The sequence below is a fragment of the Pedomonas mirosovicensis genome (genome assembly GCF_022569295.1).
Classification (GTDB): Bacteria; Pseudomonadota; Alphaproteobacteria; order Sphingomonadales; family Sphingomonadaceae; genus Pedomonas; species Pedomonas mirosovicensis.
In genome coordinates this window covers 685,344-800,686 of the sequence record NZ_JAKFIA010000002.1, presented here as the reverse complement: position 1 = coordinate 800,686, position 115,343 = coordinate 685,344, and the positions used below count along the sequence as shown (strand labels likewise).

General features: G+C 60.4%; 87 protein-coding genes, 8 pseudogenes and 1 riboswitch (2 of these 96 cut by a window edge). Of the genes and pseudogenes, 56 read left to right on the top strand and 39 right to left on the bottom strand.

Annotated features, from left to right (window positions below; translation table 11 throughout):
• From L0C21_RS16265 to L0C21_RS16230, 8 genes and pseudogenes are all read left to right on the top strand, one after another.
• Positions 1-324, top strand: the 3' portion of a protein-coding gene (locus L0C21_RS16265; RefSeq protein ID WP_259279451.1) for a 2Fe-2S iron-sulfur cluster-binding protein. The gene continues 177 nt to the left of window position 1, outside the view; 324 of the gene's 501 nt are visible here — the last part of the coding sequence; the start codon falls outside the window, past its left edge; the stop codon is at positions 322-324.
• Positions 321-1,310: an FAD binding domain-containing protein gene (locus L0C21_RS16260; protein WP_259279450.1), complete on the top strand. Its 990-nt coding sequence runs from the start codon at positions 321-323 to the stop codon at positions 1,308-1,310. The genes L0C21_RS16265 and L0C21_RS16260 overlap by 4 nt, the downstream gene beginning before the upstream one ends.
• 20 nt (positions 1,311-1,330) lie before the next feature.
• Positions 1,331-3,529 carry a xanthine dehydrogenase family protein molybdopterin-binding subunit gene (locus L0C21_RS16255; RefSeq protein WP_259279546.1) on the top strand — a complete coding sequence of 733 codons (2,199 nt, stop codon included), beginning with the start codon at positions 1,331-1,333 and terminating at the stop codon, positions 3,527-3,529.
• A gap of 320 nt (positions 3,530-3,849) precedes the next feature.
• A complete protein-coding gene (locus L0C21_RS16250) occupies positions 3,850-4,038 on the top strand; it encodes an RcnB family protein (protein ID WP_310593414.1) in 189 nt (62 codons plus the stop codon).
• A gap of 64 nt (positions 4,039-4,102) precedes the next feature.
• Positions 4,103-4,824 (top strand): annotated as a pseudogene (locus L0C21_RS16245) (response regulator).
• A gap of 59 nt (positions 4,825-4,883) precedes the next feature.
• Positions 4,884-6,158 carry a sensor histidine kinase gene (locus L0C21_RS16240; RefSeq protein ID WP_259279544.1) on the top strand — a complete coding sequence of 425 codons (1,275 nt, stop codon included), beginning with the start codon at positions 4,884-4,886 and terminating at the stop codon, positions 6,156-6,158.
• A 139-nt stretch (positions 6,159-6,297) separates the two neighbouring features.
• Positions 6,298-6,849 (top strand): EF-hand domain-containing protein, encoded by a 552-nt coding sequence (locus tag L0C21_RS16235; RefSeq protein WP_259279449.1) that lies wholly within the window; start codon positions 6,298-6,300, stop codon positions 6,847-6,849.
• A 276-nt stretch (positions 6,850-7,125) separates the two neighbouring features.
• Complete coding sequence (locus tag L0C21_RS16230) at positions 7,126-8,838, top strand: MFS transporter (protein ID WP_259279448.1); 1,713 nt, start codon at positions 7,126-7,128, stop codon at positions 8,836-8,838.
• A gap of 67 nt (positions 8,839-8,905) precedes the next feature.
• Here L0C21_RS16230 and L0C21_RS16225 read toward each other — a convergent pair.
• Positions 8,906-9,659 (bottom strand): annotated as a pseudogene (locus tag L0C21_RS16225) (SDR family oxidoreductase).
• Positions 9,660-9,767: 108 nt separating this feature from the next.
• Between L0C21_RS16225 and L0C21_RS16220 the strand changes: the two are divergent.
• From L0C21_RS16220 to L0C21_RS16210, 3 genes are all read left to right on the top strand, one after another.
• A complete protein-coding gene (locus L0C21_RS16220) occupies positions 9,768-10,202 on the top strand; it encodes a winged helix-turn-helix transcriptional regulator (RefSeq protein WP_259279447.1) in 435 nt (144 codons plus the stop codon).
• 49 nt (positions 10,203-10,251) lie between these two features.
• Positions 10,252-11,226 carry a GlxA family transcriptional regulator gene (locus tag L0C21_RS16215; protein ID WP_259279446.1) on the top strand — a complete coding sequence of 325 codons (975 nt, stop codon included), beginning with the start codon at positions 10,252-10,254 and terminating at the stop codon, positions 11,224-11,226.
• A 271-nt stretch (positions 11,227-11,497) separates the two neighbouring features.
• Positions 11,498-12,139: an HD domain-containing protein gene (locus L0C21_RS16210; RefSeq protein ID WP_259279445.1), complete on the top strand. Its 642-nt coding sequence runs from the start codon at positions 11,498-11,500 to the stop codon at positions 12,137-12,139.
• Between the two features lie 69 nt (positions 12,140-12,208).
• Here L0C21_RS16210 and L0C21_RS16205 read toward each other — a convergent pair whose 3' ends face one another.
• The 4 genes from L0C21_RS16205 to L0C21_RS16190 all read right to left on the bottom strand — a co-directional run bounded on the left by L0C21_RS16205 (position 12,209) and on the right by L0C21_RS16190 (position 23,197).
• Positions 12,209-15,610, bottom strand: coding sequence for an EAL domain-containing protein (locus tag L0C21_RS16205; protein ID WP_259279444.1), 3,402 nt, complete (start codon positions 15,608-15,610; stop codon positions 12,209-12,211).
• Between the two features lie 556 nt (positions 15,611-16,166).
• Complete coding sequence (locus tag L0C21_RS16200) at positions 16,167-17,918, bottom strand: M1 family metallopeptidase (protein WP_259279443.1); 1,752 nt, start codon at positions 17,916-17,918, stop codon at positions 16,167-16,169.
• Between the two features lie 60 nt (positions 17,919-17,978).
• A complete protein-coding gene (locus L0C21_RS16195) occupies positions 17,979-20,684 on the bottom strand; it encodes a TonB-dependent receptor plug domain-containing protein (RefSeq protein ID WP_259279442.1) in 2,706 nt (901 codons plus the stop codon).
• Positions 20,685-20,956: 272 nt separating this feature from the next.
• Positions 20,957-23,197 carry a S9 family peptidase gene (locus tag L0C21_RS16190; protein ID WP_259279441.1) on the bottom strand — a complete coding sequence of 747 codons (2,241 nt, stop codon included), beginning with the start codon at positions 23,195-23,197 and terminating at the stop codon, positions 20,957-20,959.
• Positions 23,198-24,241: 1,044 nt separating this feature from the next.
• Between L0C21_RS16190 and L0C21_RS16185 the strand changes: the two genes are divergently transcribed.
• From L0C21_RS16185 to L0C21_RS16150, 8 genes are read left to right on the top strand one after another with little or no spacing between them, the layout of a single operon-like run.
• Entirely contained in the window at positions 24,242-24,880 is a 639-nt protein-coding gene (locus tag L0C21_RS16185) for a response regulator transcription factor (protein WP_259279440.1), read from the top strand.
• 42 nt (positions 24,881-24,922) lie between these two features.
• The gene (locus L0C21_RS16180; RefSeq protein ID WP_259279439.1) at positions 24,923-25,393 is read left to right on the top strand and encodes a chemotaxis protein CheW; all 471 of its coding nucleotides are present in this window, start codon (positions 24,923-24,925) and stop codon (positions 25,391-25,393) included.
• The gene (locus tag L0C21_RS16175; protein WP_259279438.1) at positions 25,390-26,802 is read left to right on the top strand and encodes a CheR family methyltransferase; all 1,413 of its coding nucleotides are present in this window, start codon (positions 25,390-25,392) and stop codon (positions 26,800-26,802) included. Before L0C21_RS16180 ends, L0C21_RS16175 begins: the two co-directional genes overlap by 4 nt.
• Positions 26,799-27,404: a chemotaxis protein CheW gene (locus L0C21_RS16170; protein WP_259279437.1), complete on the top strand. Its 606-nt coding sequence runs from the start codon at positions 26,799-26,801 to the stop codon at positions 27,402-27,404. The genes L0C21_RS16175 and L0C21_RS16170 overlap by 4 nt, the downstream gene beginning before the upstream one ends.
• Positions 27,401-29,065, top strand: coding sequence for a methyl-accepting chemotaxis protein (locus L0C21_RS16165; protein ID WP_259279436.1), 1,665 nt, complete (start codon positions 27,401-27,403; stop codon positions 29,063-29,065). The genes L0C21_RS16170 and L0C21_RS16165 overlap by 4 nt, the downstream gene beginning before the upstream one ends.
• 2 nt (positions 29,066-29,067) lie before the next feature.
• Positions 29,068-31,254, top strand: coding sequence for a hybrid sensor histidine kinase/response regulator (locus L0C21_RS16160; RefSeq protein WP_259279435.1), 2,187 nt, complete (start codon positions 29,068-29,070; stop codon positions 31,252-31,254).
• Between the two features lie 7 nt (positions 31,255-31,261).
• Positions 31,262-32,311: a chemotaxis protein CheB gene (locus tag L0C21_RS16155; RefSeq protein WP_259279434.1), complete on the top strand. Its 1,050-nt coding sequence runs from the start codon at positions 31,262-31,264 to the stop codon at positions 32,309-32,311.
• Positions 32,304-34,805, top strand: coding sequence for a response regulator (locus L0C21_RS16150; protein WP_259279433.1), 2,502 nt, complete (start codon positions 32,304-32,306; stop codon positions 34,803-34,805). Before L0C21_RS16155 ends, L0C21_RS16150 begins: the two co-directional genes overlap by 8 nt.
• A 23-nt stretch (positions 34,806-34,828) precedes the next feature.
• Here L0C21_RS16150 and L0C21_RS16145 read toward each other — a convergent pair whose 3' ends face one another.
• Positions 34,829-35,995 carry an EAL domain-containing response regulator gene (locus L0C21_RS16145; protein WP_259279432.1) on the bottom strand — a complete coding sequence of 389 codons (1,167 nt, stop codon included), beginning with the start codon at positions 35,993-35,995 and terminating at the stop codon, positions 34,829-34,831.
• Between the two features lie 427 nt (positions 35,996-36,422).
• Between L0C21_RS16145 and L0C21_RS16140 the strand changes: the two genes are divergently transcribed.
• Genes L0C21_RS16140 through L0C21_RS16130 form a run of 3 tightly spaced genes read left to right on the top strand, consistent with a single transcriptional unit; the run spans position 36,423 to position 40,541 of the window.
• Entirely contained in the window at positions 36,423-39,197 is a 2,775-nt protein-coding gene (locus tag L0C21_RS16140; protein ID WP_259279431.1) for a glycoside hydrolase family 3 C-terminal domain-containing protein, read from the top strand.
• On the top strand, positions 39,194-39,565 hold the full coding sequence (locus tag L0C21_RS16135) for a sensory rhodopsin transducer (RefSeq protein WP_259279430.1): 372 nt from the start codon (positions 39,194-39,196) through the stop codon (positions 39,563-39,565). The genes L0C21_RS16140 and L0C21_RS16135 overlap by 4 nt, the downstream gene beginning before the upstream one ends.
• Positions 39,558-40,541 (top strand): SDR family oxidoreductase, encoded by a 984-nt coding sequence (locus L0C21_RS16130; RefSeq protein ID WP_259279429.1) that lies wholly within the window; start codon positions 39,558-39,560, stop codon positions 40,539-40,541. Before L0C21_RS16135 ends, L0C21_RS16130 begins: the two co-directional genes overlap by 8 nt.
• On the opposite strand, the gene L0C21_RS16125 is transcribed toward L0C21_RS16130, so the two are convergent.
• Together L0C21_RS16125 and L0C21_RS16120 are read right to left on the bottom strand one after the other, a co-directional pair.
• On the bottom strand, positions 40,538-41,791 hold the full coding sequence (locus tag L0C21_RS16125) for an alpha-hydroxy acid oxidase (protein ID WP_259279427.1): 1,254 nt from the start codon (positions 41,789-41,791) through the stop codon (positions 40,538-40,540). The genes L0C21_RS16130 and L0C21_RS16125 overlap by 4 nt on opposite strands.
• Positions 41,791-43,614: a glycoside hydrolase family 15 protein gene (locus tag L0C21_RS16120; protein WP_259279426.1), complete on the bottom strand. Its 1,824-nt coding sequence runs from the start codon at positions 43,612-43,614 to the stop codon at positions 41,791-41,793. Before L0C21_RS16120 ends, L0C21_RS16125 begins: the two co-directional genes overlap by 1 nt.
• Positions 43,615-43,733: 119 nt before the next feature.
• On the opposite strand from L0C21_RS16120, the pseudogene L0C21_RS16115 reads away from it, so the two are divergent.
• From L0C21_RS16115 to L0C21_RS16035, 16 genes and pseudogenes are all read left to right on the top strand, one after another.
• A pseudogene (locus tag L0C21_RS16115) lies at positions 43,734-45,490 on the top strand (thiamine pyrophosphate-dependent enzyme).
• Positions 45,491-45,492: 2 nt separating this feature from the next.
• Positions 45,493-48,423 carry an FAD-binding and (Fe-S)-binding domain-containing protein gene (locus L0C21_RS16105; protein ID WP_259279423.1) on the top strand — a complete coding sequence of 977 codons (2,931 nt, stop codon included), beginning with the start codon at positions 45,493-45,495 and terminating at the stop codon, positions 48,421-48,423.
• Positions 48,424-48,606: 183 nt separating this feature from the next.
• Positions 48,607-49,167 carry a cytochrome c3 family protein gene (locus tag L0C21_RS16100; protein WP_259279422.1) on the top strand — a complete coding sequence of 187 codons (561 nt, stop codon included), beginning with the start codon at positions 48,607-48,609 and terminating at the stop codon, positions 49,165-49,167.
• Complete coding sequence (locus tag L0C21_RS16095; RefSeq protein ID WP_259279421.1) at positions 49,164-50,336, top strand: TAT-variant-translocated molybdopterin oxidoreductase; 1,173 nt, start codon at positions 49,164-49,166, stop codon at positions 50,334-50,336. Before L0C21_RS16100 ends, L0C21_RS16095 begins: the two co-directional genes overlap by 4 nt.
• A gap of 50 nt (positions 50,337-50,386) precedes the next feature.
• Positions 50,387-52,084 (top strand): 4Fe-4S dicluster domain-containing protein, encoded by a 1,698-nt coding sequence (locus L0C21_RS16090; RefSeq protein ID WP_259279420.1) that lies wholly within the window; start codon positions 50,387-50,389, stop codon positions 52,082-52,084.
• On the top strand, positions 52,081-53,406 hold the full coding sequence (nrfD, locus tag L0C21_RS16085) for an NrfD/PsrC family molybdoenzyme membrane anchor subunit (protein WP_259279419.1): 1,326 nt from the start codon (positions 52,081-52,083) through the stop codon (positions 53,404-53,406). The genes L0C21_RS16090 and nrfD overlap by 4 nt, the downstream gene beginning before the upstream one ends.
• A complete protein-coding gene (locus tag L0C21_RS16080) occupies positions 53,399-53,944 on the top strand; it encodes a DUF3341 domain-containing protein (protein ID WP_259279418.1) in 546 nt (181 codons plus the stop codon). The genes nrfD and L0C21_RS16080 overlap by 8 nt, the downstream gene beginning before the upstream one ends.
• Complete coding sequence (locus L0C21_RS16075; RefSeq protein WP_259279543.1) at positions 53,944-54,441, top strand: c-type cytochrome; 498 nt, start codon at positions 53,944-53,946, stop codon at positions 54,439-54,441. The genes L0C21_RS16080 and L0C21_RS16075 overlap by 1 nt, the downstream gene beginning before the upstream one ends.
• A complete protein-coding gene (locus L0C21_RS16070) occupies positions 54,431-55,438 on the top strand; it encodes a hypothetical protein (RefSeq protein WP_259279417.1) in 1,008 nt (335 codons plus the stop codon). The genes L0C21_RS16075 and L0C21_RS16070 overlap by 11 nt, the downstream gene beginning before the upstream one ends.
• On the top strand, positions 55,435-55,896 hold the full coding sequence (locus L0C21_RS16065) for a hypothetical protein (protein ID WP_259279416.1): 462 nt from the start codon (positions 55,435-55,437) through the stop codon (positions 55,894-55,896). The genes L0C21_RS16070 and L0C21_RS16065 overlap by 4 nt, the downstream gene beginning before the upstream one ends.
• Entirely contained in the window at positions 55,893-56,666 is a 774-nt protein-coding gene (locus L0C21_RS16060; protein ID WP_259279415.1) for an SCO family protein, read from the top strand. The genes L0C21_RS16065 and L0C21_RS16060 overlap by 4 nt, the downstream gene beginning before the upstream one ends.
• The gene (coxB, locus tag L0C21_RS16055; protein WP_259279414.1) at positions 56,663-57,601 is read left to right on the top strand and encodes a cytochrome c oxidase subunit II; all 939 of its coding nucleotides are present in this window, start codon (positions 56,663-56,665) and stop codon (positions 57,599-57,601) included. The genes L0C21_RS16060 and coxB overlap by 4 nt, the downstream gene beginning before the upstream one ends.
• Complete coding sequence (locus L0C21_RS16050; protein WP_259279413.1) at positions 57,598-57,777, top strand: hypothetical protein; 180 nt, start codon at positions 57,598-57,600, stop codon at positions 57,775-57,777. Before coxB ends, L0C21_RS16050 begins: the two co-directional genes overlap by 4 nt.
• The gene (locus L0C21_RS16045; RefSeq protein ID WP_259279412.1) at positions 57,777-59,240 is read left to right on the top strand and encodes a cytochrome c oxidase subunit I; all 1,464 of its coding nucleotides are present in this window, start codon (positions 57,777-57,779) and stop codon (positions 59,238-59,240) included. The genes L0C21_RS16050 and L0C21_RS16045 overlap by 1 nt, the downstream gene beginning before the upstream one ends.
• Positions 59,230-59,880 carry a cytochrome c oxidase subunit 3 gene (locus tag L0C21_RS16040; RefSeq protein WP_259279411.1) on the top strand — a complete coding sequence of 217 codons (651 nt, stop codon included), beginning with the start codon at positions 59,230-59,232 and terminating at the stop codon, positions 59,878-59,880. The genes L0C21_RS16045 and L0C21_RS16040 overlap by 11 nt, the downstream gene beginning before the upstream one ends.
• Positions 59,877-60,161 (top strand): cytochrome C oxidase subunit IV family protein, encoded by a 285-nt coding sequence (locus L0C21_RS16035; RefSeq protein WP_259279410.1) that lies wholly within the window; start codon positions 59,877-59,879, stop codon positions 60,159-60,161. The genes L0C21_RS16040 and L0C21_RS16035 overlap by 4 nt, the downstream gene beginning before the upstream one ends.
• 3 nt (positions 60,162-60,164) lie before the next feature.
• Here L0C21_RS16035 and L0C21_RS16030 read toward each other — a convergent pair whose 3' ends face one another.
• Positions 60,165-63,356, bottom strand: a complete 3,192-nt coding sequence (locus tag L0C21_RS16030) for a bifunctional cytochrome P450/NADPH--P450 reductase (protein ID WP_259279409.1) — start codon at positions 63,354-63,356, stop codon at positions 60,165-60,167.
• 147 nt (positions 63,357-63,503) lie between these two features.
• Here L0C21_RS16030 and L0C21_RS16025 point away from each other — a divergent pair, with 147 nt between their 5' ends.
• A complete protein-coding gene (locus tag L0C21_RS16025; RefSeq protein ID WP_259279408.1) occupies positions 63,504-64,085 on the top strand; it encodes a TetR-like C-terminal domain-containing protein in 582 nt (193 codons plus the stop codon).
• 78 nt (positions 64,086-64,163) lie between these two features.
• Here L0C21_RS16025 and L0C21_RS16020 read toward each other — a convergent pair.
• A pseudogene (locus tag L0C21_RS16020) lies at positions 64,164-64,499 on the bottom strand (transposase domain-containing protein); the annotation flags it as partial.
• Between the two features lie 183 nt (positions 64,500-64,682).
• Positions 64,683-64,838: a hypothetical protein gene (locus tag L0C21_RS16015; RefSeq protein ID WP_259279407.1), complete on the bottom strand. Its 156-nt coding sequence runs from the start codon at positions 64,836-64,838 to the stop codon at positions 64,683-64,685.
• 661 nt (positions 64,839-65,499) lie between these two features.
• Between L0C21_RS16015 and L0C21_RS16010 the strand changes: the two genes are divergently transcribed.
• From L0C21_RS16010 to L0C21_RS15995, 4 genes are all read left to right on the top strand, one after another.
• On the top strand, positions 65,500-66,228 hold the full coding sequence (locus tag L0C21_RS16010; RefSeq protein ID WP_259279406.1) for a lasso peptide biosynthesis B2 protein: 729 nt from the start codon (positions 65,500-65,502) through the stop codon (positions 66,226-66,228).
• A gap of 15 nt (positions 66,229-66,243) precedes the next feature.
• Positions 66,244-67,575 (top strand): asparagine synthase-related protein, encoded by a 1,332-nt coding sequence (locus L0C21_RS16005; RefSeq protein ID WP_259279405.1) that lies wholly within the window; start codon positions 66,244-66,246, stop codon positions 67,573-67,575.
• On the top strand, positions 67,575-68,075 hold the full coding sequence (locus tag L0C21_RS16000; protein ID WP_259279404.1) for an asparagine synthase-related protein: 501 nt from the start codon (positions 67,575-67,577) through the stop codon (positions 68,073-68,075). The genes L0C21_RS16005 and L0C21_RS16000 overlap by 1 nt, the downstream gene beginning before the upstream one ends.
• Positions 68,076-68,554: 479 nt before the next feature.
• Positions 68,555-68,701: a hypothetical protein gene (locus tag L0C21_RS15995; RefSeq protein ID WP_259279403.1), complete on the top strand. Its 147-nt coding sequence runs from the start codon at positions 68,555-68,557 to the stop codon at positions 68,699-68,701.
• A gap of 49 nt (positions 68,702-68,750) precedes the next feature.
• Here the strand turns inward: L0C21_RS15995 and L0C21_RS15990 are convergent.
• The 4 genes and pseudogenes from L0C21_RS15990 to L0C21_RS15975 form a co-directional block, all read right to left on the bottom strand.
• Positions 68,751-69,377: pseudogene (locus L0C21_RS15990) on the bottom strand (IS3 family transposase); the annotation flags it as partial.
• A 287-nt stretch (positions 69,378-69,664) separates the two neighbouring features.
• The gene (locus tag L0C21_RS15985; RefSeq protein WP_259279402.1) at positions 69,665-70,894 is read right to left on the bottom strand and encodes an alpha/beta hydrolase family protein; all 1,230 of its coding nucleotides are present in this window, start codon (positions 70,892-70,894) and stop codon (positions 69,665-69,667) included.
• Positions 70,895-70,967: 73 nt separating this feature from the next.
• Entirely contained in the window at positions 70,968-72,140 is a 1,173-nt protein-coding gene (locus L0C21_RS15980) for a TolB-like translocation protein (RefSeq protein ID WP_259279401.1), read from the bottom strand.
• Between the two features lie 43 nt (positions 72,141-72,183).
• Complete coding sequence (locus L0C21_RS15975) at positions 72,184-75,069, bottom strand: TonB-dependent receptor domain-containing protein (RefSeq protein WP_259279400.1); 2,886 nt, start codon at positions 75,067-75,069, stop codon at positions 72,184-72,186.
• A 793-nt stretch (positions 75,070-75,862) separates the two neighbouring features.
• Here L0C21_RS15975 and L0C21_RS15970 point away from each other — a divergent pair.
• Positions 75,863-76,425, top strand: a pseudogene (locus L0C21_RS15970) (IS630 family transposase); the annotation flags it as partial.
• A gap of 126 nt (positions 76,426-76,551) precedes the next feature.
• On the opposite strand, the gene L0C21_RS15965 reads toward L0C21_RS15970, so the two are convergent.
• From L0C21_RS15965 to L0C21_RS15955, 3 genes and pseudogenes are all read right to left on the bottom strand, one after another.
• A complete protein-coding gene (locus L0C21_RS15965; RefSeq protein ID WP_259279399.1) occupies positions 76,552-76,839 on the bottom strand; it encodes a sensor histidine kinase in 288 nt (95 codons plus the stop codon).
• On the bottom strand, positions 76,812-76,985 hold the full coding sequence (locus L0C21_RS15960; RefSeq protein ID WP_259279398.1) for a hypothetical protein: 174 nt from the start codon (positions 76,983-76,985) through the stop codon (positions 76,812-76,814). Before L0C21_RS15960 ends, L0C21_RS15965 begins: the two co-directional genes overlap by 28 nt.
• 78 nt (positions 76,986-77,063) lie before the next feature.
• Positions 77,064-77,177, bottom strand: a pseudogene (locus tag L0C21_RS15955) (winged helix-turn-helix domain-containing protein); the annotation flags it as partial.
• A gap of 470 nt (positions 77,178-77,647) precedes the next feature.
• On the opposite strand from L0C21_RS15955, the gene L0C21_RS15945 reads away from it, so the two are divergent.
• Genes L0C21_RS15945 through L0C21_RS15935 form a run of 3 tightly spaced genes read left to right on the top strand, consistent with a single transcriptional unit; the run spans position 77,648 to position 79,976 of the window.
• Positions 77,648-78,793 carry a DUF1428 family protein gene (locus tag L0C21_RS15945; RefSeq protein ID WP_445557832.1) on the top strand — a complete coding sequence of 382 codons (1,146 nt, stop codon included), beginning with the start codon at positions 77,648-77,650 and terminating at the stop codon, positions 78,791-78,793.
• Between the two features lie 39 nt (positions 78,794-78,832).
• Positions 78,833-79,489, top strand: coding sequence for a glutathione S-transferase family protein (locus L0C21_RS15940; RefSeq protein WP_259279397.1), 657 nt, complete (start codon positions 78,833-78,835; stop codon positions 79,487-79,489).
• Between the two features lie 19 nt (positions 79,490-79,508).
• Positions 79,509-79,976 (top strand): SRPBCC family protein, encoded by a 468-nt coding sequence (locus tag L0C21_RS15935; RefSeq protein ID WP_259279396.1) that lies wholly within the window; start codon positions 79,509-79,511, stop codon positions 79,974-79,976.
• An 18-nt stretch (positions 79,977-79,994) separates the two neighbouring features.
• Here L0C21_RS15935 and L0C21_RS15930 read toward each other — a convergent pair whose 3' ends face one another.
• The 10 genes from L0C21_RS15930 to L0C21_RS15885 form a co-directional block, all read right to left on the bottom strand.
• On the bottom strand, positions 79,995-80,825 hold the full coding sequence (locus L0C21_RS15930) for a DUF4163 domain-containing protein (protein WP_259279395.1): 831 nt from the start codon (positions 80,823-80,825) through the stop codon (positions 79,995-79,997).
• A gap of 128 nt (positions 80,826-80,953) precedes the next feature.
• Positions 80,954-81,754: an acyl-CoA thioesterase gene (locus L0C21_RS15925; protein ID WP_259279394.1), complete on the bottom strand. Its 801-nt coding sequence runs from the start codon at positions 81,752-81,754 to the stop codon at positions 80,954-80,956.
• The gene (gene metE, locus L0C21_RS15920; RefSeq protein ID WP_259279393.1) at positions 81,751-84,105 is read right to left on the bottom strand and encodes a 5-methyltetrahydropteroyltriglutamate--homocysteine S-methyltransferase; all 2,355 of its coding nucleotides are present in this window, start codon (positions 84,103-84,105) and stop codon (positions 81,751-81,753) included. Before metE ends, L0C21_RS15925 begins: the two co-directional genes overlap by 4 nt.
• Positions 84,106-84,219: 114 nt before the next feature.
• Positions 84,220-84,429: riboswitch (cobalamin riboswitch) on the bottom strand.
• 108 nt (positions 84,430-84,537) lie between these two features.
• Positions 84,538-85,956, bottom strand: a complete 1,419-nt coding sequence (locus L0C21_RS15915) for an efflux transporter outer membrane subunit (protein ID WP_259279392.1) — start codon at positions 85,954-85,956, stop codon at positions 84,538-84,540.
• 4 nt (positions 85,957-85,960) lie between these two features.
• Positions 85,961-87,082 carry an ABC transporter permease gene (locus L0C21_RS15910; protein WP_259279391.1) on the bottom strand — a complete coding sequence of 374 codons (1,122 nt, stop codon included), beginning with the start codon at positions 87,080-87,082 and terminating at the stop codon, positions 85,961-85,963.
• Complete coding sequence (locus tag L0C21_RS15905; RefSeq protein WP_259279390.1) at positions 87,082-88,209, bottom strand: ABC transporter permease; 1,128 nt, start codon at positions 88,207-88,209, stop codon at positions 87,082-87,084. The genes L0C21_RS15910 and L0C21_RS15905 overlap by 1 nt, the downstream gene beginning before the upstream one ends.
• Positions 88,206-89,930 carry an ATP-binding cassette domain-containing protein gene (locus L0C21_RS15900; protein ID WP_259279389.1) on the bottom strand — a complete coding sequence of 575 codons (1,725 nt, stop codon included), beginning with the start codon at positions 89,928-89,930 and terminating at the stop codon, positions 88,206-88,208. The genes L0C21_RS15905 and L0C21_RS15900 overlap by 4 nt, the downstream gene beginning before the upstream one ends.
• 1 nt (position 89,931) lies before the next feature.
• On the bottom strand, positions 89,932-90,945 hold the full coding sequence (gene hlyD, locus L0C21_RS15895) for a secretion protein HlyD (protein WP_259279388.1): 1,014 nt from the start codon (positions 90,943-90,945) through the stop codon (positions 89,932-89,934).
• The gene (locus L0C21_RS15890) at positions 90,942-91,307 is read right to left on the bottom strand and encodes a CerR family C-terminal domain-containing protein (protein ID WP_259279387.1); all 366 of its coding nucleotides are present in this window, start codon (positions 91,305-91,307) and stop codon (positions 90,942-90,944) included. The genes hlyD and L0C21_RS15890 overlap by 4 nt, the downstream gene beginning before the upstream one ends.
• Before the next feature lie 5 nt (positions 91,308-91,312).
• On the bottom strand, positions 91,313-91,603 hold the full coding sequence (locus L0C21_RS15885) for a TetR family transcriptional regulator (protein WP_259279386.1): 291 nt from the start codon (positions 91,601-91,603) through the stop codon (positions 91,313-91,315).
• 217 nt (positions 91,604-91,820) lie between these two features.
• Here L0C21_RS15885 and L0C21_RS15880 point away from each other — a divergent pair, with 217 nt between their 5' ends.
• Entirely contained in the window at positions 91,821-93,146 is a 1,326-nt protein-coding gene (locus tag L0C21_RS15880) for a DUF418 domain-containing protein (RefSeq protein WP_259279385.1), read from the top strand.
• A 152-nt stretch (positions 93,147-93,298) separates the two neighbouring features.
• Here L0C21_RS15880 and L0C21_RS15875 read toward each other — a convergent pair whose 3' ends face one another.
• Positions 93,299-94,138 carry a formate/nitrite transporter family protein gene (locus L0C21_RS15875; RefSeq protein ID WP_259279384.1) on the bottom strand — a complete coding sequence of 280 codons (840 nt, stop codon included), beginning with the start codon at positions 94,136-94,138 and terminating at the stop codon, positions 93,299-93,301.
• Positions 94,139-94,409: 271 nt separating this feature from the next.
• On the opposite strand from L0C21_RS15875, the gene L0C21_RS15870 reads away from it, so the two are divergent.
• The gene (locus tag L0C21_RS15870; protein ID WP_259279383.1) at positions 94,410-95,156 is read left to right on the top strand and encodes a ZIP family metal transporter; all 747 of its coding nucleotides are present in this window, start codon (positions 94,410-94,412) and stop codon (positions 95,154-95,156) included.
• Positions 95,157-95,268: 112 nt separating this feature from the next.
• On the opposite strand, the gene L0C21_RS15865 is transcribed toward L0C21_RS15870, so the two are convergent.
• The 5 genes from L0C21_RS15865 to glk all read right to left on the bottom strand — a co-directional run bounded on the left by L0C21_RS15865 (position 95,269) and on the right by glk (position 99,078).
• Positions 95,269-95,580: a hypothetical protein gene (locus L0C21_RS15865; RefSeq protein ID WP_259279382.1), complete on the bottom strand. Its 312-nt coding sequence runs from the start codon at positions 95,578-95,580 to the stop codon at positions 95,269-95,271.
• Positions 95,581-95,842: 262 nt separating this feature from the next.
• The gene (locus L0C21_RS15860; protein WP_259279381.1) at positions 95,843-97,009 is read right to left on the bottom strand and encodes a DJ-1/PfpI family protein; all 1,167 of its coding nucleotides are present in this window, start codon (positions 97,007-97,009) and stop codon (positions 95,843-95,845) included.
• Between the two features lie 45 nt (positions 97,010-97,054).
• Complete coding sequence (locus L0C21_RS15855; RefSeq protein ID WP_259279380.1) at positions 97,055-97,534, bottom strand: hypothetical protein; 480 nt, start codon at positions 97,532-97,534, stop codon at positions 97,055-97,057.
• A gap of 3 nt (positions 97,535-97,537) precedes the next feature.
• Positions 97,538-97,912 (bottom strand): DUF6152 family protein, encoded by a 375-nt coding sequence (locus tag L0C21_RS15850; RefSeq protein WP_259279379.1) that lies wholly within the window; start codon positions 97,910-97,912, stop codon positions 97,538-97,540.
• A 155-nt stretch (positions 97,913-98,067) separates the two neighbouring features.
• A complete protein-coding gene (gene glk, locus L0C21_RS15845) occupies positions 98,068-99,078 on the bottom strand; it encodes a glucokinase (RefSeq protein ID WP_259279378.1) in 1,011 nt (336 codons plus the stop codon).
• 448 nt (positions 99,079-99,526) lie between these two features.
• Here glk and L0C21_RS15840 point away from each other — a divergent pair.
• The 4 genes and pseudogenes from L0C21_RS15840 to L0C21_RS15825 all read left to right on the top strand — a co-directional run bounded on the left by L0C21_RS15840 (position 99,527) and on the right by L0C21_RS15825 (position 107,130).
• A pseudogene (locus tag L0C21_RS15840) lies at positions 99,527-101,954 on the top strand (TonB-dependent receptor).
• A gap of 21 nt (positions 101,955-101,975) precedes the next feature.
• Positions 101,976-103,553 (top strand): tryptophan halogenase family protein, encoded by a 1,578-nt coding sequence (locus L0C21_RS15835; protein ID WP_259279377.1) that lies wholly within the window; start codon positions 101,976-101,978, stop codon positions 103,551-103,553.
• On the top strand, positions 103,550-105,799 hold the full coding sequence (locus tag L0C21_RS15830) for a beta-glucosidase (RefSeq protein WP_374940276.1): 2,250 nt from the start codon (positions 103,550-103,552) through the stop codon (positions 105,797-105,799). The genes L0C21_RS15835 and L0C21_RS15830 overlap by 4 nt, the downstream gene beginning before the upstream one ends.
• Before the next feature lie 50 nt (positions 105,800-105,849).
• A complete protein-coding gene (locus L0C21_RS15825; protein ID WP_259279376.1) occupies positions 105,850-107,130 on the top strand; it encodes a sugar MFS transporter in 1,281 nt (426 codons plus the stop codon).
• A 9-nt stretch (positions 107,131-107,139) separates the two neighbouring features.
• Here L0C21_RS15825 and L0C21_RS15820 read toward each other — a convergent pair whose 3' ends face one another.
• Positions 107,140-108,513 (bottom strand): MFS transporter, encoded by a 1,374-nt coding sequence (locus L0C21_RS15820; RefSeq protein WP_259279375.1) that lies wholly within the window; start codon positions 108,511-108,513, stop codon positions 107,140-107,142.
• 119 nt (positions 108,514-108,632) lie between these two features.
• Positions 108,633-109,076, bottom strand: a complete 444-nt coding sequence (locus tag L0C21_RS15815; RefSeq protein WP_259279374.1) for an Lrp/AsnC family transcriptional regulator — start codon at positions 109,074-109,076, stop codon at positions 108,633-108,635.
• 134 nt (positions 109,077-109,210) lie between these two features.
• Between L0C21_RS15815 and alr the strand changes: the two genes are divergently transcribed.
• Positions 109,211-110,320 (top strand): alanine racemase, encoded by a 1,110-nt coding sequence (gene alr / locus L0C21_RS15810; RefSeq protein ID WP_259279373.1) that lies wholly within the window; start codon positions 109,211-109,213, stop codon positions 110,318-110,320.
• Between the two features lie 33 nt (positions 110,321-110,353).
• On the top strand, positions 110,354-111,610 hold the full coding sequence (locus L0C21_RS15805; RefSeq protein WP_259279372.1) for a D-amino acid dehydrogenase: 1,257 nt from the start codon (positions 110,354-110,356) through the stop codon (positions 111,608-111,610).
• Positions 111,611-111,698: 88 nt separating this feature from the next.
• On the opposite strand, the gene L0C21_RS15800 is transcribed toward L0C21_RS15805, so the two are convergent.
• The 3 genes from L0C21_RS15800 to L0C21_RS15790 form a co-directional block, all read right to left on the bottom strand.
• Complete coding sequence (locus L0C21_RS15800; RefSeq protein ID WP_259279371.1) at positions 111,699-112,505, bottom strand: universal stress protein; 807 nt, start codon at positions 112,503-112,505, stop codon at positions 111,699-111,701.
• 115 nt (positions 112,506-112,620) lie between these two features.
• A complete protein-coding gene (locus L0C21_RS15795) occupies positions 112,621-113,745 on the bottom strand; it encodes an alpha/beta fold hydrolase (protein ID WP_259279370.1) in 1,125 nt (374 codons plus the stop codon).
• A 114-nt stretch (positions 113,746-113,859) separates the two neighbouring features.
• A complete protein-coding gene (locus tag L0C21_RS15790) occupies positions 113,860-114,597 on the bottom strand; it encodes a Crp/Fnr family transcriptional regulator (protein WP_259279369.1) in 738 nt (245 codons plus the stop codon).
• A gap of 276 nt (positions 114,598-114,873) precedes the next feature.
• Between L0C21_RS15790 and hemN the strand changes: the two genes are divergently transcribed.
• A protein-coding gene (gene hemN / locus L0C21_RS15785; RefSeq protein WP_259279368.1) for an oxygen-independent coproporphyrinogen III oxidase crosses the window boundary here: on the top strand, positions 114,874-115,343 show its 5' portion. 886 nt of this gene lie beyond the right edge of the window; the window shows 470 of its 1,356 coding nt (coding positions 1-470); its start codon is at positions 114,874-114,876; its stop codon lies off the right edge, out of view.

Genomic DNA, 115,343 nt, shown 5'->3' with positions numbered 1-115,343 from the left:
CTGGCTGTCATGCACGAGGGCGACGCCATCACGACCATCGAAGGGCTGGGCACGCCGGAGGCGCTGCATTCCTTGCAGCAGGCCTTCGTGCGGCACGATGCCTTCCAATGCGGCTACTGCACGCCCGGCCAGATCTGCTCGGCCGTTGGGATGATTGACGAGGTTGCCAGGGGCTGGCCCAGCCATGTGAGCCCGGAGCTGGACCATCCCCCCGGACTGACGGACGCGGAAATCCGTGAGCGGATGAGCGGCAACCTCTGCCGGTGCTCGGCCTATCCCAATATCGTCGATGCGATCCGCGACGTGGTGGAGAGCAGGCAATGAAGGCCTTCGATTATGTGCGCGCCGACAGCCCGGAGGCAGCCGTCAGCGCCTGCGGCATGGGGGAGGCGCGGTTCATCGCCGGAGGCACGAACCTTCTCGACCTCATGAAGCTTCAGATCATGGCGCCACAACGCCTCGTTGATATCAGCCGGCTCGACCTTGCCGACATGAAGGAAACGGAGGAGGGCGGCCTTTTGATCGGCGCATTAATGCCGAACGCGGATTTGGCCGCCCATCCGGTGGTGCGCCGCCATTACCCGGTGCTCAGCCGGGCGTTGCTGGCCGGAGCCACGGGCCAGCTCCGCAACAAGGCCTCGACCGGCGGCAACCTGCTCCAGCGCACGCGCTGCTATTATTTCTATGATCCCGGCATGGACTGCAACAAGCGTGCGCCCGGCTCCGGCTGTTCCGCGCGCGAGGGGTTCAACCGCAATCTGGCCATTCTCGGCACTTCCGAACATTGCATCGCAACCCACCCTTCCGACATGGCGGTTGCCATGCGGGCTCTGGATGCCACCATCGTGACCCTGCGGTCGCAGGGGGATGGCCGGCGTATCCCCATCGCGGATTTCTACTGCCTGCCCGGCGACACGCCGCATATCGAAAATATTCTGGAGCCGGGCGAACTCATCACCCACATCGAACTTCCCCCACCACCGCCGGGACAGCAGCTTTACCGCAAGGTGCGGGATCGCGCTTCCTATGCCTTTGCGCTGGTCTCGGTGGCGGGTGTTCTGGACATGAAGGAGGGACGGATTTCGTCCGTCGCCCTGGCGTTCGGCGGGCTGGCGCACATGCCCTGGCGCGATCCGCGCGTCGAGGAACGACTGCTGGGGCAGGAGCCATCACCGGCATTGTTTGAAGCCGCAGCTGATATCCTGCTTGGCGAGGCCCAGGGCTACGGCAGCAATGACTTCAAGATACCGCTCGCGCGCCGGGTGCTCGTCGCCGCCTTACGCGAGCTGACCGGCGGAGGGATCCAGTGAACGACATCACCTTCTTTAAAATGGATCGCCCCGTTGAGCATAGCCTGCTCGATACCGGTGTGCAGGCGGTAATCAGCCGCCCCATCGACCGCATCGATGGCCCCAGGAAAGTCTCCGGCAAGGCGACCTATGCGGCGGAATACCAGCTCGAAAACATGGCGCACGGATTTCTGGTCAGCGCCAAGTTCGGGCGCGGGCGCATAAACCGCATCGATGTTGAGGCTGCACGCGCCATGCCGGGCGTGCTGGATGTTCTTGTGGATCTCGATGCGTTCATTCGCAACCCGCAGCAAGGGGCCCAGGCAGAGGCTCCTGAACAGGGCGTGCGCGACGTGCAGTACTACGGAGAGCCTGTCGCGCTTGTGGTTGCCGAGACATTCGAGCAGGCACGGGCAGCCGCGCACGAGGTTGTAATCGACTGGCAACCCGAACCTGGCTGCTTTGACTTCGAGGGGCGCCTTGAGACGGCGGAGAAGCCCTCCGGCGGTTTTCTCGAGGCGCACCACAATCAGGGCGATATTGATGCGGCAATGGCGGCGGCGGAGGTAACCGTTGATGCCGTCTGGACCACGCCGAGCCAGAACAGCGCCGCCATGGAGCTGCACGCCTCCATCGCCGTGTGGGAAGGCGACAGCGTTACGCTTTACGGTTCTCTCCAGATGCCGGCCTATAATCGCAAGCAGCTTGCCGATGCGCTTGATTTGCCGCTCGAACAGGTGCGGATCGTCTCGGCCTATGTGGGTGGCGGTTTCGGCTCCAAGCTTGGCATTGCGTCAGAGGCGGTGGCCGCAGCCATCGCCTCCCGCAAGCTGGGCCGGCCGGTCAAGGCGGTCATGACCCGCCAGCAGGTTTTCGATGCCACCGTTCGCCGCTCCAACACGCGCCAGCGCATCCGTTTGGGCGCAACCCGCGACGGTCGGCTGCTTGCAGTCGGCCACGAGACGCTCTGCAGCAACCTCGAGCGGGAGGATTTCTTCGAGCCGGCGGGCGCAGCCACCCATTTTCTCTATGCGGGCGAGGCCCGGCGCATTACTCATGATATCGTCCGCATGAACTGGCTGCTGTCCGGCTCGATGCGCGCGCCGGGCGAGGCGGCTGGCATGCTCGCGCTTGAATGCGCCATGGACGAACTGGCCGAAAAGCTTGAGCTGGACCCTGTCGATCTCAGAAAGCGCAACGACCCGCCGGTCGATCCCGAAACGGGTCACCGTTATTCAACTCGCCAGTTTGTCGAATGTCTCGATGAGGCGGCGCAGCGCTTCGGCTGGGAAGCGCGTAACCGCACGCCGGGCGGGCGACGCGAGGGCGAATGGCTCATCGGCCACGGCATGGCGGCGGCGGCGCGCAGCAACCTCCTGCATAAGTCCGAGGCCCGTGTCTTTCTGACGCCTGAAGGCCGAGCGGTCATCGAGACGGATATGACCGATATCGGCACCGGCACCTATACGATTTTGGCCCAGATCGCCGCGGAAATTCTCGGCTTGCCGGTGGATCGGATCGACGTGTGCCTGGGCGACACCCGCTTTGCGCCGGCAGCCGGATCGGGCGGCTCATGGGGTGCGGCCAGCAGCGGCTCGTCAGTTTATCTCGCCTGCCAGAGCTTGCGTGAAAAGCTGGCTGAGGCCATGGGCTGCACCGCCGAGGAGCTGGTCCTGAAGGACGGCAAGGCGATCTGCGCGAACCGCAGCCAGCCCTTGGAGTCTCTTATTGGTTCAGGGCTGAGCGCCTATGGCAAGATCGAGCCCGGTTCGATGCAGAAGGAAACCCGGCAGGCGGCCTATGGCGCGCATTTCTGCGAAGTGAAGGTCAATGCCGTCACCGGTGAAATTCGCGTGGTTCGCTGGGTCAGCCGCTTTGCCTCCGGGCGTATTTTGAATGAGAAAACCGCGCGCTCACAGTGCATTGGCGGCATCATCTTCGGCATCGGCGCGGCGCTGAGCGAAGAGCTGCTTCATGATCCGCGCAACGGCAAGATCGTGAACCGCGATCTTGCAGAATATCATGTGCCGGTGCATGCCGATGTGCCGCATCTGGATGTGGAGTTTTTGCCGGAGCGCGATCCCTTCGCCAACCCGCTCCACGCCAAGGGGCTGGGGGAGCTGAGCATCTCCGGAGCCGGTGCGGCGGTGGTGAATGCCATTTACAACGCCACCGGCATGCGCGTGCGTGATTATCCGGTTACGCTTGATAAGCTGCTGCCCGGTCTGCCGCCGGTATAAGGGGCCGGCGCAAGCGCGCAGCCGCAGGGCAGATACAATTTGCGACAATTTCGAAGCGTGGCGGCGAAAATCCTGCGACAGGCCGATGGCACTGTCTCCTTATCGCCAGAAGTCGGCGTTAATGGAGAAGTCCCCGTGAAGAAGTTCGTCATTGCCGCGCTTGCTGTTTCGGTTCTTGCCACGACCACGCCAGTCATGGCTGCTCCCGGTCACGATCGGGGCCGGTACGAGCATATGGGTCACCGGCATGTCGAGGTGCATCGGGAAGTGGTCACCAAGGTCGTCCGTGTTCCGGCTCGGCGCCATGTGGAGTATCGCGCCTGGCACAGGGGGATCGCTTCGACCATCGCTATGCGCCTCGCTATGTCATCATCAAGGATCCGCATCGCTACCGCCTGCACGATGCGCCGCGCGGCTATCACTGGGTCCGCTCGGGCAACGATGCGGTCCTGGTCGGCATCACCAGCGGCATTGTTGCCGCCGTTGTGACCAGCGTCCTGATCAACTAAGAAGAAAAGGCTCCACCCATGGCTTGGATGGAGCCTTTTTGTTGCAGGCAGCAAGGGCGAAGCGATGACGACGGAGCCTCACATCCTCATCGTCGATGACGAACGGGATATCCGCGATCCGTTGGCCGCCTACCTCAGCCGCAATGGCGTGCGCGTCTCCAAGGCCGAGAACGCGGCGGCGGCCCGCCAGATCCTGGCGGCCCATGCCATCGATCTGGTGCTCCTCGACATCATGATGCCCGGCGAGGACGGGCTGGCGCTCACCAGCTTCATCCGCGCCACCGCCAGCATTCCGGTTATCTTGCTCACCGCCAAGACCGAGGAGACGGATCGGATCGTCGGCCTTGAAATCGGGGCGGACGACTATGTGACCAAGCCCTTCTCCCCGCGCGAGCTGCTTGCCCGCATCAAGGCCGTGCTGCGGCGGACCACGGGGGCCGGCGGCGCTCCTGTCCATGCGCCCGAGGCGGAAGGGTATGCCTTTGGGTCCTGGGTCTTGAAGACCGGAGAGCGCGAGCTGGTGGGAACGGATGGCGTTGCCGTGCCGCTCTCAACCGGCGAATACAATCTGCTGCTGGCGTTCGTCACCCATCCCAAGCGGGTTCTGACCCGCGACCAGCTGCTGGATCTGAGCCAGGGCCGGGAACTGGCGGCATTCGAGCGCAGCATCGATAACCATATCAGCCGCCTGCGAAAAAGATCGAAGAAGACCCACGCGAACCCAAACTCATCAAGACCGTGTGGGGCGGGGGCTATACGCTCGCCGCCGACGTGCGCCGGCTGTGAGGCGCTTCCTCCCCCGGAGCCTCGCCGGGCAGATGGCGCTTCTCATCGGAGGGGCGCTTTTGATCGCGCAGCTGTTCAACTTTGGCCTCATTCTCAACGAACGGCAAAAGCTGAGCCTGGCCAGGAACGAAGGCCCGGCCATCAACCGCTTCGCCGCAACGATTGCGGATTATGCTCAGGCTCCTGAAGAATTTCGGAATCTTGTCCTCGTTGATGCCTCACGGCGCGGCGCCCGCTTCACGCTCGATCCGCGACCGCGTATCCGCCAGAATGTCCAGCGGCGGGAGGCAACGGAGGAGCGGCTGAGAGCTGAGCTTGCCGCAGCCGATCTGCCCGCCGATGATATCCGCGCCGCTATCCGCTGGGTTGGTCGTCGCACGCCCGGCTCGGGTCTTGAGCGCAGGGCCGAGGCGCTGTTTCTGTCGGTGCGGCTTGAAGACGGCCAGTGGCTGAATGCCAGAATTTTCCTTCCGCCCCGCGACCCGCTGCTGACCGTGCGGCTGGTGCTGGCAACCATCGTTCTCTACCTCATCGTACTGGGCGCGGCGCTGTTCATCGCCCGGCGGCTGTCCCGGCCGCTTGGCGACCTGACCCGCGCCGCCGAGCAGTTTGCCGGGCGCACCGCGCCGGCAGCGGTCGAGCCGCGCGGGCCGCAGGACTTGCGGCGCGCCATCGAAGCCTTCAACGCCATGAACCACCGGGTGCTGGCGCTTCTGGATGAAAAGGACCGGATGCTGGGCGCCATTGGCCATGATCTGCGGACGCCGCTCGCCTCCATCCGCATTCGCCTCGAAGGGATGGAGCCGGAGGAGGAGCGCGCGCGGGTGACTGCCAGCATCGAGGAGTTGACGGCGATGATGGAGGATATTCTCGTGCTCGCCCGCTCCGGCCGCGCGCGAGAGACAGCGCGGGACATGGATGTAACGGCGCTCGTCGATGCGCTCTGCGAGGATTACGCGGAGCTTGGCCATGACGTTGCGATGATGCCGTCCGAACGACTGGTCCTTGCGGTCCAGCCGAATCTGCTCAGGCGGGCCATCCGCAATCTTGTCGATAATGCTCTCAAATACGCAGGCTCCGCGCGCCTCCAAGTACGTCGCGCGGGAAGGGTCGTGGAAATTGCTGTGCTTGATAATGGCCCCGGTCTGCCCCTGGGAGAGCTGGAGCGGGTGCTGGAGCCCTTTTACCGGGTCGAGTCCTCCCGCAGCCGAAAGACTGGCGGCAGCGGCTTAGGACTGGCCATCGCCAGGGCCGTGGCCGAAAGCCATGGCGGCACGCTCACGCTTGCCAACCGTCCGGAAGGTGGTCTTGCAGCTGTTTTACGGCTGCCCTGACGGCCGACTGACCGGCCATTTCGCTTGCGACAATTTGCGACAATTTCAGGCCTCCCTCGACAAACTCCCGCGACAGTGGGCTGCGAAAACCGATCCTGACGGCGCCCAAGGGTGCCTTAGGACAAGAAGGATCTGCCCCATGAAAAAGACGTTGATCGCCGCCGGCCTCTCCGCCCTGACCCTGCTTTCGGCCGGTATCGCCGTCGCCCAGCCGGGCGCGGGCCAGCCGGCGCCCAAGGCTGACCTGCAGCGCGCCAAGCTGGTCGAGCGGCTGGATGCGCGCTTTGCCAAGTTCGATGCCAATAAGGACGGCACTATCGCGACGGCCGAGCTGAAAGCGGCGCGGGATGCGCGGATCGCCCAGCAGTTCAAGCGTCTGGATACGGACGGCAACGGAGCGATCACCCTGGCCGAGATGCAGGCCGCCCATGACAAGCGGGCGGATCATGCCAGGCAGGGTGATGGCAAGCGCCATGCCCACTTCGGCAAGCGCGGCCACGGCTTCCGGCATGCCGGCTCCATGGGCGCCCTGCGAGATGCCAATGGCGATGGCCTGATCTCCAAGGCGGAGTTCGAAGGCCCGGCCCTGGCCCGGTTCGATAAGATGGACGCCGACCACAACGGCGTCGTGACCGCCGCCGAGCGGCAGGCCGCGCGCGAGGCCATGAAGGCTCAGCGGGCTCGGAACTAAATAGAACATGCGTTGCGCCTCCCATGGCGCAATGCGGGCTGGAAGGGCCGGGGCTTGCTGTGCGAGCCTCGGCCCGCACCATATTGGGCGGAATATCTTGCGACCGGCACAATGATCTTTCCGCCTCAGAGGCCATGGGCGCTTTTGGGATCCCCGATCAGCCGCCATCGCTGAACTGGGCGAATCCAGTCTTGATTCTATATGCTTGTGCGCCGATGTTGTTTGGCGGAGCGAACCCATGATGCCCTGCTCATTCCCTGATCCACGGCCACTGTCATGACGGAGGGGCAGGCCCCGGACACCGCGGCGCGCCAGTCGCCTTTCTCGCCGTTCCGGCACCCGGTATTCCGGGCGATCTGGATTGCCAGCCTGATCTCGAACTTTGGCAGCCTGATCCAGTCTGTCGGCGCGTCATGGATGATGACGTCCATCGCCGGCTCGGCGGACATGGTGGCATTGGTCCAGGCTTCGACCACCCTGCCGATCATGCTGTTCTCGCTCGCCGCCGGGGCCATTGCCGACAATTTCGATCGGCGGGTGGTGATGATCGCGGCGCAGGGGCTGATGCTGGCCGTATCCATTGCGCTGACGGCCATCACCTTCCTTGGCCTGATGACCCCCTGGCTGCTGCTGTCTCTAACCTTCCTGGTCGGGTGCGGCACGGCGCTGAATGGTCCCGCCTGGCAGGCATCGGTTGGCGAGCAGGTGCCGCGCGAGGATCTGCCGGGCGCGGTTGCCCTCAACAGCATCAGCTTCAACATTGCCCGTAGCGTCGGACCGGCCATCGGCGGCGCTCTGGTCGCCGCGGCGGGCGCGGCGGCGGCATTTCTTGCCAATGCGCTGAGCTACGTGGGGCTGATTACGGTTCTCGTCGGTTGGCGGCGCAATCCGCCCCCGCGGCAATTGCCGCGCGAGCCCTTGGCCTCCGCCATGATGGCCGGCATCCGCTACGCCGTCATGGCCCCGGCGATCAGTCGCGTGCTGCTGCGTGGCCTCAGCTTCGGCGTTGCCGGCAGTGCGGTCTGGGCCTTGATGGCGCTCATCGCGCGGGAACGGCTGCATGGCGGTCCGCTGACCTATGGCCTCATCCTTGGGGCTTTCGGCATCGGGGCCGTACTCGGGGCCTTTGTTTCCACCCACCTTCGCCGCAGACTCCGCAACGAAACCTTGGTGCGCTGGGCCATGGCCGGTTATGGCATCGGAACGGCCATCGCCGGCGTCAGCACGGTGCTGCCGCTCACCATGGCCGGGCTGCTGCTTGCCGGTGCCGGGTGGGTGCTTGCCCTGTCCACCTTCAACGTTTCGGTACAGATGTCCTCGCCCCGGTGGGTGGTGGCCCGGGCGCTCGCCGTCTACCAGACCGTCACCTTCGGCGGCATGGCGATCGGCAGCTGGCTTTGGGGCCATTTCGCGGAGCAGGTGGGCCTTGCCGACGCCATGGTGGCCTCAGGCATTGCGGTGCTCGCCAGCGCTGCCCTTGGCTTGTGGCGGCGCTTGCCGCAGATGGAAACCCTCGACCTTACCCCTGTTTACCGGGATGCTTTGCCCACGCCCAAGGTGGAACTGGACCTGCGGAGCGGCCCTGTCGTCCTCCAGATCGAATATCGTGTGGACCCCGGCGATGCCATGGCCTTTCTCGCCGTCATGGATGAGCGCCGCCGCATCCGGCAACGGAACGGGGCGAGGGGATGGTCGCTGATGCAGGACCTGACGCAACCGGAGTTGTGGATCGAGCGCTACCATAGCGCCACCTGGGGGGAGCATCTGCACCAGCGCGCTCGCATCACGGTGGCGGACCGGGAGGTGGATCGCCGGGTGCTCGCCTTCCATCGCGGGGAGGAGCCGCCGCGCATCCATCGCCTTCTGGAACGGCCACCGGGCGCTCTGCCGGCAGGCAGCAGGCAAGCGCCGCGCGACCTCTCGCGCGGCGCGGTCGTCGACCCGACGTTGCCGCCCCAGTCTCCGCCCGTGGCGAAGCCGGAACAATAGCGCCGGCAGTGATCATCGATGCTGTCGCGCGCGGCAAAGCCTCTGGCTTTCCCGCTTGCCCAGCCCGTCAATGCGTGCCGTTGAGCATATCGAGTGTCTGCTCGAATCTGCCTTCAGCTTCGGCGTCCCGCAGAAACGCCACGCGTTTCACCTTGATTTCCAAAGGAGTGGGCTGTTCCTGAAATGCAGCCATCGTTTCAGTGATGAAGTCCGCAAGCGGCATGGCATGCGGATCCTCGGCGTGGCCCGGCATGAGATCGGTCTGCACGGACGGGGGGGATCAGCTCCAGCACTTCAACGGACGTGTCCCGCAACTGACGACGCAGCGAGATCGTGTACGAATGGAGTGCCGCCTTTGTGGCGCTGTAGGTTGGGGCACCCACGAGGGGTACGAAGGCAAGACCCGACGACACATTAATGATTGTTGCTTGCGGACGCCGCCGCAGATGCGGGAGGAGGGTCGCCGTCAGACGGATCGGGGCAAGCAGGTTCGTTATGATCGTCGCCTCGGCCACTGACAGATCGATCGTCTCAGCTGTGAGGTCTTCGGCTTTCATGATTCCGGCGTTGTTCAGAAGCACGTTCAGATCCGGGTGGTCCGCAGCCATCTTCGCTGCGAAGTCCTGGATCGCCTGAGCATCGTCGACGTCCAGAACATATCCCACCATGCCGGGATGGGCCGACGTGATTTCATCAAGGAGTGCCTTGCGGCGCCCGGCAATAATGACCTTGTTGTCGAGCCCATGGAACTGATGGGCGAGTTCACGGCCGATCCCCGATGTGCCGCCCGTAATCAGAATGGTGTTTCCAGAAGGCTTCATGGTCGGTCTCCGCAATGTGGATGTTGCCGCCCGATCCATATAAAGGCTACAAACCTCAAGAAAGTAGGCACCTGAAAGATTTATACTTACCAAAAAGAGAGTGACCTTATGAGTGTTGCACAGGCGAAAGGCCATGCCGTAGCCACTGCTGCCCTCGGGGCAGCTCCCCCACCACCCGAGGAAATCGATCCACGCGTTGAGGCATTGGTGACCGAGCTGATCGGCCGCGTGGCCGACAAGTGGACCATGCTCATTCTTGAGGTGCTTACCGAACACGGGACTGTTCGGTTCACCCGACTTGGCAAGCTTGTGGGGAAGATCAGTCAGAAGATGCTGACGCAGACGCTTCGCCAGATGGAGCGCGACGGTCTGGTAAGCCGGACCGTCTATCCGGTCATTCCGCCGAAGGTGGAGTATCAGCTGACCGAGCTTGGCTCCACGCTGAGCGCGGCCTTCTGCGGCGTCTGGATCTGGGCCGAGCAGAACCTGGCAAAGGTGGAGACCGCGCGCCGGGCCTTCGACGAGCAGGCTGACCGGAAGTGACTGGTTCGCCTGTATAACAGAGGCTGCAAACAGGAAGAGGCGGTGCGCGGTGTCGGTTCAAGCTGTTGCGATCGTAATCCATGAAGGCGTCCAGGCACTGGATGTTGCAGGGCCCGTGGATGTGTTCACGGAGGCAAATACCTATCTAGATGGCGCAGAGCGCTACGAAATCATGCTGGTCGCGGCAGACAGGGCTCCGCTGCGCGCGTCGAACGGCATGCGAATGATGGCTGATCTCACCTTCGAGGAGGCGCTGGGCGGCTTTGATATCATTCTGGTGGCTGGCGGGCCTGGGCTGCCAGCAGCAGCGCCGGATCCGCGCTTAGTGCAGTGGGTCAAAACCGCACCATCACGCGCGAGCATTTATGGCTCGATCTGCACCGGGGCCTTCATCCTTGGCCATGCTGGTCTTCTGGATGACCGGCGGGTGACGACCCACTGGCAAGACGCACAGGCGCTGGCCGCAAAGTTTCCAAAGGCTAAAGTTGAGCCGGATCTGATCTATGTTCGCGATGGGCGTCTCATCACCTCGGCCGGAGTGACGGCCGGGATAGATCTGACCCTGGCGCTGGTGGGGCAGCGGCATGGAGCTGAAATAGCCCTTAAGGTCGCGAAGCGGTTGGTCGTGGTGGCCCAGCGTCAAGGCGGACAGTCTCAGTTCAGCCCCTATCTTACTGCCCCCGCTGATCCGGCCTCGCCGATCGCGCGCATCCAGGATCATGTTATGGCCAACATCAAGGGCCGTCACACGTTGGGATCGCTCGCGGCGGTGATTGGAATGAGCCCGCGGACGTTCTTGCGGCATTTCGTTCAGGAAACGGGGATCACGCCGCATGAGTTCATCGAGCGGGCGCGCGTGGATGCGGCGCGCATGATGCTGGAGGGCAGCGATCGGCCGCTAAAAACGGTTGCCTATGACTGCGGCTTCGGCTCGGCGGATCGCATGAGGATCGTCTTTTCCGCCCGTCTTGGGGTCACGCCCGCCCAGTATCGCGCCAGCTTCCGCCGCGCCGAACCGGCGTAGACCGGCGGAAAATCTCGCAGCGCAAGGCGGCCTGCCGTCACGGAGGATCCTTCGGGCCTTCCATGGCGCGAAACGATGCCTCCTTGTCCTGATCGGCCGCCTGCCGCCGATTGAGCATCAGTGCCGATGGCGGCACACATCCAGCTGGAAGCCGTCCTCTCCTTGCCCAGTTGCAAGCAGGCGGCGCGGCTCCCAACCAGAAACCGGCAATGCCTTTCGCGTGACGCGTCACGCCGCGCTGGAGGCTTGCCCAAGGATGGAGTCTATTCTCATGTCTCAGACAATCGCCGGCATCCGAGTGCCGGATAGCCCTATCGCACGCGCCGCAACCCAGCTCGTTCGCGATACAGAGGATGACTTGCTCTATAATCACAGCCGCCGGGTGTTCTTCTGGGGCGCGCTGACCGGGGAGCGCCGGGGGCTGAAGTACGACCCTGAGCTTCTCTACCTGGGCGCCATGTTTCATGACATGGGACTGACGGAGCGCTACGCGAGCCCTGACCTGCGGTTCGAGGTCGATGGCGCCAATGCGGCGCGAGACTTCATGAAGGGATATGGCATCCCTGAGCGCGACATTGAAGATGTTTGGACGGCAATTGCCCTTCACACGACGCCGGGCATTCCTGAGCATATGCGCCCGACGATCGCATTGGTTACCGCCGGCGTTGAGATGGACGTTCTCGGCATTGCCTATGATGAATTCTCGCACGAGCATCGCCATGCGGTCTGCGCGTGCCACCCGCGCGAGACGAATTTCAAGGAAAACATCATTGAGCACTTCGCCAACGGCATCAGGAAGAAGCCGCAGACGACCTTCGGCAACGTCAAGGCCGATGTGCTGGCGCTGAAGGATCCAACATACAAGCGGATGAACTTCTGTTCGATTATCCTTGGGTCAGCCTGGCCAGGTTAAGGCTTGGAGCCAAACGTGGCGCCGAGCGGCAAAAGCTGAGTGGACGATCCGCCAGGCCGGGTCTTCGGATCAGTCTGATCCCTGAGTACGGGCTGCAATGCGGTGCGGATCCCATTCGGCGAGTAGCCGCTCGGCGTCGTTTGATGACATCGGCTTGCCGTACATATACCCCTGTCCAAAGGCACAGCCCCTTGAGCGCAGATAATCAGCCTGAGCAGGTGTCTCTATTCCCTCCGCCACGATGGCGATGCCAAGGCTCTGTCCGAGAGTGATTACGGTGCTGACAATTGCCGCATCGCTGGCGTTGGTTTCTAAATTTCGGACGAAGCTCCGATCGATTTTCAAAATATCGACAGGAAACTGTTTCAAATGGCTGAGAGAGGCATAGCCGGTGCCAAAATCATCCAGGGCAATTCGTACACCAGCCTCGCTCAGTGCCCTGAGGGCGCGCTCAACATCACCCGAACCCGAGCCCAGGAAAACTGTCTCTGTTACTTCCAACTCCAACAGGTCAGGCGAGATGCCCGCAGCCTGCAAACCGCTCAGCATCCGCTCAGCCAGATCGCCACTCCGGAACTCTGCCGCTGAAACATTGATGGCAACATGCCCAAAATCGATCCCCTGGCGTCGCCACCGCTGCATATCCGCCAGAACGCATTCGAACATTCTCTGGCCAAGGCCAACGGCCAGCTCGAATTCCTCAAAAGCAGCGGCAATTGTGGCTGGAGGCTGGATTCCTTGGGCGTGCCGCCATCTGAGCAGGGCTTCGAAGCCGATGATCCTTCCCGAGACAAGGTCGACCTTCGGTTGGTAGAAGGGAAAGACCTGGCGGCTGTCCAAAGCTTCGCGCGCCAGATGCAGCATGGAGATGCGGCGCTGCATATCGGCTCGCATCTCGGGCCGGAACAGCTCCAGTCCGCCTCGGCCGGCCTTCTTGGCGGTGTAAAGAGCAATGTCTGCGTGTTTGAACAGCTCGACCGGATCAGCGGCGTGGTCGGGGAAGAGGCTGGCTCCGATGCTGGCCCTGCAGTCAAGCGTGCGTCCCTCGTAAGAGAAGGGCTGGCGCAGGCGATCAAGAACGGCATGGGCGATGGCTTCCATAGCGTCGACGCTTGCAACCTGCTCCAGCAAAATCACGAATTCATCGCCAGCAAGGCGTGCGACAAGAGCATCACTGCCAACCGTTGCCTGAAGTCGCTTGCTCAGCTCCTTGAGCAGGGCATCACCGGCAATATGGCCCAGACTGTCATTGATACGCTTGAACTCATCAACATCCAGCAGGAGGAGGCCCACTTTCCCTGCCGTTGCAGCGGCATGTGCGAGCGCTTCATTCAGGCGCTCCTGGAACAGGGATCGATTGGGCAGGCGGGTTAGGGAGTCATGCGTAGCGGCCCACCGAACGCGCTCATCAGCAATGCGCCTCTCCGTAATGTCCCGAATGCTGAGAATGAGCCTTCGCGGAGCGCCGTGCTGATCTGTAAGCCTGCGGCCGTCGACGGCAAGCCAACGCCAATCGTTGTCGGCACCAGGGCGCAGCCGGAAGCAGGACTTGAAGGCCTCCCCCGCGGCAGAACCCTGGCCGCTCAGCAGAGCTTCCGCCTCGTCTCTGTCATCAGGGTGAATGAGCGGGAGCACAGTCTCGAGCCTGGCAGGGGAGGCTTGATCGAGACCGAAAATGTCCCGTAGGTGGTCGGACCAGCGAAGTGCGCCGGATCGCAAATCACAGTCCCAGATGCCAATTCCTGCAGCCTCGATTGCCAGCTGCAGCTGCTCCTCGCTGGCGCGGACAGCCTCGCTGGCAAGCCTGTGGTCATGGACATCTTCGAGGGTGCCGTACCAGCGGACGATCCTGCCATCCTTGTCCAGGCGGGGAGAGGCGCGGGCGCGACACCAACGGTAGTTTCCTTCAACCGTTCGGATTCTGTACACGACATCAAAAGGTTTGCCGGACTGCACGGCATCGGCCCAGGCGGTTCTGGTTGCGCTGGCGTCATCGGGGTGAATGGAGGCGATCCATCCGTTGCCGCGCGCTTCGGCCGGATCCATCCCCGTCAGCGACGCCCACCGCGGCCCGACTTCGTCGATGCGCCCGTCAGGCGTAGCCGTCCACGGGACTTGCGGGCTGAGTTCAACAGAGAAGCGGTAATGCTCTTCGCTTTCACGCAAGGCCTCCAGCGCCCGCATGGATTCCGTGACATCGCGCGCGACGCTGACGACGCCGACGGCCTTGCCGCCGCGGAACCATGGCACCTTCACATTATGAAGAATGCGCTTCTCGCCCTGGATCTCGATGACTTCATCCAGGGCGAGCGGGGTCCCTGACATCATCACGTGACGATCATGGTGAAAATGGGTCTGGATGGATTGAGCAGGAACGCGACCTTCTTCCAGTGAGCCAGCGCGCAGCCCCAAGTGCTCAGAGGCTGTCCGGTTGACCAGCACCAGCCGCCCGGTCTGGTCCTTGACGAAAATAATATCGGGTAGACTGTCGATTACAGTCTGCAACAATTCCCGGCTTGCCCAGACTTCCTGCTCGGCAGCCCGCCGATCGGTGATGTCGTCGACAACTGCGATCGTAGATGTCAGGTTGCCTTTCTTGTCGCGGACAAAGATGACATGGACGTTGCACCAGACAACAGTTCCATCTGGCCGCACATAGCGCTTCTCGACCTGGAACGGCTGGCCATACTGCAGGCGCTCTTCGAACACACGCTGGTTCCAGGCCACGTCATCCGGGTGGGTGAAGGCCGACATCGGCAATCCCGTCAACTCGTCGGCGCTGCGGCCAACCAGCCTGCAGAACTGCTCATTGACCATCAGTACACGGTGGTTGAAATCTCGCTGGAGAATGCCGACCCTGACCTGATTGAAAACAGTGTCTAGCTGTTGCTCCGTTCGATGCAGAACCGTTTCCAGTCGCCGGCGCTCGAGGTGTCCGACAATCTGGTCTGCGAGGGTCTGGAGCGCCTTGTATTGGTGTTCGTTTATTCCATCGGGCCGAGGCTTGGTATCAAGAACGCATAATACGCCCAGAGGCGTCCCGTAGGGCGTGCTCAGCCCGGCTCCCGCGTAGAAGCGCACGCCGGGAATAGCTGCGATGAAGGGAATGCCGTCACGGCTGGGTGCGCTGGCCAGGTCCGGAATCGAAATGATCCCCGATTGTAAGAGCACATGTGCGCTTTGAGATCCCTCGAGAGGGATCTGACTGAGGCCAAGGCCGAGCTCAGCAGGGAACCACAGCCTTTTATCCGCAACCAGGCAAATGGCGGCCATGGGCGCCTCGAGGATCGCCGCAGCCAACTGCACAATCGCGTCCAGGCTGGCTTCTCTGGGAGCATCCGGAATGCCGTAGGCTGCCAAAGCGGCCAGCCGATCAAAAGCGCTTCTTTCTGTTGTACGGTCGTAATGGTTAGGGGCAAGCATGGCCATAGTGGGCTGATCTTTAAGGATCTTCATGTTTGCATCGTCCATTGGATCGCCCCCGCAACACATAACGGCAATAAAAATATTTTATCAAATCCTATCCAATCAAGATAACGGTAAAATAAAGTTAAATATATTTAGGTGTTTTATTGAATCCATGCATACGCCGTGCCGCAGCATACGACCGCAAGCTTGTCGCTCGAAGCAGGGTCAGCCGCGACAGGCAGCGAATGTACGGGGAAAAGAGTAAAGGCTGTGCTGGCCGGGCTGGAACCATCCAGAATGTCACCATTGAGGGCAACCCGACAGAAGCGGGGCAGTCCGCTTCTGATCCGTCCGCTGATGCTCGCCTGCGGCGGGGATTTTCAGGAACGGGACCCAAACGGCTCAAATGGGCGCAGAGCACCCCGGCACTCAGATCGAGAACGAGGCGGAGCTGGCCGAGGTCTATTCAAGGCCGAGGCGCGCTGACGTCGGGCCAGGCGGGATCGTCACACCCACACTGGACCGAGCGTTCAGCGCTTCATAATCGGCTATGACTGCCTCAAGTGTCTCCGCCTCAGCCGTGTCTTGGTCCGATTAAAGTCGATCCTCCCATGGAGCTTCAGCGCGTCTCGTCGTCCTTGTGCGCTTTACGCCATGCCTGGAAGCGGTCGATGGCGTCTTCCTGCCGCAAGATCTTCGAATGGGGATCGAACGTGACCGTAGCTAGCGGCGCTACGGTAATCTCACCCCGGCCATCGGTCATGGGCAGGGTTACGACTTTTCCGTCGATCGCCACGTCGACTGGCATCGGGAAGGGCAGGTTATCCGGCGTCTGCCAGCGCACCTTCAGCGTATTGCCCTCTCGCTCGCTTACCAGATCGGGCAACTGCGCGCGGTAGAGATACACGTTGAAGAACCAGTCGTAGTTCTTTCCCGTTACCTGGTTGACGGTCTGCATGAAGCCCTTGGTGGTGCCGAATTGCGGCGTGAAATTGCCGGGCTTCGGATCAGGGCGGCCATAGGTGACGCGGCGGATGACCTCGTAGAAATCATCATCGCCAATCAGCATTCGAAGGGTATGCATCACCCAACTGCCCTTGGGATAGATGTCGCCGCGCGGGCCGGTGGGATCGGCATAGACCCACTTCTCTGATCGCTCCGCGCCGCTGACCAGCGGCTTTTCATTGCGGATGATCGCGCGCTGCGCCTTGAGCAGGGACATGTAATCAATGTCACCGTTCAGATACTTGCCGAGAAGAGGCTGCATGTAGGAACCGATGCCTTCGTGCAGCCACAGATCGTCATAATTGGCGTTGGAAAGCTGGTTTGCGAACCACTCATGCGAGAACTCGTGGTGCATCAGCGGATCAAAGCCGTACATCGTCTTCGTGTAGTCGATGCTATAGCCATTGAGCGTCTGGTTCTCCAGGCCTGAGAAGGGAACGCGGACCACTCCCATCTTTTGATCGGCCCAGGGGTAGGGCCCGATCTGAGACTCAAAGAAATCGAGCGCCAGCGGGAATTCCTTGAACAGTTCCGCCGCCTGTTTTTCCTCTCCTGGCAAATAATAGAACCGCATCGGGATCGTGTTGCCGAAGCGGCTCTTGTAGTCGCCTTCCATGACCTTGTAGGGGGCAACATCCAACACAATGCCATAGGTATGAGGGCTGCGGGCCCGCCAGTTCCACGTGGTCCAGTTGCCTTCATCCACCTTGCTGACGAAGCTGCCGTTACCCGGCGCCATCAGCCCCTTGGGCACCGTATAGTGAAGATCGGCGAGGGCCGTCTTGCCCAAGGGATGGTCGATGCAGGGGAAAAGCATGTCGCATCCGCCACCCCACAGGGAGGTGTCGATCCAAGGCTGGCCATCCGGCGTCTTGGTCCAGGTAACGCCCCCTTCCCAGGGCGGGCGCTTGGCGACCGGCGGCGTGCCCGCATAGACGACGCGCACCTCGGTGGCCGCGTTCGCGGGCAGTGGCTTTGCAAGCTTGATGCGAAGCTGCCCTTCCGGGTTGGTATAATCCGAGGGCGGCACTTTGATGCCATCGAGATAAATGCCTTCCACCTCGTATCCCGGATAAAAGTCAAGGATCAGCACTGGCACAGCCTTTGTGGCTCGCAGGCTCAGCTTGGCGTCGCCTTCGATCCGTTTCTGATCGGGATAGGCCTTGAGCGACAGATCGAGATGCTCGAACGAAAGCGCCATCTGCTCGGGCGGCTTTGGCCCGCCCTGCTGGCGCGTTTGCTCCGTTAATGCAGTACCGGTTGCCGCTGTCTTGGTATCATCCGGGGCGCCGCCTGGCGTACATGCGGTTGAGAGCGCCAGCAGTCCTATTGCCGTCGCCGCAGAGTAAAATCGCAACGTGCTCATATTTCACATCCCTTCGGTTCTTCCCCCGAGGGTCGCCCTCGGGGGAAGAGTAGCCACGCGTTAGAACTGCTTTTCGACGCGCACGAGGAAATAGCGCCCGCGCGAGTTGAACGTCGTCTGGTCGAACCCGTTGGCGAAATTGCCTTCCAGGAACGGCGGCATCTTGTCGAAGATATTCTCGACGCCCAGGGTGAACTTGGTCTTTGCGCTTTCGAGGAGGTAGCTCACCACGAGGTCGTTCTGGAAATAGCTACCGGCGCGCAAGTGCTCGCCGTTCACGAGCAAGGACCCCATATTCTCGACCGGCCCCACATACCGGACCGCGTAACTGGCGGTGAAGCCATCAAGCGACCAAGTAAGCCGGCCCGTTCCGCGGAATTTGGCCAGCGTGCCCAGCTCGTCGGTATAGGTGCCCCTGCGTTCCTCGGGATCGGCGCCGGGGGCTGGCGGTTGCTTGAAGCTGTCGAGATAGGTGACGTCGAGCCGCACATTGAATCGCCCGAATGGCCCTTCCTCTGTGGTGTAGTCGAGGCCGAGATCGAAACCCTGGATTTTCTGTGTCAGGAGATTTTCTCGGGTTGCGATGATCTCGGTAACGGCGAAGTTGTCGGCATTGCGGGTGATGCGATCAGCGTAGCTGCCGTTTGCGGCGTTCTCCTCCAGAATGAAGTTCCGGCTGACCGTGCTGATGACGTTGTCCTTGGTGATCCTGTAGAAATCGAACGTCAGCGAGAAGCGGGGCAGGAACTCCGGCGTGTAGACCAAACCCAGCGTCAGGTTTTTAGCCTTCTCCGGCGTCAGATCCGGGTTGCCGCCGCTGACGACGAACGCTCCGGTGGTGTTGGTCGGCGCCTGGCGGCCACCACAGCCCGGCAGCGACGCGAAATTGGGACCGGAGCAGGGGTCGACAATCGTCTGATACCCGCGGGAGCGGGGGCCGAAGGCCTCGGTGAAGGAGGGCGCACGGAAGCCAGTGCCCCACGAGCCGCGCAGCATCAGGGACTCAACCGGACGCCACTTGACGCCGACCTTCGGATTGGTGGTGCTGCCGAACGCATTGTAATGCGAGTACCGCACTGCCGCATCGAAGGAGAGCTGACGGAAGAATGGCACATCCTCCAGGATCGGCACGGCGATTTCGGAATAAACCTCGCTCACCTTGCGTGAGGGCGGGAACGCATCCGGCGTCAGCGAGCGCGCGACAAAGGCGTTGATCTCCGAGTATGGATCATAATCCACCGAGAAGCTGTCTTTGCGATACTCCGCGCCAACCGCCATCCGAACATCGCCCGCCGGCAGCGCGAACAGGGTGCCGGAGACGTTGCCGACCACCGAGTCCAGGCTGGCGTTGATCCGCGTGTAGCTGTCGGCTGAGATGAAATCGAGCATCTCGGGCGTGATCGAGCCGGGGCCGCCCAACAGATTGATCGGCACGCAGCCATTGTTCGCGGCGCGGCACGCATCGGAGTCACCGGCTGCCTGGATGAGACGATCGCGCAGGACGCCTTCGCCGCCGAAAGTATTCTGGTCAAGGTTCTGGTGATTGTAGGACAGGTCCCAGGTCCAGTCCCCGGCGATATCGCCGCGCAGGCCCGCCACGATACGGTAGGTATTCGACGTGACATTGGACTGCCGCCGCCCCCGCAGCGGCTGTTCGCCGATCGTCCGGGCGACGCTCAGGTCGACGCCAAACGGATTATAATCATTATTGGCGCTGACGATGATCGGATCGCCGTAAACCGCGCCGAAATAATCGGGCGCCAGATAGCCAAGCGATGTGCGGCGGTTATACGAACTCTCGACAAAGGCCGTGACGCTTGAGCTTATATCGTACTCGCCATTGAACCAGAGATTGACCTGCTCGATATCCGAGGCGCTGGTTTCATATTGCCAGTAGTTGATGCCGTCGTTCGGCCCGGTCTGGCCGGTGCCTGGAAACTGGAAGGCGCGGAAATCGGCGGTGGATGCGGCTTGGCCAACGCCCTCGCGCAGGATCATTTCCTGGTCCCCGAACCCAGGCAGGCCTTGCACTACGGCGACGGTCGGCAGCGGATCGCGGAAATTACGTCCGCCCTTGGAACGCCAGTCAGGGTCCCGGCTGATCGGGCGATCGGCGATCAGATTGCCGTCGGCCTTGCGCCAGCTGCCGCTGAACACGAAGCTGCCGCGGTCGAATTTCTGGCCGAAGGTCGCGCTGACTTCCCGGTTCGGCAGATCGCCGCGGCTCGAGATACCGTAGCCGCCCTTGATCATCAGGCCGTCGAAGTCTTTACGCATGATGAGGTTGACCACGCCCGCGATCGCGTCAGAGCCATAGACGGCGGAAGCGCCGTCCTGCAGCACCTCGACACGCTCCACGGCCTCGAACGGAATGCTGTTGAGGTCGACGATGCCGTCGCCGCTGCTGGGCAGCACGCGGCGTCCATTGATGAGCACCAGCGTATTGACGGCGCTCAGGCCGCGCAGCGCCACCGTTGCGCTGCCCCCATTGCCGCGCCCAGCCGAGTCGCTGGCCGAGGCGGTCGCAACCGGTAGTTCACGCAACAACTCACCGAGATTGGTCGCGCCGGTGGCATCGATTTCGGAGCGGTCGAGCACCGTGACCGGCGCGGCGGCCGTCAGGTCGCTGCCCGGCAGACGCGAGCCGGTCACGATAATCGCAGCCTCTTCCGGAGCGGCCGCTGGCGCGGCCTCCTGGGCATGGGTCGAAGCAGCCCACATCATGGGAGCTGCAGCGGTCAGCAACACGAACTTGGTGCGGATCATGCGATCTCTCCTCCTATTCGGCTGCGGTGAAGCAGCCGACCCCCTTTTTTGGTAAATATACGGTATACGATTTATGACCTTTGGCAAGAATTTAGGTAATCTGGATTAATCTGCTGTGGGCGGGCGCTCTCTGCGGGCCATGGCAGAGCCATCCCTGGGCACAGTCCGGAGAGGGTCGCCCCCGGGCATAACCCGGAGGCGATCTTCATCAGTGTCGGTTGCGCTTGGCCACGTTCGCACGGAGCAGTCGATTGACTGGGTGGCCCGTCGCCTTATCTGGCCTGCGCTCCTGCAGGCAAATGTTCGTGCAAATAATTGGTCATCAGCGTGAACAGGTGCAGTCGCGTGCCGGGCTTCTCGCTGATCCCGTGCGATCGGTCGGGGTAGGCCATCATCTGGAACTGGCGGTTGCTTGCCACCAGCCGATCTACGAGTTGCTCGAGATTCTGGTAATGGACGTTGTCGTCCCCGGTGCCGTGAATGATAAGCAGGTTGCCCTTCAGGTTCTGCGCGAAATTGATGGGCGAGCCTTCCGCATAGCCTTTGGCGTTGTCTTCGGGCAGGCCCATGTACCGTTCCTGGTAGATGGCATTATAAAGCCGCTGATTGGCAGGCGCGGCCACGGCAATCCCGGTTTTATACAGATCCGGATAGCGGAACATCGCATTGAGCGTCATAGCCCCGCCGCCGCTCCAGCCCCACACGCCGATCCTGTCGGCATCGATATAGGGCCGGCTGGCGAGCATGGCCCGCACCGCTGCCGCCTGATCCGCCGAGGCCTGGATGCCGACCTGGCGATAGATGCTCTTGCGCCACTCCCGCCCGCGCGGGGCCGCTGCGCCTCGGCTGTCAACGCTGGCGACCAGATAGCCCTGCTGCGATAGCATCAGATGCCACAGGTAGCGGTCTCCGCCCCAGCTATCGGCAACGGTCTGGCCGGCCGGCTCGGAATAAACATAGACCAGCAGCGGATACTTCTTTTCCGGATCAAAGCCGGGCGGCTTCATCATCCACGCATCGAGCAGCGTGCCGCCGCCGATATCGACCTTGAAGAACTCCGTCTTCTCGCGCGCAAGCCCCTCAACGAAGCTGTGCATTGCAGCGTTGCCGGCAATTGTCCGCACCGACTTGTGCTGGGGCAGGGAGACGATGTCCGTGACCGGCGGCGAGCCGAAGCGGGAAACGGTGTGGAATGCCCAGCGCCCATCCGGCGCGATATCGTAGGCGTGATAGCCTTCCTGTCCCGCCGGCGTCAGCCGCTCCAGCTTCGGCGCGCCGGTCAGGCTCGCGCGATACAGGTATCGCTGCGTCACATTGGTGGGCGAGGCGATGTAGGTAACGGTGCCGTGCTCGGGATCGATATTCTCGATGCTCACCACATCGAAGTCGCCTGGCGTGCGTAGCTCGACCTTCTTACCATCGCGCGACACCAGGTAGAGGTGCCGCCAGCCGTCGCGCTCGCTCAGCCAGGTGAACCAGCGGCCCTTGATCCATGCGGGCCGGTCGTTCACGTTTACCCATGCGGCATCTTCGTCGAGGAACACTTGCCGCACCGATCCATCGGTGGCCTTGCCGATCAGCACCTCATTGCGATTTTGCAATCGATTCAGGTGCTGGATCAGAACTTCGGACGAGCTGTCTGCCCAACTCATCCGGGGGATGTAGCGCTGGCGCGGATCGCCCGGGATGGCGAACCACGTCGTCGCGCCGCCTTCCACCGATACCGTTCCTACCTGCACCGCCGAGATGGTGGTGCCGGGCTTGGGATATTGCTGCGGAATCGGCTTGGAATAGATGCCGTCGGTGTTGTTGATGAGATAGAAAGTGCCCACGCCAGAGGTATCGAACCGCCAATAGGCGATACGGCGCGAGTCCGGGCTCCACTCGAACGCCTTGCCGAGGCTGAACTCCTCCTCATAGGCAACGTCGCTCCGGCCGTTGAGGATGAGCGTTCCGCCGTCTTGCGTCAGTTGGGTGATCGAGCCATCCGCCACTGTCTCGACGAACAGGTTGTTTCCGCACACATAGGCGATGCGGCGGCCATCCGGCGAAAAGGTCGCATAAAGCAGACTGTATTGCGCCGCATCGCCTCCGAGCCTGTGCAGGGCCTTGGTTTTCAGGTCGAACAGCCAGTAATCGCCTGCCGGGTTGCCGCGCCGGGCACCGGGCGCACGGACGAAGAGCAGAACCTGGGCCCGGTCGGTCGACCAATCATAATCCGAGATCTGCAGCGGCACTTTTGCACCGGCGGGCACCAACCAAGATGCATCGACGAGCACCGATCGCTTGCCGGAGGCCGTTTCATACCGAACCAGATCGACGCCTCCAGCTACGGTGGCCGACTTCTCGATGGCCGTATAGGCCTTTCCCGCTTCAAACCATTTGGTGACCAGGCTGTCGTCGAGCTTGACCGCGTCGGGCCCATAGATGGCCTTCAACGTCAGAGTAGAGCCATCTGCCGTGGCGCTGGCGGCCGCCGGCCCGAACGGCGCCGCCAAGGCCACCGATAGCACGAGACCGCAGATTGCAGCTGCACGTCTTGCTTGCCTCACATCTTCCTCCCCTTATTGTATACTGTACACGATAATGGGATGATATCGGCAAGACAACCATCGTCAGCTTTACAACCATTCCGTGATAGCTGCGGCGAGGGGGAGGGGCGGCTGCTACGAAGCGGATGACCGGTTTATCGTAGCGGGCGTTGGGCACCCAGGGCATGACCAATCCCTGGGCTCATGCAGGCAGCTCCGGTATCGGGATGCGGGTGACGAGGCTCAGCATGAAAAGGGAGAAGCCCAGAGCGCTGGCGCTCATGAGAAGCGTCAACAGGGCGAGGACACCGACCATGGTGTAGCATTGAACCGGAATGCGTTCGCACTCCCTCACGGGTCGACTTAAAACGTATAATCAAGATTATGTTAAATTAAAGCCATGCCCAGCTTCGATCCACATTTCCGTATAGGGAGCAACCACTGCCGACTTCCTGCCCACGGTGTCTGCGATTCAGAGGTGTGATTGGCCGGAAGATATGCTCGGCTTATCCACACAAACTGTGGATAACCGTGTATATTCTTCATATATAACGCCTCTAAGGCATTGATATGCCTAAGCCTGCCGCCATGTGCTGAAAAAATGAGCACTTAAGTCCCGTCTCGCCTGGAAAGGACAATGCCGGTCTTTCAGGCCCCTGCCCTCAGACGGTCATTAGCTCGAGCAGCCGCGATCATGGCCGCAGGGGAGCACCGTTTAGGGACCTGGCCGTAATACCAGGTAAGCAACGCAACTTGCACTGATAAGCAAAGCAACTCGCCTTACGTCACGCGCACTATGGAATGTCCGGGGTCCGGAAAACAGCTGTGGAATCTACAGTATTTTTGGCCACTTTTTTGCGTGAGCATCATCCTGATGTCTCGCCGAACACAGCTTGCCGCCCCTGCTTCACGCCATCTGACTGTTAAGCCTGGGGCCTGATTGGTCGTTGATTTCTCAATTCTCGGTTTTCTGTGTTCGCGCTATGTTGCGAGTACTCGATGTCGTAGGGGGGCGGAGTCGGGGCAATGAGACCAGACGGGCAAAAACCGGAAATCGTCTATGTCATCGATGACGATGCTGCGCTCCGCCGCACGGTTGCGCGCCTTCTGCAACGGCAGGGCTATACTGTCGAATGTTACGGGTCCGGCCTGGTATTTCTGAATGACATCGAAGCCAAGCAGCCGGGGTGCATCCTGCTCGATATCAGGATGCCGGCAGTCAGCGGCCTCAAGCTTCAGGAAGCGCTCGCCAGCCAGGGTGTCACGTGGCCGCTGGTCATTCTGTCCGGCCACGGTGACATTACCGCCGCCGTCACCGCCATGAAGGCCGGCGCATGCGATTTTGTCCAGAAGCCCTATCAGGGCAAGGCTCTGGTTGCCGCAATCAAGGCAGCGTTCTTGAAGTGGGAACAGCAGGACAGCGGGACCAGCGAGACAGGACGGAGCGCCGAGCTGCTCGCGAAGCTGAGCAAGCGTGAACTGGAGGTCCTGCAGGCCCTCGGGCGCGGGCTCCCGAACAAATTGACCGCCCATGAACTTGGCATCAGCATTCGCACGGTCGAGATGCATCGGGCCAACCTCATGGGCAAGCTTGGCGTCCGCTCCCTATCCGAGGCGCTCCGCATCGCATTTGAGGCTGGCATGCTCTCACGAGATGCTAGATAATACATTTGTTCCAATTGCGCCGCCTTGGGCGACAGGACAGTAATGAGACGGACACTCGTAACGTTCAGCCTCAATTCTCAAACTTTCGGGCTTTGGCTTGAGGATATGGTCGAAGCCGTTCGCGCCGTTGCGATTACGCCCCTGGCCCGTGCGCCCGCTGCCGTGGAAGGCATCATCAACGTTCGGGGTGAGGTGGTGCCCGTCTTTGACCTTCGCACCCGCTTTGGCTTTCCCCCCGCGCCGGTACGTCCGGCAGATCACCTGCTGATCGCCCGTGCCGGCGACAGGAAAGTCGCCTTCCGGGTCGACCATGTCCTGGGGCTGAGGGAGGTGTCGCCGGACGAGATTCAGGAGATTCAATCGCTGGTGCAGGTGGCAGGCGGCATTGCCGGCGTCGCCAAGCTTGCCCAGGGGCTGGTTGTCATCGCGTCTTTGGAGACGTTCCTGTCTGCCGCCGAGGAAGCAACGCTCGACGAGGCTTTGGCGGAAACAGCGGAGACAACGATATCGTGATCCGCTCCCTGCCCTCTTCCGCTGGTATCGACAGCGCAATCGATTACCTTCAGGACCGTTTGGGGCTGCTCATCCCACCCGACCGGCGGGCAGAGATCGAGAAGAGGATTCAGCGAACCATCGCCATCCGCGGAATGGCGGACCCGGACTGGCTGCTGCATGCCCTTCACACCGACGAGGCCATGTTCGAGGCGCTTGTCAACGAGATTACCGTTGGTGAAACCTACTTCTTTCGAGACCCCGCCTCATTCGAGCTGATCCAGAAGACGATCTTGCCGGACCTGGACCGGGGCCGCCCGGCCGGCGCGCCCATTCATATCTGGAGCGCTGGCTGCGCCACGGGCGAGGAAGCCTACTCGCTCGCCATCCTTCTCGAAGAAGAAGGCTGGGCGGAGCGCGCGCATATCCTGGCGACGGACATTTCGCGAGATGCCCTGCACAAGGCGCGCGCCGCTGTCTACGGCCCGTGGGCGCTCAGAGGCGACGGCAGCGGGCAGCTCGCGGACCGCTATTTCATGAAGGACGCCGGCCGGTTTCGCCTGGCCGACCGCTTTCGGTCGCGCGTCAGCTTCCGTTATCTCAACCTTGCCTCCGAGTTCCGGCCCTCCCCCAAGGATGGCCTGACCCGGATGGACCTCATTCTCTGCCGCAACGTTCTCATCTATTTGGATGCCGCGACGACGCAGGCGGTTGCCCGGCGACTGTTCGATTGCCTGGCCGATGGCGGCTGGCTGCTCACCGGTCCGTCAGATCCACCGTTGTGGCCCTATGCCCCCTACAAGACCGTCATCACGGCGGCTGGGGTGCTGTACCGGCGGATAGACCAAGCCGACCTGCAGCCCATGGCCGAGACGAAGATCCTACCGAAAGTCCTCGATCATGCGCGGCCCGCAGCGCCACCAAGGGCGGCCTTTCGGCCAGACGCGCCGCAGCTGGCAGACATCCCCTCGCCCTCCGGTCCGACCGGCCGGCGGAAACCTGGGGCCAACAATCAGAACATCGATCTCGCGTTGATCCGGGCGCTTGCTGACCAAGGCAAGATCAGCGCCGCGCAGCAGGCCGCAGAGGAGGTGATCCGGCGCGTGCCGTTATCCGTCGAACCACGCTATCTGCTGGCCACGCTGGCTCTGGCTGATGGCCGGACGGAGGAAGCCATCACATCACTGCGTCAGTTGCTCTATATCAACCCCAGTCTCGCCGCAGCCCATATGATGCTGGGCATGGCGCTGCTGGGCAAAGGTGATCTTATGGCCGCCCGCCGGGCATTCGAGAACACATTCGCTCTATCTGCCGAAAGACCCGAGCAGGAAATCGTACCGCTTACGGACGGGGAGACGGCCGGAGACCTTGCGCGGGCTGCGAAGCGGCAGTTCGATCAACTCCTCTCATCCCTTGAGGAGGCGATATGACGGACACCACATCAAGTCAGGGGGCGACAGATTGGCAGCGGCTCCGGCAGCGTCTTGCGAGGGCATCGGAAGCGGTAGAGGCCGCCTTTGAGCCGTCAACCGAGCATGCCAAGGAATGCCTTGAAAAGCGCGCCAGCGCTCTGGCCCAACCCTTGCGCCGGGAAGAGGATGTTGCCGAGGGACTCGAAGTGGTCACGTGGCGCGTGATGACGGATCGCTTTGCCTTGGAAACGGCCTATGTTCGTGAAATTGCCAAAGTCCGCGATCTGACGATCGTGCCAAGGACACCCTCTTATCTTGCGGGCATTTGCAATGTACGCGGCGAAATCCTGCCTGCATTCGATTTGAGGAAATTGTTCGATTTCACATCCCAGGGGCTGAGCGACCTGTCCTATGTCATTGTAGTCGGCCGGGAAATGGGTGAGTTCGGCATTCTCGCCGACAGCGTGGAGCGGGTCATCCGCGTGCCCAGCGACGCCATTGTCGCCAATCAGGCCTTTGCCACGGGTGGAACATGCGTGCGAGGCATGACCGCCGATGCGCTTGTCATACTGGATGGCGCGGCGTTGCTTGCGGAACCGGCTCTTTTCATTAGCGGATGAGGCATTCAGGGGGGACCGACGACATGACTGCAAGCTCTCGCTTCACCGCGAGTCTTTCAACAAGGCTCACGCTGATACCGATCGCGCTCTTTATTCTGGCGGTGGCATTCGCTGCCTGGAATATTTACGAAGCGAAGGGATTGAAGGCCGATCTCGCCGCCACCTCGCTGACCGCGAAGGCGCGTACCGCCCATCGTATCCTCTACTTTGCGTACAAGCATCATTCCGAGACAGGCGCAACGCGCGCCGAGAATCTGGATCGCCTGCGGCAGCAGATTGAGCTGACCGAACAGAATCTGGAAGACATGGCCAACGGCGATCGCGCCAGAGGCATTGCGGCGGAGACCGACCCGGCGGTTATCACGAACATCCAGGAACGCCAACTGTTCTGGCGTACGAATGTCCGGCCTGTGCTCGATCGCTTTCTGGCAACCGAGGATCCGGCCGTGGCAGAGGCTGCTCTTGCCCAGCTTGACCGTTCGCTGAGCGACTATTCAGCCTTGGTCGATCGTGGTCTTGACCTGCGCGAGACGGCCTCTCGCCAGGCCGTTGAAGCTTTTAACATCTCCCAGTGGCTTTTCGCTGGCATCATCCTCCTTGCCCTCCTGCCGCTCGTCGGCATGGCCCAAAATATCTCGAGGCGGATCCGTGCGCTCGCCTCGGCGGCAGACCGGATCAGCGGCGGCGATCTGGATGCCGCAGCCCCCGTTCAGGGCGAGGACGAGCTGGCTGCTCTTGGCACGTCATTCAACGAGATGACGAGCCAGCTACGCCAGCGAATAGAAACGGAAGCGCGAGACCGCCAGGCGCTTGAAGACCTGCTATCCGCCATCTCCGAAGCCGTCAGCAGCCTCACGACGGCAACTGCGGAAATCCTCGCCGGCACCAGCGAGCAGGCGGCCGGCATGCGGCAGCAATCCTCTGCCGTTGCCCAGACCATCACGACGGTGGATGAGGTGCTGCAGACGGCAGAGCAAGCTGCCGAGCGGGCAAAGGCCGTCGAGGTCTCGTCACAACGCGCGGTCGAGCTGAGCAGCGCCGGTGAAAAGGCCGTGGCGGACACCACCTCTGCGATGGAGGCGGTGCGCCGTCAGACCGAGTCGATTGCGGAAAGCGTTGTAAACCTGGCCGAACAGGCGCAGTCGATCGGCGACATCATCGCCGCTGTCACCGACATCGCCGAGCAGACCAACCTTCTGGCGCTGAACGCCGCCATCGAGGCCTCTCGCGCCGGCGAGCACGGCAGAGGGTTCACGGTTGTGGCGACCGAGATCAAGGCATTGGCCGATCAGTCGAAGAAAGCGACCGCCCAGGTGCGCCGCATCCTCGGCGATATTCAAAAGGCAGCGAACCGATCGGTGCGCGTTACGGAGGAAGGAGCCCGGAGCGTTGAACAGGCCTTGTCCGCCGTCAGCGAGGCGGGCAACATCATTACTCAGCTGGCCGCCATCATCGCGGACGCAGCGCTGGCAGCTGCTCACATTTCTGCGTCCTCCGGGCAGCAGGCCACTGGCATGGGCCAAATCCACCAAGCCATGATGCACATCAATCAGGCGAGCAGCCAGAATCTGGCGGCGACACGGCAGGCGGAACAGGCCGCAGAGAATCTCAATGCGTTGGGCGTTACCCTTAAGGAGCGACTTTCCGGGTATGGCCGCTGACGATGGAACGCAAGGATCTCATCAAACATCTTATGGCAACATTCCAGGGCGAGCTTCGAGAGCTCGTGCGCGACCTGGAACGCGATCTGTTGCGGTTGGAAAAGGAGGCAGACGCCCAGGAGCGGGCCGAGCTTCTCAGGAAGCTGTTCCGCACTGCCCATAGCCTGAAAGGCGCCGCGCGCTCGGTTGATGTTCGGCCCATTGAGACGGCCTGCCATCATCTTGAGGATATTTTCGCGGCGCTGCGCGATGGACAACGAGAGGCTGACCACGCCCTCTTCCAGCTGCTCTATGCCGCGGTCGACGCCATTTCCGAGGCCGGGCAACGGATCCAGCGCGGCGAGAAGCCGGAGGGCGGTGCCATGCGTGACCTGCTGGCGCGGCTGGCGGCCTTCGATGAAACGCCTGCGCCGATGCCCGGCAGTTCTGCCAGACCGATCCCGACGACCGAACCCGAGGAACCAGCAGCGGCAACCGCAACGGAGACCCATATCCGGCTTCCTGCCCAGCGGCTGGATATGCTGCTCGCCCAGAGCAGCGAACTGCTACTGGCCCGGTCACGAACCGGAACGATTGAGGAGGCGCTGGCAGACCTCCAGGCCAGACTGACCCAAACCCGGAACGACATGCGGGCACTTGTTGCCCAGCATCGCACCAAGGGGACCGGCCTGGCGGGCGAAGCGCAAATGCTCGCTGAGAACCTCGGCAGTCTTGAGAAGGGCCTGCAGGCCGTTGCTACCGGCTTTGCAGCCAACCGGAGATCGATCGACCACGCTGCCACCTCGCTCGAGGCCGAGATCCGGGCTACCCGGATGGAGCCCTTTGCCACGGCGTGCGAGGGGCTGGACCGGACCGTTCGCGATCTCCTCTCCGCCAGTGCCAAGGACGCGCGACTGATAATCGAGGGAGGACAGGTCGAAATCGACCGTTCGATCATTGCGGAACTTCGCAACGCGCTGCGCCATCTGGTCCGCAACGCATTCGACCATGGCCTTGAGACCCGCGAGGAACGGGAAGCAGCGGGCAAGCCGGCGCAGGGGCGCGTAACCGTTGCAGCCAGGCTGATCGGGGAGCAGGTGCAAGTCATTGTCGAGGACGACGGGCGAGGATTGGATATCAGCGCGCTCCGGAAACAGGCAGAACGCCACGGATGGGGCGAGGCCAACGATGACGAGGCCGCCTTGATTCGCCACATCTTTCAGCCAGGCGTCTCGACATCAACCGTGGTCACGGAGATCTCAGGCCGCGGCGTCGGACTGGATGCGGTGAGAAGCGCTGTCGAGGCCCTGCGCGGCGACATCTCCGTTACGTCAACGCCCGGCGCAGGCGCCCGCTTTTCGATCCGCTTGCCGCTGACAGTCACGACGACGCATGCATTGCTGGTCGCTTGCGGCAGCCAGATCTTCGCGATCGAAAGCCTGTATGTGCACAGGCTGATGCGCGTCGAGACGCAAGCGATCCGCCAGCTCAACGGTCGGAGCGTCATCTTGCAGGATGGCCTGCCCGTCCCGGTTATTGGGGCGGCGGAATGGCTCGGCGTACGCAACAAGCAAGACCCTGCCGGGCCAAGCTGGCTGAACGTCGTTATCGTGTCGGCGGGACAGGGCGAGATCGCGCTGGCGATCGATGAACCGCTCAGCGAGGCGGAGCTGGTGATCCGTAGCCTGGGCCGTCGGCTGGCGGGCATCACCTTGTTTGCCGGTGCAACCATCCTACCAAATGGCCGTTTTGCCCTCGTCATCAATCCCACGGCCCTCGCCATGAGCCTTGACCAGCAGGGTGCGGCTCTGCACCCGTCGATAGCAAAATCGGACGCCGCCCCGACAAAGCGGCGGCTGCTTGTTGTCGATGATTCAATCACAACAAGGACGCTCGAACAGTCGGCGCTGGCCGCCGCCGGCTACGAGGTTCTGGTGGCGTGCGACGGGGCTGAAGCCTGGGCGCTGCTCCAGGAACGAGACGTCGACCTGGTGGTAACGGATGTGGAGATGCCTCATATGGATGGCATCGCCCTGACGCGGGCGATGCGCCGCTCTGAAAAGCTGCGCTCCGTTCCTGTGGTCCTGGTGACTGCGCGGGAGACGGAGGATGACAAGACGCGTGGTCTAGAGGCAGGAGCCGACGCCTATCTGGTCAAGAGCGCGTTCGATCAGCAGCGCTTGCTCGATACTGTGGCGCGCATGCTGTGAGGTCGTCTTGATAAAGGTTGTTGTCGCCGAGAATTCGTTGCCCACGCGCGCTGCGCTCCTCCGCCTGATCGAGCAGGATCCCCAGGTCCAGGTTGTCGGCACGGCCACAACCGGACGCGAGGCGCTTGCCCTGGCGAAGCGCCATCGCCCCAATCTGGTCGTCCTCGGGCTCGATCTCTGCGTCTCGGAAGACTTCGACACGGGCCAGGAAATCATGATCGAGGCACCGACCCCGATCGTGCTGCTCAAGCAGGCAGGCCAGCCTATGCCGACAGGCCGCTCGATGCTTGATCTGTGCGGCGGCGCGGTCGCGGTGCTCGAGTTGCCGTCGTCTGATACGTCGGTCAAGCGGCGGATCGAAGAGGCTTTTCTGGCCAAGCTCAAGGCCATGGCGAAGGTCAAGGTCGTGCGTCAGTGGCGGCGGAACCAGCCGCAACCGCCAGCGCGGCAGGACATCTTCGAGGAGGCGCCCATTCGCCTCATTGCCATTGCCGCCTCGACAGGCGGGCCGGCCGCCCTGCGACATATCCTGGGCGGCCTGCCCGTGGATTTCCCGGTGCCTATCCTGATCGTGCAGCACGTCGCCCAAGGCTTTGCCCAGAACATCGCGACCTGGCTCGACAGCGTCTGCCCGCTGCATGTGAAGCTGGCGACAGACCAGGAACGCATCTGCCCAGGCACAGCCTATCTCGCCCCGGACGACCAGCATCTCGGACTGGCGAGCCGATCGCGCCTCATGCTGACAAGCGAGGCCCCGGTCGATGGCTTTCGTCCATCCGCCAGCTACCTGTTCCGGTCCGTCGCGCGTCACTACGGCGCCTCGGCCCTCTCGCTGATCCTGACCGGCATGGGACGGGACGGCGTTGAAGGACTGCGTGAAATCAAGCAAGCTGGGGGGCGAGTTATCGCCCAGGACGAGGCGACCTCGATCGTCTTTGGGATGCCGGGAGAGGCCGTGCGCGAAGGCGTGGTCGATACGGTGTTGCCACTCGGCGAGATCACCGCCGGCCTGATCGAGCTGACCCGGCGGAATATGACAGGAGTTTCGGGTGGCTAGAATTCTTGTCGTGGAAGACAGCAGGACCCAGGCGGCGGAACTCCGTTTCGTGCTGGAATCCGCCGGCCTCCAGGTTGAGATTGCCACGAGCGCCGAGGAGGCCCTGGCGCTGTTCGACCCTGCCCGCTTTGAACTGGTGATTAGCGATATCGTCATGCCGGGTATGACGGGTTATGACTTGTGCCGGCGGCTGAAGGCACAAAAAGACGGCGCGAAGGTTCCGGTCGTCTTGCTATCGTCTCTCAGTGATCCAATGGATATCGTCTCGGGCCTCGAATGCGGCGCGGACAACTTTCTGACCAAGCCCTATGATCCGGACTTGCTGATCAAACGTGTCCGGACCGTGCTCGACAATCGGACGGTCAGGCGAAGCGGTCAGGATGACGGCGGCGTCGATGTCATGTTCCTCGGTCAACGCTTCGTGATCCAGTCGGACAAGGAGCAGATCCTTGATTTGCTTTTGTCCACCTTCGAGGACATCGTTCACACCAACCACAAACTGCAGGCAAGCCAGGCGGAGCTGTCCGCCGCCAAGCGCATGCTCGAGCGGCAAACGCAAGAACTTGAGCGGCTGGTCCAGATCCGGACGCGCAACCTTGAGGACCAGAAGCGTCAATTGGCGGAAGCGCAAGCGATCGCCAGGCTTGGGAACTGGCGCTTGCCGCGCAACATCGACGCCGTTGAATGGTCGGATGAGATGCATCGCATCTTCCAATTGGAGAAGCGTGAAGGCCCGGTTCCGCTCGATGCAGTTCTGGCCAGGCTTCACCCATCGGACCGGGGCCGCATCGAACGGTCACTGCAACGGTGCTTTGCTTCCGGTATCGCGGCCCGTGAGGAATTCCGGATTATTCGCCCGGACGGCGACGTACGCTATTGCTGGTCGGAAATCCGGGCGGAGCGAGGTGACGATGGCGCACCCTCGGCGTTGTTTGGAGTTTGCCAGGATGTCACCACATTAAAATTGGCCGAGATCACGGCGCGCGAAAATGCCGAGCGCTATCTTGGATTGGTGGAAGCGCTGCCTGATGGCGTGCTCGTCGAAGCCGGGGGAGAGATCGTTTTCGCCAACGGGCCTGCAGCCCAACTGCTCGGAGCGCGGGACCCGGCCGTTCTGATCGGCAAGCGGATCAGTCGATTGGAACCGGCCCAGCAGAAACTCCTTGAGGCGCTTAAGAGCATGCCATCGCATCTGCCTGACATGCCGCGGGTGGAAAGGCTTGAGCGCCCCGATGAAACTGCGATCGAGGCGGAAATTATCGCCACTACGGTTAAATATAACGAAATGGCAGCCACGCAGCTGATTGTCCGTGACGTTACCGAGCGCAATGAACTGGCGAGACAGGTCCAACAGACGCAGCGCATGGACGCCATTGGCCAGTTGACCGGCGGCATTGCCCACGACTTTAACAACCTGCTCGCTGTCATACTGGGCAATGCCGAACTGTTGCGCGAGCTGCTCACCGACGGTACGGAGGAGGCAGAACTCACCGACGAAGTTCTCAGCGCTGCGGGACGGGGCGCAGACTTGGTCCGGCGGCTTCTCGCCTTCGCGCGCAAGCAATTTCTGGAGCCGAAGGCCGTCAATCTGAACGACCGGCTCTCTGATATCGTCGCCCTGCTCCGGCGTACGTTGGGCGAGCACATCCGCGTCGAAACCGCAACCTCTCCTGATCTCGGGACCGTGCTTGTCGATCCGGCGCAGGTGGACGACGCCATTCTCAATCTCGCCATCAATGCGCGTGATGCGATGCCGGGCGGCGGAACCATCACGCTCGAGACGGCCAATGTGCATCTGGAGGAGGCCGATGCTGCCGGCCATGCGGAGCTGACTCCCGGCGACTACGCCATGCTTGCCATGCGGGACACGGGCGTCGGCATGACGCCGGAAATTGCCGCGCGCGCCCTGGAGCCTTTTTTCACCACCAAGGAGCCAGGCCGGGGCACTGGCCTTGGTCTCAGCCAGGTTTACGGACTGGTCAGGCAATCCGGCGGATATCTGAAGATCGATACCGCGCCGGGACAGGGAACCACCATCAGGATCTACCTGCCCCGCGTCACCGCCACGGATGGCGTACGCGACGAGCAGCGGATCAGGACGACCCGCCTGCCCACCGGCACCGAGACTATCCTGGTTGTAGAAGACAACCCGGACGTGCGCGCTATGGTCGTCCGTCAACTCAAAGAACTTGGTTACAAGACAATCGAGGCTGAGAATGCGCCCCGTGCTCTGGAGCTTCTTGAAACCGCTGCCGCCATTGATCTGCTGTTTACCGACGTCATCATGCCAGGCGGCATGACCGGTTTCGATCTAGCGGATGCAGCGCAGGAGCGGCATCCGGGGCTGCGGGTGCTCTTTACCTCCGGCTATACGGAGACGGCATCGCAGAAGAGCCAGCGCAGCCTCCAGCACGGCGCAATGCTGAGCAAGCCCTACCGGAAGCATGACCTCGCCCGTGCCATCCGCTCAGTGCTCGAAGACGCACAGCCTTAACGGATGATAAGGCCAGCGCGGTCCTAGCCGCGCCGCTCCAGCCATCCAGTCAGCTCTGGCCCCGGCATGGGCTTGGCAATAAGATAGCCCTGCGCCTGATCGCAGCCCAGTTCCAGAAGCAGATCGAGAATGCTTTGCGTCTCTACCCCTTCCGCCGTCGCGGTCAGGCCAAGGTCGTGCGCCAGTTCAATCACCGATTTTACGATCGCACGCGAGTCACGCGACCTGTCCGCATTCTCGACAAAACGCTTGTCGATCTTGATTTCATTGAACGGAAGCTGCTGCAGTTGGGCCAGAGAGGCGTAGCCCGTGCCGTAGTCATCCAGCGAGATCTTGATGCCTTTCAGGCGGAAACGGCTCATCGCATCCAGAAGCCGGATGCTATGCTGCGTTGCCCCTTCCGTCAGTTCGATAACCAGATGGTGCGGCGGCACGCCATATTCCTCGCACTGGGCGCGCACGAAATCGGGAACATCCAGGCGGCCAAAGCTCAAGGCCGAATAGTTGACGGCAACATCGATGGTAAGCCCGGCCTCATGCCATTCGCGCCATTGCCGCAGGGCAGTTTTCAGAACATGATCCGTCAGCCGGTCGATAATATCGTATTTCTCCGCCAACGGCACGAACACGGTGGGCGGAATCATACCCAGCCTGGGGTGACGCCACCGCGCCAGCGCCTCGACCCCGACGAGCCTGCCGCTAGAAATTTCGGTCTTCGGCTGGTAGGCAAGCGTCAGATCACCACAGGCGATCGCCTCCAGGATATTCGTTGCGGTGATTTCAGGAGGCCTGTTGGAGCCAGACTCCTGGCGGTTGGCGATGGACTGCTTGAGCAGCGATCGGAAGGTATCCAAGCGGACCGGCTTGGAGATGACGGATGTCATCTTGAGCCCTAGCTGCTCGCCCAGGCGCCAGGCGGAATCGACAACCCGACGATCAAAGCCGCTGATAATCATGATATTGGATTGGCACCCTGCCTCCGCAAGGAAGCGGAATACCTCGATGCCATCAATCCCCGGCATGGAAAGATCAACGACAATGACCTTAACGTCATTGTTGATGTAAAGATCCTTGAACGTCCCGGCATCCGTCGCGGCCGCAGCGGAAAAGCCGCAGCTCTTCGCGACGCGTTTCATCAGCTCGCAAATGGCCGGATCATCGTCAACAATCAGAAAATCAACTTCGTCCATACGCCCCCCTACCCCAGCAGTTCATCGCAATGTCTTGTCATCGCGTCATGGTGGCCCAAACCATCAGGCGCGAACGCCGCCCATCGAACGGCATCCACGCCTCATCGACGTATGTTCGACGGGCTCAAGACAGAGATCGCTTGCAAAGCCCCCAGGCGAAGTCATTGTTCTTTATAATATATCATTATTATTTGCATGCGGCAATCTGATTAACCTTAGGAGTTTTGGCCCCTAGTTATTGGAAAGGCAGCATTTTTAATAAATACGCGCTGTTTGGCGCCTCTTTTGTCATCAGCCAAAGCCTGGAAGGCGCCGCCTATCAGAGGATGCATAACAACATCCAGCCTCCCTCCCTGCACAGATCTCCCACTTGCACTCTCAATTGGTAGCGCTATCATTTACTCAAATCATATGAGGAGGGGGCATTATGGGCAGCAAAACAAAACATCGATATCCGTGGCTGCCAGCGCTCCTCCTGGCCGCTCACGCTCTCTTCGTGCCCGCGCAGCTGCAAGCTTCAGGCACTCTGCAACGCCAGACCCCTTCTCCCAGCACAAAGGATCAAGAGACGATCCATCAGGATGCATCGCCGATGGAGGCGCTGATCGCCGAGGCGCATGCGCGGGCGGCCTCCTTGGTCGCGCGCATGACCCTGCTCGAGAAGGCGAGCCAGATCAAACACGATGCGCCCGCAATACCGCGCCTTGGAATCCCGGCTTACAACTGGTGGAGCGAGGGGCTGCATGGGGTCGCCCGTGCTGGGGAAGCGACCGTATTCCCGCAGGCCATCGGCATGGCGGCAACATGGGACGTACCGCTGATACAGCGCACGGCCGATGTTATCGCAACCGAGTTCAGAGCCAAGTACCTCGCCTCCCGCGGGGCCGATGGCAGCTCGGGACAGTATCGCGGCCTCACTGTCTGGTCTCCGAACGTCAACATCTTCCGCGATCCCCGCTGGGGACGCGGCCAGGAAACCTGGGGCGAAGACCCTTACCTCACGAGCCGCTTCGGCGTGGCTTTCATCCGAGGCCTGCAAGGGGACGACCCGCGCATGTTGAAGACGCTGGCGACAGTGAAACACTATGCCGTCCACAGCGGACCGGAGGCTGATCGCCACAGCGAGGACGTCCATCCCTCTCCGCAAGACCTGGAAGATACGTATCTGCCGGCGTTCCGGGCAGCGGTGACCGAGGGGCGCGCGGAAGGTTTGATGTGCGCCTATAATGCTGTTGATGGCGTGCCCGCCTGCGCCAGCCCATCGCTTGATGAGCGTGTACGCGGCGACTGGGGCTTCAAGGGCCATATCGTCTCGGATTGCGCCGCCATCGCTGACTTTTTCAAGCCTGACGCGCATCGTTGGACCCGCACACCCGAAGAGGCTGCGGCGGCAGCGCTGAAGGCCGGTACCGACCTTTTCTGCGCCGAGTTCGGCTGGGATAAGAGCAGCGACCCTGCAATCATCGTACGCGCGATCAAACAAAAACTGTTGCCCGTCGAAGTCCTCGACCGCGCGGTGACACGGTTGATGGCCGCGCGCATCCGGCTGGGGCTGATTGATCCGCCAGCCATCCCGCCCTACGCTGAAATTACCCCCGCAGATAACGACACGCCGAAGCATGCGGCGCTTGCAAGCGAAGTCGCCCGCGCCTCGCTCGTTCTTCTCAAGAATGATGGTCTCTTGCCGCTCAAGGTCGCGCCGCAACGCATTGCGGTCATCGGTCCGAATGCCGACAATGTGGACGCGCTCGTTGGTAATTACAATGGCACCCCTTCCCAGCCGGTGACGGTGCTGGAAGGGCTACGTCAGCGCTTCCCCGAGACGCGCATTGATTTTGTCGAGGGAACCGGGTTGACGGGCGCGCCCTTCAAGCCGGTGCCGGAGGACGCGCTTTGCCTCGATGCCCGGTGCACCGCGCGCGGCGTTCTTCGGCAAGTGTTCGCCACACCGACTCCCGCAGGCACGCCGACGCAGATCTCCACCGAGAAGACAGTCCACTTCAGCTGGGGACGCCCCAACCGCGAGGAGCGCAACGGCAGCGTACGCTGGAGCGGCTGGATGACACCGCCGACCAGCGGCGCGTACCGGTTCCAGGTGAGCAGCTTCGATGGATACCGGGTTACCATAGATGGCAAGGAGGTGGTCAACACCTGGGATGCGGCGGAGCCTTCGGATATCGTCGATCGCGAGATCGACCTCAAGGCTGGGGTGCCCGTCCGCTTCGTGATTGAGGCGCGACAGAAGGGATCGCGAGGCGACCAGAGCCTTGCCTGGAGCGGCGCTGAATCGCGCGAGGATGCCGCCATTGCCGCTGCTCGCCAAGCCGATCTGGTCGTTTTCGTGGGTGGCCTTACCGCGAAGCTGGAGGGTGAGGAAATGCGGGTCAACGCGGCCGGGTTTTCCGGAGGAGATCGCACCAGCCTTGATCTGCCGGCAAATCAAGAAGCACTGCTCAAGCGGCTGTACGCAACCGGCAAGCCGGTGGTTCTGGTACTGATGAATGGCAGCGCGCTGGCGGTTAATTGGGCGGACGCCCATCTTCCCGCGATCATCGAAGCCTGGTATCCGGGCGGGACCGGCGGCCGTGCAGTCGCTGACCTGATTGCCGGCGATTTCAGCCCCTCCGGCCGCCTGCCCGTGACCTTCTATCGCTCGGCGGGCGACCTGCCGCCATTTAAGGATTACGCGATGGAGGGGCGAACCTACCGCTACTTCCGGGGTAAACCGCTTTATCCGTTTGGCTATGGGCTGAGTTACACCCGCTTCCTCTATGGCCCGTTGCGGCTGAGCAGGCAGAAAATCGCAGCGGGCGAGCTCATTGATGTCACCGTGCGGGTTCAAAATGTTGGCGCGCGCGACGGCACGGAGGTCGCGCAGCTTTATGTCTCGCATGAAACCCCAGGCGCACCCATTCGCGCGCTTAAGGGATTCCAGCGGATCATGCTCAAGAAGGGTGAGGCGAAAGACGTTCGCTTCACGCTTGATCCGGAGGCGCTGAGTGTTGTCGATGCTCAAGGGCATCGACACGTGCCGGCGGGCGAAGTGGATATCTGGGTGGGCGGTGGTCAACCTCTGGGCGCAGCGCACCTGCAGCAACTCCCGGGTGCGGCAGCAACGCTTCAGGTTATAAGTGAGCCAACTCCTTCGGAAGGAACCAATGTTCCCCGTTCGCCGTTCGCTTCTCGGGAGGAGCGCAGATGATCGGCCGAACGCTATGGGCGATTGCGGAGGGCTATATTCCGTCTACGAGCGTGGATCCAACGGATCGCGCGTTCGTGTCCCACGAGACCGCCTGCCTGCTGAACGCAGGCGATGAGGATGCCGAGGTGGAGATCATGCTCTACTTCGCCGATCGGGAGCCCGCTGGTCCCTATCACTGCACGGTCCCAGCCCGGCGGACCCTGCACTTGCGGTTCAACGACCTGGATAATCCCGAGCCGGTGCCGCGTGATACCGATTACTCCTCCGTAATTCGGTCGAACCGGCCGATCGTCGTCCAGCACACGCGGCTCGACAGCCGGCGGGCGGAGATCGCGCTGCTGTCCACCACGGCCTATGCCGATGCCTGAAGTCGTGGTCGTTACCGGCGGAACGGCGGGGGTCGGGCGAGCCACCGTCCGGGAGTTTGTCCGGGCCGGTGCAAACGTCGCGATCCTGGCGCGTGGGCAAGACCGGATCGATGCTGCCGTCGCGGAGGTGGAAGCGATGGGCGGGCGGGCGCTCGGCCTTTCCGTCGATGTCTCCGATAATGATGCGGTCGAGGCGGCGGCGGAGCGGATCGAGCGGGAGCTTGGACCAATCGATATCTGGGTGAACAACGCCTTTGCCGGCATCTTTTCCACCTTTATGGACATGAGCGACGAGGAATACCGCCGCGTCACCGACGTCACCTATCTCGGCCAGGTGCATGGCACCCGCGCGGCGCTGAGGCGGATGCTGCCGCGCAACCGGGGCGTGATCGTGCTCGTCGGTTCGGCCCTCGCCTATCGCGGCATTCCGCTCCAGTCTGCCTATTGTGGGGCGAAGCACGCCATCCAGGGCTTCCTCGATTCCATCCGGCCGGAGCTGGAATATCGGCGTAGCAAGGTCCATGTCACCATGGTCCAACTACCGGCAATGAACACGCCGCAGTTCGATTGGGCGCGCGCCCATATTCGCAATAAGCCGCGTCCTGTCGGCCGCATCTATCAGCCGGAGGTCGCCGCCCGTGCCATCCGCTTCGCAGCGCAGGTGCGGCGCAAAGAGGTATGGGTGGGCTATACGACGGTCGAGGCAATATGCGCCGACGAGCTCGCCTCGTCCTTGGTCGACGACTATCTCGCTGCGACGGGCGTTGAGAGCCAATCCTCCGCCGAGCCGATTGAAGCAGACAGGAAGGACAATCTGTTCGAACCCGTGCCCGGTGATTTTGCTGCCCATGGCCGGTTCGACGAGCAGGCGCACGAAACGAGCTGGCAGATGTGGCTCAACCGCAATCGCGCTGCGATCGGAGTGGCGGCATTGACGGCCGGCATCGGCTGGCTGCTGGCGAAAAGGCGAGACTAGATCGCGCCGCGCTCCTCCATGAGGAAACTGCCATCCAATTCGGAGGGAGACCGGCAGCTAAGTAGCGCCAGATCCCGCTCCATTTCATCGGCCAGGATTTCAATGGCCCGCAGGGCCCCTGCCCTGCCCGCGCCCGCCAGACCGTAGAGCGGGGCGCGGCCGACCAGCACCGCATCCGCGCCGAGCGCCATTGCTTTCAATACATCGCCCCCGGTTCGGATGCCGCCATCCATCAGCAGCGCGATGCGGCCAACGGCGACCTCACGTGCAGCAGGAAGGACATCCAGTGGGGCCGCGGCCCAATCAAGCTGCCGCCCTCCATGATTGGAGAGAACCGCTGCGTCGGCACCAATAGCGGCGGCCTTGTCGACATCTTCTGGTCGCAGGAGCCCCTTGATGAGCAGCGGTTTCTTCCACCTGTCGCGGATGCGCGCGACGCTTTCCCAGTCAGCACCCTTGTCCATATGATCCCTGATCCAGAAGGCGCTCCGGAACAGGCTTCTCCGGTCGTCCGGCAGCCAGTCCTGGAAATTGGGAAATCGCGGCAGCCCGGCAGGAAGAAGGGTACGCGCCAGCCAGCCGGGGTGGAGGGCGGCGTTCCACTTGGCAGCAAGCGTTAAGCTCGTCGGGTCGGTACGCTCCCGCTTGCTCCAGGAGCGTTTGCCGAAGATCTGGGCATCGGTCGTGATGACCAGCGCCTCGCACCCGGCGCGATCGGCGCGGTCAACCAGCGCGTGGGTGATTGCCTCCTCCTTCATGATATAAAGCTGGAACCAATGGCGAAGGCCCGGCACGCGCGCTACCGCCTCGATGGTTTCATTCGACATGGTGCTCTGGGTAAAGGGGATGCCGACCTTTGCCGCCGCCTCGGCGAGGAGGATGTCCGCGCGATGGCAGAAAAGGCCGTTAAGACCGCTCGGAGCAACGATCAACGGCAACGGAAGATCGGTTCCGAACAAAGGTATCGACAGGTCCGGCTCCGCCGCGCCGGCAAGCGCATGAGAGAGGAAATGCCAACGATGGAAGGCAGCGCGGTTGCCGGCAAGCGCACCTTCCTCCTCTGCGCCGCCTTCCAGATATTCAAGGACGAAACGGGGCAAACGGCGGTGCGCCATGGCGCGCAGGTCCTCGATGGAGGATGCGCGTCTCGGGTCGCGGCCGTGATAGAGGTGCCGGGCCGGGCTGCTGCCAAGCTGCGCCGCCGCGCTCACAGCCTCAGCGGGCAGACTGGGGCCGCCGCCGGGGCGCATCAGTGGCCGTTGCCCAGCCGATCTACGGCTGGACCCCTGGCCGCTGACAGATTGTAGGCCGTGTTGATCAGACCGACATGCGACAGCGCCTGCGGGAAATTGCCCAGCATCGCTTCGTGTGCCGGATCATATTCTTCAGCGAGGAGGCCGAGGTCATTCGACAGACCGCAAAGCCGTTCGAACAGTGCCACTGCCTCCTCCCGCCGTCCCTGCAGGTGATAATTGTCAGCAAGCCAGAAGCTGCAGGAGAGGAAGGCGCCTTCGCCCGGCGGCAATCCATCCGGCGCCGTATCGGAGCGGTAGCGCAGGACAAGGCCGTTCTCCATCAAGTCGCGCTCGATCGCGTGCGTTGTACCGACGGCGCGTGGGTCGTTGGGGTCAATGATGCCGACAAGCGGCAGGAGAAGCGTGCTCGCATCGAGGTCATCGGAGTCATAGTCGCGTCGGAAGGCCTTCCGATCCGCATTGAAGCCTTTGTCCAGCACCTCGTTACGGATAGTCCTGCGGACCGCGTCCCAGGCGCCGTTGCCCTCCTCCCGCACCATGCGATCGAACGCGACCCAGGCCAGCGCCTTGGAATGGACGAAGTGTCTCGGCCGGGCGCGGATTTCCCAAATGCCGGAATCCGGTTGCCTCCAGCGGCTTTCCAATACCTTTAGAAGGCTGCGTTGCAAGTAATCGGTGCGCTTGTGATCGGGCAGGCCATGTTTGCGAGCAAGATGGAAGGCATCGATCATCTCGCCGAATACATCGATCTGGAGCTGATCGTGCGCAGCATTGCCAACCCGAACCGGCCTTCCGTCGTTAAAGCCTGAAAGCCAGGGCAGTTCCCGCTCGAACACCTCCTTGTCGCCGTCCAGCGCATAGAGCGGCTTCACATGAGACGGCTCTCCCGCCACCGCGCGAAGCAGCCAGTTGCGCCAGGCCTGGGCCTCTTCCTTGTAGCCGGCATGGACGAAGGCCAGCAGCATGAAGGCTGCATCGCGGAGCCAGCAGTAACGATAGTCCCAGTTGCGCGTTCCGCCCGTTTTTTCGGGAAGAGAGGTTGTCGCTGCTGCCACCGTCCCGCCGGTCGGCCGGTAGGTTAGAGCCTTCAGCGTGATAAGCGATCGCACGACCTGCTCGCGGTACGGCCCCTCATAAGTGCAGCGGCCCGCCCATTCGGACCAGAAGTGCTCCGTCTCCCCGAGCGCCGCATAAGGATCGACAGGATCCGGCAGGCCACAGTAAGAGGCAAAATAGGTGAGAACAAACTCGACACTTTCCCCGGCCCTTAGCTCGAAATCGCAGCAGATGGCACTGCCTTCGACCTTCAGGTGACAACTGCTGCGTAGGACCACGGCATGCGGCCCTGCTAGCGCTGAGATTTCGTATCCGTTCACTCGATCGACCAACGGTCGCAAAGCGCCATAATCGAAACGCAAATCGAGCACTGATCGCATCCGTACCTTGCCGCTCCGGCCCCGCACGATACGCACGATATCGGACGCCTTGCCCCGAAGCGGCATCAGGTCGACCAGTTCGACCTCGCCCTCCTCCGTCACGAACCGACTTTCAAGGATTAACGTATTGCCACGATAACGTCGGAACGCGTCCTTTACATTCGCCCTGGGCGCGACCCGCCAGAAGCCGTTCTCTGCGTTGCCGAGCAGGGCGGCAAGGCACGCCCCGGAATCGAAACGCGGCCAACAGAGCCAGTCAATCGAGCCTGTGCGGCTGACGAGCGCGGCCGTCTCCCTGTCGCCGATAAGGCCGTAATCCTCGATCCGGCGGCGACCATCCCTGGCGCCGTCCCGCCAGAAGCTCTGATCCACATCAGTCATCGCTTGGGCAACACAAGAAAGCCGCCCTTGGTTCCGCATGATGCCTCCAGGGATGAGGGAACAGTCGTGAAAGGCAGGGGTTCACCTCGAAAGACAGCCCCTTGGCAGTGGAGAGAGCCATGGCCACCCTGACCGCAGGCGATATTCTGGTCGAGACCCTGATCGAATGGGGGGTGGACACGATCTTCGGCATACCCGGAGACGGCATCAACGGGGTGATCGAGGCGCTCCGGAAGACGCAGGACAGAGTTCGCTTCATCCAGACCCGGCATGAGGAAGCCGCCGCCTTTGCGGCCTGCGCCTATGCCAAGTGGACCGGAAGGCTTGGCGTCTGTCTGTCCACCTCAGGCCCCGGCGGCATCCATCTTCTGAACGGCCTTTACGATGCGAAGCTGGACGGTCAACCGGTGCTCGCCATTACTGGCCTGCAATTCCACGATCTGCTCTCCACGCACACGCAGCAGGACGTGGAACTCGACAAACTGTTCATGGATGCTTGCGCCTACAGCACGCGGATCATGGGGCCGGCTCATGTCGAGAACGTAACCGAACTGGCCTGCCGCACCGCGCTCGCCTATCGTCAGCCCACCCACATCACCATTCCCGTCGACGTTCAGTCGATGCCCATGTCCAAGGCCAAGCGGTCCAAACGCAATGTGGAGGATCATGTCTCCAATCTCATGGCTCGCAGCGCCCATGTGCCGGACAGGCGCCAACTCGAACGCGCCGCATTAATTCTCAATGCCGCCGAGAAGCCGTTCATTCTCGCGGGTCGCGGCGCTCTTGGAGCACGCGCGGAACTGGAAGCCGTCGCCGAACGGATTTGCGCGCCGGTCGGCACAGCGCTTCTCGGCAAGGGCGCGATCCCGGATGAAAGCCCCTATGCGACCGGTGGCGTCGGCCTGCTCGGCACCACTCCGTCTCAGGATGCGCTCGAAAAATGCGACGCGCTGCTGATCGTCGGATCCTGCTTTCCCTATATTGAATATTATCCAGATCCCGGCCAGGCGCGTTGCGTACAGATTGACATAGATCCTAAGCGGATCGGGCTTCGCTATCCGGCCGAGGCAGGCCTCGTCGGCGACAGCCGTCAGGTGCTCACCGAACTGCTGCCGCTTCTGCGCGCGAAGGATAATCGCAGATGGCTGGAAGACGCGCAGAAGAACATGGCCGAATGGCGCGACCTCATGAACGAGCGCGGCACGAGGCGCGACATGCCGATGAGGCCACAGATCGTCACCCATGAGTTGAACAAGCTTCTGAGCGACGACGCCATCGTCATTACCGATAGCGGGACGATCACCACTTGGGTCGCGCGGCATATCATGATGCGAGGGAGCCAGATGTTCAGCTGCTCCGGCACGCTCGCCAGCATGGCCTGCGGCCTTCCCTATGCGATCGCGGCTGCCGTCGCTTATCCGGGGCGGCAGGTCATCGCTGTCATCGGCGATGGATCGGCGGCGATGCTGATGGGTGATCTCGTCACCCTGAAAAATACGGTCTCGATGTGAAGCTGATCGTCATCAAGAACAACACGCTCGGCCAGATCAAATGGGAGCAGATGGTGTTCCTTGGCAACCCCGAATATGTCTGCGAGCTGGAGCCGATCAACTTTGCCAAGGTTGCCGAAGGTTGCGGCATACGTGGCGTCACGATCGACGATCCCGAACGCTGCGGCGAGCAGCTGCGCGACGCGCTGGCAACGCCCGGCCCCTGCCTGATCGAGGCGGTGGTGGATCCCGACGCCCCGCCGATTCCGCCCAAGGTCGAAGCCAGGCAGGTGCTGCACTTCGCGGAAAGCCTCGCCAAGGGTACGCCCCATCGCGGCAAGATCGCTCTCACCGTCGCCTCCGACACGGTGCGGGAACTGGTGTAAGCATGGCGGACGAGAGGATCAGGAAAAAGGCGCCGTCAGGGCGGATCGAAGCGGAGTACGCGCCTTTCGCCGCGGAAAAGGCAAAGGCACTAGAGCGCGACCTTAAGGCCACGCTCTCCTGCGACGTCGACTTCGGACCGCAAGGGCGCGCCCTCTTTGCCGCCGATGCATCCAACTACCGGCAGGTCCCTATTGGCGTTGTCACGCCCCGTACCCGCGAGGACGTCATCGAAGCCGTCCGCCTCTGCCGCAAGCATGACGCGCCAATCCTCGCCCGCGGCGGCGGCACCAGCCTCGCCGGCCAGTGCTGCAACGTCGCCGTTGTCATCGATTTCTCGAGGCATCTGAACCGAATCTTGTCGCTTGATCCGGACCAGCGCACCGCGGTGGTGGAGCCGGGCTGCATCCTCGATACACTCCGCAATGCTGCGGAAGAACATCACCTCACTTTTGGCCCCGATCCCGCGACCCACGATCACAACACGCTGGGCGGCATGATCGGCAACAACAGCTGCGGCGTTCATTCTGTCATGTCCGGCCGCACATCTGATTATGTCGAGCGGCTGACGATCCTCACCTATGATGGCCATGTTCTTGACATCGGCCCGACGCCGGACGAGACGCTGTCGGCCCTGATCCAGACTGGCGGACGGCAGGGGGAGATCTACAAGGCGCTGCTTGCCTTGCGCGATCGCTATGGCAGCCTGATCGAGCAAATCTATCCGCAAATCCCGCGCCGTGTATCGGGCTTTGAAAATCTCGATACTCTTTTGCCTGGTCACGGGTTCAATGTCGCCAAGGCGCTGACCGGGACCGAGGGCACCTGCGCGATCATTTTGGACGCCACGCTAAGGCTTATACCAAGCCCGCCCTGCCGGGTGCTGTGCCTCATGGGTTTCGACAGCATCTTTGAGGCCGCCGATGCGGTGCCCGATGTGCTGCGCCATGGCCCGGCCGCGCTCGAAGGCTTCGATGATCTCCTCTACGATGCCGTGAAGCGTGGCAATGTCGACCATAGAGGCCTGCGCTTCTTTCCCGAAGGGAAGGGCTGGCTGATCGTCGAGCTGGGTGGGAACAGTGTCGCCGAAGCGACGGCAAAGGCTACGGCGCTACAGGCGGCAATGGAAGGCCGCTGCGCCGCGTCCATCGTGACCGACAAGAAGCAGCAGAAGCAAATTTGGGTAATCAGAGAAGCCTCGCTCGGCGCAACCGCCTTCGTGCCTGGCCAGCCTGACACATGGCCTGGCTGGGAGGACAGTGCCGTCGCGCCGGAGCGTGTCGGCGCTTACCTGCGCGATCTCAAGGCGCTGTTCCACAAATATGGCTACAACCCCGCCGTCTACGGCCATTTCGGCGACGGCCTCATCCACTGCCGCGTCGATTTTGACATTCGCAGCGAGGAGGGCCTGGCCACCTACCGGGCGTTCGTCACCGACGCGGCAAGGCTGGTCACCGACTATGGCGGCACTCTTTCCGGCGAGCATGGCGATGGCGAGGCGCGCGCCGAGCTTCTCGAGATCATGTACGGGCCGGACCTCGTGAATGCCTTTCGCGCCTTCAAGGCGATCTGGGATCCGGACAACCGCCTCAATCCCGGCAAGGCGATCAATCCATACCCGCTCGACGCCAATCTCCGGCTCGGCCCTGGCTACGATCCGCCCAAGGTCGAGACCCACTACGCCTTTCCTGCCGACAAGGGCTCTTTTGCCCGCGCAACGATCCGCTGCGTCGGCGTCGGCAAGTGCCGACGCAAGGATGTGGGCGCGGAAGTGATGTGCCCCTCCTATCTCCTCACCAATCAAGAAAAGCACAGCACACGCGGCCGTGCCCATCTTCTCCACGAGATGGTCCGCGGCGGCGTGATTGAGGACGGCTGGGATAGCGCGGAAGTGGAGGACGCCCTTTCCCTCTGCCTCGCCTGCAAGGGGTGCAAACGCGACTGCCCAGTGGCGGTGGATATGGCCACCTACAAGTCCGAATTTCGCGCGCATCATTATGCTCATCGCCGGCGCCCGCGCTCGGCTTATTCCTTCGGCCTCATCCACCGCTGGGCACAGCTCGCCGAGCCTGTCCCGTGGCTGGCCAATTTCGCATTTCGTACGCCAGGCCTCGCATCTATCGCCAAGTGGGCAGGTGGCATCGACCAAGGCCTGGATGTGCCCGCCATGGCCCGGCAATCCTTCCGGCGTTGGTTTCGGAGGCGGCCTTCAAGAACCGCAGGCGAACGGGTCATCCTCTGGCCTGATACGTTCACCAACCATTTTCGTCCTGAAGCCGCAATCGCCGCCACGCGTCTCCTTGAGGCAGCGGGTTTTGCGGTCCACATCCCATCGCATCCCCTCTGCTGCGGCCGCCCGCTCTATGATTGGGGAATGCTCGACCGGGCCAAGACGCTTTGGGAGCAAACCCTCGCTGTCCTTGCTGATGATATCGCCGCCGGCACGCCCATGATAGGTTTGGAGCCCGCCTGCACCAGCGCCTTCAAGGACGAACTTCCCAACCTGTTCTCCGGGCGGAAGGAGGCAGAAAGCCTTTCGCATCAGACAATCCATTTCACCGATTTCGTGGAAGCGCATATCGATCGCTTTCCCGAACCTCGGCGCGGCGGACATGCGATTGTCCAGGCCCATTGTCACCACCATGCCATCATTGGCTTCGACAGCGAGCTGTCACTGCTGGACAGGCTTGGGCTTACCGTAGAGCGGCCGCCTCAGGGCTGCTGTGGCATGGCTGGCCCGTTCGGCATGGCGGTGGAAACCGCCCGTTACGGCGCCGAGATCGGCGAGCGTGCGCTTCTCCCCCGCATTCGGGCGGCTTCCAAAGACACCATCATCGTCGCCGACGGCTTCTCATGCCGCGAACAAATCGCCCTGCGCGGGGGGCGCACAGCTATCCATCTGGCCCAGCTCCTGGCAGAGCGCATGCTCTCCTGAGCGGGGCAAGGCACCGCCGGAACCAGGCGCAGCGCAGGCCGTTCCCTTGTATTGAAAGGGGGCTGGGCGTTGGCACAAATATTCGGGCCGTCCGCTGACACTTGGCTACGCCTCGCAAACGGAGGCCTTGTTCTCCTCACGCTCGCCCTCTTCCTACTCCTCTTTCTAATCGGGGGCGGCTATTTGGATTCAACCTATTCGACCGGTGTAAACTGGGTGATAAGCCAGCCGGTGCCGTTCAGCCATAAGCACCATGCCGGTGAACTCGGAATCGACTGCCGCTATTGCCACACGAGCGTCGAGACGAGCGCCCGGGCAGGCCTCCCAGCCACCCACATCTGCATGACCTGCCATTCGCAGATTTGGACCGATGCTCCGGCATTGGCGCCGGTTCGGGAGAGCTTCGCCACAGGAAAGCCCATTGCCTGGAACCGGGTCGCCCAGCTTCCTGACTTTGTCTTTTTCAACCATTCAATCCACGTGAACCGCGGCGTTCCTTGCGTCACCTGCCACGGCCGGGTGGATCAAATGCCGCTCACCAGTCAGGCAAAGCCGTTCCAGATGCAATGGTGCCTGTCTTGCCATCGCAACCCGGCGCCGCATCTCCGCCCCCCCGCCATGGTGACGCGGATGGACTGGAGCGGTTGGACGGATGAGATGTCAAAGCGCTTCGGAGCGCAGGCAATGCAGGCCCATGCCATCGACCCCAAGCTTCTTGATAACTGCGGGATCTGCCATCGATGAGCAGGCTTGATTTCCCTGGCCTCGATGCCGCCCTAAGCCGCCTTCGCGAGACGCGGGGCCGGGCGTTCTGGCGCAGCCTCGATGAGCTGGTCGATCGCCCGGATTTCCGGGCCACGATTGAGGCGCGGTTTCCAAACCTTGTACGATCGACGGCCGACTGGCGGCGGCGCGATATCCTTAAGTGCCTCGGGGGTGCGATCGCACTTGCGGGCCTTGACGGATGTGAGCGCCGGCCGGATGAACGCGCCTTGCCTTATGTCGTCGAGCCGGAGGGAACCGTGATCGGCCTGCCACGCGCCTATGCGACGGCGGTGACGATGGAAGGGATCGCCCAACCGGTGATCGGCCAGACGCGCGAGGGGCGGCCGGTGAAGCTGGAGGGCAACCCGCGCCATCCCGCGAGCGGCGGCGCGACCGACGCCTTCACCCAGGCTGCCCTCCTCGACCTTTATGATCCGGACCGATCGGCAGCGCCGCGCCATCTCCAGGCAATGACGAGTTGGGGGGATTTCGACCGCATGTTCGCGGCAGAGGCGGCGCGTCTTGACCAGAGCGGCGGCGCGGGGTTCCGCCTCCTGACTGGCCCCCTCACCTCGCCCACCGCCCTGCGCCAGATCGAGGTGATGCGCCGACGCTGGCCCCATGCCCGCTGGCACAGCTTCTCGGCCACCGAAGGGCGCTGGCCGGAAGCTGCGGCAGCGTCTTTCGGCAGGCAGCTGGATCGGCGGCTGCAGCTCGAACGCGCCCATGTCATTGTCAGCCTGGACGACGACCTGCTCGGGCCGGGGCCGCTCCAGACCTTCCACGCGCAGGGCTGGATGCAACGCCGGATTGCCTATCAATCCGGTAATGGCGATGCCCTGCTGCTGGTCGCCGAGCCGACGCCGACGCTGACCGGGGTGACGGCTACGGACAGGCTGCCCGCCGCCGTGTCTAAATTGCCCGCCTTATTGATCGGCATTGCCCAAGCGCTCGGGGTCGATGGTCTCAGGCCTCAGCCGTTGAATGCGCGGGAGAAAAGCTGGGTAGAGGCCGCCGCATCCTCTCTGAACCAGCACCGGGGCCGGGGGCTGCTGACCGTTGGCCTGCATGCAGCGCCGGCGCTGCAGCAATTCGCACTGGCCCTCAATCAGCGGCTCGGCAATCTTGGGGGGCGCTTGAACTCGTAGCGCCGCCCGCCGCCTCGCCGGCCGATGGCCTTTCCTCCCTCGCCCGTGACATGGCGCGCGGCGAGGTTCGCATCCTGTTTATGCTCGACGTTAATCCCGCCTACACGGCTCCCGCAGGTCTGGCTTTCGCCGAAGCCATGGAACAGGTGCCACTTCGTATCCAGGCCGGACTACACCATGACGAGACTGCCGTCCTCAGCCACTGGCACCTGCCGCTGGCGCATGGGCTTGAAAGCTGGGGCGATGCCCGGGCGGCGGACGGCTCCATGGTCATCTCGCAGCCGCTCGTCCGCCCCTTCCTCGATGTCCGCCCGGCGTTGGCGCTGCTCGCACGCCTCTCCGACGAGGAAAGCCGCGATCACGAGGCGGTACGGGCAACCTGGGCGCACGCTTGGGGCGAGGACTTTAACGAACGCTGGCAGGAGGCTTTGCTCGCTGGTTTCGTGAGCGACACTGCGCCAAGCAGTGAGCAGGTGGGGCAGATTGCGTTTCCGCCTATCGACGTCGCATCTAGCAAGACCAATCAGAAGGACCTCACCGTTATCGTGCGTCCCGACCCCTGCATCTGGGACGGAAGCCGTGCGTCCAATCCATGGCTTCAGGAACTGCCGAAGCCGCTCACCAAGATTACATGGGGCAATGCTATCCACATCAGTCCCGCGCTCGCCCGCGAGCTTGGGCTCGAAAACGAGGATGAAGCGGAACTGCGCGCTGATGGGCGCTCCGTTATCGGGCCGATTTGGATCATGCCGGGACAGGAGCGCCGAACCGTTCTTGTACACCTCGGCTATGGGCGGCGAGGCGGCAGTCGGGTCAGCGAGACGGTCGGGTTCGATGCCTATACCTTGCGGAGCGCGGCAGAGCCTTGGGCTGTGAACAGCGCAACCCTCCATCCCACCGGGCGCAAGGTGCAGATCGTCACGACACAGCATCATTTCGCCATCGAGGAAGACGAGTTTGTGCGTTTCGTCCCATCGCCACGCGACCGCCTGCCGGAGGAGTCGGGCACCCCCAACTTCTATCCGCCCCAGCCAAAGATCAGCCCGGCTTGGGGCATGTCGATCGACCTCGACCTTTGTATCGGCTGCAACGCCTGTGTGGTTGCCTGTGTGGCGGAAAACAACATCCCGATGGTCGGGCGGGAGCAGGTGGCGATGGGGCGCGAAATGCATTGGCTGCGCGTCGATCGCTACCATGAAGGTCCGCCAGACGATCCAACTCACGTCTTCCAACCCGTGCCCTGCATGCACTGCGAGAATGCGCCGTGTGAAATGGGCTGTCCGGTCAATGCAACCGTCCACAGCCCCGATGGTCTTAATCTTCAGGTCTATAACCGCTGCATCGGCACTCGCACCTGCTCGGCCTACTGCCCCTACAAGGTCAGACGCTTCAACTGGTTCGACTATACCGGCGACGATCCGCCCGCCGTTCAGGCCGCCCGCAATCCGGAAGTCACGGTGCGTGGGCGCGGGGTGATGGAGAAGTGCACCTACTGCATCCAGCGGATCAGCAATGCCCGGATCGAGGCCAAGAAAGCAGGTACAGCGATCCCCGACGACGCGGTCAAGACGGCCTGCCAGCAGGCCTGCCCCACGCAAGCCATCGTCTTCGGCAACGTCGCTGATCCGGACACAGCGGTCAGCAAACGCAAGGCGAGCGGGCGGGACTATGCCTTGCTTCCGAAAGCCAACACGCGACCCCGCACCACCTATCTCGCCCGGATCAGGTCCGGAGGGAAATCCGTATGAGCAGTGCCGCGCCTCCCTACGGCGCAATTACGCGCGAGGTGGTCAGCATCCCCCCGCATTTTCCGGCGCGGCGCACCTGGTGGATGCTGTTCCTCTTCTCGCTCCTCCTGCTCGTGCTGCTGGTTGTCTCGCTGGCGGTTCTCTTCCTGCGCGGCCCTGGCATCTGGGGGAACAACATTCCCGTCGGCTGGGGCTTTCCCATTTCCAATTATGTCTGGTGGCTCGGCATTGGCCATGCGGGAACACTGATTTCTGCGATGCTGCTGCTTCTCGGCCAAAGCTGGCGCAACACCCTCAACCGCTTCGCCGAAGCGATGACGCTGTTCGCGGTCACCTGCGGCGCGCTCTACCCCATCTTCCACCTCGGCCGACCATGGTTCTTCTACTGGATGGCGCCCTATCCGAACGTAATGGACATCTGGCCGCAGTTCCGAAGCCCGCTGACCTGGGATTTCTTTGCCGTCCTGACCTACCTGATCGTCTCCATTCTCTTCTGGTACATCGGCATCATCCCAGACCTCGCCACTGCGCGAGACCGGGCAAGGAAACGGCGTTGGCAGGTTTTCTTCGGTCTGTTTGCGCTTGGCTGGCGGGGCAGCGCATCACATTGGGCGCGGTGGCGTCAGGCCTACCGGCTGATCGCGGCCATCGCAGTGCCGCTGGTCGTCTCAGTCCATTCGGAAATCTCGCTGCTGTTCGCCGCCGGGCCAATCCCAGGATGGAATTCGACCGTCTTCCCGCCTTATTTCGTGCTCGGTGCTGCCTTCTCGGGTTTTGCGGTCGTCTCGATGATCGCGGTCGGCCTGCGCTCCATGCTAGGACTGAAGGATCTCGTCACCCCCTGGCATCTCGATATGCTCGGCCGCCTTATGCTCGCTACCGGCTTCATGACCGCCTATGGCTATGTGGCAGAGGCCTTCACGAGCGCCTATGCGGGCGGTCCGGAGTTTGAAACGCTCCTCGACCGCGTGAGCGGCCCCTATGCCTGGAGCTACTGGGGCGCGATAATCTTCAATTTCATCCCGCTCCAGTTCCTCTGGCTGAAAGGTGTGCGGCGCAGCCCACTGCCGCTTTTCGCCATCGGTCTTTGCGTGGCGGCTGGCATGTGGCTGGAGCGCTACATGCTGCTGGTGACGAGCCTTTATCGGGACTGGCTGGAATCCTCGGTCGGCTATTACCACGCGACCTTCTGGGACTGGGCGCTCTATGCGGGCCTTATCGGCCTCTTCCTCGCGCTTTTCCTGTTGTTCGTGCGGTTCCTGCCGGTGATCTCGGCATTCGAAGTAAAGGCAGAAAAAGCGGAGGAGGCGCGCCATGGCTAAGGGCAAGCGCCTCTATGCGGTCCTCGCCGAATTTTCGCGAGCCGAGGCGTTGCTCGACGGCGCACGGCAACTGCGGGCGGCGGGGTTTGACAATGTCGAGGCCTTTACGCCTTTTCCGATCGAAGGTCTTGCGGAAACATTGGGCTTTCATGACCAGGGCGTGCCACGCGCAACCCTGGCGGGCGGTATCTTCGGATTCGTGGCCGGTTTTTTCCTCCAGGTCGGCGTCAATCTCGATTTTCCGCTCGACATCGGCGGCCGGCCGCTAGTCCCGCCTCAGGCCTTCATGTTGATCTCGTTCGAGACGATGGTGCTGTGTGCGGTGATCGCGGCGGTCGCCTCCATGCTCCGGCGAAATGGTCTACCGCGCCTCCACCATCCGCTGTTCGATAACCCGCGTTTTCATCTTGCGTCCGACGACCGCTTCTTCCTCGCGATCATGGCGGGACCCGGCACGGACCGGGAGAGGGCGCGAGCCGCGCTCGAACAGCTGAGCCCGGCGACGCTGACCGAAGTATTCGAGAGGCACGGACCGTGATGCGCGTGGGGGCAATTCTTCTCCTCCTTGGGGCTTGCGACGGCAACATGGTGCAGCAGCCGCGCGCCGATCCCTATGAGGCGTCTGCCTTGCTGCCGGACGGCATGGTGATGCAATCGCCTCCGCCCGGCACGATCGATCAGGGCGCACCTGTCCGAGCTCAGGCGGCGCAGAGACCACCGATGAGCCTTGCGCTCCTCGAGCGTGGGCGGGAGCGGTTCAACATCTATTGCGCCGTTTGCCACGCTTATGATGGCTCGGGGAACGGCGTGGTGCCGGGGCAGGGCTTTCCGCATCCGCCCAGCTTCCACGAGCCGCGTCTGAGGGCCGTGCCCGCAGCCCACTTTTATGAAGTGATCACGCAGGGCTACGGCATCATGTATTCCTATGCGGACCGCGTCTCGCCCCCCGACCGCTGGGCGATCGCCGCCTACATCCGCGCGCTGCAGGTGAGCCAGGCCAGACGACAAGTAACGGAGGGCGGCGATGCGGATTGATCTTGCAAGGCCGGCCGGGCCCACCTTTCTCCTCGCCGTCGCCTTCTGCGCTGCCGCGCTCGCCGCAGCGCTTCCTGCGCCCGAGGATGCGCTGACCGGCTGGCTCGGGGCTGCCGTCCTCTTCCAGTCGGTTCCGGCGAGCGCGGTTTTCTTTCTTATGCTGATGCGCCTTATCCCGGGCGCATGGGAGCGGGATCTGCGCGTCCCGTGCGAAGCGGCAACCGCCCTTCTCTTCCCCGCCGCTGCCGCCTTTGTGCCCGTGCTCTTCGGCATTCCTTTCATCTACCACTGGGACGGCGGGGCGAGCGCCTTCCACGCCTTATGGCTCCAGCCGCTGTTCTTCGCCGCGCGCACGGCTCTCTACTTCGCCTTCTTGTTCTGGATGGTCCGGCTTCATGTCGGCCGACGTCCCTCCGCTGGTGCGGCGGCCGCAGGCCTTATTCTCTTCACGCTGCTGGCCACGATGGCCGCGACTGACTGGCTGATGTCGCTCGACCCTAGCTTCGCCTCATCGGGTTTCGGGCTGCAAGTCCTCTCGATAGAAGTGGTGATCGGCTTTGCGGCCCTCCTGCTCGTCCGGCTGGCCAGAGGACCGGCGGAGCGCCCTGGGGTGCTCGGCGGACTGTTCCTCACCCTCATGCTGCTCTGGATCTATTTCCAGTTCATGCCCTATTTCATCATCTGGTCAGGCAACCTGCCCGATGCGGTCGCCTGGTATCAGGCGCGGAAGCAGGCCTCCTGGCCGCTCACCCTCTGGCTGGTCGCCCTGATCGGTGGGAGCACGACCGCCGCACTCCTGTTTTCCGCGTTCCGGGCGAACAGCCGCTGGCTCTTCACCCTCGCAGCGGCCACGGTCGGCGGCAAGGTGCTGGAGATGGCCTGGTTCGCGCTGCCGGGGCGCGGGGCAATCGCCGTTCTTGCCTATCTTGCCGCCGTTCTCGGCCTTGCGATCCTCGGGGTAATTCAGCTTCTCCGCCGCCGGGAGGCGCCCACATGATCCGCAAAAAGCAGCCAGGTACGAAAGCCCAGCGCGCAGATAAGGCGGAAGCGGTCCCGAAGGACGTGCGCGAGCGCGGCTTCGAGCCAACCGACGTTCCGGCCAGCGGCGTCGGCAAAGCACTCCTCCTCCTGTATGTCTGTTTAGGGATCAGCGGCGCTGCGATCGCTGGTCTTCTCCTGCTCTCCAAAGGGACGGAGGCCGGGCGACAAACACCAATCCTGGCACGCGTCTCGCCGCCGCCGCCCCGGCTGGAGACCGCCCCCCTCGCCGACCGACTGGCCCTCGAGGCGCCAGCCAAGGCCCGGCTGCGGGGCTATACAGGGCGGCAGCCGGGCGCGCCGCCCGCCTCAATCGAGGATGCCATGCAGGCGGTCGCGTCCGAAGGCTGGCGCGATGCCACCCCGCCGCCCGGCCCTGCCGCGACGGCCAAGGCCCATGCGGAGAGCGCGCGATGATCCGGGTGGCGCTTCTCCTCTTCGCAACGCTTTTGCCCGTGATGGCTCGGGCGGAAGGGCCGTTCGATCCGTTCGATGTGGCGCAGATCATTGAGCGCCCCGGTGCCCGCGTGCCGCTTGATCTGCCGCTGCGCGATGCAGAAGGCAAGGCAACAACGCTGCGCGCATTGGGCGCTGGCAAGCCGATCCTCCTCATCCCCGTTCTTCATACTTGCCCGAACTTTTGCGGCATCACCCTCGCTCGCCTCGCCGAGGCCGCCGAAGGGCAGCGCTACAGGCCCGGCGCTGATGTTACCCTGCTTGCCTTCGGGATCGACCCGGCCGAAATGCCAGAGGATGCGGCAGCTAACCTTGCCCGGCTGCGAGACGAGCGGGACGGCAAGGCCGCGCCGTTCCAGGCGGCGCTGGTCGGCCCGGCCACATCAGTCCGCGGCACGATGGATGCGCTCGGCTACCGCTACGCCTTCGACCCCCGCATCGGCCAATATGCCCATGTCGCTGCCAGTGCGATGCTGACCGCGGACGGACGGCTCGTTCGCTGGATCTACGGCCTCGACCCCGAGCCGGCCGTCATCGAAAAGGCCGTCGCCGACGCGAGAGAAGGCCGCACCGGCGGCCTCGTCGATCGTCTGATCCTCCTCTGCTATCATTTCGACCCTGAGACGGGCCGCTATACGCTCGCGATCGAGCGCGCGGTCCGCATTGCGGGCCTTACCACCGTCCTCCTCCTCGCCTGCCTTCTTCTCAAACTCGCGAGGCGGCGCGCATGAGCCACTCAGTCGACCTCTGGCCGGTTCAGGCATCCGCTCACGCCGGGGAAGTCGACCTTCTGATCGGCAGCTTCGGCGCGTTGGTATTCGCCCTGTCCGCGCCCGTCTTCCTGCTGCTGGTCGTCTTCGCCGTGCGCTACCGCAACGGCCGGCGTGCCGACCGAACCCACAAGTTCGATCGCAACATATGGCTGGAAGTCTCCTGGTCGATCATCCCTTTCCTCCTCATCATCGGCTTCTTCGTCTGGTCGACCTTCCTCTTCTCCCAACTCCGCCGTCCGCCCGAGGACAGCTTCGTCATCAACGTCGTCGGCAAGCAATGGATGTGGAAATTCCAACATCCGTCCGGAGCACGGGAAATTGATGAGTTGCACGTGCCAGTGGGCACCTCGGTCCGCCTCATCATGACGTCGCAAGACGTGATCCATAGCCTCTACATCCCGGCGCTTCGCATCAAGCAGGACGTCCTGCCCGGACGCTATACGAGCATGTGGTTCGAGGCGACTCGCCCCGGCGTCTACCCCTTGCGCTGCGCCGAATATTGCGGCGCGGAGCATAGCCGGATGATCGGGCGCTTCGTTGCGCTCAGCCAAGCCGATTATTCTGAGTGGCTCGAGACGACCGGCGCCAGCCGCGACCTGGCAGCGCAGGGAGAAACCCTGTTCCGTCGCTTCGGGTGCAGCGGCTGCCACACGCCAGGCTCAAGCGTGCACGCACCCTCGCTTGCCGGCCTTTACGGCTCACCGGTCCCGCTTTCCGACGGCCGGGTGATCCTTGCCGACGAGCAGTACATCCACGACAGCATCCTGCTCCCGAACCGGGACGTCGCCGCCGGTTACCGGCCGATCATGCCGACCTTTGCCAATGTCCTCAGCGAGGAGGAGGTAATGCTTCTGAGCGCCTACATCAAATCCCTGGGAGGGGCTGAGAGATGAAGGCCCGCACTGCTCAGGACGTCATTCCGGACACCAAGGCCGAGCAGGTGAGCTACCTGCGGGCAGGCATAAGCCTTCGGTCCTGGCTGCTCACCACTGACCACAAGCGCATCGCCATTCTTTATATTTTATCGATCACCTTTTTTTCTTCCTGGGCGGCGCGGCGGCGGCGCTGATGCGGCTCGACCTGATGACGCCCGCCGCCGACCTGATGACGGACGACGGCTATAACCGCGCCTTCTCGCTCCACGGCATCGTCATGGTGTGGTTCTTCCTGATCCCGTCCATTCCCAACACCTTCGGCAATTTCCTCATCCCGCTGATGATCGGCGCGCGCGACCTGGCTTTCCCGCGCCTCAATCTGGCAAGCTGGTACATCTACCTCGCAGGCGGCCTTGTGACCCTGATGGTCGTGGTACTGGGCGGCGTCGATACGGGGTGGACCTTTTACACGCCATTCTCCTCGGCTTTTGCCAACGGCTATGTGGTTGCAGCCATGTCGGCGGTATTTGTGAGCGGTATTTCCTCAATCCTGACCGGCCTTAATTTCATTGTCACAGTGCACAAGCTGCGCGCGCCGGGGATGACCTGGGGCCGGTTACCGCTCTTCGTGTGGTCACATTACGCAACCGCACTCATCCTCGTCCTCGCTACACCCGTGCTGGCGATCACCCTCGTCCTCGTCGCGCTGGAGCGGCTCTTTGGCATCGGCATCTTCGACCCCCGCCTCGGCGGCGATCCCCTGCTCTTCCAAAACCTGTTCTGGTTCTACAGCCACCCAGCCGTCTACATCATGGTGCTTCCCGCCCTCGGCGTCGTGAGCGAACTCATCACCTCGGCCGCCCACAAGCGGGTCTTCGGCTACTGGTTCATCGCCTATTCCTCGATCGCGATCGCCGTCATCGGCTTTCTCGTCTGGGGGCATCACATGTTCGTCGCAGGCCAGTCCCTTTATGCCAGCGCGATCTTCTCGTTTCTCTCGATCGCGGTCGCCGTGCCGTCGGGGATCAAGGTCTACAACTGGACGGTGACGCTTTACAAAGGCGACATCTCGCTCGATGCGCCGTTCCTGTTCGCGATGGGCTTTATCGGCCTGTTCGTCATCGGCGGGCTGACCGGCCTTATGGTCGCGATGCTCGCCATCGACGTTCACGTCCACGACACCTATTTTGTCGTCGCCCATTTCCATTACATCATGGTCGGCGGGACGGTCAGCGCCTTCTTCGGTGCGCTCCATTACTGGTGGCCGAAGATCACCGGGCGGCTCTACAACGACATCTGGGCGCGCGTCGCCGCCCTGTTCGTCTTTGGCGGCTTTAACCTCACCTTCTTCCCGCAGTTCCTGCTGGGCTATGAGGGCATGCCGCGCCGCTATCATGTCTACGCGCCGGAATTCCAGGCGCTGCATGTGCTCTCGTCAGCCGGGGCCTCACTGCTGGCGCTCGGCTATCTTCTGCCCGCCTTCTATCTCTTCCGCTCGCTGCGCTACGGCAAGCCCGCTGGGCCGAACCCGTGGGGCGCGACGGGTCTTGAATGGACAACACCCTCGCCGCCGCCCCAGCATAATTTCGATGAGCCGCCCATCGTTGACAGCGGCCCTTACGCCTATCCGCTGCAGGAGACGAAGGATGGCGCATGAGGAAGAAACGGCGACCACAGAGAACCGCCTCCATGGTCCCTTCCACGACACAGCCCGCCAGCACGAGGCGGACCGGCTCGGCATGCTCGTCTTTCTTGCAAGCGAAGTTATGCTGTTCGGCGGCCTGCTTGGCGGAGCTCTTGCAATCAGGCTCCTGCACCCGGTCGACTATGGGCGGGCAGCGGCTCAACTGCACCTCTGGCTGGGCGGCCTCAACACGGCCATACTTCTGACCTCCAGCCTGCTGGTCGCCCTCGCCGTCGAGGCGGTACGCTCAGGCCAAGCCCGGCTGGCGGCATGGCAGCTGCGCGGAGCCATGCTTCTCGGCATCGCTTTCCTTGCCGTGAAGGGACTGGAATACACCCTCGAATACCGCGACGGCCTGGTGCCGGGTCTTGCCGGGGCGCATCTCGAAAGCCTGGTCCATGCGCTCTTCATGAACCTGTATTTTGCGGCGACGGGGCTGCACGCGCTCCACGTCATCGGCGGCCTCGCGCTGCTTGGCTTTGCAGCGGCAAGCCGGCTGGCGCAGGCCGATCGCAACGCCGTCGTCGTCGGCAACATCGCCCTTTACTGGCACTTAGTCGATGTCGTGTGGATATTTCTCTATCCAACCCTTTATTTAGCGAGGCCTTCATGACCCGCGCCACAGGCCGGTTGCTGATCGTCTGGGCTGCCCTCATGGCGCTGCTCAGCCTCACCATCGCCGCCACTCTCCTCGGGCTCGGCCCGGCCGCGCCCTTCGTCAGCTATGGCATCGCCCTGACGAAAGCCGGCCTCATCCTCTGGTTCTTCATGGACCTACGCAAGGATCGCGGAACCGAGCGTCTCGCCGGCTTCTCCGCCTTCGCCTGGGCAGCAATCCTGTTCGTGTTTCTGGCAGCGGACTACCTGACGCGCAGCACGTTTGCGAGTTCATAACCCTCAGGCGAACACGTCGGAGACATAGCGGCCGCGCACATGCTCGAGTTCATCGGCCCACTTTTCGGCTTCGGCGTCGCTATACCCGGTTGCTTCCTTGAGGATCTTGACCAACGCCTCGCGCACGGCCGGGGCCATGTGCTTGCCATCGCCGCAGACGAAAACGATAGCGCCCTCGCGAAACAGCGCCTCGATGCGCCGGCGCTCGGCCCAGACAAGGTGCTGGACGAATTTAATGTCCCCATCGGGCTTTGCCGAGAACGCCGGTAGAACTTCAACCACGCCGTCCCGCTGCCAGGAGGCAAGCTCCTCATGATAGAGGTAATCGACCTCCGGGTCCGTCGTCCCGAAGAACAGGAGCGCAGGGCCCACCTCCTGGCCGGCCGCCTTCTGGGCCGCCCGCTCCTGCAGGAAGCCGCGAAAAGGCGCAATCCCTGAGCCCGCACAGATCATGATGATCGGCGTCTTCGGGTCGGCAGGCGGATGAAACCTGGCGTTGGATGGGCGCACGGCGATCGATACTCGGTCGCCGGGCTGCAGGCGCGCAAGATAAGACGACGCCACACCCTGATATCGGCCCTGGCCGGAGAGTGCCGGGGCATCGACCACCGACACCGTGAGCGTGGCATGCTCCGGATTCCACAAGGGAGACGAGGAGATCGAATACTGCCGCGCGCGCATCGGCGGCAGCATGGCAAGATACGCGCCGAGGTCGATCTCGCAGGACTGAAACTGCTCTAGAAGATCGATCACGCTTGCTCTTTTGCCGAGCACCTCGGCGTCATAGTCATCACGGGCGAGCCTCTCCAGTGCTTGCTTCTCCGGCGGGCAGCGGGTGGCGTTCGCCAGGGCCGCGACCTGGGCCTTTGTTGCTGGCTGGGATAGCTCGACGAAGCTCGCGAGAAGATCGCCGCAGCTGATCGGCTGGTCGGTCGGCAACCCACCCGCGTTCGCGCCGCGCGCATGCAGGATGATCCGGGTGTCTGAGGCAATGCCGAAGCGGCGCAGCACGCGGTTGACGAGAGCATCCGGGTTGCGGGCAAGCACAGCGAGATAATCGCCAGCGCGGTAGGACATGCCCCTCGGCAAGGCGAACTCGATGTGGCGTTTGGAGCCGGCGATCCGCTTCGAGACATCCACCAGCTCGCGGTTCTCAACCACGATGCCCTGCTGTAGCTCGCCGAGCCGCAGAAGGGTCTCCCGCCCGGCCCGCGCAAACTCGACGACCAGCTTGTCATCAACGGTGGCGTCAACTGGCTCGCGGCCGAACGCCCTCTCGAACTGGGGCCAGATCTTCTCGTCCCAGGCATCGAACATCCCGAAGAAGTCGCCGCCGGAATCCGCCTCGCCCCGTTCGGCGATGCGCTTCGCGCCGGCCGCAGCTAAGGCAGCATCTACCCGTTTAGGGATGGCCTGATAGGTTCTCGCCCACTGGAGGTTGCCGCAGCCGAACACTGCGTATTTGAGTCCGGCGAGCGCGCCGCTCCCGAGCCCCTCGACGTAGCTGACGAACTGGCGCGCATTGGCGGGCGGCTGGCCCTCATAGGAGGCCGTCACCACGATCAGAGCACCTGATCTCGGCAGGCGCCCGGCAAACTCATCCATGGCGCCGACCGTCGGCCGGAAGCCATGGGCTGTGGCTTCCACCGCCAGACGGTTGGCGAACGCCTCCGATGAGCCGGTGTTGCTGCCATAGAGCACCAGAAGATCCGTCGCCTTCTCGTCCAGCGGCGCGAGGCTAGGCGCCCGCCGCAGAACTGACGTCGGCGCGGCGAGCGCCGGTGTGGTGAGCAGAGTGCGCGCCAGCGACCCAGATTGCCGCCGGGCTTTAGCACGGATGTGCAGTCCCTCTGGCTTGATGGTCAGCGTCTCGTGAATCCTCAGCGTGTAGCCTGGATCATCGAGCACGAAGTCGAAGCGCTGGAGCATCATGGAGAGAACCAGCTGCGCTTCCTGCATGGCGAACGGCCGGCCGATGCATGCGCGCGCGCCATTGCCGAAGGGCTTCCAGCAATTTGGCGGCAGCTTTGCGGCGTTCTCGGGCGCGAACCGCTCGGGTACGAACGCCTCGGGGTCGTCGCCCCAGACCGCAGGATCGCGATGGAGCATCGGCGCCAAAATCATCACCGTGTCCGTCGGCGCGAGCGGATACCTGCCGGCGAGCACGGTGTCGGCCAGAGGCTTGACCGCAAAGACGGAGGCTGTCGGCCAGAGGCGCAGGCTCTCCATCAGGATCTGCTCAATATAGCGCAGCTGCGCCAGATGCTCGACGCGGGGCATCTCGTCGCCCAGAACCTCGTCGACAAGGCCCCGTGCCTTCTGCAGCACGTCGGGGTTCTTGAGGAGGAGATAGGTGGCGAAAGACAGCAGCCCGCTCGTCGTCTCATGGCCGGCGATCAGGAACGTGACCATCTGATAGCCGATGTTCTCGTCGCTGAGCTTCTCGCCGGTCACCGGATCGACACCGTTGAGCATTACGTTGAGCAGGTCGTCCTTCTCGGCGCCATGCGGATCACGCCGACGCTCATTGATGAGATCATGGGCGACCTTGCGCAACAAATCCTGATCGGCGGCATACTGGCGCGCTCTGGACAGCAGAAGATTGTTCACCAGCCCGAGCCGCCGGGCCCGCAGCCCCGCTTCGCTGAGCGCACCGACCATGGCACCGACGAAGGGGTGCATCTCGTTCTGATAGAAGCTGTTGAAGCGGTAGTTGAAGGCGCAGAGCGCGATCGTATCGAGCGTCAGCCGGGTCATGTTATCGGCGACATCAATCACGCTGTCAGGGCCAAACCGCTCCCAGCGGATGAACATCTGATCGGCAATATCCAGCATCTGAGGGAACATGGAGCGCACGCCGATCGGTCCGAACGACGGCATCAGGAGCCGGTGGGCCTTGGCCCAGTTCGGCTCCTCGTTGTAGGCCGTGAACAGGCCGTCGCCGCCAAGGGCCCGAAGCTCTTCGAGCGCGAGGTGCACCTTCTTGTTGAAGCGTGTCTCGTCGCAGAGCTCATTGGCCAGCTCTTGGGAGCTGGCGACGTACACCCTGCGGTTGAAGATCCGAAGCTTGAAGAACGGCCCGTACTCCTGCGCCAGGCGCATGAGGCTCTGCACGGGCCTTGCCGGGTCGATCTCGGCAAGGTTGCCGACAATGGGCTTAAGCGGAGGCTGCGGGACGGCGGCGGACGATGACAAGAGCGCGGCTCCTTGACCTGTCGGCAACGATAATTTACAAACGTAAATGATAAGGAGATAATTGACGTTTGTAAAGTGGCCAAGTGAGGTGCCATGGACGCAAGATTGGAGAGAAGCCGGGACGCGATCATTCAGGCAATCACGCCGATGATCGAGACGACGCCGCTGGCGGATATATCGATCACGCGGGTGGTCAGCGAGGCCGGCGTGACGCGGCCGACCTTCTATCAGCAGTTTCCAGATATTCTGGCGGCGGCGCGCGTTGCCGCCTTCCGCCGGCTGGAGACGGCATTTCCGTTCCCGAAGCCGCTGCTGCCGGGAACAGTGCTGACGACCGAGAGAGTACGGGATTGCATCGTCAAGCAAGCCGAGCCTCTCTTCGAGCACTTGGCCGCCCACCGGGCATTTTACGTGAGCGTAATGGACGAGGCCGGCACCGCCGGGTTCTTTGACGAGCTGATCGACTTTACCGCAGCTAGGCTCCTGCCTGAGGCGATGGCCGCCTCGGCAGGCTCTCCGGAGCGGGTAGCCATTACGACGAAGTTCTTCGCCGGCGGCCTTACCTGGCTGACCATCAGGTGGTTGCGAGACGACACGACGTCTTCAGCGGCGGTCATGTCCAGGCAGGTTGCAGACCTGGTTGCGAATTTCATCGGAGGCGTCGTGTCGGCTGAGAGCGATCAGGCGTCACAACAAACTGCCCCCTGTCGGCATGAGGAATTTCCATGAAGGTTCATCTGAACGAGGGCTTTCCCCAGCGTAAGCGCTGTTTTCAGAACACGGAGCTGTTGTAGCGGGTTGAACAACAGCCCAAGGTAGAAGGTCGTCGAGACGCTTTGCCGGGTAGCCCTTGACAACCGCCGTCAGGGTGTCTGTCAGGTAGGCTTGCGGGTCGAAACCGTTGAGCTTTGCGGACTTGATCAGGGAGGCGATGATGCCCCAGTTGATTGCTCCCTAATCTGATCCAGCGAAGGGGGCATTCTTGCGATTGAGGGCGGTAGGCTAGATTGCTCGCTTGACGGCATTGATGTCCAGCTCGATCCGGCCGTCATCGAGGAAGCGGGTTAGATCCTCCCACAGTGGCGGGGTATAGCGGAAGGTCTTAGACAGGCGGGAGCGTCGCGACAGGCGAGCGAGCTGGGCCGTGACCGCTTGAACAGCGTGCGATCGAGACCACAAGTGACCAGCACCTTACGGAACCGCACAAACGCCGTGCGCTCGGGCGTCGGCTCGGCGCCGGAGAAGCCGTAGAACCGGCGGAACGAGGCGCGATCATCCAAAACCTCGGTCAGCTAGAAGCAAAGCCCCGAACATCGCTAGTGGCGATCAGGCAGCCTCTCCTTTAGCACGGGCATGGATCGCAAACAACTGAGCTTTGATCGGAGTCCAATCGACGAAGCCTGACAGCGCGTCCAGAAAAGAAACCGCCTTCGCCCTAACAGCAAACCCAAGCTGTTCCTGGCCGAAGCAACGATCCGCCATCAGTACCTCCTCTGACTGGAAAGCCCAGTGAATCGGGGGATTCTAGCCACGTCCAGACCGACCGGCGCACAGGTCTCCTAGCATCCAGAAGACTCTATCTCAAATCGAGGGAGACTACCGGGGCTAGGTCAGCCGCGTTGCCATCTCCATTCATTTACAATGAGGCATTGTTGCTCGTGAAGAGCAGCATTGCATATTGAATACTCTTTCAAAGTAATCTCGCAATGCACTACAAATAAATTATGCAGTCTATAGTTTTCATATTTTAAAATTATTTACTTAAACAATTTATAGTTTTTTTGTAAACAAATATGGCCCAATACAGGGCAACACACCAATGGAGGATACAATGAAACTTGGCAAAGTTACCGAGCAAACCAAGGCGGATTTCGTTAAGGGCGTGGACCCGATTGATCCGACTCAGCTGTATCGCTAAATAATTATCAGGAGACGTGCTTCTTAGGAGGCACGTCTCTTGTTACATTCGATATTGCCTTATACACTCAAATCACACAATAAAATATCTTTCAAACTCGCAACTATATATCGTGTTAGACAAATATAAATCATCCATATTCATCATTAAGCATAAACATACATGTAGTAAAGTTCTTCACCATAAGAACGTCAGTCATCTCGATATCAAATTAGGAGATAGGTCATGAAAAACAATGAGATGACATATTTTCGGATCGGAAAGGTGTATATAGCAAAACTAGAAAATAGTTATGTTATCGCCAATCTTAATAACAATGAATATTATTATTTTGACGGAGCCAAAGCATTATTTTTTGACCAATTATGTCTCAATCATTTCAATCCTGGCTCAAATAGAGCTACAGTGAAATGGAGCACTATTAAGCCTAATGATGAAATATTCTCCAAAGAAATTTTAGATAATTCCCTAATTTTGATTAAAAATAGCTATATAGAAATTGAGAAATTTACAATAAAGCACCCACACGAGGGAACCACATACCCATGGCCGACTGAGGAGATAAATATTAATTTGCTATACGTAGCATCATTTATGTTTTCCTATATCTTAGGAAGCATACTCTTTATGATACAGAAGCCGATGCTATCGGCAAAATTTGTCAAACTGATAAAATTTCGGCGTCAATATAACAAATATAATATACAGCAAATCAATAAAACATTTAGTATATTTTCGCGTATCAGGAAATATTTTTATACTGCGACCGAGAAATGTTATTATGATTCCCTAATTTTATCAATCTATCTCGGTCTCCTGGGTTATAACCCAAAGTGGATTTTCGCGGTGCAATTACACCCCTTCAAAGCGCACTGCTGGGTAGAAGTGGATTCCGTAATTGTCAATGATGATATTGCACATGTTACGCCGTACAATCCCGTTTTCGCAATTTAGATAGGAGCGCATAAAATGTTCGGATTGATTGCGATTTACAAAAACGGTAGGGATACGGCGAGTCGCACTGGGGCAGTCATCGAAAATATTATTAGGGATAAACTTCCATTTTACGTAAAATGCTTAGATAACGACAATTTAATTGTATACACATTTACTTCAGTTCCAGAGTTTTTTCAAATAATACGAGTTGGTTCGTCCGGCATCATTGCTGGCAAGATATTTAAGAAAAAGGACAGGGTGTCTAATAGCTTAAGGCAAGAAACATTTACAGATCTCAGCGTAGAAGAAATAATGCAATCTGATGGAAAAGCACTCATCTCAAATTACTGGGGTCACTATATTGCTGTGTGTCTTAATGAAGCAAGCGGAAATGGCTTTGCTCTTCATTCACCTCTAGGTGGTATACCATTATACTATACCAACATCTGTGACTGCAAAGTATTTTTTTCGAGACCAGTAGATATGGCCTCAATGGAACTGTCCAAATGGCAAATCGACTGGGACTACTTAAAATTTCATGAACGGTACTATTTTTTAGACACAGAGGATTCTGGTTTTCAAGAAGTCCGAAAAATACTACATGGACGACGCCTTAAATTCTCTATCGATCATGAAGAATTAGAAAATTTATGGCCGCTTAGTGATCTCTGCAAGCCTATTGACTATGGTTCACCATACGAACAAGCCAGAATTTTTAGAGATACACTTGTTGATTGCGTGGGGGCATGGGCATCTTGTTTTGATAGAGTATGCTTAAGATTATCCGGCGGATTAGACTCCTCAGTTGTCGCTTCGGCGATCTGGTTATCAGGTGTAGCGACAGATGTCATTTGTTATAATTTTTATGGACCGACAGCGGAGGGAGATGAGCGGGAGTATGCTCGGGCTGTCACAGAGAAACTAGGCTATAAGTTGATTGAGATAGCTGATAAGCCTGCCAATCAACGGTACGATCTACTGCCAAAATTTCCGTTAAGTGCTAAGCCATTGGATGAGATCATCTCGGCTTTTCGTGGTCCTACAGAATTCCCAATTCTCGAGTCAACTAATAGTAAAGTAGTATTTAGTGGAATGCCGGGAGACGCCATATTTTTTCAAGGTAATGTCAATTTCGCAACAGATTATCTGATAGACAGGGGATTTGATCTTGGTTTTATTAGGGCTGCTCGCTGGGCGGCAAGACGAACCAAGCAATCTATATGGGCAATAGTATTTGATGCTTTGCATTATCGGTTTAATAACAATGATGATATTGTCCGTGACAAGTTGGGAATGAGTGAGGCCCCCTGTTGTCTGATGAAAATTTCAAGGCGGCCCATGAGAATCATAGGATACTTGATTTAATGAAGTCGCTTGAGGGCCGAGGTCCAGCAAAGAAATTTCACGCAATGCTCGTTTCTAAAGCACCAAAAATACTAGCGACGGGACCTACCGGCATTCAATATCTCACTATTGATCCTTTGGTTTCACAGCCCTTCTACGAGCTATGTCTTAGTATACCAATCTATGATCTTGTATGGAAAGGTTGGGATCGGGGTTTGACGCGTCTGGCATTTTCCGACGTGCTCCCTCGGTCTGTATTAGTCAGAGAAGCTAAAGGCGGCATAGAAACATTTTTAGATGAAGTTTTTCTAGATAATTTATCGTTGTTTCGGCAATATTTTTCTGAAAGCGAGTTGGTGAAGCACGGTGTACTTGATAAGCAGAAGGTTGAAACGGGTCTAGCAGCTGAGATGGGACAAGGAAAATTGGCACGACAAGCATTCTTAGTGTCGATAGGAACGGAAATATGGGTGCGTCGGTGGTTAGATCATATCAATAGGTCCAGGGCGCTTACGTGTTAAGAAGTGTTTGTAAGAAAATTTCATTATTAACATGTCATTTACTAAGTTATTGAGCAGTCTTTCCAAACGATTGTGGTCTGATTTCAATGGCCGAGGTGGCCTTTAACAGCATGATGCCTTGAATAACGCACTGAATTGCGGGCCCACCGGTGCTTGATTTTTCAGGCCCGTAATTAGGCTCTGAGTGCAGTGGGTGATCCGCTGGAGCACCTGGCTACAGTGGTGAACTTCGGGTTTTCTCCAGCCTATTGATTGTAGCGCTCTGACGCAGTGTCGATGGCAAGAGCGGGCGACCGCCGTTCGATCTGATCATGTGATGTTCAAAGGTAAGCGCGGTTCGAAAGTCACCTTACGAGGCTGCCGCGTGGCCTGTTGATTATCGTCCTTCTCTGGAGAGACGGCGGGCATGGGCATGGACGATAACGTACAAGATCTTTCGGACTGGCTGCTGCTTCTAAATTTTCTGGAGGGAGCAGAACATGATCGAGAACGAAGGGGGCCCGGGCATGGGCGAGGTCATCCGCATCGATGAAGCTCGGATCCGAGACCATCTGGGCGAGATGGTGCGCGGGACGGTCGAAGAAGCGATGATCGAAATGCACCTAGTGGACGTATCCATACGCTGAGTGAAGACATTACCGAAGTGATCTTCCCTTGTTTTCCTGGACATGGGGCTTAGCTCGCTTGCCGTTCGGCTTGTTCGGGTGTCATGTACCCGATCGCGGACTGGAAGCGAGCTCGATTGTAGTATGTTTTAATATAGGCGAACAGTGCACGCCTAGCCTCCTCGCATGTCGCGCAGCGCCGCTGATGGACGAGCTCCACCTTCAAGATGTGGAAGAAATTCTCCATTGGCGCGTTGTCATAGCAGCAGCCTTTGCGGCTCATCGAGCCCCTGGCGCCGATCACGGACAATTGCTGCCGATAGATCTCGGCGATATGTTGGCTGCCCCGATCCGAGTATATATGAGGCCGCGCCAGGGGCCCCGGCGCCGCACCGCCATCAACAGCGCGGACAACGGCAGCTCGGTTCGTATGTGCGCGCGTGCATCCCCAACCAGCGACCTTGCGCGTCGTAAGATTAAGGACGGCGGCCAAACACAGTCAGCCCTCACTCGTGGAAGTGTAGGTGATACCAGCAAGCCAGATGCGGTTCGGCTCTGCCGTCTGGAGGTTCCGCGCCAACAAGTTGGGCGTGACCGGCAGTACATGGCGGCTGTCGGTGGTAGTCGGGCAGAACCGCCGACCCGCTACGGCCCGAACGCCATGCGAGCACATCAGTCGCACGACGCGATCGGGACTGCACCAAGATCGGCACGGCTAAACCTGCTGACAATTTCCAGCCCCTCGCTTGGCTCGAGGGGCGCACTGCACCCGTGTAACGCGAAGTCCGCCCCATTGAGGAATATCAACCGGAAATCAGCAGACCACGGCTCCGGAACAAACGATATCCAGCCACTCGCTCGCCCTCGTACCACCATCAAGCCGAAATCAAATGTTTTTTGATTATCCAATTTTCAAACAGGCACTCAAGGATTTTTAGTAACTAGGAATTTTATAGCCACAAGTTTTACATCGAGATCATCTAACTATTGCTTTATCTGCTGTAAGGACGCGTTGTATTGAGCCTTCTGACGAAGACGGCGCCATGTGGCGTATTGCTCTTTTTTCGAGGCTACGGTGTCCTCTCTGCCGCTAAGCCAAAATAACATCCAGTCAACCGTACCTTGGGACGAAGTATAACGTTGCTGAGGATTTTGAGGAGCATGCGAGGCGCCGTCATAAACATAGAACTCAACAGGCTTGCCAAGGCGCTTCATGATCGTAAATACATCATACCAGGCCACCGCACCAATCCTATCGTAAGCTTCAAGGCGTATTGCGGCGGTTATCTTATCCAATTTGTAGACTGGGTTGCCTTCAATCCATTTAATTAAGCCGTCACCCCACGGGTGACCTCCAACCTGCGCTTCTATCCACGCAGCCATGTTTTTAGGCCAACCCGCGGACAGAAAATAGGCCAGGGGACCAACGGGTGCTGCATCGGCAATTACGGCGGCCCGGAGTTTAAATTTTCCGCTGGTCAAAGCCGACAGCACCGCTCTCCCACCAGCACTCCATCCCACCATACCGATGCGATCGGAATTAACAATACCTTGCTCAGACAGTTGATCAATTATAGTTTTAACTGCTGTTGTAAAGCCATCATTGGCTTCGGGCCCCTGCTGCGCTGCTTCATTCGCACTACCACTACTCATTGGACTCATCTGTAAAACTACTACTCCTTGTGCAGCAAGTGCACGCCCTGCAAATGGCGCAGTCTCCTCATTATTACTGCTATCGCGCAAATACACCCTCTCGTCAAAGCAATGCACTTGAATTACAAGCGGATAACGATAATCTTTACGAAACCCTGGAGGAAAAATTAAGCCACCCTTCCAATTAGCACCATCAGTGGTATTCCAATGAATAACTTTCACTTCCGGCATTTCCACGTATCGCAAATGCGGATTAAGGTCCGTTAACCTGTATTCACTACCGTTAATCGCATACTTCACATAATAATCCGGTGGCGTATTCATATTCTGCCTTAGTATTATATCAATCTGGCGATGGCGAGAAATCTCCTCTACACTTTTTCCCTCTCCCTTAACCACCCATCCATGATCGGAACGTGCCAGCGCAACTATTGATGTCTCTTCTGGCAATATCGAGGCATTTGAAAGGTCAATTTTACCTCGGCGTACTTCTAAAAATAACACACCGTCAGGGCCCAAATACGTGTTCGTATATATAGTTTTGTTTGATTCCATATCCATAATTGGGTCGTTAAAACTATATATTACCCGATATTTACCAGTCTCCACGTTCAGTTCAACTATGTGTAGCTTCTTATAGTAATCTGATGCCCCCCCCTCGCGGTATAAACGTATGAGTTAGAATAACAGTTTTTCCATCGCGCAACCAGTGACCCGACGCGTAAAAACCAAGGTAGGCTACCGGCGCATCGAATACAGGCCTTGTCTTCCCTTTCTCAACGTCAACAATCAAAAACTGACCCGCCATAGAAAGACCTTGCCCGACAACTCCGTCGTCGTCTCGCCTACCCGCCACTTCTGACCAGAAGTCCGACTGCCCGATCCTTTTGAAAAAATATTCCCAATGCGCCGGCGCCTTCGAATGCGGGGCTGCAATGACGGTCGCCCAGCGCCCATCCGGCGAAAGAGTAAGCCGTGGCATCGCTGGTACCCACGTAAACTCTCCAGAGATCGCTTTGCCTGGTTGCTGAGCAAATGTTGCAAGTCCTGCCTTATAGATTTGAAATCGCTGGTATGGAAATCTTTGAGCAAGTCCCGGATGGTTGCACATCCCAATATGAACTGGGAAAGCAAAATTACCAACTTTCTCCGGATAGGGAAATGCTGTTGGGCAAGTCCTGATATTTCTCGCTAAATAAATAATAGTATCTGATTGTAGTGATATGGAGTAATCTTCAACTGATCCAGGTGAGTTAGTCAATCTTCGTAATTTTTTTTCAAGAATATTATACAGATAAACATCTCCAGAGTCACCTTTTTTCGCAGCAACGAAGGCCAGCTGTTTTCCACCGTCCAACCATTTTAATCGCCGGATTGGAGATGGATGGTGCCCCTCATAAATAAAAGCGAAATCATCGCTATTTATCTCAACGATCGGCTCGCCTTTTATGCCATCCAGATTGCCATTTCTTATCATCTCTGATTTTATATCAGATATTTTATACAGCCATAATGTATACTTACTCGAATTTGAATTGATATTAGCTTTACTGGTTAATATAACAAAATTCTCCCCATCTGGAGAATATGAAGCAATATCCGGCTCTATATTTAACGATGTTGTCTCTATATACCTCGGTTGAGTCATCTCTATACTTTTTTTCATGTCAAAAATACTAGTTAACTTTTTATTCAAACCATTTTTGGGAATTTCAGCACCTTCGTGACTTATTGCAGGCGATATTACGCCTACGGACAATAGAATTATTGTAAAAATGCCTAATCGTCTACCTTTCTTGTCTCTCATTGGAAAAACCTTTTTATTATTGAGTTACTCCGTATTTACGACATCACCATTTTTTTGACAAGGTCAGTGATATAAAACGCCCAATAGGATTGGAATTTGCCGCGTCAAATCCCCGAAAGGCATCGACAAATGGCGGATCATTATCAAATAAGTTAATACAAGACAATGTGACAGTTGTATTTTTTATCAGAGAATCATCAGATAATACCGGTGGATCAAACGATACTGAGAGGTCAAATGTAGTCCATGATCCAATATTCGGGCTGCGATTAGAAAGTGGATTACGGTAATTATCATAATAATTAATAATCATTGTTGCCGACAGACCGCCTTCGTTGTACCACGTAGCTGTTATACGAGATTTTAAATCTATTGGATTGCCATATGTATTTAAATTTGAACTATATGGCGATGTAGGCGTAAGACGGAATTTATGATTGAAAATATAGGAAGCTGCTGCCCTAATTAACAATGAGCCTGTATCTGTTACTGGAATATTTATGCTAGCTTGACCATCAATTCCTTCAACTACACTTTGGGCTTGATTTAGTGTACGTCCATCAATAATGACCTCCGCCAGACTAGGGTTCAAACAAACATCTGGCAAGTCAATGTTTTCCGCTAACGCACAAAGGGATAATACATCTTCTGAAGTTGGATTCCTTCTTATAATATTTTTAAAACTTTCTTCTCGGGCTAAAATGTCCGTCTGAAGCGGGTTGGCTACTATACGATTTTTAAAGTTTATATAAAAATAATTTGCACTTAGGCGCAGATTAGAGAGATCCGGAGGTGAAATATCAACACCAACTGACCATGTGTCCGCCTTCTCGTTTTCCAGTTTCGGAGCGGTACCAGTCAAAAACACTGTATAGCTTGTGCCAGTTGCAGAACGTGGGTCCGCAAAGGGCAAGGCTGATAGCGTCGTTTCGGCTATTCTATTCGCGAGGCTGGGCGTGACGAACGAAGTTCCATAACTGGCATGCACCTCGAATCCAGATATCAATTCCCAATTAAAACCGATTTTAGGGTTAAAAGTTGACTGATTTATTTCAGCGCTCCTTATCGGCTGAACTGGCTGATCTTTGTACCAATCCTGTCGACCAGAAATTGAAAGCGTAAATTTATTAACGATAGGTATCCCGTGCTGTTCATTTAGAATTGGCCAGAATAGCTCACCAAATACGGCATAAATATCCCTCTTAAATCGCTTGCTACCAATGGCGCTATTCGAGCTATTGCTGCTAGCAAATTCATGCCGGAAGTTCGCTCCCACAGCGAAACGCGGGGCACCTATGCCGCCTGAAGCAAGAACACCATCCAAAATCGCGTTAAATTCCCAAATCTCAAAGTCAGTAGATATGGTTAATGGAGGTGCAATAAATGAAAGTGTTTCTGGATGATTATCCGACCCATCACCGAATGGATTGAATACACGATCCGGATCCTTATAATGCAAAGCGGCAATGAGGTTTTGATTATTTAAAGAATTTTCCACTCGAGAATTTGTTTTTTCTTCACTGTAGCTGCCATCTGCTCGCAAAAATAAATCCGAGTTTATTTTGTACTCAGCCCCTATTACCGCATTGTAACTTTTTATATTGGATTTTTTCTTTGTTTGATCAAAATCTTCGCTAAAATTGTAGGCTAAGAGCAGCGGGCGCTGATCACCGTAAGCATCTACATAAAAGGGATGACCTGAATCAACGGTCAGAAAGGTTATAGGTGACTGAATATTATCTACAACTTTGCGATCCCCAAATCGGGCCTCGGCAAACAAATCTAACGATTGAAATAATGAATAGTTTCCGTTAACATATATGTTGTGTTTCCGTTGTTTGGGGAGGAGGTCCGTGCCTGCGGTCACGCTCGCTAGACTGGCGAGTTCTGGGGGTAAAAGACTGTTTGGCGACAAACTGCGCCCATCTTGACCCTGAGGTATTCCGAAAACGATATTTAATGTTAGAGGATCAACTATATTCGCCGGCGATGCGGCAACAATCCTCCGATCTTCGCCTCCTAGCTCCCGCAAGTCGTCTGTTTTAGAATAAATTCGTTCGTCATGATATAAGTTTCCTCTTCTGTAGAAGTCATATGCAATGAGAACGGCACCACGCTCTCCGCTTAGACCAAGAGATTGACTGATGTTAACCTCCGGCATGTTTCCGCTAGTCGTATGGCCATACCGAAGACGAGTTTCGGCCCCGTCATATTTTTTTTTCAATATTATATTGATAACGCCGGCTACGGCATCAGATCCATATACGGATGAGGCGCCGTCGGGTAGTATTTCAATTCGCTCGATGACCGATACAGGCAACGACGATATGTCGACTGAAGTCGTATTCAGACCAATCGACGGCAATCGCCTACCGTTCAGAAGAATTAGCGTGGCTTTAGCCCCCAATCCTCGCAAATCAGGAGAGGTACTTGCAGTAAAATTCTGTGAACTTTCACTACTGCGCTTATTATGCTCGGATAAACCTCCACTAAATACTTGAGGTAAAGTTTGGAGTGCTTGGTGTACTGTTGCGTATCCAGACTGTTGAATTTCTTCATTTGTAATAATAACTGGATCTGCGCCAGCTGATGAACCTATACCCCTAATTGATGTCCCAGTAACGACAATATCGTTCTGGTGCATATAATAATTTTCGGACTCCTCATTATCAATATTTTCATTATTATGTTTATTTTCTGTACTTATAGACAAAGAATTCTGGTCATTGCTTGTGATAATTCTATCATTATCTTTCTTTGTGACCGATGTTTTCATAGACCGGCTATCATAGCGAGCACCTGCTGCGCTCAAAGCGTTCGCCTCGCTCTCTGATAAACGAGCTAGAGCAGTTAGAGGATGTATTGCGGCAACCAGGGTCGTTGTTGTCAAGAGAACTAACCTACGTAAATTAATCAGATCGTTTGCCATATTGCCCCCTTTTTTATTATAGTTACGTGAGGACGCTTTAGATACGACCAACATCACTGCCGTATCCGCTGATTAAAATACTTTTTTACACGCCGACGCAGCAGCAAATTTTTCCGCATAACAAGATATTACTAAGGTCGCAAATAACATCTTGTGGGGTTCGAAAGATTACGCTCCACTTTTCAAGCCATCCATTTATAAATAATAAACTTTAAAAATTTTATATTTCGCATATATCTACATTGGATACCCAAAATCAAATGATAGGTAAATTTATTACATTAATTTACAATATAAATTTGTCAAACAAAATTATTGCGAATAAAAACTATAAAATAATTTATTATTTCTTCAACACAAGACACTATAATTAATTTAATTATTATAGATGATATTTGTTGATCTATAATTCGAGACATTCTATAGATAAATACAATTTTAATTTGTATGTCCAATGATGCAACGATGTCAAGTGACAACATATTTTCCGTTACAAAAGTTTTAATTTTCTTGATTTAAATATTAACAAGCTCGTTGAGAGGTGATATATCCTATTTCTTTAAGCTTTTTTGGTTGTCGTTCATTGCACAGAGCTTCTGGAGATCTGTGCACGAGTAACCTTTTTCGGCTATTGATGGCTCATCGGGACTGTTGATGGCATCTCCATTTTCGAGACAGGCCGATGCCATCGAGCCATGCGCTAGCGTGGTTGTACTAGGATCTATCCAGCAGCAGAGGCAATGCTGAGGCTGCGTTTGAGGTTGTAGGAGATGGCGGTGAGGTAAACCTGGGCGGTGGCTTTGGCGAGGCTCGGCCAAGCCGACCGCGCATAATCCAGGATGATCAGATTGCAGCCGTGATTGAACGGACTGTAAGTTCGACACCGAGTGATGCCCCATTGGTCGACCCGCTCGATGGCAGCCGTAACCGGCTTTTCCATACAACAATCCGGCGAATCTGGAATGCCCTTGGCCTCCAGCCCCACCGCTCTGAGACATTTAGGCTGCCCAGCGATCCGCTGTTCGTAGACAAGGTGCGCGATGTCATTAGCCTCTATCTATCACCATCCAACAAAAAGCGCTGGTCTTAAGTGTCGATGAGAAGAGCCAGATCCAGACGCTTGACCGGAAACAGCCAGTCCTGCCGATGATGACAGGCATACCCGAACGGCGGCCCCACTCCTATGTCCGGCACGGCACAACCTCGCTGTTTGCAGCTCTCGACATCGCCTCGGGCTTTGTGATCGGCAAATGTTACACGCGGCATAAGGCAGTGCAATTTCTTAATCTTCTCAAGCAGATCGATGCCAACGTCCCAACCGGATTGAGTATCTACATCATCATGAATAATTACAGCCTCATTAGTGAAAGCGACAATGCTCGGCCCCCATCTTCTCGAACGTGAGCTTGACCCACAGGCCGGGATGGGTATCGGTCAGACGAAGCGTACCCCGGTGCGCCCGCACAACGGTCTCGACCAGGCTCAGGCCTCTGGCGTTGCACGGCTCGGGTCCAGCTGCACAAAACGTGTAAACACCCGCTCGCGCTGGTTGATCGGAATGCCGAGGCCGGTGTTGGCGATGCTAAGGCGCACCCAGCCCGCATCCACATCCGTCGCAACAGTGACCGTGCCGCTGGGGGGCGTATACTTGATCGCATCATCGATCAGGTTCACGACCGCGTGGCTGGCCAGCATCCGTGCCCCGCGGATGACGGCGGGCGCAAGCCGCGCCTGGATGCAGATCAGCGGCGCTTCCAGATCGTGCGCCATTCCGTCGCTCGTTGTGTGCAGGGCACAACCTCCTGACACCCTTGGCGGAACCGATCGGCAAAGCTATTCATCTCGGCTTTGACGAGGCTGTGCTGCTCTTCGTCCATGAACTGCACTGTCCTGAAATACTGGATGGTCAGCGCCATGGCCATCGTCGCCAAAGCGATGCTGGTGATCTATAGCGTGCTGCGGAACGCTGCGGATGGGACTAGCGCTGGGCGAACCTATTCCCCATTCAGCCGGTACCCTGCGCTGCGTACCGTCTGGAAAAGCGCGGTCTCGCCGGCCTGGTCGGTTTTAGAGCGGAGCCGGCTGATATGAACGTCGATGACGTTGGTCTAGTGGACGATTCAGCACGGCGAGGCATAAGAGCGGGGCAAGAAAGCGGATGCGCCTCTTCATCAATTTAGTTATCAGAATTGCATAATTTTTCGAAATTCTAGCGCGGCATGGCGCTGATTACCGCCTCGTTTGGCCCTCCCCTCGCCTTCGAGGGTAAGATCATTCCTGCGAACCAAACTATGGTTGCTGAAGTGGTTCAGGCCTGACGATTTTCCCCACATTGTGCAAGTTTCCGGTCCTCATGAAATCCACACTCACGGCCCCTTCGTTAAATGGTCACTTTTTATAACTTTTAAGTTGCTTTTTAGAATGCCCTTGCCATGCTAACTACAGGTGATTCGCGGGCAACCAGGCTTGGCGGTACGGCGACGCCTCACCGGCCTATGTCTTTCGCGTCCTCCAGTTTCTCTGCGTACCCAAGCGCACATTGCCGATTTCATCATCAATAAGATCATCGGGAAGAGACATGACCTACATCGATGGTTTCGTGATCGCAGTACCGACTGCCAACAAGCAGGCATTCATCAACCATGCACGGCTCGGCAACAGCGTCTTTATGGAACTGGGTGCTATCAGAATTCTCGAATGCTGGGGCGATGACGTGCCCGAGGGCAAGCAGACGGATTTTCGTCGCGCCGTGCAGGCAAAGGACAACGAGACGGTCGTGTTCTCCTGGGTCGAGTGGCCTGACAAAGCGACGCGGGACGCTGCTGTTGCTGAGATGGATCAGCGGATGAAAACCGACGATCACCTGAATCCGGAGAAGAACCCCATGCCTTTTGACGGCATGCGGATGATCTATGGCGGTTTCACGCCGGTGGTGACGCTGGAGAAGCCAAAGACCAACAGGCCGGGTGATTACATCTGGTACGAGCTGCTGACCCGTGATGCCGAAGCAGCGCAGGACTTTTATGCAAGCATGCTTGGCTGGCGCTATGCCGACAGCGGCCAGACCGGCGTCGACTATCGCATCATCAATGCCGGACCTCACAGTGTTGGAGGTCTTATGGCCATCACCCCGGAGATGGCCGAGCACGGTGCCCGGCCCACGTGGCTCGGCTACATCGCGGTTGCCGACGTCGACACTTGCGTTGCGGATATCCTGAGCCGCGGCGGGCAGGTGCTGATGCCAGCGATGGACATTCCCATGGTCGGTCGGATTGCGATGGTGGCCGATCCGCAAGGCGCTCCTTTCTACGTCATGCGGCCCCAAGGTGAGGGCAAAAGCCTCGCCTTTGCCGACGACTTCCCGCGTCCCGGCCACTGTGCCTGGAACGAGCTTTCAACATCTGATCAGACGGCTGCCTGGGATTTCTACGGGCCGCTGTTCGGCTGGACGCAAGACGGCGAGATGGATATGGGCCCAATGGGCAAATACCAATTCATCCGCCATCGCACGCTAATCGGGGCGATGATGCCGCTCCTCAAATCCGATAGGTCGCATTGGCTGCCTTATTTCCGTGTCGAGAATATTGATATAGCCAAGGCCGCTGTAGAGGCAGGCGGCGGCCGGATCACCACCGGCCCCGATGAAATTCCGGGCGGCGACTTTGCGATGAACTGTTTGGATCCGCAGGGTGCGCCATTCGGGTTGGTGGGCGGCCGGGCCTGAGACCTTCTTTAACCCAGAGAAATTCGAGAGATGTTCGCCATGCGTGAGCTTTATGGCCACCCCTTCTCCTCCTACACTTGGAAGGCGCAGATCGCGCTTCTGGAGAAGGAGATCCCTTTCACGCCCCGCATGATCGATGGGCAGCATCCGGACCACATTGCGACACTCCGCGAACATTGGCCGCTCGGCAAGTTTCCGATCCTGCTGGACCGGGGCCGCCCGGTCATCGAATCCTCGATCATTATCGAATACCTTGACCAAGAATATCCAGCGTCGCGCCGCCTTTTGCCGGACAACCCGCAGGCAGCGCTCGCCGTGCGGTTCATGGATCGGATTTTCGATAATCACGTCATGACGCCGGTTCAGGCAGTGGTGAACGAGTACCTGATTAACCGTGAGACGCCGGATGCAGCGCGGGTCAAACGGGCGCATGGCCTGCTGGAGACTATCTACGCCTGGCTCGATGAGCGTCTCGACAAGGACGGCTGGGCCTGCGGCGAGGAGTTTACGCTTGCCGACTGCGTCGCCGCGCCGTCGCTCTTCTATGCGGACTGGGTGCGCCCGATCAACCCCAGCCTCGTTCGTCTTCGGGGATACCGCACACGGCTCCTTGCGCGCCCCTCCGTTGCCCGGTGCATCGAAGAGGCAAGGCCGTACCGCCCTCTTTTCCCGCTCGGCGCGCCTGACAGAGATTAATGGAGAAACAGGAGGAATCATGACAACGGCTTCAACCGGCTGGGAACTCAGCGTCTCGCGCTTCATTGCGGCTAAGCCGGACGTGGTGTGGCACGCGCTGACGGACCGAGCGCCCGAATGGTTCTGCCCCAAACCCTGGCGCTTCGAAGTAGTGAAACAGGATCGCCGGCCCGGCGGCAGCGCCATCAGCGTGATGCACGGCCCCAACGGCGAACAGGTTCGCAACGAAGGCATCTACCTCGCCTATGAGCCCGGCAAGCGCTACGTCGTCACGGATGCCTTGACGGCCGACTTCAGACCGCAGGGCCCCTTTATGGTCGGCATTTGGGAAATCGAGCCCGAAGGTGACAGCACCCGCTACACGGCGCGGGCCCGCCACTGGACTGAAGAGGCCATGCGGCAGCATCAGGAGATGGGCTTCGAAGCCGGCTGGGGGATCTGCGCCGACCAGCTGAAGGCTCTCTGCGAGGAAGCAGTGGCTGCCTGACGGCAAGCGCGCGGCGGCTCAACGGGCCGCTGCGATTACCCCTGCATAATCTGGTCGCACCAGGGCAATGAGCGCGGGCGTTATGGGCAAGGTGATGTCGTAGGTGCCCTCCGCGTAGGGCCCGGCCTCATAAGGCCCAATTAGCACATGGATCGTGGTGAAGGCCCCATCCCTAACGCCCGAGGGGATGAGCACCTGTTTGGCAAGATCCGGGCATGTGTTCATCCAGTCGTCCGGTCCGGACGGGCTTGGCACCGGTGCACCGCGCCGCTTGGCGCGCTCGGCGTTCAAGGCCGGGCAGAAGGCTTCCTCCAGAAGCGTCATCGCCTTCTTGGCGTCGGTGAAGAGATCGATCGTCGCTATGTCACGATCATAGGTCCTGTCCCAGAGGATCGCATCGAACCCGGACATGCCGTGCGCGCCGCCCGTGAACACGTAAAACTCGCCCCGAAGCGCAAGCAGGGCGTTCGTGTTGCCCTCGACCGTCCAAGTCTTTACCGCCTCATGCGGATGGAAAGGGAAGCCTTGAGGGGCTCTTTCCTTCCGGTCCGCCTGCGCCGCCTTGAGGGCCTGCTGCCGCAGCGCCGCGGCTTCGGCTTGCAGTCGTGCATTGAGGGCCGGGATCGCCGCGGCCTCGGCTGGCCAGGCGTAGCGGAAATGAAGGGCCTCGCTGCCCTCCTCCAGTTCCACCGCCTCGGCTTGCAGCGTCTGCTGGGACGATTTCACTGAGGCAGCAGGCGGAGATTGCCCCTTATCATCTGCGGTCGTCGCCTCTTCCGGCTGGGGCGCCGAAGGCGCGCAGGCCTGAAGGAGGAGCAATAGGGCGAGAAATGCGGCTATCCGGGTCATGAAGTTATTCTACACCGGATTTTCCGTCTTCGCGCAACCACCACCATGTTAACAGCCTTCCCGCGCGGAATGGCCCGGCCTCGCCTGAAATGGCGGCCGGGCCACCTGCTGCGAGCGGCTCGCGACATTTACCCGATTGCCGCCGCCTCCAATGGCCGAACCACCGCCGGGCGATGATCCTCGTCCACCGCGACCATGACGAAGGTCCCGTGACCGCAGCGTCGCCGATCACCGAATCGCAGGTTCTCCGCCCAGAGGTCCACATCGACCGTCATCGAGCTGCACCCGACCTTGGCGATGCGCGGCACGAGTTCGACGACCTCACCCTCCTGAATGTGGCTTATAAAATCCACACGCTGCGAGGAGGCCATGACGACCGCCTTCCGGCAGTGGCGCGTGGCCGCGACAAAGGCGGCCTTGCCCATGGCGGCAAGCGCCTTGCCGCCATAGAGGCTGCCGTAGTGGCTGGTCTCTCCGGGGAAGACCATTTCCACCATGCGGAGCTCATCGGCAAAGCTCGGCTCCGGCTGGGCCGGGAGCGGTGGCAGATGCCATCCGCTCCCATCCGTCACCTTGCCCACCGCCACCATGTTGAAGACGCCCCGGCCGCACAAACGCCGCTCGTTTGTGAGCAGCGCCTCAGCGACCAGATCGACCTCAACGGCGAGCGAGCGCCGCCCGACCCGGACAACGCGCCCGGTCAGCTCGACGATCTCCCCAAGCCGCGCCGGCGCCTTGAAATCGATGCGCTCGCAGGATGCCGTAACGAAGTCCACAGAGGCGTGGCGCGACGCGGCGATAAAGGCAACCTTGTCCATATGGGCAAGGCCAATGCCACCGAAGAGCGTGCCGTGATGGTTGGTATCGCCCGGAAAGACAATGTCGATCAGGCGCGTGATTCTGGGCGCGGATGGAAGCTGCTCGCTCATTCCGCCGCCTCCGCGACGCTCGCCCGAAGCTGTCTTGCGGCCTCGACCATGTTGACGAGCGCTGGGCGGACTTCTTCCCACTTGCGGGTTTTCAGGCCGCAGTCGGGATTGACCCAGAGCTGCCGGTCGGACAGGCGCTCGCGCGCAAGGCTTAGCAGGCGTGCCATCTCCTCCACCGAGGGCACGCGCGGCGAGTGAATGTCGTAGACACCGGGCCCGATCTCGTTCGGATATTTATAGGTCCGGAAAGCGTCCAGCAGCTCCATCTTCGAGCGGGAGGTCTCGATCGAGATGACGTCCGCATCCATTACCGCGATTGCGTCTAGAATATCATTGAACTCCGAATAGCACATGTGGGTGTGGATCTGCGTTGTATCCGCAACGCCGGACGCAGCGAGCCGGAAGCTCTCAATGGCCCAGTCGAGATAGGTCTTCCAGTCGGCCTGCCGCAGCGGCAAGCCTTCGCGCAGGGCAGCCTCGTCGATCTGGATCATCTTCGCGCCCGCGGCTTCCAGGTCCCGCACCTCATCGCGGATGGCCAGCGCGATCTGGCGGCAGGCAAGCGCGCGGGGGATATCGTCCCTGACGAACGACCAGTTGAGGATCGTAACCGGCCCGGTCAGCATGCCCTTGATCGGCTTTTGGGTGAGCGACTGGGCATGGCGCCACCACTCAACCGTCATGGGCGCAGGCCGCGACACATCCCCAAACAGGATTGGCGGCCGGACGTAGCGTGAGCCATAGCTCTGCACCCAGCCATGCTTGGTGAAGGCAAAGCCCGCAAGCCGCTCGCCGAAATACTGCACCATGTCGTTGCGCTCGAATTCGCCATGCACCAGCACATCAAGTCCGATTTCCTCCTGCCAGCGCACGGCAGCCTCGGTTTCCCGGCGCAGAAAGGCCTTGTAGTCGACAATGCTCAGCGCACCCTTGGCGTGGGCAGCACGCGCCTTTCGAACATCCTCCGTCTGAGGGAAGGAACCGATCGTCGTCGTCGGGAACAGCGGCAAGTTCAGCGCTGCACGTTGAAGCCGTGAACGCTCCGCAAAGGAACCGAACCGCCTTGTCATTTCCGGGCTGACTGCCTTGATGCGGGCTGCAACGGCCACATCGTGAACCTTGGCGGAGGTTGTACGCCGCTCAGCTGCCTTGGTGGAGGCGGTCAATTGCTGCGCCACGGTCTGCCGACCGCCAGCAAGTGCCTTGCCAAGAACAGACAACTCGCCGATCTTCTGGGCGGCAAAGGCGAGCCATTCCTTCACATCCGGGTCCAGCTCCGTCTCCAACTCAAGATCGATCGGCACGTGAATGAGCGAGCAGGATGGCGCAATCTCGAACCGCTCCGCGCCATGCTCGGCAACGATCGGCTCCAGACGGTCAAGAATCTGGGACAGGTTGGCGCGCCAGACATTGCGGCCGTTGATAACGCCGAGCGAAAGCACCAGATCGGACGGAGCCTTGGCCAGCGTGGCCTCCAGTTGCTCCGGAGCCCGGACAAGGTCGAGATGGAGACCCGCAACCGGCAGGCTGAGGGCCGTCCCCAGATTATCGTCAAGCCCACCGAAGTAGGTCGTCAGCATGACCTTCAGCTGCGGTACTTGCTTCGCAAACAGGCCGTATGCCGTCCGCAATGCGGCACGTGCCGTCTCGTCGAGGTCAAGCGCCAGACAGGGCTCGTCCACTTGAACCCATGTTGCACCGTTTGCGGCAAGGCGCTCCAGCACCTCCACATAGACAGGCAGCAGATTCTCAAGGAGTGACAGAGGATCGAGCGAGGGATCCTTGCTCTTGCCGAGTTTCAGGTAGGTCACCGGCCCCAGGAGAACGGGGCGCGTCTCATAACCAAGCGCTTTGGCTTCCAGATACTCTTCGATTGGCTTGATGGACGCGAGACGGAACTGCTGTCCTGTGGTGAACTCTGGCACCATGTAATGGTAGTTGGTATCGAACCACTTGGTCATCTCGAGAGCCGGCACGCCATGGCTGTGAGCAGTGCAGCCATGCGAACAGGTGTCGCTGTGCCCACCGCCCTGGCTGCCACGAGCCATGGCGAAGTAGGTGTCGAGCGGCACGGGGCCATCGGTCCAGCCATAGACATCAGGGATGGCGCCGACCATGACACTCGTATCGAGCACATGGTCGTAAAGCGAGAAGTCGTTCGACGGGATGTTGGTTACGCCGAGGGCCTTCTGGCGCGCCCAGTTTTCGGCGCGCAAACGTGCTGCCGCCTGCAATAGCGTTGCCGCATCAGACTTGCCGGACCAGTAGGCTTCCAGAGCGAGTTTCAGTTCGCGGCGCGGACCGATCCGCGGCACGCCAAGAGTGCTGACAGGTAAGGAAGTAAGAGACATCGGCTCAACCCCATTTCAATGTTGGGGGCAAAGGCCGAGCGGACGCGCGTAAGAAGTCAGGAACAAAGCGCCCCTGGCCGCAAACTGTGCGTACCACCGGGACACCCCGCCCAGGGACGTTATGGCGTCGCGGCAGGTCTCCTGGCTCGCGGGTCGTCGCCTCCGTCCGGCCTTCCCGAGGGCATTCCCTCAGTGACGCGTGATGGACTTCAGCTTGCCGCTTACAGTTGCGGGGGCAGCTCCGGCATTGCCAATGGCGCACCGGATTCCCTCTTAGCTCCGACGCGCAAGACGCGCCGGAGAACCACGACACAGCGAAGATTGACCGCGCATCGGGCTGAAGTCAATAGACATAAAGACATGTTTATGTCGTGATATTCTTTTAAAGCGATATCATCTGCAGTACCGGGCGGGACTTTCGCATCTTATGCGTTATGCCCCGCCTTCGCCTTGTTCCCACCCGCCCCCAAGGGCCTTGTAGAGTGCAATCAGCGCATTCAGTTCCGCCGCCCGGGCCTCGACGCTCTGCCGATCAGCGAGGCTAAAGGCAGATTGCGCGTTGAGAAGTACGATCAAATCATCTTCGCCCGCCCGGTATCGCTGCCGGGCCAAGTCCAGAGCTACGGCCGACTGGGCACGGGCAGCTTCACTCCGCCGGCGCGTTTCCTGCGCTGCTGAGAAACGATTGATCGCCGTCTCGCTTTCGGATAGCGCCGAGATGACCAGCCGCTCATAGCGGGCAGCGGCGGCTTCGGCCTTGGCATCGGCGGCGCGGATCTGCGCCCGGATCCGCCCGCCCGAAAACAGGGGCCAATGGAAGGTGGGCCCAGCCTGGAAACGCAAGCTGTCCCCCGACGTCAGATCGTCCGTATCTCTTGCCTGAAGCCCCACCCCACCGATCAGCGAAAACCGCGGAAACAGGTCCGCCGTTGCCACCCCGATGTCAGCCGTCGCTGCCGCCAGCTCGCGCTCTGCCTGACGCACATCCGGTCGGCGGCGCAGCAGGTCCGCCCGCAGGCCAACGGGGACGACTGAAGGCGCTTGGGGAAGCGCTCCACGGACCAGCAGCGTTTCAGGGATTTTCTCAGGCGGCTGGCCGATCAGCACCCCGATCCGGTAAGCGGCGGCCGTTGCATCGACCTCCAGACTTTGTAACTCCGCCGTCGTCGTTTGCGCCTGGGCATCGGCCCGCGCGAAATCGAACCTTGATGCCTCGCCCGCCCGATAGCGTGCACCGACAAGGCGGGCGACCTCCTGCTGTGCCTCGGCATCGTTGCGAGCGCTGGCAAGGCGGGCCTGCGCCGCACGCAAATCCACATAGCTTCTGGCCACTTCCGCAACGATACTGAGGAGGACGCTGCGGCGCGCCTCCTCAGCAGCTTCCACCCGCGCCTCAGCGCCTTCAACGGCCCGCCGCGTCGCCCCCCAAATGTCGATCTCCCAAGAGGCATCGAAGCCTATGTCGTAAAGCGGAAAGGTCGGATCAAAGCCTGGAATGCGGTTGACCGGAATCTGGCCATTTTCGCTGAGGCGATTTTTGGTGGCAGAGCCCGCCGCGTCGATCGCCGGCAGAGCCCGGCCGCGCACCGCGTCCCGGTCCGCCCGCGCCTGGCGCAGGCGCGCCTCAGCTTCCCGTAGGTCGAAATTGTTCCTAAGCGCCGTATCGATCAGACCCGCCAGCATCGGGTCCTTGAGCGTGCGCCACCAGGTAGTATCAATGTCTCGCGTATCCGCCGGCGATTGCCATTCAGGGGCAACCTGCATCGGTGGCGGCGCGTAATCTGGACCGACCGCCGTACAGGCCGCTAGAGCTGCGGCGGATACCATCAGCAGAACAAGACGGCGATACATGGCCTCACTCCATTCGAGCGCGGAAGAGGACGGCCGAGGCGCTGAGCGTAACCAGCGCAATCAGCGCCATAGGCCAGGTGTTGGCAAGGATCGCATCGGCCGGCATGTTCTTCAGGAAGACCCCCTCGGATATGATGAGAAAGTATCTGAGCGGATTAATCACCGTTACCGCCTGAAGCCACGCGGGCATGTTGTCGATCGGAGTTGCGAACCCTGAAAGCAAGACCGCAGGCACGCTGACCAGAAAAGAGCCGAGAAAAGCCTGCTGCTGGGTATAGGAGAGAGTCGAGACCAGCATGCCGACGCCAATCAGGGAGAGAAGATAGACAATCATCGCGGGATAGAAGAACAGGAGCGAACCGGTAAGCGGCACCCCGAACACTGTTGGGATCAGCAGGATATAAACGGTGGCATTGAAAAGACCGATCAGCAGCGGCGGCGTCATCTTGCCGATCAGAATTTCATGAACGCGCAGGGGTGAGACCATCAGCTGATCGAAGCTGCCCAGCTCCCGCTCGCGCGCGACCGATTGGGCAGTGATGGCAAGCCCCATAAGCGAGCCGATAACGACGATCAGTCCCGGCATGACGAACCACTGATACTCCAGGTTGGGATTGAACCAGTGGGTCACCGTGGTCCACGTAACGGGTGCATGCCCGTCTGGCCGCGGGTGCGCTTCGGCCGCGACACTGCTAATGATCTGACTGAGATAACCCGCCACGATCTGGGAGGCATTGGAGCGGCGGCCATCCAGGATGATCTGAACCTCGGCGGTGTTCCCCGCCAGCACATCGGCGCTGAACCGGGCATCGAAGGCAACGGCGGCGATCACCTCCTGATTGTTGATCGCATCATGCAAATCCGCGCGGGAGCGCAGCGCAACAACGTGCCTGACATTCGGGCTTCCGGCGATGCGGGAGACGACTTCATGGCTCCATACGCCGTGGTCTTGATCGAGCACGCCTACATCGAAATTCTTCACCTCCAGCGTTGCGGCAAAGCCGAACACGAACAGTTGCAGGAGTGGCGGCGCGATGAGCGTCGCCCGTGATTTAGGGTCACGCAGCACGGCCCAGAGTTCTTTAAGGATAATCGCCCACAAGCGATGAACGGCTGGCCAGTCCATCAGGCAATCCTCCGCCGGGTCGCCCGGAAGGCAAGACCAAAGAAGAGGCATCCGAACCCCAGCATCGCCAGGATGTTGGGAAGGAATAAGCTCCACATGTCACCGACCACGAACACCGTCGTCAACGGCGGAACGAGATAGCGGGCCGGCACGGCGTAGGTGATCCACTGGATCAACCTGGGCATGGAGGGGATCTCGTACAGAAACCCGGACAGGAGCATACCGGGAAGGAAGGCGGTCAGAAGCGCCACTTGGCTTGCCACGAACTGGTTTTTTGTGGCCGCCGAAATAAGGAGCCCCTGCCCGAGCGCAGGCATTAGAAAAGCAGAGGCGATGGCAAGAAGAGCAAGGATGGAGCCCCGCAAGGGCACGCCGAAAAGAAGAATTGCCAGCACTGTGCACAGAGCCATGGAGCCAAGCGCCAGCCCGAAATAGGGGAGGATCTTGGCTGCTAGGAACTCCGCCATGCTGATGGGGGTGGCCATCAGCCCCTCGAGCGTCCCCCGCTCCCATTCGCGGGCGACGACAAGGGCTGTCAGCAGGGTCCCGATCATGGTCATGACGATAGTGATGGAACCGGGGACCAACGCAAACCGGCTTTCAAGGCCAGGGTTGAACCAGTGGCGCGTCTCGATGGAGATCAGCTGAGTGTTTTGCCTGCCATTCTCGCGCAAATATCCTTCCGCCCAAGCCGCGCGTACACCCTCCGCATAGGCGGCCACAAATGCGGCCGTATTGGGCAGCGATCCATCAGTAATCACCTGGATACCAGTGCCCCGCCTGGAGGCCACATCCCGCCCGAAATCAGCCGGAATCACCACGATGCCTCGAATATCTCCCGCCACAAGGGCACGTCTGAGCTCGGTAACGTCCCGCTGCATCGTTACCTCGAACCAGGGCGAGTGACGGTAGGCGCTGGCAAGGCTTAACGCCGACGCGCTTGAGTCCTCAACCGCCAATCCGATCCGCGTGCGGGTGGTATCGAGCGACACGCCGTAACCGAAGAGAAACAGAAGGATCAGCGGCAAGGCGAAGGCGATCAGCATGGCCGAGGGATCACGCACGATTTGCAGCGACTCCTTGGCAAGCAGCGCAAGGAAGCGCCGAGCGTTGAAGGTAGTGTTCATGCTGCCTCCACCTCCTGCTCGCAGGCCTTGATAAGCGCGATGAATGCATCCTCCATCGTCGGATCGGCAAGGCTTGTGAGTGTGGTAGCCCGAGCCTTCAGATCGTCGGGTGTGCCGATGGCGATCTCCCGCGCTCGGTAAATAAGCGCAATGCGATCACAATATTCCGCTTCCTCCATGAAGTGGGTCGTCACCAGAACCGTCACGCCCCGCTGCACCAGCCCGTTGATGTGTCCCCAGAACTCCCGGCGGGTGACCGGGTCGACACCCGATGTCGGCTCGTCGAGGAACAGCACGGGCGGCTCGTGAAGGACCGCGCAGGCAAGCGCCAGACGCTGCTTGAGGCCGAGCGGCAGCGTGCCGGCGTTCGTCGTGAGGTAACGCTCCAGCTCAAAGATCTCGATGGCTCGGTCAATCGCTTCGCGCCGGGCAGAACGATTAAGACCATAGACTCCGCCAAAGAAGTCCAAATTCTGCTGAACGCTGAGATCGCCGTAGAGCGAGAACTTCTGAGCCATGTAGCCGAGAGACTGGCGCGCATCCGCCCGTGCCGTCCGCAGGTCATGACCTGCGACCTTGCCCTCGCCGGAGGTTGGCGTCAGCAGGCCGCAGAGCATTTTAAAGGTGGTGGATTTGCCCGCGCCGTTGGGGCCAAGCAGGCCAAAGATCTGCCCGCGCGGAACGGAGAAGGTGATATCCTTGGCTGCTGTGAACGCGCCGAACGTTTTGGTCAGCCCCCGCGCCTCGATGGCCGGTTGGTCAGTCTCCGGCACCCACCGATAGTGTTGCGCCAAAGGGCTCGCGCCCCCTGGAGCCCCACCCAGCACATCGATGAAGGCATCCTCAAAGCGCGGAGACACGCTCTCAATCCGCTCGCTGGAAGAAGCGCCGAGTGCGGCGGCTTCAGGCGGTGCATGCTGCGCGGTCAGGAAACGGATGGCGCTGCCTTGGATGATCGCATCGGTGATTTCCGCCTTTGCCGTGATCCGCTCGAGCAAAGGCCGCCGTTCTTCCTGGGGCAAGGCGAGCCGGAAGGTTCGCCCGTCCACGCGGGCTGTCAGCCGGTCCGGCGGCCCGCTGAACAAAAGCTGCCCTTCGTTCAGGAGAAAAACCGTGTCGCATTTCTCGGCCTCATCGAGATAGGCCGTCGACCACAGAACACCCATCCCCTCGCCCGCCAGCTCTTGCACCATGGCCCAGAGTTCGCGGCGCGCAACCGGATCAACACCAACGCCGGGTTCATCAAGCAACAGGAGCTTCGGGGTTCTGACAAGAGCGCAGGCCAGACCCAGCTTTTGCTTCATGCCGCCCGATAGTTGGCCGGCATGGCGTGCCTGAAACCGACCCAGGTCCGTGAATTCGAGCAGCCGCTCCAACACATCCTCGCGCAAGGCCGGGTCAAGGCCGCGCAGATCTGCATAAAGCCGCAGATTTTCAAGAACACTCAGGTCCTCATAGAGGCCGAAGCGCTGCGGCATATAACCAATGGCCGACCGATCGGTGCTGACCGCCGGACACCCAAGGACGGAGACCTCCCCTTCATCCGGATCGATCAAGCCTGCGAGCAGCCGAATAAGCGTGGTCTTGCCCGCGCCATCCGGACCAACGAGACCGGTCATGTGACCGGCTGCAATATCCATATCAACTGAATTGAGGGCCGGCGGCCCGGTCTCGCCGAAACGCTTGGTGACACCAACGGCACGGGCGATAGCTTCGGCCATGTCAGCGTTGCGCCTCCGGGTGCAGACCAACGATCTTGACCGTCACCGGCTGACCCTGGCGCAGGCGATTATCAGCATCGGTGACATTGATCCGCAGGCGGAAGACAAGATCCGTCCGCAAATCCTCCGTCTGCACTGTCTTCGGCGTAAACTCGGCCGTCGGCGAGACAAAGCCGATGATGCCATGATAAGTTTTTGGGTTACCGTCACTTGTAACTTCAACCCGCATGCCCGGCGCGATACGGCCAAGGTCCGGCTCTGGCACATAGGCGCGCACGCGTACCGGCCGGTCAATGGTCAGGGTGAAAACCGTCTCCCCCGGTTGCACGATGGCACCCGGCTCACGCGCGCGGGTCAGGATGGTACCGGGTGAAGGAGCTCGCAGCGTTGCATCCTGAAGACTAGTGCGTGCCCGGTCCCGCTCGGCAATGGCGGCGGCCAGTTGCGCCTCGGCCGCGGCAATATCCTCACGGCGGAACCCGGCCTGCTGCAACGACAGCAGCTGCTCGGCCGATCGCAGCTCAGCTTGCGCCGCAAGATATTCCGCCTCGGCAGCCTCAAAAGCTGCCTTCGAAACCGCGCCGTTGGCAACCAGCCCGCGGCGGCGCTCAAAGCTTTCCCGAGCGCGGGCGAGCGCCGCCTGGCGCGCCGCAACCGCAGCTTTAGCCTGAGCGATCTCCTGAGGCCTATTACCTGCCCGACGCTTCTCGAGTTCGGCCCGGGCAACCGCCACCTGCGCCTCGGCCGCGGCAAGCGCATCCCGGAACGGCACGGGATCAAGCTGTGCCAACACCATGCCCTGCGCTGCCTCGGCGCCCTCATCGACCGCCATGGTCTCGATCCGCCCGCCGACTCGGAAGCCGAGATTCACCTCCCGAATATCCACGTTGCCGTAGAGGATGAGGCTCTCGTCCTTATCCTTTGCCCAAAGGCCAAAGCCCCGCGTGACAACCGCCGCCGCAATCATCACTCCTACAACTATGAGAAGAATGATGGCGCGGCGGCGGCTATTCATTGGTCTGCCTCTCTAAAACTACAGTGGACGATTGCCAGCGTATGGGCCCGCACAACCCGCTGAATGGCGGCAACGCCATCTGCGTGGATTTCCCACCATCCGGTCAGGCGTAGAAGAGAACTGCGCGCGGTTCTGAAGACAAGCGCCTGGCCAATAATGGCGAGTACACGCAGCCGCACCTCGGTCGCATCGCACCGGCCCTCGGCAAGCGCCTCGACAAGCGCCACGATCCGGTGCGCCACCACGCCCATGGTCGCGAAGATGGTGTCGAAAGCCTCGGTCGGGTCCATCTGCTCCCGCACGATGAACCGCGCCCACCGCTCGCTTTCCGGATCGGTCATCACTTCAACGAAGCGATCCATAAGGGTCAACAGTGCCTTGGTCGCCGCATCCAGACCGGCTCCCCCACGACGCCTGCCTCTGAGGCAGCAAGCGCTGGCGCCATGCGCTGGCCAATCTGTTCAGCGATATAGCGAGCTGCCGCCAGATAAAGTCCTTCCTTCCCGCCATAATGGTAGGTGATGGCGGACATGGTAGTAGCAGCGGCTGCCGCAATCTTGCGCGTGCTGGCGCCATCCAGTCCTTCCCGGCCAAACTGGTCGATGGCCGCCTCAAGCAGGCGCATCTCGATTGGCAAGGAGGGCCTTGTCTGTTCCATAATGGCTACTTAGTTCGATCGAACGAACTAGTCAAAATATATTCATCCCTCTCCAGTCCAACAGCATGCTGTCTGTAGCGCGGATTAGGCTGTGACAGGGCACGGACAAACAACATTCCCGAATTGCTAGAATTTGGTGCATGATCCCACGTGAGGAACATGGGCATGCGCGCGATCCCAAGTCTTGGCGGGAACGGCGCACGTGGGAGGAGGTATAATGAGCGCAGAGCGATCTCTGGGCCCAACGCCTGCGGATAAGCGAATCCGCCTTCTTGATTATCTGCGCGGCATTGCCGTCTGCGGCATTCTACCGGTCAACATCATCGTCATGGGCACGGTCGGCGGCACTGAGGGCCGGACCTTTCCCGCCCGCCTGGATGCGAACTGGATCGGCTGGAGCATCCAGCGTCTGTTCCTTGAAGGCGCCATGCGCGGCCTTTTCACGCTTCTGTTTGGCGCGGGAATGCTGATGATGCTCCGGCGCACAGAGGGAGATACTCCCCAGGTGGCGCCAATCGATATCTGGACCCGACGCTGTCTCGCCCTGCTTCTCTTCGGCGTTATTCATTTCGCCTTGCTTCTGTGGCCAGGCGAGATTTTATGGACTTATGGTGTTGCCGGCTTTGCCCTGCTGGCCTTCCGAAGCGCAAGGCCAGCAACGCTCTGGATAGCGGCCCTCATCATTCTTGCCTCCCTCAGCGCATTTCGCGCCTACGATACCGGCACCTGGGTTGCCCGCTACCAGCTCGCAGCAACGGCGGAGCTAGCGCAACAACAGGGACAAACGCTAACCCAAGAACAAAAAACGGCCTTGGAGACGGCACAGGAAGTAAAGAACTCCGTTTACCCAGGCGAGGCGGCCCGCCGCGCAGAGATCGACCAAAGAACGAATCTTGGGCCGCTCCTTTCCTGGAGCGCGGCCGGATGGGCGTCGCGTCACCTCGGGAATTACAGCTGGCTTGGCGTTGCCGAAAGTCTCAGCTTCATGCTGATCGGCATGGCGCTCTTCCGCTCTGGAGTGCTCACCGGCAACTGCTCTTTCCGGAAATATATGAAAATGGCAGCCATTGGGATCAGCTTTGGCCTGGCCCTTCGCACGTTAGATTTTCTCTGGCAGGCCCGAACGGGTTTCGAGCTCGACATTCACCGCCTGAACCTTTCGGTTTCGCTACTGCGTTCAGCCAGCTACGAGCCGGCACGTCTCGCCCTCACCCTCGGTTATATTGGCCTTATCGCGCTGCTGTTTCAGCAAAGAGCGCCAGCGCGTTCTGGCTTCCTCGAGGCCCTCGGCCGCATGGCCCTGACAGCCTATACGCTCCAGTCACTCCTGACCTCCACCCTGTTCTACGGCTTCGGCACTTTCGGCACCTTTGGCTATGCCGCGCTCGCCGCAATTAGCGCTGCGATTTGGTTCGTCAGCGGCACCTTCTGCCTCTGGTGGTTGAGGCACTTCTCGATAGGCCCTGCCGAGTGGCTGTTGCGAGCGATCGCCTATGGCCGTCTACCACGCCTGCGTGCGCCAGTGAGCGCGCCGCTACTGTGAGGCTTGGGCGCGGCCGCAATCCTCCACAGTTCACCACTGAGCTTGACGGCCCGGCCGGGCGATTGGTTGTCAGATCGACGCTGATTGGCACCTCCGCCATGATGCGCTTGTGTTTACGCCCTGACGATGGTCCACCAAAAGCTCTGTTCACGTTACAATTCGGCGCGCACTTGTGCATGGTTAAGGGTTGCAACCAGAATTCCGCCACCCAGCGTGTTGCCGAGCAGGGTTGGCAGCAGAAACTCCAGAAAATAGGAATCCCATCCGATCGCACCAACGAGGGCGACATAGGCGACCTCTGCCGAACCGGCAATCACATGGGCAAGATGACCAAGGCCAACGAAGTAGGTCAGTAGGATAACAACAAAAAGACGGGCTGTGCCAGCGGCCGGCAGCAGCCATACCATCAGGGCGATCATCCAGCCGGCAACGATCGCCCGTACAAACGTAGTCCAGAACCCGCTTTCCACAGCCCGCACGCCAATTTCCTCAAATGCCTGGTACACATCCGCATCGAACAGGTGCGCGTACGAGACCACTAGGGCAAAGAGGATAGTGCCTGTTATATTGGCCAGGAATACGACACTCCATAACCGGGCCAGCGCGCCGATGGCTCCCAGCGTCTTTGCATGCAGAACTGGAACGACGCCGGTCAGGGTGTTTTCTGTAAACAATTGCTGGCGACCCAGCACGACCGCCACGAAGCCAAGCGAATAGCCGAAGCTGGCGATCAGCTTGCGCCAGGGCGCATCTGGCAAGGCCGCGTGCAATAGCCCCTCGCCCATCAGCGAGAGCCCCATGGAAAGCCCCGCTGCCAACCCCGACCAAGCGAGCGATGATACGGGGCGAGCCAGCTCTTCCTCCCCCTCCCGGCGGATTGCCTCGTGAATGATGATAGCATTTGGGCTCGTGCGCTTGGTGGCCTCATGTTCCTCGCGTGGAGAGAGAGCCTCTGTCGCCTCAAACGTATCGGATTCGTCATCACGTTCCATATGAACGTCCCCATGCTTCATCCGTATGGCCGTTTCGACAGCCCTTCCTTGCCATCAGGACAATGCCCAAATACGCTCCCTCGCCTCACAGAATAAGGGAACTCTGGCCTTATTGTCGTGTTCCCCTGACCTTCCATGCATAACGCAGGCATTGGGAAGCGATATCGGCATTGCCAAGACGGCCCGGCTTCGCTTCAGGCCTGCCTAGGCTCTTGCGCGAGCACTGAAGGAGACCAACAGTTACTCGCCTGCCACTATAGGGAGCATTGCAATGCCACTGTGGGCACAGGCCGGACTCTGGTCACTGCTTGGGGCATCTTCGCTGCTTGTTGGGGCACTCCTGGGCTATCTCCTAAAGCTCCCCACGCGGCTAACTGCCGGCATTATGGCTTTTGGTTGCGGGGTCCTCATCTCTGCTGTTGCCTACGACCTGATTATGGAGGGATTTCAGCAAGGTGGACTGTGGCCGATCATCGGCGGCGCCCTCGCCGGCTCAGCCGCCTATACGATCGCCAATTGGCTCGTTAACAAAGGTGGCGGCAAGCATCGGAAACGATCGGGCGATCAGCAGAAGGATCAGGCTGGAGGCGGCATGGCCATCGCCATTGGCTCTTTGCTTGATGGTGTGCCGGAGTCTATCGTGCTCGGCGTCGGCCTCTTGACAGGGGGAAGCGTCAGCCTCGCCATGCTGGCTGCCATATTCCTGTCTAACCTGCCCGAAGGCATGACAAGCGCGATCGGCATGAAGAAGGCCGGACGCAGCAGACTTTACGTCTTCGGGCTGTGGACAGGCGTGGTTGCTCTCTCCACATGTGCCGCTGCGACCGGCGCTGCCCTCCTTGGCGATGCTGCCCCCTCGTCGATCGCAGCGGTCAATGCCGTGGCGGCCGGAGCACTCCTGGCAATGATTGCAGACACCATGCTGCCGGAAGCTGTGGAAGAGGAGCATGGTGGCACGGGAATGCTCGTTGTTGTAGGATTGCTCGCAGCCTTTGCTCTATCACATAGCAGCTTATGACGATTGCCGGTGGACACCAAGTTTCACTTCAGACGATCTGGAATTATCTCTTGTCGCAATCAGGCGCGAGAATGAGACAACGTTGCTGTGCTTATGGATGGATTGCAGCTTTTCAGAACAAAACAGTAACAACCTTGTAAGGGACAGGGTCGTTGCCTTCATGCTGCAGGCGGAAAATGTCATTGCCCCAGACGATGCAATGCGATTGGAAGGAACACTGCTGCTGCAGCACGGCCACCGGAATGCCACGCACCTCGTGGATCCGCTGCGCCACCCGATAGGCGCGGGCGAAATTCGTGAGTTCGGTTCGCCTTTGCGATGGGAACTCGGGCCATGGCGCCGCGCCTTGGCAGCTGGTGGCAGGCCCGCTTACTTCGAGTTGCACCGGGCGGCTAGCCGTGAATTGCTTATCCCTTGCTGTCATGCCCCTCTACTCCTCAAGCCCCGGCGCGCGCTTACGTCCTGCCAAGCCGAAAGAAGGACGTCTCACCGCGCTTTCCGGATTACTGCAACTGTCAAACAACGCCTGGCCCCCGCCCTTTAGCGCCTTAAGTTAAAGTTTTCTGAATATTTTTAAAAGATTTGTTACCATAGGTTGAAGAGAAGTCGGCAGCATGAGGAAGCAGTATTTTTTCGCACCTAAACGCAGCAGGCCCTGCTCCTTTCATGTTGATAATCCAGTCGTCCTAAGTTTCATTGGCCCATGACTGTGGGCTTTCCCTACTGTATTCCAGCTGCATGGCGACGAAATCAGCCGTTCGTTCACCATAGCGGGCAGCGATTGCGAGAAGTGCTTCGTCCAGAACCTGGGCGGGCTTTTGGCGGGCAACGAGCATGACCCGCTGTTTCCCAGGCCAGTCGATAAGGGCCCGATCGGGCAGGACAAGTAGACCATGACGGGTTGGCAGCACTCCAGCCGCAGAAGCGAGCGTCACCACGCTGGAGCGATAGGTGCGGGACCAGGCATCAGCGAGCAGGGCAAGCGACACTTCATCCGTGTCTGCTTCAAGCATCAGGCCAAGCCATTCATGCTTCCAGAAGCTGAGCCGGTTGCATATTGCCGTCAACGCGAACGGGCGCGCAAACTGAAAGGCGCTGCTGTCGTGGCGCGCGTCCCAGTCCGTAACGCCAAGATTTTCAGCGATAGCGCTGGCAAGCTCCCGCCCCGCAATGGCCTCGATCAAGGTGAGCGATAAGGGTATCGAGGCCGTGATGCCCGTTGTCGTCAACACGCCCCGATCCACCACCAATCGGCGGTCAGGAATGTAATGGATCGCAGGGTGCCTGGCGCGCATCGTATCCAGATAATACCAATGCGTCGTTGCCCATCTTCCATCAAGTAATCCTGCATTTGCGACAACCTTGGCCCCGGCACAAACGCCAATAATAGTCGCTCCCTTGCTCGATTGGTGCTTGATCCATCTCAGGATTGCCGGGTCATCATCGCGGCGCATAGCAGGAACGATCACATAATCAGCCCCTTCTGGATGTCTTGCATCGAAATGAGCAACCGTTGCCTGGGGCAGCACCTTGAGCGCCGGATAAAGCCTAATCGGCCCAGGCACCATGCCCAGCGCGATTACGTCGGCAACCCCAGCATGCCGGAGGATGCCGTAAGGCATTAGATAGTCCGTCGTCTCGCTGCCATCATTGGCTCCCAGGATGGCAATCAGCGGGCACGAGCGTTTTGGCGGCCTCAGTGCCGCGATCATAGTATCCTTTTCTGCCTGCTTGATCGGCGGTGCGATTCTGCTCTTCCGCCCAGGGGGCAAGGACAATAACCAGGCTGCGCCAGCACCTCCCGACAGCGCAATCATAGCTAAGCTGTACCGCAGCATCTGGCGATTATTCATAGTGCTCCCGGTAGTAGCTGCTTACAGGAAGGAAGCCCTTGACTATCAGTTATAGGCGATCAACCGCCCGAAGGTTGCAATTGCCAGCCATAGGCCAAGCGACAGGCCGGCCATGGCTCGGGCTGGTGACGGCACACCCCTGCTCCAACCTCCAACTTTGCGTCGCCAGAGTAGCTGGAACAGAATGGCATTGATGAGCGCAAGCGCGAGCAGAACCATTTTCCAGCGAAACGCGGCCGATCTGATCAGCGGTCCCGCATCAGCCGCGAATAGAAGAAAACCACTGGCGAGCAGCAACATAAGACCGGCAATTGCCAGGGGTGTTAGAAACCGCGCAAGCGGCATAAGTGGAATTCGCCTCCCTAGGCCGATGAGCCGCAGGTCGACAATCCCGATGCCGCCGATCAGCAGCACGAGCCCCAGCAAATGGACGAGGTTGGCGACCGGGTAGGCAACCGGCGAGCCTCGCACCCAAGCGCCAAGAGCAGAACTTTCGAGGGCGTGCGCTGCCGCCGTAAGATCCATCGCCTAGCGCAGCTCAACCGTCTTGCCGTTGACCGTGATCCGCTCCAGCCGCATTTCTGGCGTGCCGTCACTGCGCGGATAGCCTTCCAGCGTGGCTGTCACGCCATTTTTGAGCATGTCCTTGGTCAACCCCCGCGCCTCCATCCGGCTGATGGGCGCCAGTACCACCACCCAGGTTTCACCACTATAATCAACCTTGGCCTCAGCGTGCGGGTTACGCCAGACTACGTCCTGCAACTGTGCTGTAAGCGTAATAATCTTGCTGGCATCATAGGAACTCCAGCCATGGTGCGCCAAGGCAAGGTTGGGCACGCCAGAGGAGAGCCCCGCTGCGGTAAAGACGCCCAGGAAGATTCGCAGAGTAAAGCCATGTTTCATCACCGTGATCCCTGACCCAATGTTGCGATATTGATGCAACGCGGACGTTAAGCCAGGAACGAACCTGCCGGCGTGTCGGCTTCAAGAACATGGTAAGCACCACCTTAGTGAACCGCAACGCCCAGCCTTGACGATGAGACGGGGGGCCGAAAATCTCAGCGGCTGCCAAGCTGGTGGCGAAGCGCCGCCGCTGCACCCATCAGGCCGAGAGCAGGCTGGTCGATCAGCAGGGTGGGCACCTGGGCGAGCATGGCGGAGAAACGCCCCTTGTTTTCAAAACAGCGGCGAAAGCCGCCTCCTGCAAGCGCCTGTCGCATCGCGCCGAGCACACCGCCGGCCAGATAGACGCCATTCCAGGCCCCATACATCAGCGCCACGTCGCCCGCAAAGCTGCCGAGCATCTCGCAGAACAGTTCAACGGCCCGTGCGGCGCGCGGATCGGATATGGCGCGTGCGGTGACTTCGCTTGGCTCTATTTCCGTTCCGCAGTCTGCCAGCGCATCGTAAATATTGACGAGCCCCGCGCCGCAGAGCAGCCGTTCATAGGAGACGCGGCCATAGCGCTGGCGAAGCCGTAGAAGAATCCTGTCCTCCTCTTCGTTCGTTGGCGCGAAGGATACATGCCCACCTTCGGTTTCAAACACCGTTACCCGGCCATCGCGACCGCAGTGAATCGCGCCAACGCCAAGGCCCGTACCTGGACCGAGCACCACGGAGAGGCCATCTCGTCCCTTGTCAGGCCGACAGGCGCCAATCGGCACCAAATCAACATCTTCAAGACCGGGCAGAGCCCAACTGTTAGCCGCAAAATCGTTGATAGTATGAAGCTGCTCGAAACCCAGCGCATGCTGCGTTTCCTGGATAGAAAACTGCCAGTGACAGTTGGTCACCTGCACCCTGTCATCAACGGCAGGCCCTGCAACAGCGATCGACCCCAGGCGAACCGCACTATTGGGAGCAACTTCCTCAAGATAGGCCTGCGCCGCCTTGACAAGGGTTGGGAAGTCCGCAACGCGCCATTTCCGCAGGGCGGTAAGCTGCAGCGAGCCGGCAAGCGGCGCCAGGGCGAAGCGGGCATGGGTGCCGCCAATATCTCCAACAAGAATCAGACCAGCTGAGTCGGACACAGCAGCTTCAATGGCCGCAATCTGGGAAGAGCTGGTCAATGGCACCATCCAACTGTGTTAAAATTGCATCGCTTCGACGACAGCCATAAATAAGAGAGACATGGACAGCGCTGTCAATAATTTTTAAGACAATGGTTCGATGGGAGCTGAGCTTTTTGTCCTCAACCAGACGCCGTGCTCTATGCCTTAGGAGGCCGCGCGTCCTTACTTGGCGTTACCTGCAAACTAACGTCTCAGTCGTGAGCGGCATTGCTCGCCGACTCTTCCCGGTTCGCTCCCCAAAACAGTCATCCCAGCCGCTCCTCGGCTACAAAAAATCTTCTGAAGGGCCGCAATTTTAACAATCCCACCACGCTGAAGGGCGCAGTTTTCTCGCGTTTTCCGGCCACGACGGAAACGTAACAGAACGTCTTGACAGCGCTGTCTTAATCTGACAAAACTAATCACAAGCTCACCTAAATAGAGCAGAAATGGGGAGGAACAGCTAATGATGAGACACGCGCTTGTCGTGAGCACTGCGCTCGCGACCTCACTTTTCCTGAACGGCACGGCATCCGCACAATCCGCCCAGCAGGCGGATGGCGCCCAGGCCAACACGGCTGCCCTGACGCAGGATATCATCGTGACGGCAACTCGTCGCGAGACCAACCTGCAGAGCACGCCGCTCGCCGTTTCCGCCTTCAGCCAGGCAACGCTCGATCGTCAGCAGGTCAAGGACGTGACCGACCTGGCCCGCTTCGTGCCGAGCCTTCAGTTCAACCAACAGGGCGACCAGTCAGCTGTGCTGCTGACCCTGCGTGGTATCGGTAATGACAGCGCTTACACCGAAGTCGCAGACCCTGAAGTGGCAATCTACATCGACGGCATCTATTCGCCGCGCGCCCAGGGCGCCTCGGTGCTCATGTACGACATGGAGCGGGTCGAGGTTCTGCGCGGTCCGCAGGGCACGCTGTTCGGCCGCAACGCCACGGTTGGTGCGCTCAACATGGTCTCCGCCAAGCCGAAACTCGGCGAATTCAGCGGCAATGTCGAAGCGGTGGCTGGCAGCTACGATCGCCTCGGCATCCGTGGTGCGCTCAACATTCCGGTGACCGACACCCTTGCCTTCCGCGCCGCCTTTATCAGCGATCGCCACGATGGCTACGCCGACTACCAGGAAGCGCCGGATATCATCGGCGTCGACCGCTCGGCATTCGTGACCACCGGCAAGAAATACTACGCAGCCAGCCAGCAGTCCGCCCGCCTGAGCATGCTGTGGCAGCCCAGCAACCAGTTCGCCTGGAATCTGAGCGCCGAGGGCTATCTCGATAACGGCGCACCGGTGATCGGCCTTCTTCAGAACCCGCGCCCCGGCACCAAGCGTTGGTCAACCCTGGCTGACACCGCGCCGGACACCGACCGCTACTCGGTCGCCGTGCGGAGCACCATGGATTATGACATTACCGACAGCATCCAGGTCAGCTACATCGCCGGCTGGTCGCGGATCGGCGGTAGCACGCAGACCGACGCCGACGCGGGCGCATTGCCACCGACCAGCAACGACCTGCCGGTGGGTGCCTTTGGTGAAAACCGCACGCTCAGCTCGCGCTACGAGTTCCAGAGCCACGAGCTTCAACTGAAGTCGACCGGCGAGCAGACGGTGGACTGGATTCTCGGCGCTTACTACAGCCATGAGAAAAACCGCATCCGCTTCGATATTGACCAGCGCAACGGCTATCGCAACGGCACCTTCAGCTGGGCGGGTAGCTTCATCCAGGGCAACCGCCAGATCGACTCCCGTGCCGTGTTCGGCCAAGCCACCTGGAATATCACGGACGCCCTGCGCTTTACCGGCGGCCTGCGCTACACGCACGACAAGAAGGAAGACATCGGCGGCCGCAACGTCACCTTCTCGGGTTGCCCGGATACGCTTCCGGCCGCAGCCTGCCAAGGCGGCATCTTCGGGGCCTATCCGGATGTCAGCGCCGAAGAACTGGTCACGCTGCTGCCGGGCTTCAGCATCTCGAACAACGACGTAAAGGGTACGTGGAACAAGACCACGTGGCTCGCACGCGTCGATGCCGATCTTGCTGAGGACATCCTCGGCTATGCCAGCGTCAGCACTGGCTTCAAGTCGGGCAACATTCAGGACAACGCACAGCTGACCGATCCTGAGACGTTGACCAACTACGAAGTCGGCCTGAAGTCTCGCTTCTTCGATCGCCGCATTACTTTGAACCTGGCCGCCTACTATTCCGACTTCAAGGGATACCAGGTGAACCAGGCGGTGACCTTCCGCGATCCGCAGGGCAATGTCATCTCCAGCCAGCTGGTCACCCAGAACGCCGAAGGCGCCAAGGCCCTACGGCATCGAGGCCGAGCTGACGGCGAACATTACCGACAACGACCGCCTGCAATTCTCGGGCACGGTGCAGAAGACCAAGCTCGACGAGCTGGAAAGCGTCGACGGGCGCCTCTACAACTCATCGCTCGAATCCTCGATCGTCCAATTGAAAGGCAACGAACTGGCGCACGCGCCGCGGTTCTCGGCTACGGCATCGTACGAGCACGACTTCGTTCTGCCAAACGGCGGCATAATCACGCCGCGCTTTACCACCCACTACGAGACGAAGAGCTGGCTCAGCTATTTCAATGGCGACAGCAATCCGTTCGTAAACGCGAACGTGGATAATATCGAGCGCGGCACATGGGGAACGGACTGGGACCGTCAGAAAGCCTACTTCCGCTCCGACTTCTCGATCCGCTACCAGGCCCCGAATAACGAATACATGATCGAGGCCTTCGTACAGAACATCGAGAACGCTCACATCCGGACCAGCGCCGGCGCCTTCGGCGCACCGCGCTACGATCCGGTGTTCCTGTCGAACCTCCAGCCGCCCCGCACCTGGGGTGTCCGCGCCAAAGCTAACTTCTAACGGCGCGGAAAGGCGAAAATCATGACGACGGCACGTCCTCCCCGCCGTATCGTCATTCTGGGTGGCGGCACAGCCGGCTGGCTGGCCGCCGCCTACTTCGCACGCACGCTGAAGCAGGGCGCTGCCATCACGCTCGTGGAATCGAGCGAAATCGGCACGATCGGCGTCGGCGAAGGCACCTTCCCGACCATCCGCTCAACGCTTGCGGCGCTCGACGTGCGCGAGGCGGATTTTATCCGGGCGAGCAGCGCTACTTTCAAGCAAGGGGTGCTGTTCGAGGGGTGGGCGCGCGAACCGAATGACGGCGTGCGGGACTCCTATTTTCATCCCTTTAATTTTCCATTCGGCGGTTCGGAACCTGGGCTTCTCCCATATTGGATCGCCGATAATCGGGCAGAGCGGGCTGCCTTTGCCGATGCGGTGACGGTGCAGGAGCAGCTGATCCGTGCCGGTCGGGGGCCCAAGCGCCCCGAAGATCCGGATTTTTCCGGGCCCATGAATTATGCTTACCACTTCGATGCCGCCCGATTTTCCGGATTCCTGCGCGATGTCGCCACGGCGAGCGGCGCGATCCGACATGAGGGGACCGTGGTTGCGGTGGAGCGCGCTGACAACGGCGATATTTTCGCTTTGCTGCTTGCAGATGGCCGCCGGGTGGAAGGCGATTTCTTCATCGATTGCTCGGGATTTCGCGCCCGCCTGATCGGCGAGGAACTGGGCGCACGGTTCATTCCCTGCGGTGACACTCTGTTCAACGACCGCGCGCTAGCGGTGCAAGTCCCCTACCATGCGCCCGATACGCCGGTGCGACCCTACACGCTGGCCACCGCCCATGAGGCGGGCTGGACCTGGGATATCGGCCTCGATAACCGGCGCGGCGTCGGTTACGTATACTCAAGCCGCCACAGCACGGACGAGGCCGCCGAGGCGGTTCTGCACCGTTACGTCGGTAAGGAGATGGAAGGCCTTTCCCCCCGGCTGCTGAAATTTGCCACCGGCTACCGCGATCGGCAATGGATCGGCAATTGCGCCGCAGTCGGCCTGTCCGCCGGATTTTTTGAGCCGCTGGAGTCGACCGGCATCATGCTGATCGAAAGCGCACTCTCCATGCTCGGCGATTTTCTTACCACAGGAGATCGCAATACGCGGGAAGCCGTCGCCCGGCGTTTCAACCGGCTCATGCTGGGGCGGTTCGAGCGCATCGTCGCCTTCCTGAAATTGCATTATTGCATCAGCCAACGGCGCGACACGACCTACTGGCGCGACAACACGGACGCGGTTTCTATTCCCGGAGACCTGCACGATTTACTGATGGAGTGGCGGTATCGCCCGCCGTCCCGGTTTGATTTCATTGTCGATCTCGAGACCTTCCTGCCGCCAAGCTATCACTACATCCTCTACGGCATGGGCTTCAGAACCGAGCTGCAAGGCCTCACGCCCTATCCTGACACTGCAGCAGCACAGGCCGCCTTCTCCAAGGTTCGTGCAGCCGGCCAGCAGGCGCTTGCCCACCTGCCCGATCACCGGACCCTCCTCAATACCTATTACCGGCAATCCGCCACGCCCGTCCGCATGACTGGAATGAAAGGAATTTCATGAAAACCGCACATCTTCTGGCCCGTCCTGTCATGCTCACCACCGCGGCGCTGCTCATCGCCACCACGCTTCCGGCTCAGGCCGAACAGCAGGTCAACGCCGCCGCCCGTGCCGATGCGCTGGTGAAGGAGATGACACGCGAGGAAAAGCTGCAACTGGTCCACGGCTTCTTCCCGCCCATGGCGACCGGCAAGCCCGGCGCGCCGACGGATATGATCCCCTCCGCCGGACATATTCCCGGCATTCCCCGGCTCGGTATTCCGACGCTGCGCGAGAGCGACGCCAGCCTCGGCGTCGCCAATCAGGTGGAGCAGCGCAAGGGCGATGTGGCAACCGCGCTCCCGGCCGGGCTGGCGACCGCCGCCAGCTTCGATCCCACGATCGCCTATCAAGGCGGGGCGATGATCGGCCTTGAGGCCAGGGCCAAGCGGTTCAACGTGTTGCTGGCGGGCGGCGTCAACCTGACCCGCGATCCGTGGAACGGCCGCAATTTCGAATATCTGGGCGAGGACCCGCTGCTGGCCGGAGTCATGGCAGGCGAGGCGATCCGCGGCGTGCAGAGCAACCACATCGTCTCCACCATCAAGCACTTCGCGCTGAACGCGCAGGAGACGGGCCGCATGGTGCTGAATGCACGCATCGACGAGGCGGCGTTGCGGGAGAGCGACCTGCTCGCCTTCCAGATTGCCATCGAGCGGGGCAATCCCGGCTCGGTGATGTGCGCCTACAACAAGGTCAACGGCGACTGGGCGTGCGAGAACAAATTCCTTCTGACCGATGTGCTGCGGCGCGATTGGAACTATAAGGGCTGGGTGATGTCCGACTGGGGCGGCGTCCACTCGACCGAAAAAGCAGCACTCGCCGGGCTCGACCAGGAGTCGGGCCAGGAACTGGACAAGCAGATCTATTTTGGCGAGCCGCTGGCGAAAGCCATCGAGAAAGGCGCAGTGCCCGCCGCGCGCCTTGACGAAATGGTGCGGCGCATTCTGACAGGCGTCATCGAAAACGGCCTCCTCGAAAACCCGATGCCGGACGCGCCCCAGCCCATTAATTATGACCGCAACGCGCTTGTCGCCCAGAAAGCGGCGGAAGCGGGCATCGTCCTCCTAAAGAACAAGGACTCCCTGCTGCCGCTTGCCAAGGCGGCCAAGCGCGTCGTGGTAATCGGCGGTCATGCTGATGTGGGCGTGCTCTCGGGCGGCGGCTCGTCGCAGGTACGCTCGGTCGGCGGCGCCCCCATCGAAATTCCGCTGAAGAGCGGCCCCGCCGCGTCCTTTGCCCGCGTTACCTATCACGCCTCCTCACCGCTGAAGGCCCTTCAGGCCGAAGCGCCGGATGCCGAGATTACCTATGTAGACGGCAGCAATCCCGCAGCTGCTGCCGCGGCAGCAAAAGCCGCCGATATCGCCATCGTCTTCGCCACCCAGTGGCAGACCGAAGCGCAGGATGCGGAGAATCTGGTGCTGCCCGACAATCAGGACGCGCTCATCGAGGCGGTTGCCGCCTCCAACGCGCGCACGGTCGTGGTGCTGGAGACCGGCGGGCCGGTACTGATGCCGTGGGCCGACAAGGTGGGCGCGATTTTAGAAGCCTGGTATCCGGGCCAGCGCGGCGGCGAGGCCATCGCTCGTATTCTGACCGGCAAGATCAATCCGTCCGGCCGGCTGCCGATCACCTTCCCGCGTGAGGCCGCGCAGCCGCCGCGGCCCGAGCCGGTGGGCCTTGCCCAGTTCAAGGCCGCGGAAGCCGCAACCGCCGCAGCCAACCCGGGCGGTGGCTCCAACGCCGAGGTGCAGTCCTTCCCGGTCGATTACGTGGAGGGCAGCAATGTGGGCTATCGCTGGTATGAGGCGAAGGGGCTGAAGCCTCTGTTCCCCTTCGGCTACGGGCTTTCCTACACGCAGTTCACCTACGGCAATCTGGAGGTGAAGGGCGGCGATACCGTGACGGTGAGCTTCGATGTAACGAACGCGGGCAAGCGTTCGGGCGCGGACGTGCCCCAACTCTATGTGAAGGGTGCAGACGGCAAGCCTGCCCGGCTGGCGGGCTGGCAGCGGGTTGGCCTTCAGCCGGGCGAGACCCGGCGGGTGACGATCACTGCCGAGCCGCGCATCCTGGCCAACTGGAGCACCGACGCCCACGGCTGGCAGATCACACCGGGGCGTTACCAGGTGACGATCGGTCGTTTTGCCGGCGACAGCACTCTGTCGGCCGATACGACACTCTCTGGGCGGCAGATGAAACCCTGACGCCGCCTGCCCTTCGTGCCCTTTCATCCCTTTGACCTGATGAGTCCATCATGCATGCCGATGCCGCCGCTTTGAAACCAACCGACACCACCGCGCGCGGCATCGACGCGCCGGACTTGCGGGTGTTCGTCTTCGCCCTGTTTTTCATCTTCGGCGGCATCACCAGCCTGAATGATGTCATCATCCCCAAGCTCAAGGAGTTGTTCACGCTCTCCTACGCACAGGCGATGCTGGTGCAGTCGGCGTTCTTTGCCGCCTATTTCATCATCTCGATCCCGGCGGCGGCCATCGTACGGCGTGCCGGTTACATGCGAACCGCTGCCTTCGGGCTCCTCACGATCATGGTAGGCTGCCTCCTGTTCATACCGGCCTCCCGCTCGAGCCTGTTCAGCGTCTTCCTCATCGCGGTGTTCGTGCTGGCTGCGGGCATCACCATCGTCCAGGTGGTCGCCAACCCGCTGATCTCGCTGCTGGGCCCGCCGGAGACGGCCCACAGCCGCCTCACCTTTGGGCAGGCGTTCAACTCGCTCGGCACCACGATCTTCCCCTATGTCGGCTCCATCCTGATCCTCGGCAGTCTTGCAACCGTTGACCCGGCAACGCTCACGGGCGCGGCGCTCGACGCTTACCGCACGCAGGAAACCCACGTAGTGGTTCGCACCTATCTGGGTCTTGCCGTCGTTCTCCTTGTGGTCGCCGCCGTCATCTGGTTGCGCCGCAACCGGCTGAAGGAGGAGCACGCCACCCAGACCAGCATTTTTCATGCGTTCGACCTCATGAAGCGGCCCCGCTTCGGCTTCGGCGCGCTATCCATCTTCCTCTATGTGGGGGCGGAGGTCGCCATCGGCTCGCTGATCGTCAACTACCTGATGCTGTCCGACGTCATGGGCCTTGGCGAGCAGGCGGCGGGCAAGCATGTCGCCTTCTATTGGGGCGGCGCGCTCATCGGGCGGTTCATCGGCGCGTTCCTGCTGCGGGTGTTCTCGCCGGGCAAGGTGCTGGCGACCGCCGCGCTCGGCTCGATCACGCTGATCCTCGTTTCCATAAACAGCATCGGCGCAGTTGCAGGCTGGGCACTCCTGGCCGTCGGCCTGATGAACTCGATTATGTTCCCGACCATCTTCAGCCTCGCCTGCGAGGGACTGGGCAAGCGCGCCGCCGAAGGTTCGGGCATCCTTTGCGTCGCCATCGTCGGCGGGGCGATCATCCCGCCGCTGACCGGCCACATCGCCGACCTCACCAGCCTTCAGTTCGCGCTCACCCTGCCCGCGGTCTGCTACGGTATCATCGCCGCCTTCGGCCTCTACGCCCGAAAGCCTGCCCACACCTGAAGCCGCGCATTACCGGATCGAGGGACGCAAGCGGGCAAGGCTGCATACGCCGGCTACCAACGCCAACCCGGCAGCAACCAAGGCGGGAACCTTGCCCGCGCCGACACCAACCGCCAGCAACGCCGAGGCGAGCGTCGCGCCCCCGGTCTGACCGACCATCCGCGTGGTCGCAATCAGGCCGCCAGCGGCAGCGGCCCGCTCAATGGGCGCGGAGCCAACGATAAGTCGGGCATTGGGTGATAAGAACATGGCAAAGCCCATGCTCGCCAGCGACATGCGCCAGCTCATCTCGAACCAGTTCAGCTGCTCCGGCAGGAAGGCGATACAGAGAAGGCCCGCAACGGCGATGGCCATGCCGATGCCGCCCAGAAGGCCCGCCGGGTAGCGGTCGGACAGCCACCCAGCCAGGGGGGCGATCACCATCATGGTCAGCGGCCACGGCGCGATGACTGCGCCGACTTCCGACGGGCTCATGCCGTAGCCGTGCTGCAACCGGAACGGCAGGGTGACGAACACCGCCATGGTCGCCAGAAACGCCAGGAACGCCCCGGTTGTCGAGAGCGCCAGTACCGGCTGACGCAGGAGGTCGACCGGCAAAATCGGCTTGGCCTCGCCCTGCTGCCGCCGGATGAAGAGAACGGCGACCACGATACCGGCCGCGACCATCGCGCCGGAGACAACAGGGCTGTCGCCATGGACCCCGCTTTCAATGCCGCCGATCACCAGTCCGAAGGTGAGAGCACAGAGCACCGCGCCCAGCACGTCATAGGGCTCGGACCGGGACGCAACATCCGGCAATGCCCGGCCGAATGCCAGGCTCAGCAGCGCGAATGGCACCGCGCTTGCGAACACCCAGGGCCAAGGCGCGATGGCGAGCACGAGGCCGCCAAGTGTCGGCGCAAGCGCCGCTGAGATCGCCACGATGACCGAGTTGATGCCCATACCCCGCCCAAGCTGACTGGATGGATAGACAGAGCGGATCAAGGCCGATGACACGCTGAGCACAGCGGCTGCCCCCACCGACTGCGCGGCGCGCACGATGAGAAGGAACGGCAGGCTCTTTGCGAAGAAGCAGAGGATGGTCGCCACGGTGAAGACCAGCTGGCCGATCTGGAACAAGCGCTTAAGGCCGATCCGCTCGCCCAGCCCTGAGAACGGCAGCAATAGCATCACCAGAACCAACTGGTAGACCGTCACTACGCCAACGACCTCGGCGCTTCCCACCCCGAGATCATGGGCGATGGTGGGCAGCGCCACATTGGCGACGGTCCCGTCGAGCACCACCAGCGCCGTACCACAGGAAATGGCCGCGATGGCGTGGAGACGACGCGGCAGCGGCAGGCCCGACTGGTTTTCCGGCTGGGGGCTGACCGTTTGCTTCACCAGAGTTTCCTTAATCCGAACTGCTCCACAACGACCAACGGCGCTTGCCGCCACACGGCCCGGCAAGCCGGCCGAGGCCCCCTCTGGATAACACCCCCGAAACAGCCGCCCACGCCTTTTCAGGTCGCCAGCACGCTGCGGATGGCAAGACTTGAGTTGATACGCACCACGCCCGGCAGACGGGAGAGAATTTCCTTGTGAATGACCTCATAGGCGGCCGGGCTGTCGGCCACGGTGCGGAGGATATAGTCCTCGTCCCCGGTCATCAGAAAGCACTCGACGATCTCCGGGTGACGCCGCACGGCGGCCTCAAAGCGGTTGAGATAATCCTCGGTCTGTTTTTCGAGCGTGATACGCACGATGGCGGTCAGCGCTCCGGCTACCTCGGGCTCCGCCACTACCGCCGTGTAGCCCAGAATGACGCCCGCCTGCTCCAGCAGACGCACCCGCCTGAGGCAAGCCGAGGCAGAAAGACCCACCGCCGCTGCCAGCTCATTGTTAGGGATTCGGCCATTGCCGCGCAGTACGCCTAAGATCTTCCGGTCGATCGCGTCCAGCTTCATCGCATAATGTTCCAATGGATCCGCATTTTATGCGAATTGTCACGCAAGTGGCGCATCTTATAGCGCTGATTGGCAGCTTATTCGAAGAAATTTCATCTATCTTCCTGTCCTCGAGTTTGAGCCGAGTCAGGGCAATGCAAAGCACGTGGACCGGAGGCGCAGCCGCCCTCCTTACGATCGACCTGAAAGCGCTATGCGTCAACTACCGCGCCATCGCCCGGCAGGTGGCTCCCGCCCAGGCGGCGGCCGTCGTCAAGGCCGATGCCTACGGCCTTGGGGCCGACCGGGTGGCCCCGGCACTGGCCGCCGCCGGATGCCGCAACTTCTTCGTCGCCCACCTGTCGGAAGCCGTTGCCCTGCGCCCGCTGCTGCCCGAAGACGCCCGCCTGTTCATTCTCAACGGCCTCATGCCCGGAGCGGAAGACCTGTGTGCCGAGGCGGGAGCCATTCCGGTTCTGAATGGGCTGGATCAGGCCCGCGCCTGGGTCGCCCTGTGCAAGGCAAGAGGCCAACGGCTGCCCGCCGTGCTGCAGGTGGACAGCGGCATGTCCCGCCTCGGCCTTGCGGCCGCTGACATCGACACGCTGCTGAGGGAAATCGACCTGGAGCGCGATTTCGACCTCACCCTCGTGATGAGCCATCTTGCCTGCGGCGACGAGCCCGAGCATGACGCCAACCCGGACCAGCTCGCCCGGTTCGAGGCTTTGACGGCGCGGCTGCCGAGGGCCCCGCGCTCCTTTGCCAACTCGGGCGGATCATTCCTCACCCCCGCCTTCGGTTTCGATCTGGTGCGCCCCGGCGTCTCGCTTTACGGCGTGGCGCCGCACGCGGGGCTGCCCTCACCCATCCAGCCGGTGGTGCGGCTGGAAGCCCGCATCATTCAGGTGCGGAGCATTCCTGCGGGTCAGGGGGTCGGCTACGGCCTCACCTACGCCCCCGATAAACCGGCGCGCATTGCCACTATTGGCGTCGGCTATGCGGACGGCTGGCCACGCCACCTGAGCAACCGGGGCGCGGCCTACTACGGCAATACCCGCCTGCCCATCGCGGGCCGCGTCTCCATGGACAGCATGACGCTCGACGTGACAGCGCTTCCCGAAGGCACGCTGACCTATGGCGACACGGTAGAGTTGATCGGCCCTCACCAGCCACTGGAGGCCGTGGCGGCGGACGCCGGCACCATCGCTTATGAAATCCTGACCAGCCTCGGCCATCGCTACGCGCGGGTCTGGATCGGCGAATAACCAGACACAGCATCTGATTGCAGGATACCGACCATGCATGTTGCAGTTCTCGGCAGTGGCGTTATCGGCGTAACCACCGCCTGGTATCTGATGAAGGCCGGGCACACGGTCACGGTGATCGACCGCCAGCCAGGTCCGGCGAATGAGACCAGCTTCGCCAATGCGGGCCAGGTTTCCCCCGGCTATTCCTCGCCCTGGGCCGCGCCCGGCATTCCAGTGAAGGCGATCAAGTGGCTGATGATGGAGCACGCCCCGCTCATCCTCCGCCCCAATGCCGATCCGGCCATGTACGCCTGGCTCTTTGCTATGCTGCGGAATTGTACCTCGGCCCGCTATGCGGTGAACAAGGCCCGCATGGTACGGCTGGCCGAGTTCAGCCGTGACGAGTTGATCCGCCTGCGGAAGGACACCGGCATCGAGTACGACGGGCGCGCGCAGGGCACCCTGCAGCTATTCCGCACGCAGGAGCAGCTGGACGGTATCGGCAAGGATATCGAGGTACTGCGCGCGGGCGGCGTCCCCTTCGAGGTGCTGGACCGCGCAGGCTGCATCGCCGTTGAGCCGGGCCTTGCCCATGCGCGCGACCCGTTCGTGGGCGGCCTGCGCCTGCCTAACGATGAAACCGGCGATTGCTTCAAGTTCACCAATGCGCTCGCCACCATGGCGGCGGCCGGGGGCGTCACCTTCCTGTATGACACGCTCATTCACCGACTGGTAACCTCGGGCGGCAAAATCGCGAAAGTAGAAACCAGCCGGGGCGACGTGACGGCAGACGCCTATGTGGTGGCGATGGGCAGCTACTCGCCCTTCCTCGTCAAGCCACTGGGGATGAAACTGCCGGTCTATCCGGTGAAGGGCTATTCGATTACCGTGCCGATCGTGGAGGCCACCCGCGCGCCCGAATCCACTCTGCTCGATGAAAGCTTCAAGATCGCCATCACCCGACTGGGCGACCGCATCCGCGTGGGCGGCATGGCCGAGGTCTCCGGCTTCACCAACGACCTGCCGGAGCGGCGGCGGCGCACGCTTGAGATGTCGGCCGACAGCCTGTTCCCCGGCGCGGGTGACCTCAGCGCCGCCAAATACTGGACCGGCCTTCGGCCTATGACGCCCGACAGCACGCCCGTTATCGGCACGACGCCGCTGCCCAACCTCTACCTCAACACCGGCCACGGCACGCTGGGGTGGACCATGGCCTGTGGCTCGGGCAGCGTGCTGGCCGATATCATCTCCGGCAGGACGCCCGCAATCGAGACCGCCGACCTTGGCATAGCGCGTTACGCTGCCTGAGAAAGCCACGCCCGGTGGGCTTACTACGGCAGTGCTGGGGTAGTGTTCCCGCCAGCGACAAGCGAGCACAGTTGGCCAAAGAGAAACGTCAGTGCGCCAACAAGAGCGGGACTGGGCAATTTCTCAGCATCTCGCGGGTGACGCCGCCCAGCAGGAATTCCCGCGCCCGCCCGTGGCCGTAAGCGCCCATGACCACGCAGGCGGCGCGATGGGCATGGACCGTCTCAATGAGCACGGTACTTACCGGATGGATGGTGGCCGGAACGGTGAGAATGTCTGATTGCAGCTTATGATGGGCAAGATACGCCTTCGCCTGTGCGGCAGTGATCTCGGGCCGCTCGCCTTCCACCGTGACAATCAGAATGGAGGAAGCGCAGCGTAGCGGCTCAAGCGCACTGCGGACAGCATAGGCGCACTGGGGGCTGCCGTCCCACGCGATAATAACCGGCCTGGCAATGCTAAACATCGGATCACGGCTGGGCACAGCAAGAACAGGAACCCGTACGCGTGGCAACAGTTCGTCGGCCGACGGAATCATCCTGTTTAATGCGGATGGTTGGCGCTCCGCGCTAAAAACAATCACATCGACCAGCCGTGACTGTTCAATGACTGATTGGACGATATCTCCATCAAAACTGTGGTATTCCCAACTGGCCCCTGCCGCAGTCATTTTCTGCCGCGTGGCATCCCGCAGCATCTCCTTATGACGCTCCACATCCTCCGCCCGATCCGCCAGCATTTTGGCAGTACCGAATGAGCCACTGGCCACCAGAGCATTGGGCGACATGACCTGGATGCAATTGATGTGCCCGCCACAGACGCGAACCAACTCCAAAGTCACCCCGACGCGCAGATCCGTTGCGCGGTCTTCATCGATGAACAGCAGAACGTCCATTCCCTTCCGGCTCCGACCCTGGCGAAAATTCCGGCATGGCTTCGCACAGTGATCGCCGGAGCCGGAGGAATGTTCCTGTCAGAACACCCGCGGAGCAGCCGTCCGATGGCCGACGTCAACCATCGTTTTTGCCACCTTTCCCTTCGCTGGCGAGTGGCAGAACATCCTGCAGGAGAGCCGCGAACACGCGGCCCGGCTCCTCCACCATTGGTAGATGGGCGGAATGCTCAAACCACACGATCTCTTTCTTCGGCGCTTTGAGTTGCTCCATCCACCCGGCAGTAATGGATGAAGGCGTCGTATAGTCATGCCGGCCGAGGAACATGATTACCGGCACATCCATCTTGCGGACGTCCTGAAAGGACATATCGGCCAGGCGCGGCCAGAGCGTGGTGACGGTGAAGACGCTGCCATCCGCCCAGGCTTGGCGATCAGCGGGGGTATACTCGGGCGAGAGCCGGGGTGCGCGCAGGTAGAAGTTGGCGTTCTCCCGATAGGCAGCCAGCGAACCATAGGGAATGGCATATTTCCGCCAGCCGTCCGCCTGATCGATAGTGAAGGGCCCGGCATCCGGATAGGGTCGCAGGGCCTCAATGGCCCGCACTGCTTCCGCGTTACCTCCCTCGCGGGCACGCTTCAACGTCCAGGCCATGCCAACCCGTTCGTTCTCCCGCACATTGATAAACTGGCCCATCCCGACGTAAGCGTAAAGCAGATCGGGCCGCGCCGCTGCAACGGAAAGGCCGACGGCCGATCCCCAACTGTGGCCCAGCACGAACACCTTCTTCTTGCCATAGCGGGCACGCAACAGCTCGATCAGTTCGATGGCGTCGTCGCGATAGCGCTCAAGAGTCAGGGTTGGCGCAATCTCTTCTGGGTCGTTGAGGCGGTAGGACTTACCCGCGCCCCGCTGATCCCACTGAACCACGGTGAAATAATCCTCCCATGGCCGCTGGAAGGACCAGGCGATAGGCATTTCCACCGCGCCCGGCCCGCCATGGATGAACAGCAAAATGGGATTGTCTCGGTCCGCGCCACGCACGCTGATCGCCTGCTTTGCGCCGCCAAGCGTTGCCACGAATTCTTCCTGCACGCCATTAGGCGTGACGATCCTATTAATATCCGCAATGATCTCACGGCCAGGAGCATAGGGATCCGCCGTTGGCGTGGTCTGGGCAATCACGTCCATGGGAAGGGCAAGGGTAAGCGCGGCAATGGCCGCAACGCGGGTAAGGCGCATGTCGTCTCCTAACTCAAAGGGCTGTCGGCAACATGGGCCCAGGTTAGGCGTAAAATTATAGAAGCTAAAGCATAAATCATTGCGAAGGCGCAGCGATAGCTCTCCGGCTATCCATCAAGCGCAGACGCAGCCCGGCACGTTCGTTTCACCCGCTGTAATATCCTCAAGACGCTCTAAATCGAGAATTTCGATCCGCTGGGTACTGGCCAGGCGAATGAGCTTCTGCGCCTTCATGGCGCTCAGCTCCCGGCTGATGGTCTCGATCCGTAATCCAAGATAGTCGCCGATATCAGTGCGGGACATAGGCAGAAAAACTTCCCGTGCATTGGACTTCGTTGTGCTGCCGGAATCCTGCTCGCGGCCGGCAAGCATGAGCAGGAAGGAGGCGATCCGCTCGGCGGCGGACTTGCGCCCGAGCCGGAGCACTTGCTGGCGGGCGGCGGCCAGCTCATGAGCGGCAAGGGCATAGAGTCGCCGCTCCAGTTGCGGATGAATGGCCGCAAAGGCTTCGAACCGCGCCGAGGAGAAACGACAGATTTCAACCGGGGTAACCGCCTCGGCGGAAAAGGAATGCCCTTCTTCCAGCGTAAGCCCGAGAAAATCGCCGGGGAATAAAAAGTCCGCGATCTGCCGGCGTCCGTCCGGCAGCATCTTGGTCAACCGCAGCGTACCACGCGCCAAGCTGTAAACACTGCGGGCCGGATCGCCCTCGTAGAACAGGGTCTCGCCCGCCGCCAGGCGCATTGTCGCTCCGCTTTTGCGGAAGGTCTTCAGTTCGTCATTCTCCAGGACGCTGCAGATGGCCCTGCAGCGTGCGGCGCAATCGCCGCACGGATGGCCTGCCTCCAGCATGGGAGCCGGCTGATTGAACTGGGCAGGGAGCTGCATGATAGACACGGGATACCGTTGCCTCAACTGATGCGCCAGGCAAGCGCAGGGCCGCCTGGACGCCTTGTCATCGTTTTCCCTCCCTTGCCAACTTCCAAGGCAGAAGGAAATTGCTCCAAGTGACGCAGCCGAGGCGTGCCCTGGTAGCGATGAAAGCACACGCGGCCATGATCCAGATCAAGGCAGCCGCCTGCGCCATAGCCTAGTGCGGGCGAGCAAACGCCGAGGAGAGACAGGGATATGACCCCGGATGTCGTGCTGCGCTACGCTGACCGCCTTCTGCCCCGCTACACCAGCTATCCGACCGCCCCCCACTTCACACCAGCTATTGGCGCGGATGACTACACGACATGGCTGGCAACTGTGCCGGAGATCGCGAGCCTGTCACTCTATTTCCATGTGCCGTTCTGCCGATCGATGTGCTGGTACTGTGGCTGCCACACCAGCGTGACCCGGCGCGACGGACCGATTGCCCGCTACATGGACGCCCTGCGGGAAGAGGTTATCCTTGTGGCGCGGCAGCTTGGGAATAAGCGGGGCGTCACGCACATCCATTTCGGTGGAGGTACGCCAACCCTGATGCATCCGGAGGATTTTCTTGGCCTCATGGAACTGGCGCACGCCCACTTTCCTATTGCGGCGGAGGCGGAGATTGCCATTGAAATTGACCCACGTACCTTAACGCCTGAGATGATTGCTGCGCTTGCTTC

Coding starts and splice junctions, on each gene's coding strand:
- L0C21_RS16105 (WP_259279423.1), top strand. CDS start 45,493: ATGGCGGACGAGAGGATCAGGAAAAAGGCGCCGTCAGGGCGGATCGAA.
- L0C21_RS16140 (WP_259279431.1), top strand. CDS start 36,423: ATGGGCAGCAAAACAAAACATCGATATCCGTGGCTGCCAGCGCTCCTC.
- L0C21_RS16260 (WP_259279450.1), top strand. CDS start 321: ATGAAGGCCTTCGATTATGTGCGCGCCGACAGCCCGGAGGCAGCCGTC.
- L0C21_RS16010 (WP_259279406.1), top strand. CDS start 65,500: ATGAAAAACAATGAGATGACATATTTTCGGATCGGAAAGGTGTATATA.
- L0C21_RS15790 (WP_259279369.1), bottom strand. CDS start 114,597: ATGCTGGAGGCAGGCCATCCGTGCGGCGATTGCGCCGCACGCTGCAGG.
- L0C21_RS15825 (WP_259279376.1), top strand. CDS start 105,850: ATGCATGCCGATGCCGCCGCTTTGAAACCAACCGACACCACCGCGCGC.
- hlyD (WP_259279388.1), bottom strand. CDS start 90,945: ATGAATAGCCGCCGCCGCGCCATCATTCTTCTCATAGTTGTAGGAGTG.
- L0C21_RS15815 (WP_259279374.1), bottom strand. CDS start 109,076: ATGAAGCTGGACGCGATCGACCGGAAGATCTTAGGCGTACTGCGCGGC.
- L0C21_RS16035 (WP_259279410.1), top strand. CDS start 59,877: ATGACCCGCGCCACAGGCCGGTTGCTGATCGTCTGGGCTGCCCTCATG.
- L0C21_RS16205 (WP_259279444.1), bottom strand. CDS start 15,610: ATGGACGATGCAAACATGAAGATCCTTAAAGATCAGCCCACTATGGCC.
- L0C21_RS16255 (WP_259279546.1), top strand. CDS start 1,331: ATGGATCGCCCCGTTGAGCATAGCCTGCTCGATACCGGTGTGCAGGCG.
- L0C21_RS15935 (WP_259279396.1), top strand. CDS start 79,509: ATGACAACGGCTTCAACCGGCTGGGAACTCAGCGTCTCGCGCTTCATT.
- L0C21_RS15975 (WP_259279400.1), bottom strand. CDS start 75,069: ATGGCAAACGATCTGATTAATTTACGTAGGTTAGTTCTCTTGACAACA.
- L0C21_RS15830 (WP_374940276.1), top strand. CDS start 103,550: ATGAAAACCGCACATCTTCTGGCCCGTCCTGTCATGCTCACCACCGCG.
- L0C21_RS15900 (WP_259279389.1), bottom strand. CDS start 89,930: ATGGCCGAAGCTATCGCCCGTGCCGTTGGTGTCACCAAGCGTTTCGGC.
- L0C21_RS15795 (WP_259279370.1), bottom strand. CDS start 113,745: ATGCGCCTTACCCGCGTTGCGGCCATTGCCGCGCTTACCCTTGCCCTT.
- L0C21_RS16135 (WP_259279430.1), top strand. CDS start 39,194: ATGATCGGCCGAACGCTATGGGCGATTGCGGAGGGCTATATTCCGTCT.
- L0C21_RS15860 (WP_259279381.1), bottom strand. CDS start 97,009: ATGAATAATCGCCAGATGCTGCGGTACAGCTTAGCTATGATTGCGCTG.
- L0C21_RS16025 (WP_259279408.1), top strand. CDS start 63,504: ATGATCGAGACGACGCCGCTGGCGGATATATCGATCACGCGGGTGGTC.
- L0C21_RS15865 (WP_259279382.1), bottom strand. CDS start 95,580: ATGACAGCAAGGGATAAGCAATTCACGGCTAGCCGCCCGGTGCAACTC.
- L0C21_RS16125 (WP_259279427.1), bottom strand. CDS start 41,791: ATGCGCCCCGGCGGCGGCCCCAGTCTGCCCGCTGAGGCTGTGAGCGCG.
- L0C21_RS16220 (WP_259279447.1), top strand. CDS start 9,768: ATGAGTGTTGCACAGGCGAAAGGCCATGCCGTAGCCACTGCTGCCCTC.
- L0C21_RS15915 (WP_259279392.1), bottom strand. CDS start 85,956: ATGTATCGCCGTCTTGTTCTGCTGATGGTATCCGCCGCAGCTCTAGCG.
- L0C21_RS16000 (WP_259279404.1), top strand. CDS start 67,575: ATGAAGTCGCTTGAGGGCCGAGGTCCAGCAAAGAAATTTCACGCAATG.
- L0C21_RS15805 (WP_259279372.1), top strand. CDS start 110,354: ATGCATGTTGCAGTTCTCGGCAGTGGCGTTATCGGCGTAACCACCGCC.
- L0C21_RS15885 (WP_259279386.1), bottom strand. CDS start 91,603: ATGGAACAGACAAGGCCCTCCTTGCCAATCGAGATGCGCCTGCTTGAG.
- nrfD (WP_259279419.1), top strand. CDS start 52,081: ATGAGCAGTGCCGCGCCTCCCTACGGCGCAATTACGCGCGAGGTGGTC.
- metE (WP_259279393.1), bottom strand. CDS start 84,105: ATGTCTCTTACTTCCTTACCTGTCAGCACTCTTGGCGTGCCGCGGATC.
- L0C21_RS15945 (WP_445557832.1), top strand. CDS start 77,648: ATGACCTACATCGATGGTTTCGTGATCGCAGTACCGACTGCCAACAAG.
- L0C21_RS16050 (WP_259279413.1), top strand. CDS start 57,598: ATGAAGGCCCGCACTGCTCAGGACGTCATTCCGGACACCAAGGCCGAG.
- L0C21_RS15925 (WP_259279394.1), bottom strand. CDS start 81,754: ATGAGCGAGCAGCTTCCATCCGCGCCCAGAATCACGCGCCTGATCGAC.
- L0C21_RS16080 (WP_259279418.1), top strand. CDS start 53,399: ATGGCTAAGGGCAAGCGCCTCTATGCGGTCCTCGCCGAATTTTCGCGA.
- L0C21_RS15960 (WP_259279398.1), bottom strand. CDS start 76,985: ATGGCGCTGACCATCCAGTATTTCAGGACAGTGCAGTTCATGGACGAA.
- L0C21_RS16230 (WP_259279448.1), top strand. CDS start 7,126: ATGACGGAGGGGCAGGCCCCGGACACCGCGGCGCGCCAGTCGCCTTTC.
- L0C21_RS16075 (WP_259279543.1), top strand. CDS start 53,944: ATGCGCGTGGGGGCAATTCTTCTCCTCCTTGGGGCTTGCGACGGCAAC.
- L0C21_RS16090 (WP_259279420.1), top strand. CDS start 50,387: ATGGCGCGCGGCGAGGTTCGCATCCTGTTTATGCTCGACGTTAATCCC.
- L0C21_RS15910 (WP_259279391.1), bottom strand. CDS start 87,082: ATGGACTGGCCAGCCGTTCATCGCTTGTGGGCGATTATCCTTAAAGAA.
- L0C21_RS16015 (WP_259279407.1), bottom strand. CDS start 64,838: ATGGCGGATCGTTGCTTCGGCCAGGAACAGCTTGGGTTTGCTGTTAGG.
- L0C21_RS15870 (WP_259279383.1), top strand. CDS start 94,410: ATGCCACTGTGGGCACAGGCCGGACTCTGGTCACTGCTTGGGGCATCT.
- L0C21_RS15800 (WP_259279371.1), bottom strand. CDS start 112,505: ATGGACGTTCTGCTGTTCATCGATGAAGACCGCGCAACGGATCTGCGC.
- L0C21_RS16070 (WP_259279417.1), top strand. CDS start 54,431: ATGCGGATTGATCTTGCAAGGCCGGCCGGGCCCACCTTTCTCCTCGCC.
- L0C21_RS16095 (WP_259279421.1), top strand. CDS start 49,164: ATGAGCAGGCTTGATTTCCCTGGCCTCGATGCCGCCCTAAGCCGCCTT.
- L0C21_RS15930 (WP_259279395.1), bottom strand. CDS start 80,825: ATGACCCGGATAGCCGCATTTCTCGCCCTATTGCTCCTCCTTCAGGCC.
- L0C21_RS15980 (WP_259279401.1), bottom strand. CDS start 72,140: ATGAGAGACAAGAAAGGTAGACGATTAGGCATTTTTACAATAATTCTA.
- coxB (WP_259279414.1), top strand. CDS start 56,663: ATGAGCCACTCAGTCGACCTCTGGCCGGTTCAGGCATCCGCTCACGCC.
- L0C21_RS16235 (WP_259279449.1), top strand. CDS start 6,298: ATGAAAAAGACGTTGATCGCCGCCGGCCTCTCCGCCCTGACCCTGCTT.
- L0C21_RS16165 (WP_259279436.1), top strand. CDS start 27,401: ATGAGGCATTCAGGGGGGACCGACGACATGACTGCAAGCTCTCGCTTC.
- L0C21_RS15965 (WP_259279399.1), bottom strand. CDS start 76,839: ATGGCGCACGATCTGGAAGCGCCGCTGATCTGCATCCAGGCGCGGCTT.
- alr (WP_259279373.1), top strand. CDS start 109,211: ATGCAAAGCACGTGGACCGGAGGCGCAGCCGCCCTCCTTACGATCGAC.
- L0C21_RS16130 (WP_259279429.1), top strand. CDS start 39,558: ATGCCTGAAGTCGTGGTCGTTACCGGCGGAACGGCGGGGGTCGGGCGA.
- L0C21_RS15905 (WP_259279390.1), bottom strand. CDS start 88,209: ATGAACACTACCTTCAACGCTCGGCGCTTCCTTGCGCTGCTTGCCAAG.
- L0C21_RS16170 (WP_259279437.1), top strand. CDS start 26,799: ATGACGGACACCACATCAAGTCAGGGGGCGACAGATTGGCAGCGGCTC.
- L0C21_RS16210 (WP_259279445.1), top strand. CDS start 11,498: ATGTCTCAGACAATCGCCGGCATCCGAGTGCCGGATAGCCCTATCGCA.
- L0C21_RS16060 (WP_259279415.1), top strand. CDS start 55,893: ATGATCCGGGTGGCGCTTCTCCTCTTCGCAACGCTTTTGCCCGTGATG.
- L0C21_RS15995 (WP_259279403.1), top strand. CDS start 68,555: ATGATCGAGAACGAAGGGGGCCCGGGCATGGGCGAGGTCATCCGCATC.
- L0C21_RS16200 (WP_259279443.1), bottom strand. CDS start 17,918: ATGAGCACGTTGCGATTTTACTCTGCGGCGACGGCAATAGGACTGCTG.
- L0C21_RS16005 (WP_259279405.1), top strand. CDS start 66,244: ATGTTCGGATTGATTGCGATTTACAAAAACGGTAGGGATACGGCGAGT.
- L0C21_RS16040 (WP_259279411.1), top strand. CDS start 59,230: ATGGCGCATGAGGAAGAAACGGCGACCACAGAGAACCGCCTCCATGGT.
- L0C21_RS15835 (WP_259279377.1), top strand. CDS start 101,976: ATGACGACGGCACGTCCTCCCCGCCGTATCGTCATTCTGGGTGGCGGC.
- L0C21_RS15850 (WP_259279379.1), bottom strand. CDS start 97,912: ATGAAACATGGCTTTACTCTGCGAATCTTCCTGGGCGTCTTTACCGCA.
- L0C21_RS15940 (WP_259279397.1), top strand. CDS start 78,833: ATGCGTGAGCTTTATGGCCACCCCTTCTCCTCCTACACTTGGAAGGCG.
- L0C21_RS15890 (WP_259279387.1), bottom strand. CDS start 91,307: ATGGATCGCTTCGTTGAAGTGATGACCGATCCGGAAAGCGAGCGGTGG.
- L0C21_RS15880 (WP_259279385.1), top strand. CDS start 91,821: ATGAGCGCAGAGCGATCTCTGGGCCCAACGCCTGCGGATAAGCGAATC.
- L0C21_RS16180 (WP_259279439.1), top strand. CDS start 24,923: ATGAGACGGACACTCGTAACGTTCAGCCTCAATTCTCAAACTTTCGGG.
- L0C21_RS16065 (WP_259279416.1), top strand. CDS start 55,435: ATGATCCGCAAAAAGCAGCCAGGTACGAAAGCCCAGCGCGCAGATAAG.
- L0C21_RS16160 (WP_259279435.1), top strand. CDS start 29,068: ATGGAACGCAAGGATCTCATCAAACATCTTATGGCAACATTCCAGGGC.
- L0C21_RS15855 (WP_259279380.1), bottom strand. CDS start 97,534: ATGGATCTTACGGCGGCAGCGCACGCCCTCGAAAGTTCTGCTCTTGGC.
- L0C21_RS16120 (WP_259279426.1), bottom strand. CDS start 43,614: ATGACTGATGTGGATCAGAGCTTCTGGCGGGACGGCGCCAGGGATGGT.
- L0C21_RS16195 (WP_259279442.1), bottom strand. CDS start 20,684: ATGATCCGCACCAAGTTCGTGTTGCTGACCGCTGCAGCTCCCATGATG.
- L0C21_RS15875 (WP_259279384.1), bottom strand. CDS start 94,138: ATGGAACGTGATGACGAATCCGATACGTTTGAGGCGACAGAGGCTCTC.
- L0C21_RS16045 (WP_259279412.1), top strand. CDS start 57,777: ATGCGGCTCGACCTGATGACGCCCGCCGCCGACCTGATGACGGACGAC.
- L0C21_RS15985 (WP_259279402.1), bottom strand. CDS start 70,894: ATGGATATGGAATCAAACAAAACTATATATACGAACACGTATTTGGGC.
- L0C21_RS16185 (WP_259279440.1), top strand. CDS start 24,242: ATGAGACCAGACGGGCAAAAACCGGAAATCGTCTATGTCATCGATGAC.
- L0C21_RS16145 (WP_259279432.1), bottom strand. CDS start 35,995: ATGGACGAAGTTGATTTTCTGATTGTTGACGATGATCCGGCCATTTGC.